Here is a 112,543-nt window from a genome sequence, read left to right as displayed (position 1 = left end):
CGCATGAAATCCAAGGAAAGGATTTATTTTTTCCTGAAATCCAGCGAATTGCTTTACGCATGTGACGAGTTTAGCACCCGGCCCTAAGAAAACATCTGGCGAAATCGTTTATTTTTGGTCGGGGAAATCGTTTAGCTGACAACGATGTCAGCTTGAGAACTCATTTCACGAAGAGAAGGTATTCGCTTTATTTTTTTATGAAACGGGTTCAAAGTGATTCTCCGGGCAATCCGGGGGCTCGTGATGCCGGCGCGATCACCCGCGCTGTCGGCTCATCAATGAGAGGGCGCACTTGAACAGGTACGCGAAAGCTCCGGTAACTATTACATCGAATTGAAGCTAATCGGCTTGTAAGATTCACCCGCTATTGAACCCAGTGCTTGCCCAGTGCTTGCCAATAGGCGCAACCCGCAGGTGGAATTGAAGAAAGGCAGAAGAAAGGCCAGCATTTCGGACGCTTGCGCGACCGCAAAGTCTTTCTTCGGCTGCATCCAACTCATTGGAAAGAGGCTGATGTGGGGGATAGGGCGCGGCCATTGCGCGCCCCTAACGGTCAACTGTTTCTGACGAGGTACATGGCCGCAGTTGGAACGTGAACCTCGGCCAGCGTGGTTCGCGTTGGCGTAACGAGGGAGGCATCGTTCTCCCCGCCGCCACAGCCTGCGAGCAGTAGCGCACCGATGGACATCGCGCATGACAGGCCGATCTTTACCGCATGGCGCTTGCGCTTGAGCCTGGTGATATCAATGATTGAGTGAATACGCATACCGGCATTCTCCTTTCGTCAGAGGACCTGTACGCGTCGAACGGAGGTCGTCTTCGTAGCAGGTCGCTCACTGGCGTTCAGCATCCCCACTCCGTTCCTGGGGGAACTCCCGTCCGGTCGCCGTGGTAAGCCATTGAGGCATGAGTGGCGGGGTACCGGCGACTGATGGATCAAGCTCTTCAACAGTAGTTGAGTCGAAAGCAAATCCATAGTGTTTCGCAACTGACCGCGCGGCGAAGGTACGCGACCGCGCCGTTCTTCACTACGTTGATAGTCGATAGTTGCGCGTTTTCTCACACTTGATACAGATGTGCGATATCGAGAAACGCTCGTGAGAGCGTTCTTGCATTCATGCGTCGTGAAGACACGAATACAGGGAAACAAGCTTGGTGCCTCTCCACAGTACGTTGCTGTGGCCAGATGTCATCCCGTTTGCGTCAATCCTCCATCGCCGTGTCTATGGGCGCATGCCCTGACTGGATTTTCATCGTACCTATTGCCGCCTCATGGAATTTACAGTTCGCAGCTCCAATTAATTCGTGACTGGCGGCGAACAAAAATCGAGCATTTTTTTAGATTGCAAAAAAAGCAAGAAGAGTTCTTCTTATTCTCTTGTCAGTGGTGGAACGCCTTATCGCTTCCTTCCGCCGGAAATTCCAGACGGCCAGCGTGGGGCGCAGATTGTGAGCGGTTGCAACCGTGATACGGAATCAACCGGAATCCAAGCGCTATCCAGACGGGGGCGCGCCGGAATGGCTGAGACGCCACCGACCTTGCGCAGATGGCACAGACGTTGCGGCGTGCCCGACGTGCTGGCCTCCGGCTTTGATATCCCAGGGTGTGGAGGCGTCGCGTGTGCGGAGCGTGGAAGGCGATCGATCATCCCTTGCTCTCGAACTGGCGATCAGCATATCCCGGCGTGATTGCAGGACGAGGAGTCTCGACATGCAGAAGGTTCTCGCTGTGTTCGGGACGCGTCCCGAAGCGATCAAGATGGCACCGCTGATGCGGCGGCTGCGAAGTTCACCGGCATTCGATCTGCGGGTATGCGTGACGGGCCAGCACCGGCAGCTCCTCGACCCGGTGTTGCGCCTGTTCAGGATTGTCCCGGATTTTGACCTCAACGTGATCTGTAAAGGCCAGAGCCTTTCCGACATCACAACCAAGGTGCTGGTCGGCGTACAAACGGTCATTGACGAGTTTATGCCCGACACCATGCTCGTTCACGGCGATACCACCACGACACTGGCCGCCACGCTGGCGGCCTTCTATCGGAGCATCCCCGTCGGCCATGTCGAGGCGGGCTTGCGAACCGGCGACATGAGCGCGCCCTGGCCCGAGGAGATGAACCGGCGCGTAACCGACATCATGGCCACGTGGCATTTCGCTCCGACGCAGCAGGCGCACGACACGCTGCTGCGCGAAGGTGCCAACCCGATCCGCGTCAGGATGACCGGCAATACAGGCATTGACGCCCTGCTCGAAGTCAAGCAACAGATCGACGCCGATGCCCAAGTGCGCACGCGCCTGGCAAACGGCTTTCCGTTCCTTGATGCATCCCGGCGACTGGTGCTGGTGACCGGGCATCGGCGCGAGAACTTTGGTGCACCATTCGAGCGATTCTGTGCGGCGCTGCGCATGCTTGCCGATCGGAACAAGGACATCCAGATCGTCTACCCGGTCCACCTGAATCCCAGGGTGCGCGAGCCGGTCAATGCCATCTTGAGCAAGCATCCCCGGATCCACCTGATCGAGCCGCAGGACTATCAGCCGTTCGTCTTCCTGATGTCGCTCGCCTATCTGATCGTGACGGACTCCGGCGGGATCCAGGAGGAAGCACCGGCTCTCGGCAAGCCGGTCGTGGTGACGCGCGAGACTACGGAGCGCCCTGAAGCGGTGGCTGCCGGTACGGCGCGGCTGGTTGGGACCGATACGGAACGAATTGTCATTGCTGTCGAGCTGCTGCTGCGCGATCGCGAGGTGTATTCCTGCATGTCGCGTGCCCACAATCCGTTTGGAGACGGGCGAGCGAGCGAGCGCATTGTCAGTGCCCTGCAGCTACCTGTCAAAACGATGTGTACCGCCGCTTTCGCTCGCGCGATGCACGCGGAACCGGATACGGATATGGATCCGCGCGCCATTCAGCTACCCGGCCACACCGCAATCTGGAGGAAGCAATCATGAAATCTGCAACAACCCTGGCGGCGGCCACCCTATTGCTTGCCGGCGTGTGGACCGCGGGGCCGGCACGCGCTCAGTTGTCGGCGGAGGCGGCAGCGGTAATGTCCGGGCCGATTCTCTATCTCCCCGCGAGTCCGTCCGATCCCGGAGGCCTCAACGGCTACGACCACAACCGGCAGTTCGACTTCGCTATCGAAGCAGACAAGCCCGGCAAGAACAAGGCAGAGCGGGACAAGGTGTTGAAGAAGCCCAAGAAGGCTGTGGCTGGCCCCAAGGTCAAAGCGGGGACCTACACGCTGGGGTCGGCGCCAGGCCAGACCAAGAAATGATCAGCCTGAGCCGCCCGGCGTCGAGCGGATGTTCGACGATGTCCTGCACCTCTGACAGATGGGTGTCGACCCTATCGGGCCTCAGTTTTCCCCCTTCGCGTTCTGGAGATGATCGTGTTCCATAAACTCCGTTTCATGCTGCAGCGACTCAGTGCCCTGGTATTGATGGTCCTGTCTCTGGTCGCGGCTGGCTCCGTCCTGGCCGCCACCAACCAGATTGCGCTGGTGGTACCCGACAACTACACGCCGTCCGATCCGCGCATTACCGCGTGGCTCGACGCCGCACGCGAGGAGGGTCTTCAGATCACGTTGGTCACCGACTCGCAAGTGCTTCAGGGCGTCACCCCTGCGCAGTACCCGGGCATGATCCTGCCCGATACGGTACACCCCAATGCCAGCGACGGCATGGTGACCGCGATTGAGACCTATGCCAATCAAGGCGGCCATGTGATGCTCGTCTACGACTTCGGCGCGTTGACGACAACCGGCTTCTACGCGTCGCAGCAGAGTCGGTTCAGCAATCTGGCCGGCGTCAGCTACGTTCTCTACGACCAGTTGGGCGGCAACATGATCGGCCTCGGTCCGATCACCGGCCTGAGCAGCACGCTGCGCGCCGTCCAGGTCCCTCCCGGCAAGTCCATGGCATGGACGACCACATCGTCAAGCGACCCCGTGGAGGGAGTCTCCGGCTACGTATATGGCTTCCTGACCTACCCTAGCTTCGTCACGCAGGGGGCCTACTCGGGCACCGCCTTCCTGACTGCCCCCAATTTCGGACTGGTTGCCGGTCTGCGTACTTTCGGTTCGGGTCAGGTGCTCTTCGTCAATCTTCCGCTGACCTACCTGAAAGGGCAGACCGACGGCATGCCGATGCACGGATTCGTGCGCTACTTCGGCGAAACGATGATGAACATGCCACGGCTATCGGCACAGCCCAAGGGCATCGGCGGCCTGGTGCTCAACATGCACTTCTGCGCCCGGGACCAGATCTGGCCGGCGTACAAGCTCAAGAGCTGGGGCATCTTCAACAATGGTCCGTTCTCCATCGTGATAACCGCCGGGCCGGACCAGGTCAACTTCGGCGATGGCCTGGGCATCAACCTTTCCCAGAACACCGGTGCCAGGCAGCTGGTCAGCTATCTGCTGAGCAAGGGACACCATGTCGGCGACCATGGCGGCTGGATACACGACTACTGGGGAGCAAATGCCAGCGAGACGAACCAGTCGACCTTCCAGCAGTACCTGGTGCTCAACAAGCAGAGCGTTCAGGGGGTGACCGGCGTACCGACAACCGAGTACGCAGCGCCAGAGGGAAATACGCCGCAATGGTCGATCGACTGGATGGAAGCCAACGGTGACACGGGATACTACTTCGTCGGCCATACCGGCATGCCGCCCACGCGCAGCTACCGCAACGGTGCCTTGCTCAATCAGACCATTCGCGCGTTCCCGGTCATGCCATTCGGCGCGAACGCGACGTTCGAGGAGTTTGAGGAGGCCAGCATACCAACGAGCAGCATCAGCGCCTGGTACAGCCAGCTGACGGACTTCGTAGTGAAGAACCGAACCAGTCGACTGATCTACATGCATCCACTCGGCGCCATTGACTACCAGGGCGTGCTCAATGGCATCTTTTCCTATGCCGGCTCGCTCAAGTCGCAAGGGCTGTTCAACTGGTACACCATGAACGACCTGGCCGTATTTGCCCAGCGGCGCCAGCAAACCACCTGGCAGGCCAACGATATCGGCAATGCCTGGAGCTTCCAGGCCAGCAACCCCGCGGGCATGACCGACCAGACCTGGGTGCTGCCCAAGATTGCCTACACGCAGCCGGTAGTGACACAAGGCGCTGCAAGCGTGACGTGGGACTCGACCAACTGGCTGGTCACGGCAGGTGCGGGCAACTCGCTGGCTTTTACCAGCGGCAAGCAATGACGCCTGGCAACGTATCCGCGTTCATCCACCGGACGGCTGTGCCACGCCGTCCGGGCGTTTCGCAGCACTCATTGGATCATTCATGTCTCGATCGCTTCGCACCATTCTTTTGCTCGGCGCGCTGTTTTCAGGGATAGGCTTTGCTCTGCCGAGCGCCGCGGAGAAGCTCATCGTGCACACTGTCATAGTGAGAAGGGCACCGCACGAGATCGCGCGCAACCATAGGGCTCCGGAGCGATCGATGCAGGAGGCTGCGGAGGTGGCGGCCGTGCGACTGCCACCAGGCAGTTACAAGGACGAAGAGGAGCTCGAAGAGCCCCCACCCGTTGTCTTCGACAAGGCGGAGACCGGCGCGAGCGCGGGTCAGGTCATTGTCTCCACGCTGACTGGGTTGCTGGCCATCATCATGTCGCTCATTGTGCTCTACGCAGTCCGGCACTATGTCTTTACGCTGAACCGGTTGTTTGGCAGGCAGAGGCATCCCTATCTCGATATCGATGTCGCGGAATGGCCATCGCTGACGGTCCTGGTCGCTGCGCACAACGAGGAAGTGGTGATCGCCGGCTCTCTGCAATGCCTGCTGCGGGTGGACTACCCGGCGGACCGGCTGACCATCATGCCCGTGAATGACCGCTCTAGTGACCGGACTCGCGAGATCATCGACGAGATTGCCGCGCGGCATCCCGGTCGGATCGTTCCGTTCCACCGGGTCAGCGGCAAGCCGGGCAAGGCGGCCGCGCTCAAGGATGCCAGCGAGACCGTGAGCACGGAAATCATTGTTGTCTTCGATGCCGATTACCTGCCCCCGTTCGGCTTGCTCAAGCAGCTGGTGGCGCCGTTCTTCGATCCTGAAGTCGGTGCCACGATGGGTCGGGTAGTGCCACTGAATCTTGGCAGCAACCTGCTCACCAGACTGCTCGATATGGAGCGTTCCGGTGGTTACCAGGTGGACCAGCAGGCGCGCATGAACCTCTGGCTCGTGCCTCAGTACGGCGGCACGGTGGGAGGGGTCCGGCTGCGGGCACTGCGCAGTGTGGGGGGCTGGCACGATGACGTGCTTGCCGAGGATACTGATCTTACGTACCGGCTCATGCTGGGAAATTGGAAGACGGTCTATCAGAACTGGGCCGAATGCTACGAAGAGGTACCCGAAGCATGGCCAGTGCGGATCCGGCAGATCATGCGCTGGACCAAGGGGCACAACCAGTCGTTCTACCGTCACGCTCGTGGCGTGGTGACATGCCAGGGGCACGGACTGTTTGAAAGACTGGACGGCGTGGCGCTGCTCGCCATCTACACGATGGCACCGGTCATGCTGTTGGGCTGGGCGCTGACAATTTTCCTGTTCTATACGAGCGGCTTCCCGCTTCATAGCACGCTCATCCTGCTCGCACTGATGTCCTATGGCACCCTGGGCAACTTCGCCGCATTCTTCGAAATTGCAGCGGCGGTTCACCTCGACGGTGGCTGCGAAAGAGTCCGGCTGCTGCCGCTGAACTATTTCGGCTTCCTTGTCAGTGCCTTCACGATCGCAAGAGCCACGTCCGATCAGGTGATCGGGGGTGTCCTGCTTCAACGCGAGCTGCATTGGGACAAGACGAAACGCTACCGACAAGGGAGCTGATGAAATGTGGCTGATCCTTCTGACTGTATTGACCCTGCTGGCCTTCAGTCTGCCCCTGGTGCCGGCATTCGCGGAATGGCGGCGGCCGCGTGACATTTTGCCGCTCGCGATCGATGGCGAGCATACCCTGGATGTCTGTGCCGTGGCAGCGGAGTTCCGGGCAATGCTGGACACGAAGGCAGGCGCCGCGGCCAGGGCAGGGGCGTTTCGGGATCAGGTGCTGAAAGTCGGCAGTGCCTGGACACCGACATCCGCGGAGCATGCGCTGCGGCGCTGCGATCGCGTCGTGATTGCCCAGGGAGATCTGGAGTTGCCGGATCACTTCACCTTCAGGCGTGAGTTGTACGCGAAGCGCAATCTCAGCAGCGGGGTATCGAACTGCCTGCTGGCTGTCCTGGCCGAAGGCGGCCTGCTCCTGCGCCAGGGTAGCGTGCTGCAGCATTGGGCGCACGCGCGCAATGCGCGTGTCGAACCGCACTGCAGCCTTGAAGGGCCCTTGTCCGCCTGGCAGGAGATCCTCATTGAAGATGGCTGCGAGTTCACCGCGTTGACGGCAAGCGCGATCCGCTTTGGCAATCCGGACAATCGGGATGGCGGCAAGAGTGCGGTTGCCGGTGGCGCGCGCCCACCCCCGCTGGAGCAGACAGAGCGAGCAGGCGTGACGTCATCCGATGAAGGCAGCCACCGGATTATCGAGCATGACTATTTGCTGGCGCCTGGCATCCGCCACGACGGAGACCTGATTGTCCACGGCGACCTGAGGATCGGAACCGCCGCGCGGATTACGGGGAGCGTCAAGGCAACCGGCTCGATCCGGCTGGAGGACCATGTCCGGATCGATGGCGCGCTCGTGTGCGGTAGCGCGCTTTTCGTCGCGCCCTGCTGCGCCATCATGGGCCCCGTTATCGCGGAAGAATCGGTCAGCATTGCGGAAAACTGCCAGATAGGCCTCTTGTCGAGGCCAACCTCGTTAGCCGCTCCGGAGGTGTGTGTGTGGCGTGGCACGACGGTGCATGGCGCGGTGAGCGCAATTGTCGGAGGGAGGGCAATGCCGGCCGCCATGGCTGCGCCTTGCGACGAACATGACTAGAATCCGCGGCCTTCTTCTGATGTGTGCGCTCCTGCTATGCGTGAACGGCCACGCTTCGGAACTGCGTCTCACCGGCTACCAGCGGTCCGACGGTGCGATCACGACCTACTATGGCGGGGACACGATCGATCCCTACTTTGCCTCGAAAGCGTTGCTGTCCGCATCGGACATCGGCCTGGACGCACGCGCCGCCGCACGCCGGTGGATCCGCTGGTTGTTGCCAAGACAGCTCAAGAGCGGGCAGTTCGAGCGCTATTGCCTGGTCCGCGGCCGCTTCGTGGGGTGTCGTCAGGCGGACGCGGACGATGCCCTGCTTGCCACCTGGATGGAGTTGCTGGTGCGGTTTTCACCGCCAGAGGGCATGCCCCCCGCATGGAAGCGAAGCTTCGATATGTCAAGCCGCTATCTCGACGGTCTGCGCGACAAACGGCTCGGTGTCTTCAATGTCGCCTCCGACCTGCCGGTTGCACTGATGATGGACAACGCGGAGATCTCCAGCGCCTTCAAGGCCGTAGCCAGATACGCGCAGGCCACCCATGACAAGGAAGCCGCCGAGCAGTGGACTCTCAAGGCGCAGCAGCTCGACCGCGACATCCTGCAAGTGTTCTGGCAGCCGGGCCGCGGCTTCGCCGTCAGCACCCAGGCGCGCGACAAGACCGAGTTCTATCCGGACACGGTGGCGCAGATATTTCCTATCCTGTCTGGAATCGTTCCCGACAACGAGCGGGCTTCCGCGCGTTACCACGCCTGGATGAAGCAACACCGCTTTGTCTGGCTGCAGATGCCCGAGACGGATTATCCGTGGGGCCTGGTGGCTCTGGTGGCTGACAAGATGGGTGACGCGGACGCGATCACCTGCTGGCGCGTGCGCGCGACCCAGTTCAGGCACGGGACGCACTGGAACGTCCTGGAGGAGGCCCTGTATCAAGCGTTTGAATCCAGACTTACCCCGGAGCAGGCCGTGGCGCCCGTGCCGGGTGGCTTGCGATGTCGATAGCCACTTCTTGCCGGTAGTAATCCATAACAATCAAGCAGGGCTCCCAATGCGTCGAGCCGAAGGCATTGGGGCCATGACCACCGAAGAGTGATGACCATATGCGCCACAGAAACCGATTGGGAAAACCCGCCCACCGCAGCATTGCAAGCTGGCTTCCGCTGCTCGGCATGCTGATGGCGGTGGCGTCATCGGATGCCCTCGCCCAGGCGGAAGCCACGGCGCCGCGCGTCTTTGCACCGCTGCTCGGACGATTCAACCGCAGCGACCCGGGCAATGTCCGATCCAACCGTGGCGTGATTGCGTTGACATATGGCCGGGACAAGGACCAATACACCACGTGGAAGTACGACGGGGGAGATGAATCAGCTGACTGGCGAACAGACCTTGCTGCGCGATTTCACAAGCCACGACGTCTCGTTGACCTGGCGTAAATGGATCACCAAGACGTGGGGTTCAATTTGCGCGCGACCTACTATGAAAACCCGTCCTACAAGCGAAAGCAAGCGGAGGCCGGTATCTTCGTTGAGTTCTGATCATGACGCATCCATCCAGCCAGGCATCGGCTGCACCCGACAAAGGCGAGTCTCTGGGCCGTACAGTGATCAGTGTGGCGCGGCACCGCTCAATGGATCGCCTCAATCTATCGGCACCGACCCTCGCCGGTATCGTGCTGGTGCCATTGCTGTTCAACGCGGTCGAATGGTTGCTGCATAACTATCTCAGTGCCGGCTGGACAGGCGTCTTCGCTTTCTGGCTCGGGAAACTCGAGATCCAGGGCGTGGTGGCCGAACGCCTGACGAGCGTGGCCGGATTCGATCTGCCGTTGCCGCACCTTGACGCGATGGCGGCGCTGCCCGATCTGGAGACATGGTGCATGACCGCGGCGCTGACGATTGCCGCTGGCCTGCTCACGCTGCGCCTGCCTGCCAGGATGCTGCCGCTGCGCTACTTCCTCCTGTTTGCCCTCTTTATCCAGTTAACGGCGCTCGCCTTCTTTGCCGTGGTACCCGAGCAGTTCCCTTACACCGTGAGCAGCTATATCGACAACGGCATGAAGACTGCTGTCGGCTTCCTCGTGGTCCTGCCGTGGGCGCATGCGCTGGTCTACTATGTCTTCGACTTCTCATGGTCACGGAAGATAGCGCTGACAGCGATGACGCTGGCCTTTATTGTCGTGGCCGTCCCGTTGCAGCTATTGCTCCATGTCTACGTCGTGCAGAAATTTTCGTTGTTGTGGCTTCCTGTGCTGTCGTTTGTGTTTGGTCCTACGCTGATTGTTTTCGGCTGTATCGCACTGTATGGATGGGGGATGAGCTGGAAGCGATTGAGAGGACGAAAGTGATTGCGGAACAGATGGCTTTGCTTTCCGTTCAGTGCAGAGATCGGTTGCCGGCTTGAGTGAGGTAGTCGTGGGAATCCGCACCGGGTCCCCGGGGCGTGCAGGCGCGAGGAGCTGCGCGCGCTTGGTTACATCTTCGAGTCGCAGACCGACACCGAAGTGGTGGCCCACCTGGTCCACCAGGCCTACACTTGCCCGGACAGCGCCACGCGCGGCGACCTGTTCGCCTCGGTGCGCGCGATCACCAAGCGCCTGCACGGCGCCTACGCCATCGCGGTGGTCTCGAAAGACCAGCCCGATCGCCTGGTCGGCGCGCGCTCGGGCTCGCCGCTGGTGGTGGCGCTCGGCGAGAACGAATCCTTCCTGGCCTCCGATGCCCTGGCCGTGGCCGGTACCGCCAATCGCGTGATCTACCTCGAAGAGGGGGACGTGATGGAACTCACGCTCGACAGCGTGACGATCCGTGACGCCTGCGACCACGCCGTCGAGCGCGAGGTGCGCGAGGTGAAAGCGTACGCCGCCGCGGGGTCATACCGCCACTTCATGCAGAAGGAGATCTTCGAGCAGCCACGCGCGTTGAGCGATACGATCAATGGCATAGACGTCATCAGCCCGGACATGTTTGGCGAATGCACGGCGCAGACCTTCGCGCGGGTCGACAGCGTGCTTGTCCTGGCCTGCGGCACCAGCTACTACTCGGGCTGCACCGCCAAGTACTGGCTCGAATCGATCGCCAGGATCCCGACCCAGGTGGAGGTGGCCAGCGAGTATCGCTATCGCGAGACCGTGCCCAAAGTTGCCGTTGCTGGTGCGCACGGCCAGTGGCGTGGCGCTGACCGGGGCCGGACAACGGCTGCTAGCTCACGCGCGGCTGGTGGTCGGCCAGCTTGCGCGTGCCAGCGACGACCTGGCCGTGCTGCGCGGGGAGCGCGTCGGCACGCTGTCGCTGAGCGTTACGCCGTGGATCATGCTGACGTTCCTGCCCCGCGTGCTGACGCAGTTCCGCCAGCGCATGCCGGAGGTGCAGGTGGAGATGTTCGAGGGCCTGACCGCGGTGGCGCTGCCAAGGCTCAGGGAGGGCACGCTGGATTTCGCCATCGGGCCGTTTACGGCCGCGATGTCAACGCAGGAATTCGACTGCGAGCCGCTGCTGCGCTACGGGTCCTGCGTGATCGCCCGCAAGGAGCATCCCGGCGCCGGCGCACGCTCGCTGCATGAGCTGCTGGAGCACGACTGGGCCGTCAACTACACGGCGTCGAGCTACGACGCCTTCATGCAGAACCTGTTCTGGCAGCACGGCGCCAGCATTGCGGCCAGCCGCCTGCACCGCGCCCACTCGGTCGCGCTGATGTTCGAACTGATCCGCCATGCCGGCATGCTCAGCTACTGCCCCAGGCCCTTGCTGCTGTGTGACGCGATGCAGGACTGGGTGCAGCCGCTGAACATCGCCGAGCAGTTCGAGACCACCCGGCTGGGCATCATCGGCCGGCGCAACACCATGCGCAGCCAGGCCGCGCAGTGCTTTGCCGATTGCCTGCTGCAGGAGGTGCGCCGGCGCTCGCGCTCGGCGGCCAGGGCGGACGCCGAGTTGTTCGCGCTGCTCGATATGCTGTTCTGACCGTGCGCGGCAAGCTCAGGCGCGTGCCGGCTCGCCGTCCTTCAGCCGCCACAGCGCCAGCGGATTGCCGTCCTGCAGCGCGGCCGGCAGCAGTTCGGCAGGCACGTTCTGGTAGCACACCGGGCGCAGGAAGCGGTCCATCGCCGTGGTGCCGACCGAGGTCGTGCGCGTGTCGGACGTGGCCGGAAACGGGCCGCCGTGAACCATGGCGTATGACACTTCCACGCCGGTCGGATAGCCGTTGAACAGCACGCGGCCCACCTTGCGCTCCAGCAGCGGCAGCAGCTGCGCGGCCACGGCGTAATCGCCGCGGTCAGCCTGCACGGTGGCGGTCAGCTGGCCTTCCAGCTCGCGCGTGACGGCGAGCATGTCCTCGACATCGCGGCAGGCCACCAGCACGGTGGACGGGCCAAACACTTCGGCATGCATGCGCGGGTCGGCGATAAAGTGCTGCGCCGTGGTCTCGAAGACCGCCGCGCGGGCCTGGTTCGGGCCCGTGCTGGCCTGGCCGCTCACGATACGCGCGAGGCCGTCGATGTCCGACAGCTTGCTGATGCCGTGTTCGAATGCGTGCTGGATACCCGGCGTCAGCATGGTGCCGGCCGGCTTTGCCGTCACGGCAGCGCCGGCTGCCGCGCGGAACCTGTCGAGTGCCGGGCCTTCAAGGGCGAGTAGCAGGCCGGGGTTGGTGCAGAACTGGCCCACGCCGAGCACCAGCGAATCGGCCAGGTCGCGCGCGATGGCTTCGCCGCGTGCCGCCAGCGCTTCGGGCAGCAGGAAGACCGGGTTGATGCTGCTCATTTCCGCGTAGACCGGGATCGGCTGGCCGCGGTTGCTGGCGACCTGCATCAGTGCCAGGCCGCCGGCGCGCGAGCCGGTAAAGCCCACCGCCTGGATGGCCGGATGGGCCACCAGTTCCGTGCCGACGGTGTGGCCGGCGCCGGTCAGCAGCGAGAACACGCCTTCGGGCAGGCCGGCATCGGCCACGGCCTGGCGGATCGCGCGGCCGACCAGTTCGGACGTGCCAGGGTGCGCGGGATGGGCCTTGGCCACCACCGGGCAGCCGGCTGCCAGGGCCGAGGCGGTGTCGCCGCCGGCCACGGAGAAAGCGAGCGGGAAGTTGCTGGCGCCGAACACTGCCACCGGACCGATCGCGATCTTCTGCATGCGCAGGTCGGGGCGCGGCGGCGTGCGCTCGGGCAGGGCGCTGTCGAGCGTGGCAGCCTGCCAGCGGCCGGCGCGCAGCACCGTGGCGAACAGGCGCAACTGGCCGGTGGTACGGCCGCGCTCGCCTTGCAGGCGGGCGAGCGGCAGTGCGCTTTCGGCGTGGGCGCGTTCGATCAGAACGTCGCCGAGCGCCTCGATCTGGTTGGCAATCGCTTCGAGGAAGCTCGCGCGTTGCTCGGGCGAGGTGGCGCGGAAGGTATCGAATGCCGCTTCGGCCAGGTCGCAGGCACGCGCCACATCGGCGCTGCTGGAACCGTGGAAGACCGGTTCCAGGGTCTCGCCAGTGGCCGGGTTGATGGCGTGGAAGGGTTCGTCGATGCCGTGCACGGCGCTCGCGCCGATCAGCATTTCGCCGGTAATCGTCATGTCTGGGTTTCCTGCAAAGGGACAAGAGGAGCGGAGGCCGCCGTCGAACGGAGCGGTCCGTTCAGGTGTGCCGCGGCGGAGGTTTCATCTCGTAGGACATCATATGACATGAGGCGGTTGACCGCAACCGCCCGGCTGCGGCCGCTCAGGCGGCGGCCGACGCCTTGCGCAGGCGCTCGCGGCTGTTGGTCAGGTGCATGCGCATGGCGGCCTTGGCGGCTTCGGGATCGTGGCGCTCGATCGCGTCATAGATATTCTCGTGCTCGAAATGCACGCGTTCAAGGTACTGGGCGCGTTCCTGCGCATTGACCTGCAGGCGGCTGCGCGGGATCAGCATGGTCCCCAGGTGGCCCATGATGTCGGTGAAATAGCGGTTGCCGGTGGCGCGGGCGATGGACAGGTGGAACTCGAAATCCGCGCCGACGGCGTCGCTGCCTTCCGTGGCGCTGCGCTCCATGGCGTCGAGCGCGCGACGCATGGCGGCAAGCTGCTCGTCGCTGCGGCGCGTCGCGGCCAGTCCGGCTGCCTCGGCCTCCAGGCTGACGCGGAACTCCAGCATGGCCAGTACGTCCATGGCAGTGCCCATGGTAGCGGGGTCGATGCGGAACGGCGACGACGTTTCCGCCGGGCGCGCCAGCACGAACGTGCCAATGCCGTGGCGGGTTTCCACCAGCCCGCTGGCCTGCAGGCGCGACAGCGCTTCGCGTACCACGGTTCGGCTTACGCCGAAGCTGGCCATGACCTCCGACTCGGTGGGCAGCTTGTCGCCCGGCTTGAGCTGGCCCTGGCGGATGCTTTCGGTGAGGCCGCTCACGACTTCCTCGGCCAGCGTGCGGCCGCGGCGGCGCAGGGGTGCGGGAGGAGTCATCTGGGCGTCGGACATGGGCGTGCGAAGGGCGTAGGGAAATTGCGGCCTTGACCTGGCCGGAATGTGGTCATTATACTCGGTTGTAAGTCATACGACGACTGATAACGTATGCTGTGAGATCGATGATGCGCAGCCAGCGATATATGCCGCGGCCCACGCCGCCGCGCCAACGAACGCCAATCAGATTCTGGAGACAGCCCGCATGAACGCTTCACAAGCCGCCAGCCAAGGTGACCATCCCGCCACGCCCGTCGTGACCGAACTCACCGTGGTGCCGGTCGCCGGCCACGACAGCATGCTGATGAACCTGTCCGGCGCGCATGGCCCGTACTTCACCCGCAATATCGTCATACTGCGCGACAGTGCGGGCAACACTGGCGTGGGCGAGGTGCCGGGCGGGGAGGGCATCCGCCAGACGCTGGAAGATGCCCGGCAACTGGTGGTGGGGCAGCCCATCGGCCAGTACCAGGCCATGCTCAACCGTGCGCGCGCCGCCTTTGCCAGCCGCGATGCCGGCGGCCGTGGCCTGCAGACCTTCGACCTGCGCATTGCCATCCATGCCGTGACGGCGCTGGAAGCCGCGCTGCTGGACCTGCTCGGCAAGCACCTGCAGGTGCCCGTGGCGGCGCTGCTCGGCGAAGGCCAGCAGCGCGACGCGGTGGAAATGCTCGGCTACCTGTTCTATATCGGCGACCGCCGCCGCACCACGCTCGACTACCGCACCGAGCCGGAGGCCGGCAACGCGTGGTTCCGCCTGCGCAATGAAGAGGCCATGACGCCCGAGGCCATCGTGCGCCTGGCGGAAGCCGCCTACGAGCGCTATGGCTTCAACGACTTCAAGCTCAAGGGCGGCGTGCTGCGCGGCGACGAGGAGATGGAGGCGATCCTCGCGCTGCACGAACGGTTCCCGAAGGCGCGTGTCACGCTCGACCCGAACGGCGGCTGGCTGCTCAAGGACGCCATCCGCCTGTGCCGCGACAAGCATGGCGTGCTGGCCTATGCGGAAGATCCGTGCGGCGCCGAAGACGGCTACTCGGGGCGCGAGATCATGGCCGAGTTCCGCGCGGCGACCGGACTGCCCACGGCGACCAATATGATCGCCACCGACTGGCGCCAGATGGGCCACGCGGTGCGGCTGCAGTCGGTCGACATCCCGCTGGCCGACCCGCACTTCTGGACCATGCAGGGCTCGGTACGGGTCGCGCAGATGTGTGCCGAATGGGGCCTGACATGGGGATCGCATTCCAACAATCACTTCGATATCTCGCTGGCAATGTTCACCCACGTGGCCGCCGCCGCGCCGGGACGTATCACCGCCATCGACACGCACTGGATCTGGCAGGACGGCGAGCACCTGACGCGCGACCCGCTGAAGATCGAAGGCGGCATGGTGCAGGTCCCGAAAACGCCGGGCCTCGGCGTGGAGCTCGACATGGAGGCGCTGGCACGCGCTCATGCGCTCTACCAGGAAAAGGGCCTGGGCGCGCGCGACGACGCGATCGCCATGCAGTTCCTGATCCCGGGCTGGAAGTTCGACAACAAGGCGCCCTGCATGGTCCGCTAAGGGACGCGTCGGCTGGCCCGGCAGGCAGCGACCAATCAAACCTCAACAGGAGACAACAATGATCGATCTTTCCACGCTGCTGCGCCGCTGTGCCGGCGCGGGCATGGTCCTGGCAGCGGTAGCGGCCGTGACCGTCGCGAGCGGCGCGGCCACGGCGGCCAGCCCGGCCTGGCCGCAAAAACCGGTTTCGGTGGTGGTGCCGTTCCCCGCGGGCGGCTCGACCGATACCATCGCACGCATGCTGGCCGTGCCGCTCAACGAGAAGCTGGGCCAGCCCTTTGTCGTGGATAACCGGCCCGGCGCGACGGGCGCGATCGGCGCGACCTTCGTCAAGCGCGCGCCGGCGGACGGCTACACCATGATGGTGGCGTCGATCGGCGTCTATGCGGTGAATCCGTTCCTGCAGAAGAACCTGTCCTATGATCCGGCCAGGGACTTCGACCTGCTCACCGTGGCAGTACGCGCGCCCAATGTGCTGGTGGCCAACCCGAACTTCCCGGCCAAGACCATGCAGGAACTGGTCGGCTACATGAAGAAGAACCCGGGCAAGGTCGCCTTCGCGACCTCGGGCGCCGGTTCGTCGGACCACCTGACTGCGGCCCTGTTCTGGCAGAAGAGCGGCACCGACGGTTTGCACGTACCGTACAAGGGCGGTGCGCCGGCCATCTCCGACCTGCTCGCCGGACAAGTCGATGTGTCGTTCCAGAACATCAACGCGGTGATCCAGCATATCCGCAGCGGCAAGCTGCGCGCGCTGGCGGTGACGTCCGACAAGCGCGCGGCGGTGCTGCCGAACGTGCCGACCATGGCAGAAGGCGGCGTGAAGGACGTGGAAGTCTATTCGTGGCAAGGTGTCGCTGCGCCGCGCGGCCTGCCGCCCGACGTGAAGAGCCGCCTGCACGGCGCGCTGGTCGGCGCGCTCAACGAGCCGAAGATGCGCGACAAGCTGGCTGAAAGCGGCTTCGAGGTGGTGGCCAATACGCCCGAGCAGTTCGTGCAATTCGAGAACCAGGAGCTCAAGCGCTGGAAGTCGGTGATCGAGCAGGGCAAGATCACGATCGAGTAGTAGGCAGGCGAGTCATCTTGCCGGTCCCGCTGCCGCAAGGGAGCGGGGTGCCTCGACAAGGGCGGCCATGAGGCCGCCCTTGTCATTTCCGCCGGCCGCGAGCGATGCCGCGCATTTGGTTGCAGCAGTTTTGACTGTCGGGGAACTTCGGTCGCGGATGCGATGCTGGCGCAGGGCGTGATCTGAGGGCCTTGGCCTGGGCGTTGCTAGGGATAACCCGATTCCCCGCGCCCGGGCACTTCCAGATATCATCGCCATGCGGCCAGGTTCCAAGCCTGCCGCAAAGCGGCGCCGGACCAACCCCCGGCGCCGTGCGACCTCGCAGGAGAGACCGGAACGCCGCCAGGCGGGTCCGGCGCCGACGGAGCAACCGCCCCGGAAACTCTCAGGCACCGAGGACTGTGGCGTCGCAAGTAAAGATCTGGAGAGAGGCGCTTCGCGCCCACCGAAGGGGACGGCATGGCCAGGCCATGTCCAAGCTCTCAGGTACCACGGACAGATGGGGCAGGGGACCGGCAACGGTCAAATTCATCCTTGCTTCAGGACAATCTGTCATGTCTCACATGCTCGTCATCGGCGCCGGCATTACCGGCGTCACGACCGCCTATACCCTCGCGAAACAGGGCTATCGCGTTACCGTGCTGGACCGTCACCACTATCCGGCGATGGAAACCTCGTTCGCCAACGGCGGCCAGCTTTCCGCATGCAACGCCGAGGTCTGGAACAATGCCGGCACGCTGCTCAAGGGCCTAAAATGGATGATGAGGCGCGACGCGCCGCTGCTGCTCAACCCGCGCCCGTCGTGGCACAAGTATTCGTGGCTCGGTGAATTCGTCGGCAACCTGCGCAACTACCGCGCCAACACCATCGAGACCACGCGCCTGGCCATTGCCGCGCGCCAGCGCCTGTTCGAGATGGCCGAGCGCGAGCAGATCGATTTCAATCTGGAGCGCCGCGGCATCCTGCACTTCTATCACGACCGTCCCAGCTTCGAGGCCGCGGGCCGCACCAACCAGATGCTGGTGGAAGGCGGCCTGGAACGCTATGCCGTCACGCCGGAAGAGATCCGTTCGATCGAGCCGACGCTGCAGGGCAACTACTACGGCGGGTACTACACGCCGTCCGATTCCACCGGCGACATTCACAAGTTCACGCGCGGCCTCGCACGCGCGTGCGAGCGGCTCGGCGTGACGTTCGTGCATGGCGTGGACGTGAAGTCGGTGGACCTGCGCAAGGATGGCGTCACGATGCGCGTGGCCGCGTCGGAAGCCGCCGTGGCTTCGGGGCAGGGTGGGGGCGAACGCGAGATCGCGGGGACGGCGGTGGTGGTGTGCGCCGGCGTGGGCAGCCGCCATATCGCGGCCATGCTTGGCGACCGGCTCAATGTCTATCCGGTCAAGGGCTATTCGATCACGGTGCATCTCGATGACGAGCGCAGCGTGAAGAACGCGCCGTACGTGAGCCTGCTCGACGAAAGCGCCAAGATCGTGACCAGCCGGCTTGGGGCCGACCGTTTCCGCGTTGCCGGCACCGCGGAATTCAACGGCGACAATCGCGATATCCGTGCGGACCGCATAGCGCCGCTGGTGTCATGGGTACGGCGCAACTTCGATATCGAGACCTCGCGGTCGGTGCCGTGGGCCGGCCTGCGGCCGATGATGCCCGACATGATGCCGCGGGTCTCGCGTGGCCGCGCCACGCGCGTGTTCTACAACACGGGACACGGGCACCTGGGCTGGACGCTGTCGGCCGCCACGGCAGCGATGATCGCCCAGACCATCGCCGCGAGCCATCCGCTTCACTGACCCTCAGTCCTCTGTCACCCCGGCCGGCGCCATGCGCCCGGCCGCGCGGTGCGCCACCAGCTTCTTGTAGAACGCCGCGCGGCTGATGCCGATGGCCGCGGCAGCGCGCGGTACGTTGCCACGGCTAGCGGCCAGTGCCTGCGACAGGTAGGCAGCCTCGTACTGCGCCATGGCGTCGGCGTAGCCCGGTGGCGCCGGCGTATCGCTCGCCGCGGGCACCGGGGCGGACGCAGGGGCCGGCGCCGTGACCGCGCGCCGGCCCAGCAGCGGGGCCAGCATCGACGCATCGACTTCGCCGCCGTCGTGCATCATCACCAGGCGCTCCAGCGTGTTGCGCAGTTCGCGGACATTGCCTGGCCAGTCGTGTTCGCCCATCAGGGCGAGCGCACAGTCGGACAGCACCGGCGCGTCGCGTTCGGTGCGCCTGCAGATTTCTTCGAGGATCGCGTAGGCAAGCGGCAGCAAGTCCGCTTGGCGCAGCCGCAGCGGCGGCACGCAGATCGGCACGACATTGAGCCGGTAGTAGAGATCCGCACGGAACTTGCCCGCTTCGACCAGCGCGGGCAGGTCAGCCGAGGTTGCGGCAATGATGCGCACATCGGAACGGATGATGCGGTTCGAGCCGATCGGCTCGATTTCCTTGTCCTGCAGCGCGCGCAGCAGCTTGCTCTGCAGCGAGAGCGGCATGTCGCCGATCTCGTCGAGGAACAGCGTGCCGCCATCGGCCAGTTCGAACTTGCCGACGCGTCCCTTGCGCTCCGCGCCGGTGTAGGCGCCGGGAGCGGCGCCAAAGAACTCCACCTCCAGCAGCGCTTCCGGAATCGCCGCGACGTTGACGGTGACCAATGGCCGGTCGGCGCGCAACGATCCCGCATGGATGGCATGAGCCAGCAGTTCCTTGCCCGTGCCGGTCTCGCCAAGCAGCAGCACGGGCGCATCGACCTGCGCCGCACGGCGCGCCAGGCGCTTGACCTCCAGCGTGGCCGGCGAATTGCCGACGAAGCTCGCAAACGTGTACTTGGCGCGGCGCGCCTGCTCCAGCGTGCGGCGCGTCGCGGCCAGCTCGTCGCGGGCGCGCGTGTAGTGGGACAGCAGCGGCGTCAGGGCCTTGAGTTCGTCGAACAGCGCGAAGCCCACCGCGCCCACGGTGTTGCCGTCATCGTCCTTGATCGGCAGGCGCATCACGATCATCGGCTCGCGCGCGGCTTCCATGATGTCGAGCAGGATCGGCTTGCCAGTTGCCACCACCTCGCGCAGCAGGCTGTTGGGAATGACCCGCTCGCAGTCGAGCCCGATCGCATCCCGCGGGTCGGCAAAGCCGAAGCGCGCCGCATAGCGCTTGTTGATCCACACCACGCGGCCGTTCACATCGACCACGATGGTGCCTTCGCTGAAATTCTCGAACGTGCGGAACAGCGACTCCATCGCGCGGCGCGCCACGGAATCGTAGTTGCCCAGTACGTTGTCCCCGGCTTCGCTCAGTGTTTCCATGTTCTTATTCTCGAATTGGAGACGAATAGTCTCACAAGCGAGCGCGATCTTATGGGCGGGATATCCCACACTGTCTCGAAATCAAGACGCGACAGAGTCGAAGCGGCAGGGAAATTGGCTGTAAGAGGCATATTCGTCACGTTTAATGCTGGCATGCTCCGTGCGAAGTCACCCGGTCCCCGGATGCGCGGGCCCTGCCGCGCTGCCTGTCACGAATGAAATTGGCAGGGCACTTTCGGGCGCCGGGGCCTATATTTCCCAGACCAAGAACAATCCTCGCGGAGACTTCATGTCCTTTGTGATCGTCGTTGCTGCCCTTGCATTCCTGATGCTTGCCGCCTATCGCGGCTACAGCGTCATCCTGTTCGCCCCGCTGGCCGCGCTCGGCGCCGTGCTGCTGACCGAGCCGTCGGCCGTGGCGCCAGCCTTTACCGGCATCTTCATGGAGAAGATGGTCGGTTTCGTGAAACTCTATTTCCCGGTGTTCCTGCTTGGCGCCGTGTTCGGCAAGGTGATCGAGCTGTCCGGCTACTCGCGCTCGATCGTCGCGGCCGCCATCCGCTATATCGGCAGCTCGCGCGCGAACGCGGTGATCGTTGCCGTGTGCGCGCTGCTGACCTATGGCGGCGTGTCGCTGTTCGTGGTCGTGTTCGCGGTCTATCCGTTCGCGGCCGAACTGTACCGGCAGAGCAATATCCCGAAGCGGCTGATGCCGGGTGCGATCGCGCTGGGCGCGTTCTCGTTCACGATGGATTCGCTGCCCGGTACGCCGCAGATCCAGAACATCATCCCGACCACCTTCTTCAAGACCACCGCATGGGCGGCCCCCGTCCTTGGCGTGGCCGGTGCGCTGTTCATCATCGTGGTCGGCCTGGGCTACCTGGAATGGCGCCGCCGCGCCGCGATGGCGAAGGGCGAGGGCTATGGCACGTCGCTGCTGAATGAGCCGGAACCGGTGGAGACGGCCCAGTTGCCCAGCCCGCTGCTGGCCCTTGCGCCGTTGGTGCTGGTGGGTGTTGCCAACTTTGTGCTGACGCGCAAGATCCCGCAGTGGTACGGCGCCACCAGCGCGCTGGAACTGCCGGGGCTGGCCAAGCCGGTGACCATCCCGACCGCCTCTGTGGTTGCGATCTGGGCGGTGGAGGGCGCGCTGCTGCTGGGCATCCTGCTGGTGGTGGTGACCGCGTTCGGCACCGTGCGCCAGCGCTTTGCCGAAGGCAGCAAGACCGCCGTGGGCGGCGCGCTGCTGGCAGCCATGAACACCGCATCGGAATACGGCTTCGGTGGCGTCATCGCCGCGCTGCCGGGCTTCCTGGTGGTGGGCGACGCGCTGCGTGCCATTCCCAATCCGCTGGTCAACGCGGCGGTCTCGGTGAGCGCGCTGGCCGGCATCACCGGTTCGGCGTCGGGCGGCATGAGCATTGCGCTGGCAGCCATGGGCGACACCTTCATCCAGGGCGCGCAGGCGGCCGGCATCCCGCTGGAGGTGCTGCACCGCGTGGTGTCGATGGCCAGCGGCGGCATGGACACGCTGCCGCACAACGGTGCGGTGATTACGCTGCTGGCCGTGACCGGCCTTACGCACCGCGAGTCCTATCGCGACATCTTCGCCGTCACCATGATCAAGACGATGGCGGTGTTCTTCGTCATCCTGGTCTACTACATGACCGGCCTGGTCTGACCATTTGCCGCATCAAAGCCCCTGGCGGTTCGCTGGCCTCTTGCGCTGACAAGGGGGAGCGGACCCAGGCGATTCACCATACGTCCGCCGCGTGAGCCTGCCTTCTCCAGCGCCTCACGCCATCTGGCTGATCGTCTTCCGGAACCGGTTCAACGACAGCGCAAACAACACCGTCCCGATCCCCAGCAGCGCCAGGAACGGCTTCCAGACCACATCCAGCCCCGCGCCGCGAAACAGGATGGCTTGCCCGAGCGAGACGAAATGCGTGGTGGGCGCCGCCAGCATGATGTCCTGCACGATCTGTGGCATGCTTTCGCGCGGCGTGTTGCCGCCCGAGAGCATCTGCAGCGGCAGCAGGACCAGCACCATCAGCATGCCGAATTGCGGCATATTGCGTGCCACGGTCGCCAGGAAGATGCCCATTGCCGTCGTGGCGAACAGGTGCAGCGCCACCCCCGCCATGAATAGCAGCAGCGAGCCCTCGATCGGCACTTGCAGCGCGCCGCGCACCACCACCACCAGCGACAGCATGGCGGCCATCATCACCACCAGCCCCATCGACCACACCTTGGCCAGCATGATCTCGGTCGGCGTGACCGGCATTACCAGCAAATGCTCGATGGTGCCGTGCTCGCGTTCGCGGATCAGCGCGGCGCCGGTCAGGATGATCGACAGCATCGTGACGTTGTTGATGATCTGCGTGAGCCCGCCGAACCATGACTGCGTCAGGTTCGGGTTGAAGCGCGCGCGCAGCGCAAGGTCCACCGGCGGGGTGGCGACGCCCCGGTATCGCTGCACGAACTCGTTCACTTCGTCGGTGAAGATGCGCTGGATATAGCCGCTGCCGCTGAACGCCTGGGTCATGCGCGTGGCATCCACGTTGAGCTGCACGGCGGGCGCGCGGCCGGCCAGCACGTCGCGCTGGAAGTTGGGTGGGATGTCCAGCGTGAAGGTATAGTCGCCCGCGTCCATGCCCTTGTCCATCTGCGCGGGCGAGATCGGCCGCGGCGGCGCGAACTGGGGCGGATAGAACGCGGAGACGATGCGCTCGGCCAGCGGCGACGCATCTTCGTTGACCACCGCGATGGGCGCCATGTGCAGCGTTTCCGGCACGGCCGTGGCGCCGCTGTAGACCGACACGCTGAAGACGTAGAAGATCAGCACCAGCATGGTCGGGTCGCGCACCAGGCTCCAGAGTTCCTTGATGCCGAGGCGGTAGATAGTGGCCAGGTGCCGCATGGTCAGCGCTCCTGCTTTTTCAGCAGCGCCGCGGTGGCGGCGAAGATCACCGGCACGGCGACGAGCATTGGCCAGAACGATGCGCCCAGGTCATGCAGCCCCAGTGCCTTGTTGAATACGCCACGGCTGATGGTAAGCATGTGCGTGGCCGGGTAGGCCAGGCCGGCCAGCCGCGCGGATCCTTCCAGCGACGACACGGGCACCAGCATGCCGCAGAACTGCACGGCCGGGATCATGGTGCCGATAATCGCGAAGAACATCGCGGCGATCTGGCTGCGCGTGAACGTGGAGGCCAGCATGCCGATGCCGGTGGCGCAGAACGCATAGATCAGCGCGGCGAGCGTCAGCGTCGGGAAACTGCCCTTGACCGGCACGCCGAACACGGTGACCGCCAGCAAGGCCATCAGCAGGAAGTTGAACATGGCCAGTGCCACGTAGGGCAATTGCTTGCCCAGCAGGAATTCCGTGCGCGTGACCGGCGTCACGTACAGGTTGGTGATGGAGCCGAGCTCCTTTTCCCGCACCACGGCAAGCGCGGTCAGCATGGCCGGCAGCATCAGCAGCAGCAGCGGGATCACCGCCGGCACCATCGCGGGCAGGCTCTTCACGTCAGGGTTGTAGCGAAAGCGCGTTTCCAGCGTGGCGGCGCTCACGGCGTCCTGCCCGTAGCGGTGGCGCATCTGGTCGAGCAGCCAGCCCTGGTGCATGCCCTGCGCATAGCCCTGCACGGTTTCCGCGCGCGACGGCATGGAGCCGTCGATCCACACGCCGACCTGCGCCCGCGCGCCGCGCTGCACGTCGCGCGCGAAGCCGGGCGGAATCTCGATGGCCAGCGCCAGTTCGCCGCTGCGCAGGCGCCGGTCCAGGTCGGTGTAGTCCGTGACCGGCGGGCGCTCGATGAAATAGCGTGACCCCGACAGGTTCAGCGCATAGTCCTGGCTCAGCACGGTCTGGTCGTGGTCGAGCACGGCAAAGCGCAGGTCTTCCACGTCCATGCCGATGCCGTACCCCATCGCGAACAGCAGCACCAGCGAGCCGACCAGCGCGAGCGTGGCGCGCACCGGGTCGCGGCGCAGTTCGAGCGCTTCGCGCCACATATAGGTGAACGCGCGCTGCAGGCTGAAGCGCCGGCGCTGCGCGGCGGGCGCGGCGCTGATCGCGGGCGGCGCGGCCCTGGCGGGGGCTTCGGCCGGTACTTCGGCCGGCGCCGGCGCGCTCGCATCGGTCAGGTAGGCGATGAATGCCTCTTCCAGCGTCGCGGCGTTGCGCCGGCGCACGAGGTCTGCCGGCGTGTCGCTGACCAGCACGCGGCCGGCGTGCATCAGCGAGATGCGGTCGCAGCGCTCGGCCTCGTTCATGAAGTGCGTGGAGATGAAGATGGTCACGCGCTCGTTGCGCGACAGGCCGATCAGCAGCCGCCAGAAGCTGTCGCGGGCGACCGGGTCCACGCCGGAAGTCGGTTCGTCCAGGATCAGGAGTTCCGGCCTGTGCACCATCGCCACGGCCAGCGACAGTCGCTGGCGGATGCCCAGCGGCAGGTTGGCCGGGAGCGTGTCGAGCACGTCGGACAGCGCAAAGCGCTCCACCATGTCGGCGACGCGCGCGGGGATTTCCGCGGCCGGCACCGCGAACAGCCGTGCATGCAGTTCCAGGTTCTGCCGCACAGTCAGTTCGCCATACAGCGAGAACGCCTGCGACATATAGCCCACGCGCTTGCGGGTATCGATATCCTTCGGATCGATCTCATGGCCGAACAGCCAGGCCTGGCCTTCGCTGGCCGGCAAGAGGCCGGTCAGCATCTTCATCGTGGTGGACTTGCCGCAGCCGTTGGAGCCCAGGAAGCCGAAGATCTCGCCTCGGCGGATGCGGAAGCTGACCTTGTCCACGGCGACGAAATCGCCGAAGCGCATGGTGAGGTCCCTGGCCTCGATGGCGATGTCCGCTTCGTCGCCAGCTTCCAGCGGCGTGATGGTGACTTCGGTGTGCCCGCGCCGTCGCGATTCCGGCAGCAGCGCGATGAACGCAGCTTCGAGCGATGTGGTGCCGGTACGCGCGAGCAGTTCGGCGGGGGTGCCGGTATCGAGCACCCGGCCGGCATCCATGGCCACCAGCCAGTCGAAGCGCTGTGCCTCGTCCATATAGGCCGTGGCGACGATCACGCTCATGGCGGGGCGCGTGGTGCGGATGCGGCCGATCAGCTCCCAGAACTGCGCGCGTGCGAGCGGATCCACGCCGGTGGTCGGCTCGTCCAGGATCAGCAGGTCGGGGTCGTGGATCAGTGCGCAGCACAGCCCGAGCTTCTGCTTCATGCCGCCGGACAGCTTGCCGGCCGGGCGGGCCAGGAACGGGTGCAGGCCCGTGCTGCGCGTCAGGTCGTCGATGCGCCGGCGGCGCTCGGCGTCGTCATGCCCGAACAGGCGCCCGAAGAAGTGCAGGTTTTCTTCCACCGACAGCGTCGGATAAAGGTTCTTGCCGAGGCCCTGCGGCATGTAGGCGATGCGCGGGCAGACGGCGTCGCGGTGCTTGCGGCTGCGCATGTCGCCGCCGAAGGTTTCCACCACGCCTTCCTGTACCGCGCGCGCGCCGGACAGCAGCGACAGCAGGCTCGACTTGCCCACGCCGTCGGGGCCGATCAGCCCGATCATGCGGCCCGCCGGCAGGTCGAGGCCGATGCCGTCCAGCGCCACCGTCTTGCCGTACTTCAGGCTGACGCCGGCGAGCCGGGCGACCGGGGGCAGGGCGGCATCCATGGCTACTGCGGCACCTTCACCGCCAGGTTGGCCGGCCATTCCGCCTTCGGGTCGAGCTTGACCCACGCCACGCCGGGCACGCCGGTCTTGACCTGCTTGAGGTGCTTCCTGAGCAGTTCACGGTCGATCTGGGCCTTGACGCGGAACATCAGCTTCTCGCGCTCGCTGGCCGTCTCGACAGTCTTGGGCGTGAACTGCGCGGTGCTGGCCACGAACGAGACCGTGGCGGGGATCACGTAGCCGGGCGCGGCATCGAGCAGGATGCGCGCCTCGGCCCCCAGTGGCACGCGGCCGGCCACGGTCGCGGGCAGGAAGAGGGTCATGTACACATCCGACAGGTCGACCAGGTTCAGCACCTTGCCGCCAGCGCCGAGCACTTCGCCGGGCTGGGCGATGCGGTACTGCACGCGCGCGTCGCGCGGCGAGGTGAGCTGGCTGTCGGCGATGTCCGCCTCGATGCGCGCCACGGTGGCCTTGGCCGCGATGATGGCCGAGCGTGTGCCGACGAGCTGCGCGCGCGCCGCCTCGATGGCGGCCTGCGCGGCGGCCACCTGCGCCTTCGACGCCGCCACGGCCGCCTGGGCGCTGCGCACGCGCGCGCGGTCATCGTCGAGTTCCTGGATCGACGAGGCGCCTTCGCGCGACAGCGTGCTCGAACGCGACAGGCGGCGCTGGGCCGCGTCCAGTTCGCTCTCGCGCTGCGCCACGACCGCCTGGGCCGCGGCCTTGTCGCTTTCGCGCACGGCAACCTGCGCTTGCGCGCTGGCGGCGGTATTGACCGCCTGTTGTTCCTGCGCGCGCGCCTCGTCGCGCTGCGCTTCGAGCACCTGGACCTGCATGCGCGCGAGCGGCGCGCCGGCGGCAACGAAATCGCCTTCATTGACGAGGATGGTGTCGATGCGTCCGGCGAGCTTGGTCGCCACGTCGATCTGGGTGGCCTCGATGCGGCCGTTGCCGCTGGCGAAGCCCGGGCCGGGACCGGTTTCGCGCATGGCATTCCAGCCATACACGCCTGCCGCGACGGCCAGCGCCACGGCGGCGAAGGGAATCAGCTTGCTGGCAGGGAATCTCATGATGGCTTGCCTGGGAATGGGAGCGGCGCGGGCATGCCGGCAGTCTCGGCAGTCTCGTTAGCGTAGACGCGCGTGCCGCCGCCCAGCGCGGTGTAAAGGGCGACGCGGCTCGACAGCAGTGCGCGGCGGGTCTGCACCAGCAGCTGCTGCGCGCCCAGCAGGTCGCGCTGGGCATCCAGCACTTCCAGGTAGGGCGTGGCGCCGTTGTCGTAGCGCAGCCTCGCCAGCCGCTCGCGTTCGGCCTGAAGCTCCAGCGTGGCCTGCAGGTCGGTGACCTGTTCGGCCAGGCGCTCGCGCGCGGAAAGCGCGTCCGAGACATCGCGGAAGGCGGCCTGGATGGTCTTCTCGTACTGGACGATGGCCTGGTCGCGCCGCACCTCGGCCAGCTTCAGGTTGTTGCGGTTGCGCCCGGCATCGAAGATCGGCACGGACAGCGACGGGCCGAAGCTCCAGGCGCGGCTGGGGCCGGTGAACAGATTGTCCAGTTCCACACTGGCCGTACCGAAGGTGCCGGTCAGCGTGATGCGCGGGAAAAACGCGGCGCGCGCGGCGCCGATATTCGCGTTGGCGGCGGCAAGCTGGTGTTCCGCGGCGACGATGTCGGGGCGGTTGGTCAGCAGTTCGGAAGGCAGCCCGGGCGCCATGTCGCGCAGCACGATACTGTCGTCGAAGCGGCCGCTCTGCGGGGACAGCGGGGGCAGGGCCACCGGCGCGCCGACCAGCAGCGCCAGCGCATTGGCCTGCGCCGCGCGTTCCTGCCGCAGTTGCGAACCAAGCGTGCTCGCCTGGCGCCACAGGGCTTCTACCTGCGTCAGGTCGAACTTGGAGGTCGAGCCCATTTCGTAGCGCCGCCGGAAGATGCGCAGCGACTCCGCGCGCGAGGCAATGGTCTGGTCCGTGAGTTCGATGCGCTCGTCCAGCTCGCGCAGCACCAGGTAGCCGTTGGCGACCTGGCCGATCAGGCTGACGGTGGCCGCTTCGCGCGCGGCATCGGTGGCCAGGTAGTTCTCGAGCGCGGCGTCCTTCAGGCTGCGCACGCGGCCCCAGAAGTCGAGCTCCCACGCATTCATGCCGACACCGGCCTCGAAATCGTTCAGGGTCAGCGGGCGCCCGGTGGGGCTGAAGTCACCCGGCGTGCGCGAGCGCGTGGCGCTGGCGCTTACGCCGATGGTCGGAAACTGTTCCGAGCGCTGGATGCCGTACAGTGCTTGCGCCTCTTCGACGCGCAGCACCGCCGCACGCAGGTCGCGGCTATTGGCCAGGGCCTGGTCGATCAGCGCCCGCAGCGCCGGGTCGGCGAAGAAATCGCCCCAGGCGGTCGCGGCGGCGGGCGAGGGCAGCGTGGCGCCGGCTTCCGCGCCGGCATAGGTGGCGGGGACTGGCGCGGCGGGCCGTTCCAGCGGCGGCGCCATCGACACGCAGGCGGACAATGCCATGGCCAAGGCGGCTACCGTGGCGGCAGCCGGCCGTGGCGGGGAGTTTCGGGGTGGCAGTGGCTGCCGGAGTGTGCGGGCGGATCGTCTGGGAAGCACTGCACCCATCGCTCAGCCTCGGAGCGACGGGTCCTGTGGCCTGCGGCGGGTCTGGATCGGGACGCGCCGCGGCGCGCGCTTGGGCACACGCCGCAGTGCGGCGCGGGTCAGGACAACGGAGACGATGGCCGGGATGGCAAGGAAGGCGACGGCGTATACAAGGACTGGGGCGCTCATTTGCGTTTTCCGGTAATTAACTACAACATTACTGTAATGATCTTGCGGCCCCTGCTTCTTGATAAAAATCAAGGCGTTCCGGACCGGCCGCGCTGCTGCGGGACGCAGGGCGCGGTCACCGCCAGGATCGAACGCAGCGGGTGCGCAAGGGCCGCAGGACAGCCGGGTCGACAAAACCGGCGCGCCGCCACCATGGCGTGGAGCAGGACTACAGGACTGTGGGGAAGTCGTCGCCAGACATCGGGCTTCGCACGCTGCGCGGCGGCGTGGGCAGCGAGGCGATCACGCGTCATTCAGCACGGCGGCCAATGCCTGGCGCGCCGCGCTCATGCCGGATGCGGTGCGGGACCCTGGCGAGCCTGTCGCTCGCGGGTCCCGCCAAGCTCGGCTCAGCTTGACTTCGGCTTGAGCAGGCTGCCCGCCTCCTGCAGGTTCTGCTGGGCACGGTTGCCGATCACGGCCATGGCGTCGGCTTGCGACTTGCGGGCCATCTCTGCCAGTTCGCGCATGTTCTCCAGGGCCTGGTGCAGCGCCTTCTGCACGAACTCGTTCTGCCTGGTCATGGCCTCCGCCGGGTTGCCGCCGGCTGTCATCTGCTGCGCCGCGGACTGGATCTGCTGCATGGCCTGGCTGAAGATCTCGGCCTGCTTCTGCATCAGGGCCTGCATGCCCTCATAGGCGAGCTTGTTCGCTTCGCCAAGCGCCTCGATGTCCTTGCGCCGTGCTTCCATCACGGCGCCCATGTCCATGCCGGGAAGCTGGAATTGCTCGAGCATCTTGGTGAAGTCCGTGAATGGGTTGGGAGGGGTAGTCATGCGGTTACTCCTTGTCATCGGGGGAAATCGGAGGGGCGGTTCGTACTGCATGTCTACGAATACTCTAGGTGGTGTAGGGGGCGGCCGGCAAGGAGAGGGAGGGGGGAGCAGCATCTGGAAGGATGGCAAACCAGGCAAGCATCGCTGGTTGCGCGGCGCACGCTTGCCCTGGTTTGCCGCCTTCGGCAGATCGTGCCCGAAGGCGAGCGACGGCCGGACGAGGCTCAGAGATCCAGGACCAGCCGCTGCGCCTTGCTGCGCGACACGCATAGCATGATCGTCTTCTGCGCAGCCTTTTCCTCGTCGCAGAGGTAGTTGTCGCGGTGGTCCGCTTCGCCTTCGATAATGGCCGTCTCGCAGGTCCCGCAGATTCCTTCACGGCACATGCATTCCACCTTGACGCCGGCCTTCTCGATCACGCGCAGGAGCGTGTCGTCGGGGCCGACCTGCAGGGTCAGTCCGCTCTTGCGCAGCGTCACCTCGAAGGCTCCGCCAGTCGCATCGACCTCGTTGCGGAACTGCTCGAAGTGAATGCGCGAAGCGTCCCAGCCGGCGGCCCGGGCAGCATTGATGACGGCGTCGTTGAGCGCGGACGGGCCACAGACGTAGACGTGGGCGTCCGCCGGCTGGTTGGCAATCAGAACGGCGATGTCGAGCTGGACGCCGGTGTCGCTCTCGTATTGATGCCATTGGCCCGGGCTCAGCATGGCTGGCAGCGTGTCGAGAAACGCGGCGCTGGCGCGGTTGCGGAAGCAGTAGTGCAGCTCGAAAGCGGCGCCCTGGCGCTTGAGCGTCTGGATATGCGTCATGAACGGCGTGATACCGATGCCGCCGGCGATCAGCAGGTGCTTGCCGGCGCCCTGGTGCAGGGCAAACAGGTTGCCTGGGCGACCGATCTCCAGCTCGTCGTGCTCGCGCACGGACTCGTGCAGAAAGCGGGAGCCGCCGCGCGAGGCTTCCTCGAGCCGGACGCTGATCTGGTAGCGGCTGTCGTCGTTGAGAGCGCTGGTCAGGGAATAGGCGTTGCGGTAGCGGCCGTTGTCCATGTGGACGACGATGTGGCTGCCGCTCTCGAAGGCGGGCAGCGCGTCGCCGTCGCATGGCTGCAAGGTGAAACGCTTGATGCCGGCGGCAAGTTGCTCGATGCGGCCGACGCGCACGCGGAGGGTGTCGTTCATTGGGAACCTCGGGAATGCAAGTAGGGAGGGAGGACCGGCGGGGTGCCGGTCCTCGTGGGCGGAGGGCGTCGGGCCGGGATCAGCTAATGACCGTCAGCTTGGCAGCCAGCCAGACCACCAGCGCGCCGGCGACCAGGGCGGCGTAGGGCAGCCACGCGGCGCGGGCATGGGGAAGTTCCATGTCCCGGCGCATCGACTCGGGAAAGCGGCCCTTGTCCTGCACGTAATGGCGGTACACGAACACCGGCACGATCAGGAACGTGGCGATCAGGCCATTGCGCAGCGTGTTCTCGCCCTGGAAGTTGGCGCCGGCGCCGACGAAGGCCAGGTCGAAGAAGCCGCAGATCGCGCCGAGCGCCAGCAGCCAGTTCTTGCATTTGTATGGGCGCGGCCATTCGGCGCGGTCCAGGCGGTGAATCCATCCCGACTGCAGGTTCAGGAACACGAAGATCATGTAGCAGACGTTCGAGATGGACAGCACCGCCATGTAGTTCGACATGAGCAGCAGGAACAGGTTGAACACCAGGTCCGTCCACATGGCGCGGGTCGGGGAGCCGTGCTCGTTGACGTGCGAAAGGTAGCGCGGCAGCCAGCCGTCGACCGAGGCCTGGTACAGCGTGCGCGACGAGCCCATCATGGAGGTCATCACGATCAGCAGGATCGCGAGCACCAGCATCACCACGATCACGTTGAACACCACCGCGCCACCGCCCACGAATTTCGCCATGGCCGCGCCCACGCCGGTGCCGTCGACGATGGACGGCTCCAGCATGCCATGCAGGCCCAGCGAACCCTGGAACGCAATCGGTACCGCGATGAACATGAACAGGCACAGCACGCCGGACCAGAAGATCGCACGGAAGGTGTCCTTCTGCGGATCCTTGAACTCGCGGGTGTAGCAGACCGCAGTCTCGAAGCCGAAGGTCGACCAGCAGGCGAGGAACATCGCGCCCATCGCGGTGCTGATGCCGGCCGCATTCCAGCTGCCGAGCACGGCGGCACCGGAAGTGTCGTGGGTCAGCGGCAGCAGGGGCATGAAGCTCGTCGATGGCATGTCGCCCGTGAACATCGGCACCAGCGCGATGACCACCAGCGGCGTCAGCGACGCAATGCCCAGGATGCGCTGCGTGGTCGCCGCGGCCGAGGCGCCGCTGTGCTGAAGCTTGAAGGTAACGAGCAGGAATGCGGTGGCGAGCACGAAGGTCGAGTTCACCCGCAGCGTCAGGCCCTTGCTGATGAAGTCCAGGTCGACCAGCGTGAGCTGCCACGTGTTGATCACCGAGTCGGGCGGGAACAGGCAACTGAGCATGTAGCCGGCCGCGAGACTGGTGCCGAGCGCCAGCATTGGCGACCACGCGATCCAGTTGCACCACACCGACACCGGTGCAACGAACTTGCTGTATCGCACCCAGCCGAGCGCGCCGTAGACCGACGCGCCGCCCGACTTGTGCGGATACAGGCCGGAGATCTCCGCGTAGACGAAGCTCTGCGCGAAGCCGACCAGGATCGCGAGGATCCAGATGACCCACGCCGGGTTGCCGATCGTGGCCGATACGCCGCCGATGGTGAAGAGCACGCCCGCGGGCACGCCGCTGGTGACCCAGAAGGCATCCTTCCAGGTCAGCGTGCGCTGCAGTTCATGATGTTGATACGAAGGGGCGGATGAAGCGGCCGGCGCGTCCGCGCCGATCGAAAGTACATCTTTCTGTGAAAACACGTTGTCTCCTTGTTTCCAGGTTGCCGTTTGTGCGGAGCTGGCTCCGTCACGGTCTGCCGTCTGGGCTGTGGGTGCCTTTTGTGGGACGCCGGAGGCGTAGGAGGCACTTCTTTAAGGGGAGCCGATATGGGGGACGGCCTGGAAACGTATGAGGGGGATTGTGGGGGCAGTTCTCATCGTTGTCTCCTGTTGTCATTCCGGGGTTGCCATGTCGTGAAACATCGTTTCCCCCATGGCGTGGGGGTGATGAAGTGCTCTAGACGTTGTGCTGCGAGGCTGCCCTGCGGGATGCCTCGCGTACCGGCTTCCCCGCAGGCGTAGCCGCCCGGCGGCTTTTGCGGCGGTTGCGCCACCAGCCGAGCAGCGTCAGGCCGAGCCAGAAGCACTGCGTCAGGAAGGAAGCGAGGTTGAAGGCATCCGTGAGCGAGACCAGGATGCAGACCGGCCCGATGACATTGAGGGCGACGGCCAGCCTGCCGGTTGGCGATTTGTGCAGGACCTGCACGGCGAAGTGCGCGGCAACGTAGGCGGCGACGCCGACAAGACCGGTTGCATCGGTAAGACCCAGGGAAGCCATGGTTTGAGTTGGTTGAGGCGGTGAAAGCAGCGGGGGCGCGTCAGAACGTCTTGGTCAGCGAGACCAGGAAGGTGTTTTCCAGTGGATTCGAGACAGACGGGTTGCCCGCCGAATCCAGTGCGCCGGTGGTGTAGTGGTCGTAGACGTCGGAGCGCCCCCAGCCGCGCGTATAGGCGCCGGTGAGAGTCCAGCCGCCGTCGAAGGCCTTGGAGAGCGCTACGCGCACGTCGCGGAAGCCGTAGGCGGCGAAGTTGCGCACGCGCTCCTGTCCGTAGTGCAGCAGCAGCGAGACGCCGTAGCCGAGCTCGAAGGTGCCGTTGATGTCGAGGTAGCCCGAGCCGCGGCTGTGCAGGTCGTTGCCGGTGCCGATGGAGGCGCTGTTGTAGCCGAAGTAGTCGGGCGTATAGGTCAGCCAGTACTTGACGTTGAGCCACTTGTACGTCAGCGAGGCCACGGCTTCCCCGTAGTTGTACTTGGTCTGCGCGGACTGCAGCTTCGCACCCGGGTAGAGGTAGTAGTAGATCTGGCCCGCATAGACGAAGTCGCCGATGGTGCCGGTGTAGCCGCCGTAGAGGTCCCACTCGACGGTGCCGCCTTCGATGAACTTGTCGCTGACCGTCGACATCCACGTGCCGGCGGACCAGCCACTCGGGTGGGCGTAGTCGACGCCGCCCTGCACCGCGGGCTTGCCCCAGGTCTGGCGGAAGCCGCGCGAGACGTACTGCGAGGTCAGCGTCATGTTGGCGCTGAGCGGTGAGGGCGAGGCCGCCTGTTCCGGCGGTACGGTGGCCGTGACCTGCGGCACGGGTGCGGCGGCGACCGTCGTCTCCCCGCTGCCGGATTGGGCATGCGCGGCGACGGCCTGGCACAGCAGCAGCGCGCCGGTGGCGGCGGCCAGGCAAGGCTTGTGGCGTACTGCAAAACGCTTGCACAGCATCAATGTCTCCCCTTGGCCGGTCCTTGCTTGTGTCGTAGGGGCTGGCCGGCCTTTGTCATATGGGTGGATGTGGATCGCCAGGGGCGATGCGCAGGGGCGCGACGCTGCCTCCGGGCGTGCGGTGTCCTCCGGGACCGTCGGTCCCGGTGTCATCGTTCGTCAGAGGAGATGCGGGTTGATTCCCGCCGGCGTCGCGCCGTCGTCAGGCTGGCGCGAACATGGGCATCGCCGCCGTCCGCACCTGTGCCCCGGGCGGGTTTGCCGCCTGTCCGCGGATCGGCGTCGCCTTGTAGTAAGGCGCGTTCGAGCGCTGCAACGGTGCCCGTCCACGAATCACGTCGGCCAGCTTCTCGGCCATCATGATCGTCGGCGCGTTGAGGTTGCCGGTGACGATCTTCGGCATGATCGACGCATCGACCACGCGCAGGCCGGACAGCCCATGCACGCGGCCCTGGTTGTCGACCACCGCCATCGGGTCCGACGCGTCGCCCATCTTGCAGGTGCAGGACGGATGCAGTGCGGTCTCGGCGTGTTCGCGCACGAAGGCATCGATCTCGGCGTCGGACTGGATCATCATGCCGGGCTTGATCTCGCGGCCGCGGAACTGGTCCATGGCTTGCTGGGCGATGATCTCGCGCGTCAGGCGCACGCCGGCGCGGAACTCGCGCCAGTCCACGTCGTGCGCCATGTAGTTGAACAGCAGGTGCGGTTTCACGCGCGGGTCGCGGCTGGCCAGCTTGACGAAGCCGGTGCTCGGCGAACGCATCGAGCCCACGTGGCACTGGAAACCGTGCGACTGGACCGGGTTGCTGCCGTCATAGTTCATCGCCAACGGGATGAAGTGGTACTGCAGGTTCGGGAAGTCGAACTCGTCGCTGCTGCGGATGAAGCCGCCCGCCTCGAAGTGGTTCGACGCCGCGACGCCGGTGCCGCGCAGGTACCATTCGATGCCGATGCCCGGCTTGTTCCACCATTTCAGCGAGGGGTACAGCGATACCGGCTTGGTGCATTCGTACTGGAGGTACATCTCCAGGTGGTCCTGCAGGTTCTCGCCCACGCCCTTCAGGTCGATGACCGGGTCGACGCCGAGCACGCGCAGTTCGTCGGCATTGCCCACGCCGGAGCGCAGCAGCAGTTGCGGCGAGGCGATGGCACCGTTGCTGACGATGATTTCGCGGCGCGCGCGCGCTTCGCGCACGTAATCACCCTGGATGTAACAGACGCCGGTGGCGCGGGTACCGTCGAACAGTACGCGGTCGGCCAGCGCGCGGGTGTGCACCGTGAGGTTCGGACGGTCCTTCGCCTGGTCGAGATAGGCGAGCGACGTGCTGCAGCGGCGGCCCTTCGCGGTGGTTGTGCGATCCATCGGGCCGAAGCCTTCCTGGCGGTAGCCGTTCAGGTCGTCCGTGCGGGCGTAGCCGGCCTGCTCGCCGGCCGCGATGAAGGCGTCGAACAGCGGGCTGATGCCGGCCTTGGGCGTGGTGACATGCAGCGGGCCGTTGCCGCCGTGGTAGTCGTTGGCGCCCTTGTCGTAGGTTTCCGCCTTGCGGAAGTAGGGCAGGCAGTCGGCGTAGCTCCAGTTCTCCAGCGACTTGTTCGCCGACCAGCCGTCATAGTCCATCGCATTGCCGCGGATATAGACCATGCCGTTGATCAGCGATGAGCCGCCCAGGCCCTTGCCACGGCCCTGCGTCATGCGGCGGCCGTTCATATGCGGCTCCGGCTCGGTGACGTAGGCCCAGTTGTAGGTGGTGCCCTGCAGCGGGTAGGCCAGTGCTGCCGGCATCTGCGTGCGCCAGTCGAGCCGCCAGTCCGGGCCGCCCGCTTCGAGCAGCAGCACCGTCACGTCGGCATCCTCGGTGAGCCGCGTGGCCAGCACGCAGCCCGCCGACCCGGCGCCGACGATGATGTAGTCGTATTCGTGGATTGCGCTCATCGAGCTGTCTCCTCCTGATGAGTGATGTAGGCGATACCGGCGCTTACGCGCCGAACCACCCCATCGCCTTCGGTGCGAGGTTGATATAGCTGTGCTTCAGTTCGGTGTACTCGTCCAGGCCGATGCGCGCCAGCTCGCGGCCGATGCCGCTCGCCTTGTAGCCGCCCCACGGTGCTTCCGGGAAGTACGGATGGTAGTCGTTCACCCAGACCGTGCCGAAGCGCAGCGCGCGCGACATGCGGTTGGCCTTGTCGAGATCGCGCGTCCAGACCGCGGCGGCGAGGCCATACGGCGTGTCGTTGGCGGCACGCAGCGCTTCGTCCTCGGAGCGGAAGCGTTCCGCGGTAATCACGGGGCCGAAGATCTCTTCCTTCGCGATGTTCATGTCGGCGGTCACGTCGGCGAGCAGGGTCGGCTGCAGCCAGTAGCCCTTCCGGTATACGTCACCTTCGGGCCGTTTGCCGCCGTGGACCAGCCGGGCACCTTCCGCGACGCCTGCCTGCACCATGCGCAGGATCTTCTCGTGCTGCTGGGCCGACTGGACCGGCCCCATCTGCGTCTCGGCGTGGAAGCCATTGCCGATCGCGATGCGTGGCAGGCGCTCGGCCAGCTTTGCCACGAAGGCATCGTAGATGCTGTCTTCGATCATCAGGCGCGAGCCTGCCGAGCAGACCTGGCCCGCATGGAAGAAAGCGGCGTTCAGCGCATAGTCGACGGCCACGTCGAGGTCGGCATCGGCGAAGACGATGTTCGGGTTCTTGCCGCCCAGCTCCAGGCCGATGCGCTTGAAGTTGCCGGTCGCGGCCTTCATGATGCTTTCGCCCGCGAAGGCACCGCCGGTGAACGAGACCAGGTCGACGTCGCGGCTCTCGGCCAGCTCGGCGCCCACTTCGGCGCCGCCCGTAACGAGGTTGAAGACGCCGGCCGGCAGATCCAGTTCGGCGATCAGCTTCGTGAAATGGTGCGTGGTCAGCGGCGTCAGGTTGCTCGGCTTGATGATGACGGTATTGCCCGCGCCGAGTGCCGGGGCGATCTTCCACGCGGCCTGCAGCAGCGGGTAGTTCCACGGCGTGATCAGGCCGCATACGCCGACCGGCTCGCGCAGCGTGCGGCTGATGACATGGTGCGGCGCCTCGTTCACGGCGCCGGACTCCGAGGCCACCAGTCCCGCAAAGTAGCGGAACGTGGCGGCGATGTCGCCCATATCGGTGCGGCTTTCGGTGAGCGTCTTGCCGGTGTTCAGCGATTCGAGACGGGCGAGTTCCTCCGCGTCGCGATCGATCAGTCCGGCGATGTTGTTCAGCAGTTTGGCGCGGTCGCGGATGCTGGTCTGCCGCCACGGGCCGTCGAAGGCCTGGCGGGCGGCGGCAATGGCCAGCCGGGCATCGGCGCGGGTACCCTCGGCGGCCTGGGCGATCACGGCTTCGTCGGCGGGGTTGAGGATGTCGCGCGTGCCGCCTTCGAGTGGCGACCGCCACTGGCCGTCAATATAGAGCTGGGTCTGGATCATGGTTCTGGATTCCTTCTTCTTTGGGGCGCGTGTCAGGCGGCGAGGGCGTCTAGCACCATTTGCTGGAAGTGCTGCACGCCGTGCTCGCCGATTGCGGACGTACGATCGTCGGTGACCAGCAGCGGGCCTTGTCCGTTGCGATAACCTCGCGACTTCAGGCCGCGCTGCACCGACTCGACGATGCTCAGGTCTTCCGGCTTCAGCACGTTCTTGTAGTAGTCGATGAGCTGCTCCTGCTCGGCGGTCGGCGTGGCGTCGCGGAAGTAGAACTCGAAGTGCTGGATGGTGGTGTCGGCGTCGACCGGGAACATGTAGAAGACGCCGTAGTTGCCGTCGCCAGGCAGCACGTTCAGCGTGACGTTAGGCCACAGCCAGTAGGCGGCGAAATCGGTGTTGGGAGCGTCGCTGTCGTAGGTAAATGCGTCGCTGCCCGAGCGGGTCTTGCCGACCTGGCTCGTGTAGATGCCGCGCACCTCGTGCCGGTAGGTCTCCATCTGGATGGACTCGACCAGCGCCGGGTGGGCGGTCTGGCAGTGCAGGCATTCGAGATAGTTGTCGACCACGACCTTCCAGTTGGCCTTCATCTCGTAGGTGAGCCTGCGCGCGGGGACGAGCTTGTCCACGTCGGGGCAGCGCGCGCGGATCTCGTCGTTCAGGCCGGGCGCCAGTTCGGCCAGCGGCTTGGCGTTCATATCGAGGTTGACGAAGATCAGGCCGCAGAACTCTTCCACGCGGACCGGGGTCAGGCCCGCGTTGTCCTTGCAGAAGCCCGGCACGTTTTCGGCGTTGCGCACGTGGATCAGCTTGCCGTCCAGGCCGAAGGACCAGGCGTGGTAGGGGCACGTGATGACGTTCTTCGCCTTGCCGGCGCCTTCGGGAAACAGTTCATGGGCACGGTGCGGGCACACGTTGTAGAACGCCCGTAGCACGCCATCGCGGCCGCGCACGACGAAGACATTCTCGCCGGCCACATTGACCGTGGCGTACTGGTTCGGCTCGGCCACCTGGCTGCGGTGCATCACGCAGATCCAGTTGCGCGCGAAGATGGTCTTCTTTTCGTGTTCGAAGATGTCCTGCGAGGTGTAGTAGTGCGCCGGCAGGGTGTAGCCCAGTTCGCCGGGAGCGGGGCAGACGGGGGCAGTCGCTTGTTGCATGGCTTGTCTCCTTCGGGGTTCTTTACGTACCAGGGTTTAATTCACTGATAGTTAATTAAATAACTGTTGGTGATGTGAGACGAAGTCTAGTGACTCAAGCGCCGGCCAATCAACCTCAAAAAATCGATTGATTTTGCGAAATTGATGGCTGATTTCTATCAGGAACGCCAAAAAGCGGCGAATGCTGTATGGTTCTGGTTGTGTAATTCACTGACGGTTAATCGGAGATTAGGGAAAGCGATGACGGAAGACACATTCGCCGCCCGCTTCAAGGGTGTGCTGGAGGGCAAGCGCATCATGCTCAAGCAGGTGGCCGAGGCCCTGTCGGTGTCGCCGTCGGCGGTCCACAAATGGACGCGCGGCGGCGAAATCGAGTACGAACGGCTGCTCGCGCTCGCGAAGTTTCTCGGCGTGAACTGGCTGTGGCTGCGTTATGGCGAGCGTGCCATCGCGGATCTGGAGGCCAGCAGCATCACCGACCCGCACATGCGCGGACTGCGCCAGAAGCACCTCACGGAGATCATGGAGAGCGAAGCGCGGATGAAATTCGCGCAGGAGGTCTCGGGCATCGTCACGTGGGAATGGAACGTGCTGACGGACAGCGTGACCTATTCGCCGAACGACATCACCCTGTTCGGCCGCCATATCAGCACCATGGACGACTTCTGGGCCTGCGTGCATCCATCCGATGCGGCGCGGCTGCGCGAGGTGCTGCAGCGCGCGCTGGGAGCGCCGGAGATGCATGAGTGGGAGTTCCGCGTGGTGCACGAGAACGCGACGCGCTGGATCTCGTCCCGCGCAACGCTGGTGCACGACTTCGCACAGCGTCCCGTGAAGATGATCGGCGTGAGCCTCGACATCAGCGAACGCCGCCGCGCCGAGGCGGCCCTGCGGCAGAGCGAGGCGCTGCTGGCCAAGGCCCAGGAAATCGCCCACCTGGGCGGCTGGTACTGGAACATCCAGACCGACGACTGCTCGTGGACGGACGAGGCCTACCGCCTCTTTGGCTGGGCGCCCCAGGCATTCAAGGTGACGATCGAGCGATTCATGGCGTCCATCGTGGAAGAAGACCGCCCGCGCGTGGAGGCAGCAATCCGCGCGGCCATTATCGACGGGCAGCCGTACCGCGTCGAATTCACGATCCTGCTACCGGACGGAAGCCGGCGGGAGATTCGCGAGGAGGGCGAGGTGACGCTCGACGAGGATGGGAATGCGCTCACGATGGTGGGAGCGTCGCAGGATGTGACTGGGCAGAAGCGGGGATAGATTTCCATCCTTCGGAACCCGCGCCGCGCCGGCGTCATAGCGGGTAGCCGTCAGCCGGACAGGCCCTCCAGTTCTTGCCGCAAGGGGGCGTATGCACCGGCATGGCTGGCAGCCACTGCCGCGGCGGCAGCGGCATGGCGCGCCTGGGCCGCGAGGTCCGGCCGTGGCTCGGCACAGGCGGCAGCGTGTACGAAATCGTCTTACGCAAGGGCTTGCTGTCCAAAGAGGAACTTGACTGCATCCTGCGCCCCGAGACGCTGACCCAGCCGGTGCCGCTGGACTTGCACGGGAAGTCGCACTGAGCAAACGGGACCATCCGGCGGCCATGCCAGGGGCGGGAATTCCCGCCCTCGCACTTACTTGTCCGGAGACCAGGCCGCCATCAAGCCTTTGAGTTCCGCCCGCAGCCAGGCATTGCCGGGATCGGCGTGGTAGCGCTCATGCCAGTGTTGTTTCACGGCGAACGCCGGCAGCGGCACGGGCGGGGCAAAGATGGCCACACGTTCCTGCTGCACCAGCGCCTCGCCCAGACGGCGCGGCACGATGACGATCAGCTCGGTGCGGGCCACAAGCCGTGCCACGGCCAGAAAACTGGGCACCTTCAGCGCGACATGGCGCTCAAGCTTCCTGGCGGCGAACACCTTGCCCACGATGGTGTGTCCCGTGCCGGAGGTGGTGACGACGATGTGGCTCTCCGCCAGAAAGGCTTTGCGATCGGGGTTGCTGCGAATGCGCGGATGGTCCCGGGACGCCAGGCAGACGAAGTCCTGCTTGAACAGCATCTGCTGGTAGAAGCCAGCCTCCAGCTGCGGCATGAAACCCACGGCCAGATCGATCTCGCCGGATTCGAGGCGCCGCGGCACATCACTGGAGATGCGCTCGGCTTCGATCACGACACCCGGGGCGACACGCCGCAAGTGGTTCACGAGCTGGGGCAGCACCACGATCTCGCTGATGTCGGTCATGCAAATGCGGAACTCGCGCTCGGCCGTGGCGGGATCGAAATGCGTCCTGGCGCCCGCCAACCTTGCGAGCGTTTCGACGGTCTGCAGCACCTCCGGGTAGATGCGCTGGGCGTAAGGGGTCGGTTCCATGCCCTGGGAAGTGCGCGCAAACAAGCGATCATCGAAATGAGACCGCAACTTGCTCAAGGCCACGCTCGCGTTGGCCTGGGCCAAGCCCAGACGCTCGGCTGCCCGCGTGACGCTGCGGGTGCGGTAGATCTCCACGAAGACGTTCAGCCACTCCAGGTCGAGCTTGGCCATGGGGCTCCATTATCAAAAAACGATATTAAATCTATATAAGTATGCATCTTTCCTTGATGGATCGGTAATTCCACACTTCCGGCTACGTGCATCGCGCCGTGCCGGTGTCCCGAGAAAACCAGAAAGGAGACTTCATGCAAACATCCGCCTCACTTCCCGTACTCGTCGCCGGTGGCGGCATCGGCGGTCTCGCGACCGCGCTGGCCCTGGTGCGCCAGGGCTTTCACGTGCAAGTGTTCGAGCAGGCGCCCGAAATCGGTGAAATCGGCGCCGGCATTCAGCTTGGCCCCAACGCCTTCCACGCCTTTGATGCGCTGGGGGTGGGCGACAAAACCCGCGCCCGCGCCGTCTACACCGACTACATGGTCATGCACGATGCCATCGACGAGACGCTGGTGGGCCGGATCGAGACCGGCGAGACCTTCCGTAAGCGCTTTGGCAATCCCTATGCCGTGATCCACCGGGTGGACGTCCACGGCGCCCTGCTGGAAGGCACGACGGAAACCGGCCGTGTGGAGTTCTTCACCAGCACGCGCATCGTGAAGGTCGAGCAGGACGAGGCCAGCAAGACGGTGACGGCCATCGACCAGAACGGCAAGCGCTGGCGGGGCCAGGCCCTGATCGGCGCAGACGGCGGGAAATCGGTAGTACGGGCGCAGTACGTGAACGATCCCCCGCGCGTGACCGGGCATGTGGTGTACCGCGCCGTGGTCGACAAGGCTGATTTCCCCGAGGACCTGAAGTGGAATGCGGCCAGCTTGTGGGCCGGTCCGAAATGCCACCTCGTGCACTATCCGCTTCGCGGCGGCGAGCAATACAACGTGGTGGTGACCTTCCACAGCCGCCAGCAGGAACAGTGGGGCGTGACTGACGGCTCCAGGGAAGAGGTGGAGAGCTACTTCCAGGGCATCTGCCAGAGGGCGCGCCAACTCATCGAACTGCCCAGGAACTGGCGGCGCTGGGCCACGGCAGACCGCGAGCCGATCGACACCTGGGTCTGGGGCCGTACCGCGATCCTTGGCGACGCCGCACACCCGACTACGCAATACATGGCCCAGGGTGCCTGCATGGCGCTGGAAGATGCCGTCACCCTGGGCGAGGCCCTGCGCGCGAGCCACAACGACTGGGACCAGGCCCTGGCGCTCTACCAAAAGAACCGGGTCGTTCGTACCGCGCGCATCGTGCTGTCGGGACGCGAAATGGGTCGCCTCTATCATGCTACGGGCGTGGAGCGGCTGATCCGCAATGGCCTCTGGAAGGGCCGCACCCAGGAGCGCTTCTACGATGCGATGGAGTGGCTATACGGCTGGAACGTCCACAACTGCCTGCAGCAAGGCTGAGTCCACACCCAGCCCCCATCATGATCGACAACACATCAGGAGCAGACACCATGCATGAACTTGGCCGACTCGAAGACTTGCCGCAGGACTACCGCGACGAACTGGCCAGCCTCAACCTCGTGCCGCTGTGGCCCAGCCTGCGCGCCGTGCTGCCCCCGGGCGTGCCCTCACGCAAGACGCAGCCTGCGTTCTGGTCCTACGAGGCGCTGCGCCCGCTACTCATGCGTGCGGGCGAGCTGACCCCAATGGACAAGGCCGAGCGCCGCGTGCTGGTGCTGGCCAACCCGGGCCACGGCCTGGAGAAGATGCAGGCAAGCGCGGCCATGTACCTCGGCATGCAATTGCTGTTGCCTGGCGAATGGGCACCCAGCCACCGCCACACTCCCAACGCCGTGCGCATGATCGTCGAAGGCAAAGGCGCCACCACCACCGTCAACGGTGAAAAGTGCCCGATGGAACGCGGCGACCTGATCCTTACCCCCACCGGTCAGTGGCACGAGCACGAGCACGCCGGCCCGGAACCCGTGGTCTGGCTCGATGTGCTGGACCTGCCGCTGATCTACTACACGGAAACCTCGTACGCCATCGAAGGCAAGCGACAGGAGATCCGGCCCGGACGCGGTGATCAGGCCTATGCCCGCGGTGGTGTGGTGCCCAGCCCGATGTTCGAGCGCGGCGACCAGGCCTACCCAATGCTGCGCTATCCCTGGTCGGAAGCGCGCGCCGCGCTTCTGACCCTGTCGGCCGACCGCCCCGATCTGGAGGCCGTGCAGATCGCCTACGTCAACCCCGAGAACGGCCGCGATGCCCAGAACAATCTCGGCTTCTACGCGCTGATGCTGCGCCCGGGCCAGACCCTTCGCCTGCCGGTACGCTCTCCGGCCGTCGTGTTTCACCAGATCGAAGGCAGGTCGGAGCTCAGCGCCGACGACGCGGCCTACACGCTCCATGAAGCCGACACATGCTGCACGCCTGGCTACACCGAGGTCACGCTGCGTAATCACTCGACCACCGAGCCTGCTTTCCTCTTCATGGCCGACGAATCGCCGCTGCACCGCAAGCTCGGCGTGTATGAGAACCGGGGTTGAGCCCTGCGTCCCGGCGATTCCCAGCACGCGGGGCTGACACTCCGGACTGCCTGGTTCAGTCCTCGATGCGTCCGAATTCATGCCTTGCCAGAGGTGTCGAAGCAGACGCGCGAGCATTGACCGGCAAAAAAATGACGCCCCGAAGCGGATGCCTGCGAACCCCTTTCCGGGTTCGATTTCACCTACGCTTCGGGGCGCCGTTGCCCCGGCCGCCCCGTTTGGAGCGCATCATCGCGACCAGCTTATTTTGATAAGGGGCCGTCGTTGGCCCTGGGCTCCTCTGACGCAATATGCATGCCATACCCGTCGCGACTCGCTGTGGGCCTTGGAGCTCGCCAATGACAGGGCCGGAATGGAGCGCGGCACGAGTTCTGTGCGAAATGCGTCAAGTCGATGCCTGCGATAGGTGAACCGATCATCCGGACTGCGCGTGCGAACGAAGGTTTCGTCCGATGCTTATCCGGTTGTGGTGGTCTGTCATGGCACTTGGCCATGCACCGGTATGTCAGTGCGCCCAGCCGCCTCCGGGCGGCAGCTCCAGTCACACCCCTCCATCGCCGGGTATTCGCAGAAACCCTAAAGTTTCGGCTCCCACTGCCGTTCCCATCCATAGCCCGCCACTGGACCCGGTCCGGGTCGGCGGGGCACGAGAGCGAAAGGCGGCGGCGTTCCCGCGCGCCAGCACTTCGCCGTATCGAAGTCCAGATCAGGTAGAAGAAAACAATGAAGAACTTTGGAATCGGGGTACGCCTCGGCATAGGCTTTGGCGTAGTGCTGGTGCTGTGCGCGTTGATGTCCGCGTTTGGCATCCTGCGCCTGCAGCAGGTGGCGGAGCGCACGCATGACATGATGCAGCAGCCGCTGACCAAGGAGCGCCTCGTCAGCGACTGGTACCGACTGATGCATACCAGCGTGCGCCGGACCATGGCAGTGGCCAAGAGCGCCGATCCGTCGCTCGGCGCCTTCTTCGCCAAGGAAACGAAGGCGTCGCTCGAAGGCATCGCGGCGCTGCGCGACAAGATGCAGCCGATGCTGACTTCGGAGGCCGAGAAGGCCGCGTTCCAGAAGATCCTGCAGGTGCGTGAACCGTATAACGCCGCGCGCGACAAGATCACCAAACTCAAGCAGGAAGGGGAGACCGAGCAAGCCAACGAAGTGCTGGAGAAAGAGTTCGTGCCCGCCGGCGATGCCTACCTGGCGGAGATCCAGAAACTGCTCGACATCCAGCGCACCAGCATTGACACGACGGCTGCCGAGATCAACACCATCTACACCAATGCCCGCAACAGCCTGATGGTGCTGGCGGTGCTGGCGCTGGCGATCGGCGTTGCCTTTGCGGTGTGGCTGACGCGCGGCATCACCCTGCCGCTGGGCCATGCGGTGGAGATCGCCCGCACAGTGGCGTCCGGCGACCTGACCAGCCGCATCCGCGTGGACAGCCGGGACGAGACCGGCCAGCTGCTCAACGCGCTGGGCGAGATGAACGCCAATATCCTGCGCATCGTGCGCGACGTGCGCACCGGCACCGAGGCCATTGCCTCGGGCACCAGCCAGATCGCCGTGGGCAACACCGACCTGTCGCAGCGCACCGAGGAGCAGGCGTCTTCGCTGCAGCAGACCGCTGCCAGCATGGAAGAGCTGACCAGCATCGTGCGCCAGAACGCGGACAACGCCAGGCAGGCCAGTTCGCTCGCGGTGAACGCGTCGGAGATCGCGGCCAAGGGCGGCGATGTGGCCGACAAGGTGGCCGTGACCATGGAAGAGATCAACGGCGCATCGAAGAAGGTGGTCGACATCATCGCGGTGATCGAAGGCATCGCGTTCCAGACCAATATCCTGGCGCTGAACGCCGCGGTCGAAGCCGCGCGCGCGGGCGAGCAGGGCCGCGGCTTTGCCGTGGTGGCGGGCGAGGTGCGCAGCCTGGCCCAGCGCAGCGCCACCGCCGCCAAGGAGATCAAGGCACTGATCGGCGATTCGGTCGACCGCGTCGAAAAGGGCTCGGCCCTGGTCGCGCAGTCGGGCCAGACCATGCTGGAGATCGTGGAAGCGGTCAAGCGCGTGACCGACATCATGGGTGAGATCAGCGCGGCGTCGGCCGAGCAGAGCGCCGGCATCGAGCAGGTCAACCAGGCGGTGACGCAGATGGACTCGGTCACGCAGCAGAACGCCGCGCTGGTCGAAGAGGCTGCTGCGGCGGCCGGCTCGCTGGAAGAACAGGCCCAGCGGCTCAAGCAGGCGGTGGCGATCTTCCGCGTCGCTGCCTGATTCTCGGCCTGAGGCAGGCTCCGGTCGGAGTCGGCCCGGGATTGTCGGGAACGCGTCAATCGGGCCCGGCTTTCTCCCCTCTCCCGCACGCGGGAGAGGGGAGCAAACAGCCACTACAACGTTCAGCGCGCCTTCAGGAACTCGCCCACTTCCAGCAACACCAGCTCGTTATCATCCGCGCGATTGGGTTCGCGGCTGCTGGAGAAAGGCAGGTTGTTGTCATTGCCCACGACGATGTGGCTGGCATCCACCACGTCCACGTTCTCGATCGTAAAGAACGGGAAGGCCAGCGCGCCATCGGTCAGCGGCTTGCGCGCCAGGTGGTTCGGGTCGGCCATGCGCAGCAGGTCGATATAGCCGATCTTGCGCACCGGGGCGCCAGCGTTGGCATCGGTCAGCTCGATCTTGTAGATGCGCTTGAACTTCGCCACGTCGTCGAAGCAGTCGGTGCGCTTCTGGCCCGCGGGGCAGGCCTTGTCGGGCGTGCCTTCGCCGTTGTCGCGCTCGATGATGAGGCCGGTGGTGGCGTCGATCATATTGAAGTCGCCGATCGCATGGTGGCCGGCTTCGAGCACGTATTTCCAGTGGCGGCCAGTCCAGGCGCGCTGCTTCACGTCGAACTCCAGCACGCGCAGATAGGGTTTGCCGTCTACGGTCTCGTAGCTGCGGCTGGCCTCGTTCCACAGCGCCCCTTCGAGCAGCGCGTACAGCTTGCTGCCGTCCGGCGATGACGCCATGCCCTCGAAGCCCTTCGAGCGGCGTACCTCGAACTTCACCGTGCCATCGGGCGCGCCCGGCGTGGTCATGGCCGGGTGGTCGGGCGAGCGCACGACCTTGCCATCCACCTGCGTCTCGAACACCGCCAGCACCTTGCCGTCCAAATCGGCCTGGATCAGGAAGGGGCCGAACTCGTCGCCGATCCATAGCGAGCCGCCGGCGAACTGGAAGCTCTCGGTGTCGAAATCCGAACCGGTCAGGTAGCGTGCCTTGCTGCCCTCGTGCACGATGCGGAACGGCACCTTCTTGTCGGGGTCATGCAGGAACACGGTCTTCAGGCGCTGGAACTTGCCGCTCGCGAAATCCACTTTGTAGTGGTTCAGGTAGAGCATGAAGTCCGGCGAGTTGGCCTTGGCGCCCGCGCCGTTGTCGGTCAGCACCCAGAAGGTGCCGTCGGCCATGCGCTTGATCCCGGAGTGGCCCTGTGCGGGCTGGCCGCGGAACGGCAGCGACACGCCGGTCGGGCGGCCGTTGGACTTGCCTTCGACCGAGCCCGGCGTATCGGCACGCTGCGCGGTGGTGAACTTGCCGCTGATCTGCAGGTCGGCCGGAGCGTCCTTGGGCACCGGCAGATAAGTTTGGGCCGGCAGCACGGCGTGGCCGGCGAGCGTGGCTGGGTAGGCGGTCTGCGCCTGCAGCGACGGCGACAGGGCAAGGCAGGCCAGCGTGATGGCGCTGGCCAGGACGGTTTGACGGAACATCGGGCGGGCTCCTTTGCCGGGATCGGTGAGCGCGGCACCACGCCGCGCTAGCAAAAGCGCCCCATTCTGGCGGTCGAGTTTGACAAATTTGTGATGCTGCCGCCTCTGCGGCTATCGCCCGCAACCGCGGAGCCGCCGGTTTGCCGCCGCGCAGCCTCTACTTCCGGCCGTAGCGGCCCACGACGCTGGCGCCGCCGCGCGCATGTCCCTTGAGCGCCGCCATCAGTTCATCGCGCGTCAGGCCCGCAGGCAGCGCGCCGGGCTCCAGGTCGGTCGCAACCACCGTCACGATGTAGTGGTGCGGGACATCGCCGGGAGGCGGGCAAGGTCCGCGGTACGCGGCCTCGCCGGTAATGTTCTTGCCGACTGTGATGCCGGGGCCATCCTTCTGCCCCTCGCCCTGCCGCAGGTGGCCGCGATCCGCCGCGATGTTGTAGGCAACCCAGTGCGAGACCCCGAGGCCCATTGCGCCATCGGGATCGAACATGAAGATCGCCACGGAGCGCGTGCCTGCCGGCAGGCCGGACCACGCGACCGGGGGCGATACGCCCTGGCCGCCGCAGTCCGGCTGGCTGCCGCCATGCGCCGCGGGAATGGCGGCGTTTTCGGAGAAGGCGCTGGACGATACGGTCATCGGTGCGGCGTTGGCGATGGAAGCGCACGCCAGGCACAGCGCCGCGGACGCGGAAAGCAGCAATGGTCTTGCTTTCATTGGAGGTTCCTGTTCGAAGTTGACGGGTCAAGCCAGAAAGCTCGCCTTGATTCCACGGTAGGACGGATTCCATGGGATGCCTAGCCGCCGGCGCCGGGGTGCCTTTTTTGTCCTGTCGCACGCGCGCAGCCCGACCTATGCTTTGGAACGCATGGCCGACAGGCAATGGCGCTGCCGGCAATGCGCGAGGGCAGGTCAGGCCAGCAGCTTCCCTGTGCCGCCCGATGCCACTTGCATGCGTGCCTGTCCAACGTGTCAGGCCGCCCAACCCGGAGCCCAAGATGAGCAAGACCTACAAGCGCCTGGACAAGACCCAGGCGGCGGTGCTGATGGTGGATCACCAGGCCGGTTTGCTGTCGCTGGTGCGTGATATCGAGCCGGACCGTTTCAAGAACAACGTGCTGGCGCTGGCGGATCTCGCCAAGTACTTCAAGTTGCCAACCATCCTGACCACCAGCTTCGAGGATGGTCCCAACGGCCCGCTGGTACCCGAACTCAGGCAGATCTTCCCCGACGCGCCGTTCATCCCGCGGCCCGGGCAGATCAATGCCTGGGACAACGAGGATTTCACCAAGGCCGTGAAGGCCACCGGCAAGAAGCAGCTGCTCATTGCCGGCGTGGTGACCGAAGTCTGCGTGGCGTTCCCGGCGCTCTCCGCGATCGAGGAAGGCTTTGACGTCTTTGTCGTCACCGATGCGTCGGGTACGTTCAACGAAGTCACGCGCGATTCGGCGTGGCGGCGCATGAGCGAAGCCGGCGCGCAGCTGATGACGTGGTTCGGCGTGGCTTGCGAGCTGCACCGTGACTGGCGCAACGATATCGAAGGACTCGGGACGCTGTTCTCCAACCACATACCGGACTACCGGAACCTGATCACCGCCTACACGACCGTGAAGGGATCGCGCTAGCGCACCGGCGCGCACTTCCGCGCCTAGCGGGCGGCCTCGGCGTGGCTGCCCGCGCCAAAGCGCCTGCGCAGCGCGCGGTTAGCGTTGATCAGGTGGCCGTCGGACACTTCGACCACTTCGCGCAGGTAGTCTTCGCTGGCGTCGAGCAGGGCCGCGTACATATCCCGGCACAGGTCTCGCGCGGTGCGGCCCGGCCAGTCCGCCGGCAGGAGCTGTTCCGGCAGGTTCGGGTCGCGCAACAGCACGCGGCGGTATTCGTGCAATAGCAGGGTGCGCACGAAAAACGCGTCCGCCGGGACCATGCCGTGTGCGTCGGCCAGTACCGGCGAGAAGCGGCGCAGCAATGCCTGCCAGGCGGACGCCACGTCGCCAAGTTTGAAGGTCTGGTGCATCAGTGTCTGCAGTGGCCGGATCGAGAATGCCTCGATGCTGGTGGCTTGCATCACCGCCACGAACTCCTGCGCCTGCGCGGCACGGATGATTTCGCCCAGCGAGCCGGCATCGGCATTCGGGTGCGCGTACACGCCCGGTGCAATTGCGCCGAAGCCTTCCCACAGCAGTTCGCGCCTGAGCCGCTGGCGGATCGTGGCGCGCGCGTCGCCGCGCACCAGCGCCAGGGTCCAGCGCCCGTCCCAGTCGGGCGCATCGCCGGCATAGATCCGCTTGCCCGCATGGACGCAGCGCTGCAGCCCCGCCTCCGACAAGCCGTAATAGCTGCGCCGCCCGATCCGCGTGGCCTCGAGCCAGTCGTCCGCGGTCAGCCGGAACGTCGCGGTGCGCACCAGCCGGTCATTGATGCCGAACGGCGCGGCCAGGCGGATCAGGCTGCCCAGCCACAGCGCCTGCGGACGTGGCGCCACCACATCGCCGAACAACGTCACCAGCATCGAATTGGCGCCGAGCTTGAGCCCGCGCGCGAGTCGTGCGACCTGCGGGGAAACGGCATCCACGTCTGAACGAGTGGCCATGCATGCACCTTGAAGTGATACACAATCGTCGATTGTTTGAATCAAATTGTATCACTATCATCCACTGCAACCGAATGATTTGACGCAAGTCAAGACCCTACAGACCGGAGTACGGCATGTACGCACAGTTGGTGGATACCGGGGCAACAAGGCTCCGCGCGATGGAAGAGATGGACCCGCAGGAACGCGAGTTCCAGGCGCGCGTGGACGCCGGCATCAAGATCGAAGCCAAGGACTGGATGCCCGAGGCTTACCGCAAGACCCTCATCCGCCAGATCTCCCAGCACGCGCATTCCGAGATCGTCGGGCAGCTGCCGGAAGGCAACTGGGTCACGCGTGCGCCAACGCTCGAACGCAAGGCCGTGCTGCTGGCCAAGATCCAGGACGAAGCGGGCCATGGCCTCTACCTGTACAGCGCGGCGGAAACGCTGGGCGTGTCGCGCGACCAGTTGCTCGGCGACCTGCATTCCGGCAAGGCCAAGTACTCGAGCATCTTCAACTACCCGACGCTGAACTGGGCCGACATCGGCGCCATCGGCTGGCTGGTCGATGGTTCGGCCATCATCAACCAGGTGCCGCTGTGCCGCTGCTCGTTCGGCCCCTATGCCCGCGCCATGGTGCGGGTGTGCAAGGAGGAGTCGTTCCACCAGCGCCAGGGCTACGACATCCTGCTCAAGCTGTGCCAGGGCACCCCCGAGCAGAAGCAGATGGCGCAGGACGCGCTGAACCGCTGGTGGTGGCCGGCGCTGATGATGTTCGGCCCGTCCGACGCGGATTCGCCCAACAGCGCGCAATCGATGCAATGGCGCATCAAGCTGTTCTCCAATGACGAGCTGCGCCAGAAGATGGTGGACCAGACCGTGCCGCAAGCCGAACACCTGGGCCTGACCATTCCCGATCCGGACCTGAAGTGGAACGAGGGGCGCGGCCACTACGACTTCGGTGCCATCGACTGGGACGAGTTCTACAACGTCGTGCGCGGCAACGGCCCGTGCAACCGCGACCGCCTGCGCACCCGCGTCAAGGCCTGGGACGACGGCGCCTGGTTCCGTGAAGCGCTGGTGGCGCATGCCGACAGGCAAGACCGCGCCGCCGCCTGAACCCTCCGGCGCGCCAGCGCCGACAACCCCGCAAACTGACAGGAGAGTTGCCATGAAAGAGTGGCCGCTTTGGGAGATCTTTATCCGCAGCCAGCACGGCCTGGCCCACAAGCACGTGGGCAGCCTGCACGCGCCGGACGGTGAAATGGCGATCAACCATGCGCGTGACGTCTATACGCGCCGCAACGAAGGCGTGAGCGTCTGGGTGGTAAAGGCCGCCGACGTGGTCGCCAGCAGCCCCGGCGACAAGGGCCCGCTGTTCGAGCCCGCCAACAGCAAGGTCTACCGGCACCCCACCTTCTTCCCGATGCCGGAAGAGGTCAAGCACATCTGATTTCCAGGCGCGAGGACGCATCCACCATGGACCAACACAAGTTCGAATACCTGCAGCGCCTGGGCGATACCACGCTGGTGCTCGGCCAGCGCCTGTCGGAATGGTGCGGCCGCGGCCCCGCGCTGGAAGAGGACATCGCGCTCACCAACGTGGCGCTCGACCTGATCGGACAGACCCGCCTGTGGCTTGGCTACGCCGCCGAAGTCGAAGGCGCGGGCCGCAGTGCGGACCAGCTTGCCTACCTGCGCGACGCACACCAGTTTCGCAACCTGCTGCTGGTGGAACAGCCCAATGGCAGCTACGCCGATACGCTGGCACGCCAGTTCCTGTTCGATACCTGGCACTACTTCCTGCTCGAGCGGCTGCAGCATTCGACCGATGCGCGCATTGCCGAGATCGCCGCCAAGTCGCTGAAGGAAGTGACCTATCACGTGCGCCGCAGCGCCGACCTGGTAGTGCGCCTGGGCGACGGCACCGAAGAGAGCCACCGCCGCATGCAGGACGCCTTCGACGACCTGTGGATGTTCACCGGGGAACTGTTCGAGTCCGACGCCGCCGATGCCGCGCTGGTCGCGCAGGGCGTCGCGGTGGACCCGGCCACGCTGGCTGAATCGTGGCAGCGGCATGTGAGCGAAGTGCTGGAAGAAGCGACGCTGCGCGTGCCGGCGGGCGGCTGGTCGCAGACCGGTAGCCGCCAGGGCCGCCATACGGAACACCTTGGCTACCTGCTGGCCGAGATGCAGTTCCTGCAGCGCGCCTATCCGGGCGCCCAGTGGTGAGCGCCATGCCAGCGCAAGTGGCTGAACGGGCAAGCGTCGAACAGGTCCTGGCCTGGCTTGACAAGGTGCCGGACCCCGAGATTCCGGTGATCTCGGTAGTCGACCTCGGCATCGTGCGCGACGTGGCGTGGGTGGATGACACCTGCGTGGTCACCATCACGCCGACGTACTCGGGCTGCCCGGCAATGACGGTGATCCGTGACGACATCGAGCGCGTGCTGGCCGGGCAGGGCATCGACCGCGTGAGCGTGCAAACGCGCCTGGCGCCGGCCTGGACCACCGACTGGATGAGCCCGCGCGGCAAGGCCAGCCTGTCCGGCTACGGCATTGCGCCGCCCGCGCAGCAGGTGATCGACATCAGCGGCATCAGCCGCAAGGCGTCGCCGGCGCTGGTAGTCGCGTGCCCGCACTGCGGCTCGCGTCACACGCGCCTGGTCAGCCAGTTCGGCTCCACGGCATGCAAGGCCCTGTACCGCTGCGGCGACTGCAAGGAGCCGTTCGATTACTTCAAGGCTCACTGAACGAGACAGGTGGGGGAGATGAGCAAATTCCATGAACTGACGGTGGCCTCGGTCACCCGCGAAACGCGCGACGCCGTGGCGATAACGTTTGCCGTGCCGGACGAACTGGCCGATACCTACCGCTATGTGCAGGGCCAGCACCTGACGCTGCGCGCCGGCATCGGCGGCGAAGACGTGCGCCGTTCCTATTCGATCTGCGCGGCCGTGCAGGACCAGCGCCTGCGCGTGGCGATCAAGCGCGTGGACGGCGGCCTGTTTTCCAACTGGGCCAACGACGCGCTGCAACCCGGCATGACGCTCGAAGTCATGCCGCCGTCCGGGCACTTCCACGTGCCGCTGTCGGAAACGCACAGCAGGCACTATGTCGCCTTTGCCGCCGGCAGTGGCATCACGCCGATGCTGTCGATCATCAAGACCACGCTGATGACCGAGCCGGACAGCCGCTTCACGCTGTTCTACGGCAACCGGGCATCGTCCTCGGTACTGTTCAAGGAAGAACTCGAAGACCTGAAGGATACCTACCTGGAACGCTTCAACCTGGTCTTCGTGCTGAGCCGCGAGCAGCTCGATATCGACCTGTTCAACGGCCGCATCGACGGCGACAAGGTGCGCGCGCTGCTGCGCCACTGGGTACGTCCGCAGGATATCGACGTGGCCTTTATCTGCGGCCCGCACTCGATGATGGAAGAGGTCTCGCAGGCGCTGCAGGAGAGCGGCGTGGACAAGGCACGCATCAAGCGCGAACTGTTCGCCACCAGCATTCCCGCGGCGCGTCCGGCGGCCCATGCGCACAAGCAGGTGGGCCAGCAGCAGTGCGAGGTCACCGTGATCCAGGACGGCCGCACGCGCCAGTTCACGCTGGAGAAGAACAAGGAGACCATCCTCGACGCCGCGCTGGCGCAGGGCATCGAGCTGCCTTACTCGTGCAAGGGCGGCGTGTGCTCGACTTGCCGTTGCAAGCGCATCGAGGGTGAGGTGGACATGGATGTCAACTTCGCGCTCGAAGACTACGAAGTCGCGCGCGGCTTCATCCTGAGCTGCCAGAGCTACGCCGTCACCGACAAGCTGGTGATCGATTTCGACCAGGAAACCTGAAGCGTCTCCCGGTACTTACTCACGCCATTCAAGAACCCGTTTCCCCGGAGCAAGCCGTGTCCCATCCGTTTTTCACGCGTCACCAGGCCCTGCTGGACCAGGCCACCCAGGCCATCGCCGAGCGCGGCTACTGGAGCCCGTTCCCCGAATCGCCCAGCCCCAAGGCTTACGGCGAAACCGCCAACGCCGACGGCAAGGCCGCGTTCGAGGCGCGGCTGAACAAGCCTTTCGCGCTGTCGCAACCGGGCACCATCGGGCGGGCCGGCAAGGAAGTCTCGCCATACGGCCTGGAACTCGGCGTTACCTATCCGAAGCCTGACCTCGACCAGCTCTTCGCGGGCATGGCCAAAGGCATGCCCGCCTGGCGCAAGGCCGGGCCGGAGGCCTGGGTCGGTGTGTCGCTGGAGATCCTGCACCGCCTGAACCGCCGCAGCTTCGAGATCGCCTACGCGGTCATGCACACCACCGGCCAGGCCTTCATGATGGCGTTCCAGGCGGGCGGCCCGCACGCGCAGGACCGCGGCCTGGAAGTCGTGGCCTATGCGTGGGACGAGATGCGCCGCATCCCGAAGCGTGCGGTCTGGGAAAAGCCGCAGGGCAAGAACGAGCCGCTGCGCATGGTGAAGCAATACACCGTGGTGCCGCGTGGGGTGGGCCTGGTGATCGGCTGCTGCACATTCCCGACCTGGAACGGCTATCCCGGCCTGTTCGCGAGCCTGGCGACCGGCAACGCCGTGGTGGTCAAGCCGCATCCGGGCGCGATCCTGCCGCTGGCGATCACCGTGGAGGTGGCGCGTGAAGTGCTGCAGGAAGCGGGTTTCGATCCGAACCTCGTCACGCTGGTGGCCAACGACCCGACCGAGCGCATGGCGTCGACGCTGGCGCTGCGCCCGGAAGTCCGCCTGATCGATTTCACCGGCAGCACCGCCAACGGCGACTGGCTGGAGCGCAATGCGCACCAGGCGCAGGTGTATACCGAGAAGGCCGGCGTGAATCAGATCGTCATCGACTCCACCAGCGACTTCAAGGGCATGGTGCGCAATATCGCGTTCTCGCTGGCACTGTACTCGGGCCAGATGTGCACCGCGCCGCAGAACATCTATGTGCCCAAGGATGGCATCGATACGCCGGAAGGGCGCCTGAGCTTCGACCAGGTTGCCAGCGCCATCGGCGAAGCCGTGGGCAAGCTCACGGGCGATGCCAGCAAGGCGGTGGAACTGCTCGGTGCCATCCAGAACGACGGTGTGGTGCAACGCATCGAAGCGTCGCGCGCGCTGGGCGAGATCGTCATCGACAGCCGCGCGCTGCAGCATCCGGAATTCCCGGACGCCCGCATCCATACGCCATTGGTGCTGAAGGTCGACGCGGGTGATGAAGGCAAGATCATGCAGGAGCTGTTCGGGCCGATCTCGTTCGTGGTGGCCACCAATGACACCGCGCACAGCATTGCCGTGGCGCACCGCGGCGTGAAAGAGCATGGCGCGCTGACGCTGTCCGCCTACACCACCGACGACGGCGTGGCCGATGCCATCCGCGATGCGGCGGAAGACGCCGGCGTAGCGCTGTCGTTGAACCTGACCGGTGGCGTGTTCGTCAACCAGTCGGCGGCGTTCAGCGACTTCCACGCCACCGGCGCCAATCCCGCGGCCAATGCGTCGCTGTCCGACGCGGCATTTGTTGCCAATCGCTTCCGCGTGGTGCAGAGCCGCTCGCATATCTGAGCCTTGCCCGCAGTATCGTAGTCCCGTAGTCCCCCGCGCCGGCCCCCAACGCATGCGGCGCCATGAAAACGATGGAGTAGACAATGGTTCAACGCACCCCCCACCCCGACGAGCTGGAGCCGATCGAGCGCGCCAGCCGCGATGAACTGCAGGCGCTGCAACTGGAACGGCTCAAATGGAGCGTGCGCCATGCCTATGACAACGTGCCGCACTACCGCAAGTCGTTCGACGCGGCGGGCGTGCACCCGGACGACCTGAAGTCGCTGTCGGACCTGTCGAAGTTCCCGTTCCTGGGCAAGCAGGACCTGCGCGACAACTACCCGTTCGGCATGTTCGCCGTGCCGCGCGAGAAGGTGGCGCGCGTGCATGCGTCCAGCGGCACCACGGGCAAGCCCACCGTGGTGGGCTACACCGCGCGCGACATCGACACCTGGGCCAGCGTGGTGGCGCGTTCCATCCGCGCCGCGGGCGGCCGTGCCGGCGACCTGGTGCACGTGAGCTATGGCTACGGCCTGTTCACGGGCGGCCTGGGCGCGCACTATGGCGCCGAGAAGGCCGGCTGCACGGTGATCCCGATGTCGGGCGGACAGACCGAGAAGCAGGTGCAGCTTATCCGCGAGTTCCAGCCGGACATCATCATGGTGACGCCGTCGTACATGCTGAACCTGATCGAGGAGATGATGCGCCAGGGCATGGACCCGGCGGAAAGCTCGCTGAAGGTCGGCATCTTCGGCGCGGAGCCGTGGACCGATGCCATGCGTGCCGAGATCGAAGCGCGCGCCGGCATCGACGCGGTGGACATCTACGGCCTGTCGGAAGTCATGGGCCCGGGCGTGGCTTGCGAGTGCATCGAAAGCAAGGACGGACCGGTCATCTGGGAAGACCATTTCTACGCGGAGGTTATCGACCCGGTGACCGGCGAAGTGCTGCCCGACGGCGAGGAGGGCGAACTAGTGTTCACCTCGCTGACCAAGGAAGCGCTGCCGGTGATCCGCTACCGCACGCGCGACCTGACGCGCCTGCTGCCGCCGACATCGCGCTCGATGCGCCGCATCGGCAAGATCACCGGCCGTTCGGACGACATGCTGATCATCCGCGGCGTGAACGTGTTCCCGTCGCAGATCGAGGAACTGATCCTCAAGGCGCCCGCCCTGGCGCCGCAGTACCAGCTCGTGGTCACGCGCGACGGCCACCTCGACAAGCTCGAAGTGCGCGTCGAAGCGCGCCCGCAGGCGGGCAGCCTGGGCAGCGACGACCGCGCGGCGCTGGAACGCGACCTCAAGGACCAGATCAAGACCTACGTCGGCGTCACTACGCGCGTGCAGGTGCTGGATGCCGAGGGCATCGAGCGCACCAGCGTCGGCAAGGCGCGCCGCGTGCTCGACATGCGGCCCAAGATAACGCACGAGCAGCCGGTCGGGGCGATCTGACCATCCGGGCCGGCAAGCCTTGCCGGCCCGCATTCCTTACTGATCTGACAACGACAATGGCGCCCGCCAAGAGGCGCCACGCCGACACTCGCGCCAAAGGAGACCACATGGACGCGCAACAACTGGAGACCCTCCAGCAGCACCCCGATTTCATCCGGCTGGCCAGCAGGCGGGCACGCCTGGGCTGGTCGCTCACCGTGGTGATGCTGACCATCTATTTCGGCTTCATCCTGCTGCTGGCCTTTGTGCCGGCGACGCTCGGCACGCCGCTCGGCGGAGGAGTGATGACGCTCGGCATCCCGGTCGGCGTAGGCATCATCGTGGCGGCCATCGTGCTGACCGCGGTCTATGTACGCCAGGCCAACACCGAACTCGATCCGATCAACGAGCGCTTGCGCAAGGAGTGCGAAGCATGAAGCCGATCGTCCAAAACTTGCGCCACCTGCCCATGTTGTTCATGGGCCTGGCCAGCAGCGCCGCGCTGGCAGCTCCGGCAATCCAGGGCGAAGCCACGCGCCGGCCGCTGAACTGGAGCGCCATCGTGATGTTCATGCTGTTCGTGCTGTTCACGCTTGGCATCACGCGCTGGGCCGCGCGGCGCACGCGCTCGGCATCGGACTTCTACGCCGCCGGCGGCGGCCTGACCGGCTTCCAGAACGGCCTGGCGATTGCTGGCGATATGGTCTCGGCTGCGTCGTTTCTCGGCATCTCGGCGATGATGTTCGACAAGGGCTATGACGGGTTGATCTACGCGCTTGGCGTGGTGGCTGGCTGGCCGATCATCCTGTTCATCGTCGCGGAGCGGCTGCGCAACCTCGGCCGCTATACGTTTGCCGACGTGGTGTCATACCGCCTGTCGCAGAAGCCCGTGCGCATCACGGCCGCCTTCGGCACGCTGACGGTCGTGATCATGTACCTGGTCGCGCAGATGGTCGGCGCCGGCAAGCTGATCGAACTGTTGTTCGGCACCAGCTATGAATCGGCGGTGGTCATCGTCGGCCTGCTGATGGTGCTGTACGTGCTGTTCGGCGGCATGCTGGCCACGACATGGGTGCAGATCATCAAGGCCGTGCTGCTGCTGGGCGGAGTCACGTTCATGGCGATCATGGTGCTGGCCCATTTCGGCTACAGCCCCGAGGCCATGTTCGCGGGCGCCGCCAGGGTCCATGACAAGGGCCTGGCGATCCTGTCGCCGGGCGGGCTGGTGTCCAATCCGATCGACGCCATTTCGCTCGGCGTTGGCATGATGTTCGGCACGGCAGGCTTGCCGCACATCCTGATGCGCTTCTTCACCGTGGCGGATGCCAGGGAAGCCCGCAAGTCCGTGCTGTATGCCACCGGCTTCATCGGCTATTTCTACGTGCTGATCCTCGTCGTGGGCTTCGGCGCCATCGTCATGGTCGGCGGCGATCCGGCCTATCGCGATGCGGCCGGCAAGCTGGTCGGCGGCAGCAATATGGTGGCGGTGCACCTCGCGCATGCGATCGGCGGGGACCTGTTCCTCGGCTTTATCTCGGCGGTGGCGTTCGCGACCATCCTCGCGGTGGTGGCGGGCCTGGCGCTGTCCGGCGCGTCGGCGGTGTCGCATGATCTGTACGCCAACGTGTTCCGGCAAGGGCGCGCCAACGAGAAGGACGAGATCCGCGTCTCGAAGGCGGCCACCGTGGTGATCGGCCTGCTGGCCATGGTGCTGGGCGTGCTGTTCGAGAAGCAGAACATCGCCTTCCTGTCCGGACTAGTACTGGCGATTGCCGCATCGGTCAATTTTCCGGTGCTGTTCCTGTCGATGTTCTGGAAGGGGCTGACCACGAAGGGCGCGGTGGCGGGCAGCGTCGCGGGGCTGGCGTCGGCCGTGGCGCTGCTGGTGCTCGGTCCTACGGTGTGGGTGGGGCTGCTGCATCATGACAAGCCCATCTTCCCGTATGCCAACCCGGCGCTGTTCTCGATGACGCTGGCGTTCGTGTGCGCGTGGCTGGTGTCGGTGCTCGACAAGTCGGCGCAGGCCGCGGCGGAACGTCGTCGCTTCGGCGCGCAGTTCGTGCGGTCGATGACGGGGATTGGGGCGGCGGGGGCGTCGCAGCATTGAAGGCGCCGGGCCGATGGAACCGGCCCGGCCTGGTGTCGCTCAGCTCGATGCCGCCACGAGATCGGTGGAAACCGCTACGGCGTGCCAGGCATCCAGTTCGGCCTCCACCTTTCGGTTCTTGGCCGTGATCCGGGCCACGGTATCGGAGCCGAGCGGCAGGCGAACCGGCGGCGTGTCGCTGTCAGCCAGCGTCAGCAACGCCGCTGCCAGCTTGGTCGGATCGCCCGGCTGCTGGTGGTTGGCCGAGTCCATGTGTCCGCGCATCGCGCCCACGGTATCGACGTACTCAGCAATCTCGCTGCCCACACGTACCAGCGAGCTGGCATCGAGGAAGTCCGTGCGGAAGAAGCCCGGTTCGACCACCGTGGCATGGACGCCCAGCGGCGCGAGTTCCGCGGCCAGCGCCTCGGTCAGGCCCTCCACGGCGAACTTGGTGGCGCCGTACACCCCCCAGCCCGGGTAGGCCGCATAGCCGCCGATCGACGAGATATTGATGACGTGGCCGCTGCGCTGGCGGCGCATCTGCGGCAGCACCGCACGCGTCACGCCGAGCAGGCCGAACACATTGGTCGCGAACTGGTTCTGTACCTCCTCGCGCGAGGCCTCCTCTACCGCGCCCAGCAGGCCGTAGCCAGCGTTGTTGACCAGCACGTCGATGCCGCCGAAGCGCGACACGGCGGCCTCGGCTGCGGCAATGGCCTGCTCGTCGCTGTTGACGTCGAGCGCCACGGCCAGCAGATGGTCATGCTCGCCCAGCGCATCGGTGACGGCTTGCGGCCGGCGCGCCGCGGCGACGACGCGGTCGCCGCGGGCCAGTGCGGCACGTGCAATCTCCAGGCCGAAGCCGCGCGAGGCGCCGGTGATGAACCAGACCTTGCTGGTGTTGGCGGAAGCGGTGGTGGTGATATTGGACATGGTGAGTCTCCTTGCGGTGGGTTGGGTTCCTGTTGGTGATGGCGTTGACCACGCAGGAAATGTAGGTCAGTGGAAAAGCTTGCAGTAGATCGACCAATGGCGTTTTACTGGCAACTGATAGTTGCTAATGTGCGCACGCGGCGGATGCCGGCAACGACCGTCTGCCTCGATTGAGCAAATCTCAACCGTATGGCAGACTCGCCGGCATGGATCGACTTCCTCCCCTCAATGCCCTGCGGGCCTTCGAAGCCGCGGCGCGGCACCTGAGCATCACGGTCGCCGCGCAGGAACTGCATGTCACGCCCGGGGCCGTCAGCCGCCAGATACGCGCGCTGGAGGACGGGCTGGGCGTGCAATTGCTGCATCGCGGTCATCGCCAGATCACGCTGACCCATACCGGCGAGGACTACTACCGGGCCGTGACCCGCGCCATGGACGATCTGCGCGAAGCGACGCGCCGGCTGGGCAAGCGCGCCAGGCGCAAGCAGCTCAAGGTGCGCGCGTACACGACCTTTGCGATGCGCTGGCTGATCCCGCGGCTGTCGAGCTTCCACGCGGCCAACCCGGGCATCGAGGTGCTGCTGACCGCCACGCTCGATCCGGTCGATTTCCGCAAGGAGGACATCGACGGGGCGATCCGGCTCGGCGATGGCAAATGGCCGGGGGTAAATGCCCACCGGCTGGTGTCCAACGTGCTGGTGCCCGTGTGCAGCCCCGCGCTGCTGTCGGGCGCTCGCAAGGTCAGGAAGCCGGCTGACCTGCAGCACCATACGCTGCTGCACTCGGTCGCCCGCCCTGACGACTGGGCGCACTGGCTGCGTGTCGCAGGGGCGGACCGCGATGTCGATGTGCGGGGCGGGATGACCTATCAGAGCTCGGCCATGGCCTATGCGGCGGCGATAGAGGGGCTCGGCTTCGCCATCGCGCAGCGTTTCCTGGTGACGGGGGACCTGGCCGCTGGCACGCTGGTCGCGCCGTTCCGCCAGGTGGTGGACATGGGCGAATTCACCTACTACCTGCTGACCCCGGCGGACCGCCGCGAAAGTTCCAGCATGGCGACGTTTCGTACATGGTTGCTGGCGCAGTTCGAGGCGCAGGGATGACTGGCGGCTTCCGGCCGTGACTGAGCTGCCACGGCGGGCACATCCGCGCAGTGGATGGCCTGCCGCGCCAGGAGGCGGTCGATCTCCTCGCCGCTGTAGCCGGCCGCGCGCAGCACCGCGCGCGTGTCCTGCCCGCAAACGGGCGCGGGCCGCGCCGGCTGCGCGTTCTCCTGCGCGCTGTTGATCGGAAAGCCGGGCATGCGGATGTCTCCGAGCACAGGATGCGCTACGTGGCGCACCATGCGGTTCGCGGCGACCTGCGGATGCCGCGCGACATCGTCATAAGTCGCCACGCGAGAGCACAGGATGTCGGCGGCCTGCAGTTCCGCCAGCCAGGCATCGGTGCCGCGCGTCACGAAGACGCGGGTCAGTTCCCTCACCATGTCGGCACGGTTGGCCACGCGCAGTGGCGACGTCGCAAAGCGCGGGTCGTCCGCCAGCGCCGGCACGCCGAGCGCTTCGCACAGGCGTTGCCAGCGGACGGGCATGTATGCCGCGATCATGATCCAGCCATCGGCGGTCTCGAACGCCTGGTTCGGCGCGGAGTAGGGCGCGGCGCTGCCTGCGCGTACCGGCAGTTCGCCGTCGGCGAAATTGCTCGTGATCGACGATTGCTGCAGCGCCAGCGCGGCGTTGAGCAGGTTGACGTCGAGGTGTCCCCCTTGCCCGTCGCGGGCGCGCTGCGCGAGCCGCGCCAGCACGCCGACACATGCGACATAGCCGGTCATGACATCGACCACGGGTGCCTGCACCTTGCATGGCTCGCCACCCGGCACGCCGATCAGGCTCATCAGGCCCGAGTCCGCCTGGATGATGCCATCCACGCCGGCATGGCCGGCATACGGCCCTTCCTGCCCGTATGCGGAAATCGAGCAGTAGACCAGCGACGGATGATCGGCCGACAGCTCCGCATAGCCCAGCCCCAGCCGCGCCATCACACCCGGCCGCATGCTTTCCACGACGATGTCGGCGCCGGCCACCAGGCGCCTCGCGACCGCCACACCGTCTACGGACTTGAGGTCCAGCGCTACGCCGAGCTTGTTGCGGTTGAAGCCGTGGAACAGGGCGCTGTCGTCGCCGATCCAGCCGGGCCCGAGGCCGCGGCCGAGTTCGCCGGCCGGCGGCTCGACCTTGATGACCTTCGCACCCATGTCCGCCAGCAGCATGGTGCAGGTGGGGCCGGCGCCGATCTGGGTGAAATCGATGACGGTCAGGCCGTCCAGTGCGTTGCTCAGCATGTCTGTGCCTCAGCTAGGAAAGAGGATGGGTGGAAAGTGCCCGAGGCGCTGCCGCCGAAGGCGGTCACAGCGCCACCTTGATGCCATTGCCTTCGATCACGCGCTGCCAGCGTTGCAGCTCCCTGCCGAGGTAGGCCTTGAGTTCGGCCGGCGAGGACGGCTGCGGCTCGAAGCCCTGCTGCGCGAGTTGCGCCGTCACCTCGGGGGACCTGAGCGCGGCCACCAGCGCGGCGTTGACCTTGTCGACGACGGTTTTGGGCGTCTGCGCGGGCGCGAGCAGGCTGTACCAGAGTTCGGCGTCATAGCCGGCCAGGCCCGCTTCCGCGAAGGTGGGCAGCTCGGGCATCAGCGCGGTGCGCTTGCTGCCGGCAATGCCCAGGGCACGGAGCTTGCCGGCGCGCACATACTGGATCGCCGAGGCAAAGGTCGCGAAGGAGGCCTGCACCTGCCCGCCCATCAGGTCGGTGATCGAGGGACCCGTGCCCTTGTATGGCACGTGCAGCAGCTCGGTCTTGTTCAGCCGCGCGAAGACCTCGCCGGCGAGATGCTGCGGCGTGCCGTTGCCCGGGCTGCTGTAGCTGATCTTGCCCGGGTTGGCGTGCGTGTACCCGATGAAGTCCTTGAGCGTGCGGAACGGCTGGTCGCTGTTGACCACCAGCATGATCGGCACCGAGGCGATCCGGCCCACGGGCTCGAAGTCGCGGTCAATCTTGAACGGCACTTTCATGCCGAGGAACGGGTTCATGGTCACCTGGCTCGATGCGATCACGAGCGTGTAGCCGTCGGGCGCCGCGTGCGCGACATAGTCGGTGCCGAGGTTGCCGCCGGCGCCTGGCTTGTTCTCGATTACGATGGTCTGGCCGAGCAGCTTGCCCATCTTCGGCGCGACCAGCCGCGCGAGGATGTCATTGCCGCCGCCGGGGGCGAACGGCACTACCAGCGTGATCGGCTTCTGCGCCGGGTAGGGGGCCTGCGCGGCTGCGGGCGCCGGCATGGCGAAACTCGCGGCCGCTAGCAGGCCTGCAAGCGCCGTGCGCGCGGATTGGAAGATGCGTGACATGCTTGTCTCCTGATGATGGTTCATGCCTGAGTGCCGCGCTCAGCGGCCCATGTAGCGCGGCGGTCGTTTTTCGGCGAAGGCCTGCCGGCCTTCCAGCCGGTCGGCGGTATCGCGCAATACGCCCCAATAGAGTTCGGTGAGCTGCTGCGCGTCGGACTCGCCCAGGTGAGGCGTCTGGCGCGACAGCTTCTTGATGGCCTGCACCGCCAGCGGCGCGTTGCGCGCGACCGTGGCGGCCAGCGTGAGGGCGCGGTCGAGCAGGGCCTGCGGCGCGACCGCTTCGGTGACCAGGCCGATGCGCAGGGCCTGCGCCGCATCGATGCGCTCGCCGGTCAGTGCCATCTGCATGGCGTGCGCCGATGGCACCGCCTTGAGCAAGCGGTGGAGGCCGGAGACGGCCGGAATCGACCCGACGGAGGCTTCCGGCAGGCCGAATGTGGCCGCCTGCGACGCCACGCGAAGATCGCATTGGAGCGCTATCTCCAGACCCGCGCCCAGGCAATGGCCATTGACTGCCGCGATCAGTGGCTTCCAGAGCCCGAGGTCGGACAGGTCCATCAGCCGGATGTACAGGCCCAGGTCGGCGGCCTGCTCCGGCGCGCGGAACAGGGCCTCCGGGTACGAGGCCACCGACGTGCGCGTGCTGGACAGGTCGGCCCCCGCGCAGAACGCTCGTGTGCCGGCACCGGTCAGCACCGCGGCGCGCAGGTCGTCGCGGTCGCACACTTCGGCCAGGTGGGCGCGCAGCGCGCGCAGGGCGGACACATCCAGCGCATTGAGCGCCTGCGGCCGGTCGAGGGTAAGGACGGCCACCGCGCCATTGATCTCCATGTGTACGGTCATGGCGGCCTCCTTACACGCTGGGCGACGACAGGCTGCGCCCGCCGCACACATAGAGCGTCTGTCCGGTGACATAGGACGCGCGCGGGTCGAGGAAGAAGCCCACGGCACTGGCGATGTCGTCCGCCGTGCCGATGCGCTGCACCGGCACCGATTTCTGCAGCCGGGCCTGCACCTCGGGCGCAAAGCCGCGGAAGAGCGGCGTATCGACAATGCCCGGCGCCACCGCATTCACGGTGATGCCCTTGGCCGCGAACTCGATCGCGAGCGAGCGCGTCAGGCTGACCACGCCGCCTTTTGCCGCGGAATAGTTGGCCTGGCCGAAGCCGCCCAGCCACGCGCGCGACGAAATGTTCACGACGCGCCCGTAGCCGCGCTCGACCATGCCGGGCAGCGCCGCGCGGCAGCACAGGAACTGCGAGCGAAGGTTGGTATCGATGACGAGGTCCCAGTCTCCATCGCGCATGGACAGGAAGCGCATGTCGCGCACGGCGCCGGCGTTGTTGACCAGGCAGTCGACGCGGCCCGCTTGTGCCTGCACCTGGGCGAAGGCCTCGTTGACGGCGGCGGAGTCGGTCAGGTCGGCCGCGGCGCCGATGACCTTAAGGCCCTCGGCAGCCAGCTTGGACACCGCGTCATCGAGCGTGGCCGCATCGCGGTCCAGCAGCGCGACGGTCAGGCCGCCGCGCGCCAGGTGCGTCGCAATGCCGAGGCCGATGCCGCGCGCCGCGCCGGTGACCACGGCGACGTGGGTGGGGTCAAAGTCTTGCGTGCCCATCTCACACTCCCAGCAGGTGAACCGATGACGCGGCGTGGTCCACGCCCGCAATGCCGCCGCCGGTGCATTGCGTCAGTCCGACGCGGGCGTTGGCAACCTGCCGTGCGCCGGCGCGCTCCTGCAGGTGCCACAGGATTTCCACCATCTGCGCCACGCCGGTGGCGCCGAGCGGATGCCCCTTGGCCAGCAGGCCGCCGCTCGGATTGACCGGCACACGGCCGCCAAGCCGCGTGGCCCCCGACTTCAGCAGGCCTACGGCTTCGCCGTGCGGTGCGAGGCCCAGCGCTTCGTAGTACAGCAACTCGGCGATGGTGAAGGCGTCGTGCAGTTCCACCACGTCGACGTCTTCCGGGCCGAGCCCGGCCTGTTCATAGGCCTGGCGCGCCGCGCGCGCGGTGATCTCGGCGTCGAGGGTGTCGTCGTCCGCCTGTTCGCGCAGGCCGGAGACGACCACCGAGGCCAACACTTTCACCGGACGGTGGCGGGCCGGGCGCTTGGTGCCGACCACCAGCGCAGCCGCGCCATCGACCTGCGAAGGGCAGCATTGCAGCAGCGTCAGCGGGTCGGCGATCATGCGCGAGGCCAGCACTTCTTCCACCGTGGTTTCGGTGCGCTGCTGTGCGAACGGGTTCAGCGAGCCGTTGTGGCGGTTCTTGACGGCCACCTCGGCCATGTCGGCGCGGCTGGCGTCGCGCTCGTGCAGGAAGCGCGTGCCGCGCATCGCATACACCGCCGGCAGGACCATGCCGGCCTTCGCATAGAGGTCGGTCTTGTGGTCATTGCGCTGCATCGGGATGGTGCCGCCGCCAAGCGCGGTGAGCTGCTCGATGCCGAATACCAGCACCGTGTCGTACTGGCCGGCCAGCAGCGCATGGCGCGCCAGGTGCACGCCGGTGGCGCCGCTCGCGCAAGCGTTCTCGACGTTGTAGACCGGGATGCCGCCAAAGCCCAGGTCGCGCACGATGAGCTGGCCGAGGATCATGCCGCCCAGCACATTGGCGCAGTAGATGGCCTGGATGTCGGCCGGCCGCAAGCCGGCGTCGTCCAGCGCCTGGAGGATGGCCTGTTGCGCCAATTCGGGCGCCAGCACGCCACTGTGGCGGCCAAACGGCGTCATGGCGCCGCCGTGGATGTAGATGTCCTGCATCTTGCTTACCTCGTGGGGGTCAGGCCGGCACGGCCAGGAAGACGTAACCGAAGTCGGCATCCGGCTGCGCGGTGTAGCGCTGCCCGATGGCGGGGCGGTCGGTGCCTAGCAGGCGCCCGAAGATGCGCACGGGGCCAGGGAAATCCACATAGCCAAGCGCATAAGGCGCCAATCCGCTCTTCGGGCCCGGATGGATTACGGTAAAGCTGTACACCGATCCCGTGCCGGCCACCGGCGCCACGTCATGGCGCGTGGCGAGCGGCGAGGCATCTGGTACGGCGGGGAATACGTACTCGCCGGTGGCGCGATCGCGCGAGGCGAGCAGTTGCGGCGCAGGGCCGGGGTTCCACAGTGGGTAGGCAAGGTCTGTCACGGCAGTCTCCTGTTGTCGGATATCGGCTGGCCGTGCATCGGTGAGCGCGCGGCCTTGTGCGTAATGGTTGTCGCCGGCGCGGTTCCGTACAAACGATATTTCGGGCGCGGACGATTGAGAAAATCTCAAGCGATAGATGTGAAGGCAGGTACCCGTGGCGGTGGATTCGGCACCGGCCGGCTGCGTGTCCCCGGGCACTGGCACGAACTGCAAAGTTGTTGGCGCGAGTTGCATGGCCCGGGTTGCTGCAAGCGCTAGCCTTGTCAAAGCGGACGGGGCGGTGCGACAGGGCGCCGCGGCCGGCTCGCGTGCGCCGACGTTGTCGCAATCCGATGTTCCCGAAGATTCAGAAGGACGAAACCCGTATGACCTACTCGATTTCCCGCGCTGACCTGGACTCCATCACCGATGCGGAACTGGCGCGCAGCACCATGAAACTCTTGCCGCAGTGGGCGGATATCCCGGTGGAGTTCCGCGACGGCAACGTCTACACGCGGATGGCGCAAGCGCGGCTGCTCGATTACCCGCTGCCCGACGTTTCCATCTCGTTCCTTCCCGGCTTCGACGACGAGGGGGCCTGCAAGGCCATCGACCGCTGCGTCGTCGCGCACCTGAAAGCCTTTGCGCCGCGGCACGAGCACCGGATTGCCGGTGTCGGCTACATGCTGTCGAAGATGTGCAGGATCACGGCTGTCTGATTGCCGGCAGCGGGATCCGCTGCCGGGCAGGCGGCAGGGACGAACGCACTCCCACGAGGGCTGTCGGCGCCCGTGCGGCAACGAGGGTATTCGGAAAGTCGGGGCTGCCTGATGGGCCTGATGGGCCTGGGGCCTGACGGCGTCAGGTGGATGCCCCAGGCGGTGTCAGTCGAGGTTCAGGTTGATCTTCGACACCAGCTTTTGCCAGCGATCGATGTCGCTGTTCACCAGCTTCTGGAATTCGCCCGGCGTACTGGTCGTGGCGGCGAAGCCGAGCTGCGCCAGCGATGCCTTGATCTCGGGCTTGGCCACGGCGCGGGCGATCTCCGCGTTCAGCTTTTGCACGATTTCGGGCGGCGTATTCGCGGGCGCGAGGATGCCGAACCATTGGTCGACGTCATAGCCGGGAACGCCAAGTTCGCTGACCGTGGGCACATCGGGCAGCAGCGGCGAGCGGGCCCTTGAGGTCACGGCGAGCGCGCGCAGCTTGTTGCTCTTGAGATAGGGAACGGTGTTGGGCAGCGTGTTGATGCTGACTTGCGCCTGTCCGCCCAGCACGTCGGCGAGCGCGGGCGCGCAGCCCTTGTAGGGCACGTGCAGCATATCGATCTTCGCCGACATCTTGAGCAGCTCGCCGGCCAGGTGTTGTGGCGTGCCGTTGCCGCACGAAGCATAGCTTGGCGGCGTGGCGCTCTTGCCGGCAGCCAGCAGGTCCCTGAATGTGCGGATGCCGGAGCTCTGCGGGACGGCGATGACCGACGGGACCGACGCAAAGGTGATGACCGCGCTGAAGTCGCTCTTAGGGTCGAACTGCAGCTTCTTGAAGACGCCGGGATTGATGGCAAAGCTGCTGTTGACGATCAGCAGTGTGTAGCCATCGGCCGGGCTCTTGGCGACAAACTCCGCGCCGATGTTGCCGCTGGCGCCGGGGCGATTGTCGACCACGACAGGCTGTCCCAGGCTTTTGCTGATGTCGTTGCCGATCAACCGCGCCAGTACATCCGTGCCGCCGCCGGCCGGGAATGTGACGACCATGCGGATCGGCTTTTGCGGAAATGTGCTTGCAATGTTGGCCTCCGCCCGCCCGGGCAGGGTGCCCAGGCTGCCAGCGACAAACAGCAGCGATGCCAGACTACGGACGACGGATAGGGGTCTCATTGGTATGCCTCGTCGGCTAGGGTGGGGGAAAGGGAAAGCCAGGTCAATCGGGATCAACGCGCACTGCGCCCGGACATTCACCGGCGGGCCGCGTCATGGCGACCGCCGCAGCGAGGTCTTCGGCGTTCTCGGCATGGATGCGGTACAGCGGCTCGCCCGCCGCGACGGATGCGCCGATCGTGCACAGCAGGTCGATGCCCGCACCGGCGCGACGCGGCGCACCCGCCGCCCGCGCGATGCCGGAGATCTGCCAGCCATTGATGGCGCCGACACGGCCGGAAACGGTCGCCATGGCCACGTGGGTGTGCGAACCCGGCATCACCGGATCGGCGCGGACGCCCTGCGCGGCAACAATCCGCTCGAACGCAGCCCGGGCATTGCCGTCGTCGAGCAGCGCCGTCGCAATACGCATGCCTTGCGCCGGGGACTCCACCCGCGGATCGAAGGCGATGATCTCGCCCGCGAAGCGCAAGGCCTTTTCGCGCAGGTCCGCGGGGGCGTCGGGGTGGTTGTCGAGCACCTGCCGGACATCGCGGACTTCCAGCGCCGGGCCGATACCCCGGCCGATCGGCCGGGTCCCGTCCGTGACGCACGCGCGCACGCGCAGGCCCAGCCCTTTGCCGACTTCCTCGAACAGTGACGCGAGCGCCTCGGCATCGGCGCGCGTGGACAGCTTGGTCTGCGCGCCGTAGGGAAGGTCGACGATGATGTGGGTAGCGCCGGCGGTTGCCTTCTTCGACAGGATGGAGGCCACGGCCCAGCGGCGCGAATCGAGGCCGAGCGGCCGCGTGATGGCGTTCATCACGTCGTCGATGACCGAATGGTTCATGCGCCCGTTCCATGCAATGCACGCGCGGGCCTCGGCCACGCAGCGGCGCACGTCGTCATGGGTCAGGTCCACGCGGGCGATCGTTTCCATGGCGTCGGCCGTGCCGGCGGCCGACGTGATCGCGCGCGATGAGGTCTTGGGCATCGCCAGCCCGTACGCAGCGACGATCGGCACCACGATCAGCGTGATGCGGCTGCCCGGTACGCCGCCCATGGAATGCTTGTCGACGACGATCGGCTCGTCCCATTCGATGCGCGGGGTAAAGCGGGTCCGCGCGCGGGCCAGCGCGGCCACCTCACCATCGTCGAGCGAGCGCGTCGCGGCCGTCAGGAAGGCCGTCAGTTCCTGCTCGGTGTAGCGCCCGGCAATGGCATCGCGCAGGATGGCTTCGTAGGCGCCTTCGTCCAGCGACTGGCCGTCCAGCTTGTCCGCCAGGTGGCGTCGGCTCGCGGGCTGCGCGACGGAACCGGCGTTGATGCCGTGCTTCAAGGCATCGGTGAAGCGCGCCACGCCGAGATCCAGCGTGCTGTCGTTCGATACCGTGACGCACCGGACGCCGTCAGGCATCGGCGGGGCCGGACGCGCCACGCGGCGCAGCACGTCGTCGCCCGATTCGCGCCCGCGCGTGGCGATCCGCTGCGCGAGCACTTCTTGCGGTGCGGTCACGTTTACCACAACGAAGCAGGGCAGTTGCTGCGCCAGCATGGCGATCACGCCGCGCGAGCCATTGGCGACCACGTGTTTCCCGGCTTCCAGCAGTCCGAGCAGCCACTGCGGCAGCCCATAGCGAAGCCCGTGCGCGTTCCACGTCACCAGGAATTCTCCGTTGCGTTCGCGTTCGATGAACTCGGCCTCTGCAACGCCTTCGTGGTCTTCGCCTGGCGATCCGCTCGGGCGCGTGATGACGCGCCGCGCAAAGACGTAATCGCTGCTGTCGAGCGCGGCGCGCGCACCATCAATGAGGGAATCCTTGCCTGCGCCGCTGGGGCCCACCACAAGGAAGAACGTGCCGGTCTCTTTCATGATTACCTTAGACGTCGAAGATGTTTTCGTATGCTAGCACCGGGCCTCATGGTGTCAAGGTAAGTTCGATGTCTAAGTAAATGCAAGCAATGGGCCAGCTCCCGCAAACCGAGCGTGTACGCGGCAATTGCGGCCTTCTAGGGGAAAACACCGGGATGGGGATGCGCGTCGGCGGTGCGGCATGCATCGACGCCGCGCATGCCGCACTGATGTAGTGATCGCTACATAGCAAGAGGCGGGCGAAGCCACGGGCCAAACGGGTGGACGATGGCGGGAAGCGCTATCATGTGCACCGTCCCGCTCCTGGCTCTTGCGGCTAGAGCGGCTCGCATAGCTTCCTTATGTCATCACTATGGCCACGAAAAAGCAGGAATCCCCGGTCACGATCACGCCGTCCGATGAGGTTGACGAAGAGCGCCTGGCGCACCTGGTCAAGGACGCTGCGCGCGCCTATATCCGCTCGTTGCAACTACGGCTTGCGCAGCATTCCGTGTCGTACGGACACTGGACGATCCTGCGGATCCTGTGGCGCCATGATGGCCTGTCGCAGCGCGAACTGAGCGAGCGCGCCGGCGTGACCGAGCCCACCACCTTCGCGGCGGTCAAGGCGCTGGAAGCGCTGGGCTATGTGGAGCGGATGCACCTGCCGGGGAACAAGAAGAAGGTGCACGTGTTCCTGAGCAAGGCGGGGCGCGCGCTCAGGCGCAAGCTCGAGCCGCTGGCTGAGGAAGTCAATGCCATCAGCGTGGAGGGCGTGACCGAAGAAGATGTGCTGACCACGCGCCGCGTGCTGATCTCGATTGCCGGGAAGCTGGTGGCCGACGAGGCCGCGCTGGCGGAAAGCGGCCGCAGGATGCCTTCGACGCAGGAAGTCGGGCGCCTGCTGGCGGATCTTTGATACCGCAAGACAAAAAGTCCCTCGCCGGGCCAGGCCGGCGAGGGAGAAGCGCCCTCGGGTAGACGAGGAGCAGATTCGCGTGGGGGCGGATCAGGCTTCGTCCAGCCCGATGTCGACGGCTGGCGCCGATTGCGTGATCTTGCTGGTCGAGATGTAGTCCACGCCGGTTTCCGCCACCGCGCGGATCGTTTCCAGGCGGATGCCGCCCGAAGCCTCGACCCTGGTCCGGCCGTTGACGATCTGGACGGCTTCCTTCATGTCAGGCAGCGACATGTTGTCGAGCATGATCACATCCACGCCGGCATCCAGCGCCTCGCGCACCTGGTCAAGGCGGTCGCACTCGACCTCGAGCTTGGTCAGCACCGGCAACTTTCTGCGCACGCGCGCCACGGCGGCGGCAATGCTGCCGCACACGGCGATATGGTTGTCCTTGACCATCACGCCGTTGTCGAGGCTCAGCCGGTGATTCAGGCCCCCGCCACAGGTAACGGCATGCTTTTCCAGTGCCCGCAGGCCCGGCGTGGTCTTGCGGCTGTCGATCAGGCGCGCCTTGGTGTGCGCGATTTCGTCGACATACCTTGACGTGAGGTTGGCGATGCCGCACAGCCGCTGCATGATGTTGAGCGCCGTGCGCTCGGCGGTCAGCACGCTGCGCGCATTGCCGCTGACGTTCAGCAGCACCGCGCCTTTTCCGACCTTGTCCCCGTCCGCCACGCGCACGTCGATCGCAAGGGTGGGGTCGTAGCGCGCGAAGATGCGCGCCGCCACGTCGATGCCCGCGATGATCATCGGCTCGCGCGCGTTCATGCAGAACGTGCCGGTCTCGCCCGGTTCGATCATGGTCTGGACCGTCAGGTCACAGATGCCGATGTCTTCGGTCAGCCAGAGGTCGATCAGCTTGTCGGTGGAGAAAATGTCATACATGTGTCGCTCCTGAGTGGTCGGTTGCCGTACCCGAGATATCTTAGATATCGAAGTACATGGCGCAATCCTAGCACTTGCAGGAGCTGTGTCAATAATTATTCGATGTCTAAGATTATTGGGGCGTCAGGATGTCGCTGAGGCGGCCCCGGCCAACCGCACCAGCGCATCTTCCGAACCCCGGCTGGCTTCGACCACGAAATCGATGAAGCGCCGCACGCGTGCCGGCATCTGGCTGCGCCGCGGATAGTAGAGGTGCAGGCCCACGCTGCTGGCGCTGAGCCCCGGCAGGATGGCCTTGAGCCGGCCCGCGAGCAGGTCCGCGTGGACCGTGTATGCACCGAGCTGGCCGATGCCGATACCGGCGCGCACCGCTTCGACTTCGGTCTCGACATCATTGAACGTGGCCACGGCAGGCATCTCCTCGTACACGAGATTGCCTTCCACCTGTAGTTCCCACGGCACGATGCGGCCGGTTACGGGCCGCCGGAAGCCCGTGCATTGGTGGTGCCGGAGCGCTTCCAGTGTCATCGGCTCGCCATGCCTGGCCAGGTAGGCGGGCGCTGCGCAGATGACCAGGGGCAGGTCGCACAGGCGCCGCGCTACGAGGTTCTGCGCGGGACTGGTACCCGCACGCAAGCCGATATCGATCTGCGCTTCGACGAGGTCCGTGAACAGGTCGCTCAGCACCACGTCGAACGTGATGCCGGGCCAGTTCTCGCGGAACGCGTGAATCAGCGGCACCAGCACGCGGCTGCCGATCGACGGCGGTGCGGTGACGCGGATCAGGCCATCGTCCTCGCTCCGGCTGCTGCGCACCTGCTCGAGCGCTTCGTCGAGCAGCCGCATGCCAGGCGCAGCCAGTTCGAACAGCCTCGCGCCCTCGGTGGTGAGGCTGAGCTTGCGCGTGGTCCGGTGCAGGAGCCTGATGCCGAGTTCCGCTTCCAGGGTGCGCACGGCCTTGCTGACCGCTTGCGGCGTGACGCCGGCCTCGACGGCAGCGCCGCGGAAGCTGCCGGCGCGCACCACGCCAAGGAATAGGGTCAGGACGCGGGCCTTGTCCATGATTGGTAGTCTTCAGTTGCGAACAGGTCGATGATAGGGTGCGCGGCATGGGAATCGCACGCGCGGTTGGACTATAACCAAACGAGGACATCAGGGTCTGTTCGTAAAGACGAAGGCGCCGCGTCCTCCTGACGAATCTGGCACCCGGGATTTTGCAAGATGCCCCATTTCCACCTGCCGCCGGGTACGCTGTGGCCTGCCGTAGTGCGCAAGACCTCGCACGCGCTGGCCTGCGGCGCGCTGCACCCGATCGAGACGACCACATCGTTCATCGAGGACTGTGGGGTGTGCTTCGTTGTGCGTCAGGTGTCCAGCCTTGCCCGCAAGGACAAGGCAAGGCACCAGGACGAAGCCGGCGTGCGCCGTGCACAGGCGGACCCGTTCCAGCCTTGTGATCCCGACCTGCTGGTTGGCGATATTTCGGATAGCCATCTGGCGGTGCTCAACAAGTTCAGCGTCATCGACCACCACCTGCTGATCGTCACGCGTTATTTTGCCCCGCAGGAGGCTCTGCTGAACGTCGCGGATTTCGCGGCGCTGCTGGCGTGCATGGCCGAGTACCCCAGCCTCGGTTTCTACAACGGCGGGCGGATTGCCGGTTCCAGCCAGCCGCACAAGCACCTGCAGACGGTGCCGCTCGCCGGAGCGGGTTCGACGGTGCCCATCGCGCCTTTGCTGGCTTTGGCCACCACGGGGACGGGAGAGCCATGCAGCGTGCCAGGCCTGGATTTCCCGCACGCGTTCGCGGCGCTCGATCAGACGGGGCCAGTGGACGTGCTGGCGCGCATCGCCTGCGAGCGCTATTACAGGTTGCTGGGTGCGGTCGGGCTGGGCGCGGTGGAGGTCGAAGGGGAGCCGCACCAGTCGGCTCCCTACAACCTGCTCGTCATGCCGGAAGGCATGCTGCTGGTGCCACGGCGTGCGGCGGAAGTGGAAGGTGTTGCGCTGAATGCGCTGGGCTTCGCGGGGACGCTCTTCGTCCGAAACGCCGCGCAGATGCACACCATCAGGCAGCTTGGCCCGATGACCATTCTGCGGCGCGCGGCGGGTGTGGCGCCGCCGGGGCGCGCTTGAGGCTATCTGCCGTCAGCCACCGTTATCCCCTTGCGCCTTGTGCTTTGCCGCCATCTTCTCCTGCTGCCCGGGCGGCACGCCTTCGTAATGGCTGAACTGGATGGTGTAGCTGCCATGGCCACCGGTCAGGCTGTTCAGGCGCGACTGGTAGTCGTTGAGTTCGGACAGCGGCACCTTGCCGGCCACGATCACGGTGTTGGCGGCGCCCGTGCGCGTGCCATGCACCTGGCCACGCTTGGACGAGAGGTCGCCGATCACGTCGCCCATGGAGGTATCCGGCATCATCACCTCGATGTCGACCACCGGTTCCAGCACGCTGGGCCTGGCCTTGAGCACCGCGTCGATAAACGCCTTGCGGCCGGCGGCGGCAAATGCCACTTCCTTGGAATCCACGGGATGGCTCTTGCCGTCCAGCACGGTGACGCGCACGTCCTGCATCGGGAAGCCGGCCAGCGGCCCGCTTTCCAGCGCCTGGCGGATGCCCTTTTCCACGGCTGGAATGAACTGTCCGGGAATGGCGCCGCCCTTGACCGCGTCGATGAACTCGAAGCCTTCGCCGCGTGGCAGCGGCTCGACGCGCAACATCACTTCGCCGAACTGGCCGGCGCCGCCGGTCTGCTTCTTGTGGCGATGATGGCCTTCGGCGGAGCCGCCGATGGTCTCGCGATACGCAATGCGCGGCGGCCGCGTGACGACCTCCAGCTTGTACTGTTCGGTCAGCCGCTCCAGCACGCAGCGCAGGTGGAATTCGCCCAGGCCAAGCAGCACGGTTTCGTTGGTGCCGGCCGGGTGTTCGATGCGCAGGCACGGGTCCTCGGCAGCCAGCTTGTGCAGGACTTCGGCCATGCGCTGCTCGTTGCCGCGGCGCGCGGGTTCGATGGCCAGGCCGTAGATCGGCGTCGGGAATTCCAGCGGGATCAGGTGGATATTGCCGTCTTCGGTGGCGTCGTGGAGCACCGCATCGAAGCCGATCTCGTCGATCTTGGCGACGGCGCAGATGTCGCCCGGCCCGGCGCGCGGCACTTCCTCGTGTTCCTTGCCCTGCAGCAGCAACAGGTGCGCCACCTTGAACGGCTGGCGCGCATCGCCGATATAGAGCTGGCTGTCGCGCGTCACCGTGCCCTGGTGGATGCGGAATATGGCCATCTTGCCGACGTAGGGATCCATCACGATCTTGAAGACGTGAGCCAGCACGTGCTTGTCCGGTACCGGCTCGGCACGCACTTCCTTCTTGCGCTCGGCGCCCTCGCTGCCTTCGCCGACGCTGCGGTAGAACATCGGCGGGTTGCCTTCGGTCGGGTTCGGCAGCAGCCGCACGAAGGCGTCCAGCAACTCGCGCACGCCGGCGCCAGTGGCGGCGGAAGTGAAGCAGATCGGCACCAAGTGCCCTTCGCGCAGCGCGCGCTCGAACGGCGCGTGCAACTGCTCGGGCTGGATGGCCTCGCCTTGCTCCAGGTACAGCTCCATCAGCTCGGGATCGATCTCGATCACCTGATCCACCAGCGCATCATGCGCGGCCGGCACGCTCAGGAAGTCCGATTCCCCGGCCGGGTTGAAGAAGCAGTCCACCACCTGGCTGCCGTTCGCGGCCGGCAGGTTGATCGGCAGGCACTCCTTGCCAAAGGCTTCCTGGATATCGGCGAGCAGCGCGGGCAGGTCGACCTTCTCGCCGTCGATGCCGTTGATGATGATCATCCGGCACAGCTTGCGCGCCTGTGCCCACGCCATGGCGCGCCGTGTGGTCATTTCGATGCCGGTCTGGGCATTGATGACGATGGCCGCGGTCTCCACGGCGGGCAGCGCGCCGATGGCCTGGCCGGAGAAATCGGGGTACCCCGGGGTATCGACCAGGTAGATGCGGGTATCGCGGAAATCGACGTGCAGGACTGCTGAGGTGAGGGAGTGGTGGTATTTGCGCTCGAGCGGGTCAAAGTCGCTGACCGTGGAGCCCCGCTCGACGCTGCCCGGGGCATGCAGGGCTCCCCCCCTGTGCAGCAGCGCTTCGGCCAGTGTGGTCTTGCCGCAACCCGCATGGCCGAGCAGGGCAATGGTACGGATTGCGTCGGGACTGTAGTGCATGGCAGCTCTCGTCCGGCAATGGCAGTCAGGCCATTATTGGCGAAAATCGCCGGAAGCACCATATGCGCGCAGGGCGCCAACGGGCGGCAACAGACAAAGGTGTTTCTCGTCCGTCACACCGGTACGTGCCGGCGGGACGCTGCATTGCAGCATATCCCGCCGCTGAATCATGGCTCAGATGACTTCGTCCTTCAGGTGATACCAGTGGTACAGGAAGCGCTGGCCGAGCCGTCGGAACGGGGCGAACATCTGCGATTCCACCATTTCCCGGACATTCGGGAATGGCAGCGGCGCGCGGAAGATCGGCAGTTGCGGCAGCGATGCTTCCTTGCCCGCGATCAGCGCCGCCAGCCGCCTGCCGGCCTGGGCGGAATACATCACGCCGTTGCCGCCATATCCCATCGCGTAGTAGATCGACTGCGCCGGGTCAGGCTGCGTGATGCGCGGCATCATGTCGTGGCTCACGTCGACCCAGCCCCACCACGAGTAGTCGATCTGGATGCCGCGCAGCGCCGGGAACTTGCGGTACATGTCGTTGACCAGCTTCTGGCGGTACTGGTCCTGGGGCGCATCATTGCCCGTGATCGCGCTGCGGCTGCCGATCTGCAGGCGGCCATCTGGCATCAGGCGGTAGTAGTGGCGCAGGATGCGGGTGTCGGTGATGACCTGGGTCGTGCGGAAGTTGCAAGCCTCGATCTCGGCGGGCGTCAGCACGCGCGTGACGATCGAGTTCGACAGGATCGGGAACAGCCGGTTCTTCAGTTGCGGATGCAGGGACTGCGAGGTATAGCCGCCTGTGGCCACGCCGACCGCGCGGGCGCGCACGATGCCACCGGGCGTGCGCAGGTAGTGCACGCCATTGCGGGTTTCCCAGCCGGTCACGGGGCTGGACGGATGCACCTTGACGCCCAGTTCGCGCGCGCGGCGCAGGTAGCCGAAGGCAAGCTTGCCGGCATGGATGCCGATGCCTTCGGGTTCATGCATGGCGCCCGCGGCTTCCTTGTCGTCGACGTATTCGCGCCGCACGGTGTCGGCGTCGAAGATGCGCGCGTCGTACTTGAAGACCTCGCGCAGGATCTTCGCTTCCTTCTCCAGCGCGGGCATGGCCTTGTCGCGGTGGGCGATATACAGGTGGCCACCGGGCTGCGGATCGCAGTCGATGTCCTTGATCAGGTCCTTGAAGGTCTGCATGCCGGCGCAGACTTCTTCATGCAGTTGCAGTGCCGTGTCCAGGCCGTAGCGTTGGATCCACTGCGAGCGCTTGAGGCGGCCTGAAGCGCACTGAGCCTGGCCGCCATTGCGGGTGCTGCAGCCCCAGCTGACGCGGTTGGCCTCGAGCACGGTGGCCTTGATGCCGTGTTCCTGCGCCAGGAAGATGGCGCAGGTCAGCCCGGTGAAGCCCGAGCCGATGATGGCGACGTCCACGTCGATATCGTGCGTGATGGGGCCGTCGTCGGCAGGCGGCTCGCCGGCGGTGCCGATCCAGTAGGTCGGCGCGTATTCGCGGCCCTGACCCGGCGTGGGCGTGCGCAGCGGGTCGTAGGCGGGGTCGTACGGCCGCGACGGCGCGGTGGCATTGCCGCCGTTCAGGATGTTGCGGGTGGCTACAGCTTCCATGGCGCGTCTCCGGTGCTCAGGCGGCGTTGCCGACCGGGGGGCGATCCTTGCGGTAGGCGTTCTTCACCGCGATCTTGCCGTCGCGGAACGTGAATACGTCCACCATGCGTGCTTCGATGCGCGCGCCGTCGGCGCGGGTGCCGCGGAAGGTCGATTCGCTCACGCCGCGGTCGCCGGACACGAAATGCTCGCCCTCGGTCCACGAGGCGTCGGGAAAGGTCTGCCAGGCCAGCACGAAGCCTTCGCGCACGGCGTCGCGGCCGATAAAGCTGCGCCCGAGCAGCTCGCCGCCGGCTACGCCGTGGAAGGCGCAGTCGTCGGCCATGAAGCTCATCAGCGCGTCGATGTCGTGGCGGTTCCAGGCGTCGTTGAAGGCTTGCAGGAGGTCGGTGCCGACCGGGCTGTTGCTGGGCTTGCTCATTTAGGTCTCCTTGGTATCGCGTGACGATGCGGCGGCGGGGGCCGCGCATCGGCCATGACCTGAGGATAGGGAGCGCGCGCGTCGTGTTGTAGGACCAGTTGGCGGGAATCGCTTGGGCCAGCGGTGGAATGGGACTGGAATCTTCTGGCGGAACGCTTGCGGCACGTTCGAACATGCAGAAAGGGCTACTGCGCGGCAGTAGCCCTTGCGTCCGTCGCCAGCTGCAACCGCGCGCTCAGGCAGCCGATGCGCCCTGCGCGGCGATGGTCGCGTGCAGTTCGCGTGCCACGCTGGCCAGCACGCGGATGCCGGGTTCGATGCGTTCCGGCGCGATCGACGAATAGCCGAGCCGGAAGCCATTGCGCGGCGCCGGCTCGCTCATGAAGAACACGCTGCCCGGCTCGATCAGCACGCCCTGCAGCTCGGCCAGGCGTGCCAGCGCATCGGCGTCCAGCCATGGCGGGCCTTCGATCCAGCAGGAGGCGCCACCGGCAATCGGCACGGGGCGGAACTCGGGCATGTGGGCGGCCAGCGCCGCCAGCACCGTTTCGGCACGCGCCCGGTGCGCGGCGGACAGCCGGCGCAGGTGCGCATCATAGTGCCCCAGCGACAGGAACAGCGAGAACGCGCGCTGGATGTAGGCGGACGGGTGCCGCAGCATCAGCCGGCGCGCGCCGCGCAGCTCGGCGATCAGCTCGGCGGGGCCGACGATGTAGCCGATGCGCAGCCCCGGCGCCAGGCTCTTCGACAGGCTGCCCACGTAGATCACGCGGTTGTTGCGGTCCAGGCTCTTCAGCGTGGGCGTGGGGTCGCCTTCGAAGCGGCTCTCGCTTTCGTAGTCGTCCTCGATCAGCACGAAGTCCGCTTCTTCCGCCTGCCGCAGCAGGGCCTGGCGGCGCGCCAGCGGCATGGTGACGGTGGTGGGGCACTGGTGGCTGGGGGTGACATAAACGTAGTCGCAGGCGCGCAGCGCATCGGACGGGATCACGCCCTCGGCATCGATGGGCAGCGGGATCAGCTTCGAGGTATGGCGGCCGAAGATATTGCGTGCGTCCGGGTAGCCCGGCTCCTCGATGCCGACAGGCGTGTCGGGGCTGGCGAGCAGGTCGGACAGCAGGTAGAGGGCCTGCTGCGCGCCCACGGTGATCACGATCTCGTCGGCACCGGCCCACACGCCGCGGCGTGGCAGCACGCGCGTGCGGATCTGCTGCACCAGCGACTCGTCGTCGCGCACGATCATGTCCTGCGCCCACTCGTGGATATCGAGCACGCTCAGGGCCTTCAGGCAGCACTCGCGCCAGTCGGCGGTGGGGAACAGCACCGGGTCGTACTGGCCGTAAATGAAGGGGTAGGGGTAGTCGCGCCAGTTGTGGCGCTTGACGATATTGCGCTGGTGGGTGGGGCGAAAGACAAAGCGGCGGTCCCAGTCCGGACGCGCGCCGCCATGGGTGTCAGGGCTCGGCGTGCCGCGCAGCGAGGCCACGCCGCTCACGCGAGCACCAAGGATCTCGGGGTTGACGAAATAGCCGCTGCGCTCGCGCGAGATCAGGTAACCCTCGTCCACGAGCTGCTGGTAGGCCAGCACCACGGTATTGCGCGCCACGCGCAACTGCGCGGACATCTCGCGGCTGCTCGGCAGCGGGATGCCCAGCGGGAGCTGTTCGTCCAGGATCGCGGAGACCAGCATCTGGCGGATCTTGCCTTGCAGGCTCAGGCCGGAGTGGGCGTGTTGCTGGAAGAGCTGGTCCCACATGGGGGGGGTCAGCTTGGTGGTCATGGGATGGGGGGGTTTGTTGATTTGGGGGGTGGTTTGGTTTGTTGTTGGGTCCCAACAACCTACAAAGAGCAAAGGCGCGAGACAGAGTACCCCATCCCAACGCCCCCACCCATCCCCATCAATACTCATGCAAATCCGGCCGCGGCATCTCCGCTAGCGGCACGACCTGCGCCACGCCTCGTCGAAACAGATGCCGCAAGATATAGGCCGATACCAGCAGCCCAAGGCTGGCGACCCCCAACGCCAGTGGCGTGCGCTGATCGGGAATGAAGGCCATGGCTACCACGATCGCCACCATGCCGAAGATCGCAAACCACGTCAGGTACGGATAGCACCACATCCTCACTTTGAGCAGATGGGGCGCTTCGCGCTCCAGCCGCGCACGCAGCCGCAACTGCGACACCGCGATCAGGATGTAGACAAAGATGGCAACCGTGCCGTACGAATTGACCAGGAAGGCGAAGACCTTGTCCGGCGATACATACGACATCACCACCGCCCCATAACCGAACAGCGTGGCGACCAGGATGGCGCGCGTGGGCACGCCGTTGCGGCTCACGCGGGCAAGCGAGCGCGGTGCATCGCCACGGCGCGTCAGCGCGAACAGCATGCGCGACGACGCGTACAGGCCCGAGTTGAGCGCCGACAGCACGGCGGTCAGCACGATCGCGTTCATGATCTGCGCGGCCGCCGGGATCCCCATGACGTTGAGCGCGCTGACGTACGGCGTGGCGATGCCGGTGGCATTCCACGGCACCAGGCAGACCACCAGCAGCACCGAACCCACATAGAACACGAGCACGCGCGTGATGACCGAGTTGGTGGCGCGCGCTACGGCCTTCTGCGGCTCGGCGGTCTCGGCCGCGGCGATGGTGACGATCTCCGCGCCGAAGTAGAAGCCGGTCGCCGCGACTGCGCCGGTCAGCACCGGCACGATGCCATTCGGCATGAAGCCGCCGTTCGCGGTCAGGTTGGAAACGTTCATGCCGTGGGCGCCGGGCGCCAGGCCCAGCACGTACACGCCTGCTACGAACAGGAACACCATGATGGCGGCGACTTTGATCGACGCGAACCAGAACTCGAACTCGCCGAAGGACTTGACCGAGACGAGGTTGGTTAGTGTGAGCATGACCAGCAATACCAGGCTGATGGTCCAGTTGGGCACGTCGGGCAGCCAGTAGCGCACCAGGTCGGCACCCGCCACGGCTTCGAGCGCCACGACGATGACCCAGAAGTACCAGTACATCCAGCCGGTCAGGAAGCTGGCCAGGTTGCCGACAGCGGGACGGTCGCTCCAGGCCTCGCGGGCGTATTCGTAGAACGAGCCGCCGCCGGGCATGGCGCAGGCAAGCTCGCCGAGCATGCGCATCACCAGCACCACGAGCAGGCCGGTGATCAGGAAGGAAAGAACCGCGGCGGGCCCCGCGGATTTGATGACGACGCCACTGCCAACAAAGAGGCCGGCGCCGATGACGCCGCCCAGGGCGATCATGGTCATGTGCCGCTGCTTGAGGCCGTGCGATAGCCCTGACGAGGGCTGCGGTGTATGGGTCATGTTGTGTCTCCTGTACTGCTGACTGCTGTCTGTCAGCCGCCGCGGCGCCTTTCTGTCTGTAATAGTCGGCGCTGCGCGTAATTGCAGGCCGGTTGCCGTGGTCGGTTCACCCCGTTTGGTGCCAAGGGCGGTGGAAATCATCTATCCATTTGATTTGTGTCTCCGAGTTACCTTGTAAAGCGGAACAAATTGTTCCGATAAATGTTTATGTACTCGGAATGTAGGTCCTCTACCGCCGAAGGTCAACCAGTAATTTCAATAATTGATATGATTTGTATCTGAAACTGAAACTTGACTATGATGGGAGCCAGGCATGAACGATTCGCGTCCTGCCAAGGGCGACACCAAGCCGGATGGCGATACGCCGGCGCTGCGTCTCTTTGGCCTGCTGGAAGTCATTGCCACCAAGGATCACCCCTTCAACCTGCAGGCGCTGGTGGAGGAAACCGGACTGCCCAAGCCCACGCTGCACCGCATGCTGCAGCAGCTCGAGGCGGCCGGCATGGTCCAGCGCAACGGCGACGGCCGCCACTATGGCACTGGCCTGCGCCTGCGGCGGCTGGCGGAAAACCTGTTGCTGAACAACACCGCGCACGGCGCGCGCCACATGGTGCTGCGCAAGCTGGTGGAAGAGGTGGGCGAAAGCTGCAACCTGACCGCGTTTTCGAGCGGGGAGGTGCTGTATCTGGACCGCGTGGAGACAGCGGCGCCGCTGCGTTTCTACCTGCACCCGGGCTCGCGCGTGCCGGCGCACTGCTCGGCCACGGGCAAGCTGTTCCTGGCGCAACTGACGCCGGCGCAGCGGCAGCGCCTGCTGGCCCACGCGGAGCTGGAACGCTACACGGCCAACACGCTGACCGACCATGCGGAACTGGAAGCGGAGATCGAGCGCGTGAAGCGTGACGGCTACGCGATGGATGACGAGGAGTTCCTGCCCGGCCTGCTGTGCATCGGCGTGCTGGTGCCGGCGGTGGACGGCGGGAAATCCAACCTGGGGCTGGCGCTGCAGGCCCCGGTGATGCGCGTGACGCGCGAGAAGTCATTGCAGATGCTGCCCGCATTGCAGCGGGCGGCCAAAGCGCTGGCGGCCATCGAAGCCGAGAGCGGCACCGCCTGGGGCGGCGCGGACGAGGACGAGTAGGGCAGCGGCTGCGCCGGCTCCCGGCCTGTCCTGCTGTCCGCGCGCAAACAAGGACAAGCAAGGACAAGCAAGGCAAGCAGGAGGAGCACGACGTGACGCAGAAGGAGTTTGGCCGGCCGGACCGCATGGTGCCGGTGCGCAGCCTGTTCGGTATCGATTCCGGCCTGACGGTGCCGGCGTTCAGCGAACGCGATGACCATGTGCCGGAGATCGACCCGGCCTACCGCTTCCAGCCCGAGGTGACGCTGGCGATCCTGTCGGGCTTCATGCGCGACCGGCGAGTGATGGTGCAGGGGCTGCACGGCACCGGCAAATCGACGCATATCGAGCAGGTCGCCGCGCGCCTGAACTGGCCTTGCGTACGCGTGAACCTCGATGGCCACATCAGCCGGCTCGACCTGGTCGGCAAGGACGCCATCGTCATCCGCGACGGCCAGCAGATTACCGAATTCCAGGAAGGCATCGTGCCGTGGGCGCTGCAGCGGCCCGTGGCGCTGATCTTCGACGAATACGACGCGGGCCGGCCCGACGTCATGTTCGTGATCCAGCGCATCCTGGAGCGCGACGGCAAGTTCACGCTGCTGGACCAGAACCGCGTGATCCATCCGCATCCGTCGTTCCGCCTGTTCGCGACCTCGAACACGGTCGGTCTGGGCAACCTCAACGGCCTGTACCACGGCACCCAGCTCCTGAACCATGCACAGATCGACCGCTGGAACGTGGTGGCCACGCTCGACTACCTGCCGCACGCGGAAGAATCGGGCATCGTGCTGGCGCGCGTGCCGGAACTCGACAACGCCGAGGGCCGCGCGCTGGTCGATGCCATGGTGGCGCTGGCGGCGCTCACGCGGCGCGGCTTTGCCGCGGGCGATGTCTCGGCGCTGATGTCGCCGCGCACGGTGATCAGCTGGGCGGAGAATTGCCAGATATTCCGCGATCCGGCACTGGCATTCCGCCTGACCTTCCTGAATAAGTGCGACGAGGCAGAGCGTCCCGTAGTCGCGGAGTACTACCAGCGCTGCTTTGGCCACCTGCCCGATGAAGCGGCAGGACACCCGGTCCACTCGGAGCCGGCGCAATGAACGCGGCGGCGGCCGCGCAGCGGCTGCGCCGACGCCAGCGCCAGGATGCGCTGTCCGGCGCCGCTGTGCGTGCGCTCACCGGCGAGCCGGCGCTGCACTTCCGCGATGGCCGGCTCTGGCATGCGATGCGGCCAGTGCCGCAGCATGCGCCGCATCTGCGTACCGATCCGGACTCCGACAGCGCGGCTTGCCTGCGCGGCGCCGCCGATGGCGCCGCGCTGCGCCACGCGCATTCCGATCCCGCGCTGCACCGCAGCCTCTGCCCGGCCGACCCGGTCGAGCGGCTGCTGTTCGAACTGCTGGAGCAACTGCGCTGCGAGACCCGCGTGCCGCGCGGCATGGCTGGCGTGGCGGCCAATCTGCGCCATCGCTTCCTGGCGTGGTCGCGTGCGTTTCATCGCTCGGGCCTGACCGAGGGCCAGCTTGGGATCCTGCTCTACACCGTCGCCCAGGTGGCGTGGTCGCGCCTGAGCGGCGAGCCGGTGCTCGATGAAACCGAGGACCTGATCGAGGCCACGCGCGCCGCCATCGTGCCCGTGCTGGGCACGTCGCTGGCCGGGTTGCGCTCGCATCGCCATGATCAGGCTGCATTCGCCGTGCACGCGCTGGCACTGGCCCGCGCCGTGGCGCAGATGGTCCGTAGCGAAGCGCCGAATGTGGGCGAGGACGATGACAACGCAGCGTCCGCCGCGCGTGCCGGGTTTGCGCTGTGGCTCGATTTCGAAGAGGAGCGCGCGGAAAATTTCGCCGTCGCCGACAGCGGCCACAGCCGCGTGCTGGCCGAGGCGAAAGACGGCTACCGTGTCTTCACCACGCGCTACGACCGCGAGGTGCGCGCCGCCACGCTGGTGCGGCGTGCCTTGCTCGACGAATACCGCACGCAGCTTGACGCGCGCATTGCGCGTGCCTGCGTCAACGTGGCCCGCCTCGCGCGCCGGCTGCGTGCCGCGCTGGCGCAGCCGCGCGTGGACGGCTGGTCCTTTGGCGAGGAGAGCGGCCGCATCGACGGCCGCCGCCTGGCGCAGCTTGTCAGCTCGCCCGCCGAACGCCGCCTGTTCCGGCTCGAAGCGCACCGGGCCCATGCCGATTGCGTGGTCGGCTTCCTGGTGGATTGCTCCGGATCGATGAAGGCACGGGCCGAACCGCTGACGCTGCTGCTCGACCTGCTGACCCGCGCGCTCGACGAGGCGGGCGTCGCGACCGAGGTGCTCGGCTTCACGACAGGTGCGTGGAACGGCGGGCGCGCCCGCGCGGACTGGCTCGCGCGCGGCCGGCCCGCGCATCCGGGCCGCCTCAATGAAACCTGCCACATGGTGTTCAAGGATGCCACGCGCAGCTGGCGCCGCTCGCGCACCGACCTTACCGCCTTGCTGAAGCCCGACCTGTTCCGCGAGGGCGTCGACGGCGAGGCCGTGGAGTGGGCCTGCGCCCGCCTGCACGCCACCGGCAAGGCGCGCCGCATCCTGCTGGTGGTGTCGGACGGCAGCCCGATGGATACAGCTACCGGCCAGGCCAACGACGCCTGCTACCTCGACAACCACCTGAAGGCCGTGGTCGCGCGGCACGAGGCGCTGCGCGATGTCGAAGTGCTAGGGCTTGGCGTGGGGCTGGACCTGAGCCCCTACTACCGGTATGCGCTGGCGCTGGACCTGTCGCAGCCAGTGGATATGGCAATGCTGGATGAGGTAGCGGACCTGCTGGCGGCGCGGCGGCGGTAGGCCGGGCCGCCAGCTTTCGACTCTCGCTTGCGCTCAGAGGCTCGTCGAGCACTCGCTCTGCGGGGTGGCGATGTTCGCCGCGCCGCGCGCGGCTTCGCGCGGCTGCCACGACACGGCGATATCGCCGCGGATAAAGGTCTGGCAGGCCAGCCGGAAGCCACCGGCCAGTTCCTCCTCGGTCAGCAGCTTCTTTTCCTTTGGCTTGACTGTGTCCGTATGCTCGCGGCCCGCTTCGATGCGGCACTTGCAGGTGCCGCAGAGTCCGCCGCCACACTTGAAGGGAATGCCGCCCTGTTCTCGCAGGGACACGCGCAGCAGGTTGCTGTCGGGCGGTGCGCTGACCGTCTTGCCCTGGTTGGTGAGGAAGGTGATCTGGATCATGGCGATGAATGGTTGCGCGGCAAATGGCGGAGCGATCAGGACAGTCCGCTCACGGCGACGGGCGTCGGCACCAGCGTGATGTCCATGGTGCCGAAGCGGGCCAGCTCGCGCAGCGCGGCGCGGGCGGCCTCCAGCGTGGCGTACTTGTCCAGGAATTTGGTCGACACCAGGTTGACGATGCCGGGCGGCGTTTCCTCCAGTACGCGCACCTTGGTGTCGGCGGCGAGTTCGGCAATGACGAAGCGCGCCGTGCGCTTGCCGTAGAAGACATAGTCGTACGCCTCCACCGCCGTCATGCCATCGGTGGGCTCGGTGCGGAACTGGCCGGGGCGGCTCGTGAGCAGGACGAACATGTCAGGCGTCCACGCTGTCGGTGGCCACGGCGGCCACCGTGGTCACAGCCACGGTGCCGGCGGCAACCGGTGCAGGTGCCGGCAGATCGTCCTGGGCCAGCTCGATGTCGTGCTCGATCCAGAGCTGGCAGGCAAGCCGGTAGCCCTGTTCGAGCCGCTCGCCGAGTTGCTTCTTTTCCTTCCAGTTGGGCGGCGGCAGGTGCTCGGCTCCGGCAATCACGCGGCAGGCGCACTTGGAGCACTTGCCCATGCCGCACTCGTAGCGCAGGTTGGGGTAGGGGAACTGGCGGATGCCCGCGCGGACGACCAGGTTGGTCTGCGGCTTGACCTCGTCGGTGAAGGTCTGGCCCTGCTTGTGGAAGGTGACAGTCGGCATAGGTCGGATCGTGCTGGCCGGATGCCGCCGCGAGGGCGGCGTCCGGACGGATTCAGAAATGTTGGGGAGTTTTGCTGGGCGGTGCTGCCTCGGCCATCTACGGCCACAGCAACATCGCGGCCACAGTCGAGCAGGCCAATCCGATCAGGACCGGCATCAGCAGCGCGCGCACCGCTTCGAGCACCGGCACCCGGGCAAAGCCGGCCACCGCGATCAGCGACGACCAGGCCACCAGCGTGCCGCCGCCGGTCCACACGGCGCCCATCTGGCCGACCGCCGCCAGCGTGGCAGGATCGAAGCCGACCACCGGGCCGAGCGCGCCGGCCAGCGTGCCGGTCAGCGGCAGGCCTGCAAAGCCCGAGCCGTCGATGCCGGTGATCATGCCGACCAGCAGCACGCCGAACGCGACCAGCACGTGGTTGTCGGGGATGGTGTGCTGGTAGGCCTGGATCAGTTCGAACAGCAGGCTCGGCGCCTTGCCCGGCGGCAGGCCGAGGATCTGCGCAGCGGTCTCGCCGGCACCGACGAAGAAGAAGCCCGCGATCGGCAGTACCGAGCCCATTGCCTTGAAGGCGAAGACAAAGCCGTCGGTGATGTGCTCCGGGCACACGTCGAGCATGCGGCGCGGGCCTTCCGCGGCCAGCGTCGCCAGCATCATCAGCACGGCGGCGACGCCGCCGACCAGCGCGGCCGCGTCGCCGCCCTTGAGGTCCTGCACGCCGGTGCCGAGCTTCGGCATCACCATGATGGCGACCACCGCGAGGAAGGCGATGGGCGTCACGATCGCGAAGCACTTCGACCACTTCACGCGGCGTCGGGCCACCATCGACAGGCTGGCCTCGATGTTGCTGTCGGTGGCCAGCGGCTCGGCATGGGCCGTGCCGCGTGCAATCTCTGCCTTGTCAAAGGTGCCGCCGCCCTCGGCCGCCATCGCGGTACCGCCGGCGCGTGCCTGCCAGCGGTCGAGCAGGGCGCCGCTGGCCGGCACGATGTGCTTGCGCATCGACAGATAGCCCAGGCACAGCGCGATGCAGCCGGTGATGATCGACAGCGCCAGCGCGCGGTCGGCCACCACGGCGGCGCTTACCGCCGCACCGGCGGCCTTGGCGCTGATGCCGGGCGCCACCCCGATCACATAGTCCGACGACAGCGCCATGCCCTGGCCCGCGATGGCGATGGCCATCGCCCCCGCCAGCGGCGGCAGCCCCGCTGCGATGGCCGCGGGCAGCAGGATGGCCGACACCAGCGGCACGGCTGGCGTCGGCCAGAAGAACAGCGAGATGACATAGGTGATGCCCGCCAGGATGAAGAAGGCCGAATGGCCGTTCTTCATCACCATGCGGAAGGGCTCCACCATGCGGATGTCCGAGCGCAGCGTCTTGAGCGCATTCAGCAGCGCCGTCATGAACGCGATCACCAGGAAGATATTGAACAGCTCCCTGGCGGCAACCAGGCTGGCGGAGAACACCCCCGCCAACGCCGAGACCGGGCTACCAGTCAGGGCAAAGACGACGAGGGCGGTGCCCACGATGGATGGCACGACGACATTGGCGCGCAGGATCATCGTCAGCACGATGACCGCGACCCCTGCCAGATAAATCCAGTGCGCTGCACCGATCACGACTTGTTGTGACATGAAAACTCCCTGGGGCGAGGGGTTGTGGGGGCGGTTCCCGTCAGAGCAGGAAGCACGTTGGTATACTATATTCCGAGCGGTCGATGAGCCAAGCAGATTTTCATCAGGATTTACGCGAACTCCGACATAGTGCATGTTGCCTTGGTGCCGCACAGTTGTTGGGATTGTGGCTTTTCAGGCGCTCTCACGATGGTGCATGGATCGTCAGTGTGATTTGCCGCGGTATCGCCTGATATGTAGACTGTATACCGATTATTGGGCGGGGTCTCCCGAGTTTCAGCACGAGACGTGCCTGGAACCGCGAACCGGCCTTCCGCTTCTCTTTGACGATTTCTCCAACCCACCAGCGGAGTTCCCATGCAGCACATCACAGACGCGTTGATCGACGCCCACGTCAGCCCTGAAGACGCCCGGCAAGTCATGGAAGCGGCCTTCGCCAGCTTCGGCCGGGGCGACGCGGCGATGCAGGAGCGTATCCGCACCGAGGCGGGCGGCGTCAAGCTGTCCACGCTGGGCGCGGTGATCCCGCAGCAGGGCGTGGCGGGTGCCAAGGTCTACACGACGATCAACGGCCAGTTCTCGTTTGTCATCCTGATCTTCTCGACGGAGGACGGCAGGCCGCTCGCCTCGTTCGATGCCGGCGCCATCACGCGCCTGCGCACGGCGGCGTGCACCACGCTCGCGGCGCAGCGGCTCGCGCGGCCGGGGGCGCGCACGCTGGCGCTGTTCGGCGCCGGCACGCAGGGGGCGCAGCACGCGCGCCAGCTTAGCGCGACGCTGGGGCTGGAGCGCATCCTGGTGTCGGATCCGTATGCCGACGCCGGCATGCCCGCGCGGCTGTCGGCGCAATGCGGCATCCCGGTCGTGCTGGCCGAGCCGGATGACGCCGTGGCGCAGGCCGACATCGTCGTCACGGCCTCGCGCTCGACCACGCCGCTGTTCGCCGGCCCTTCGCTGCGGCCGGGCGCGTTCGTAGCCGCCATCGGCTCCAGCCTGCCGCATACGCGCGAGCTGGACGACACCGCGCTGCACCGCGCCGCGGCCGTGGTGGTCGAGTGGCGCCCGCAATCGACCCGCGAGGCCGGCGACATCGTGCTGGCCGATCCCCTCGCGCTGCCGGCGGAAAAGATCGTCGAACTGGGCGACGTCGTGCTCGGCAAGGTGTCGCCGCGCAAGCGGGACGACGACATCGTCATCTACAAGTCAGTCGGCGTTGGTCTGGAGGACGTGGCGCTGGCGGGCTTCGCGTGGTCGCGCATTGCCGGCGCGGCCGGGCTTCGCGCCGCCTAAGGCCCTCACCAGGCCTTGCGCCGGGTAAACCCCGGCGTGATGAGTCAACAAAGCGCTTGCCGTCTGCGTCTCTCTGTATATAGTATACAATCATGCAATCGTGATCGATCTACTAGCGATCCAGGCATCCCGACCCACTCCGAATCGCCCCACATCCGCCAACAGGAGCCCCCGTCATGGCCGAACTGATGAACCGCGAAGTATTCCGAGCCGCCCTTGAAGAAGCCATCAAGGGCAAGAGCGCCAACAAGGCGCCGTTCAGCGTGGCCTGGGCCAGCGGCAAGCTGAGCCGCGCCCACCTCGCACGCTGGGCCGAGAACCACTATCACTATGTCGGTCCGTTCGCGGATTACCTCGGCTACATCTATGCGCGCACGCCTGACCGGTATACCGAAGCCAAGGACTTCCTGCTCGCCAATATGTACGAGGAGGAAATCGGCGGCGACCGCCACACCGATCTGCTGATCCGCTTCGCCGAAGCCTGCGGCACCACCCGCGAGCGCGTGATCGACCCGGACAATATGTCGCCGACCACCCGCGGCCTGCAGAGCTGGTGCTACGCGGTGGCCATGCGCGAAGACCCGATCGTGGCGGTGGCCGGGCTGGTGGTCGGGCTGGAATCGCAGGTGCCGTCGATCTACCGCAAGCAGACCCCGACGCTGCGCGACAAGTACCAGTTCACCGACGAGGAGGTCGAGTTCTTCGACCTGCATATCGTCTCGGACGAGATCCACGGCGAGCGCGGCTACCAGATCGTGCTCGAGCACGCCAACACGCCCGAGCTGCAGCAGCGCTGCCTGAAGATCTGCGAGATCGGCGCGCAGATGCGGCTGCTGTACACGACCGCGCTCTACCACGACTACGTCGAGAAAGAGCTGCCGCTGCCCGAACTCGAGATGGCCGCCTGAGCCGCGCCGCGCAAACCGGACCGACGATGAACGTATTCCTCAACCATATCGACGGTGAATGGACGGCCTGCCAGTCGGGCCGGACCTTCGACAATGTCAACCCGGCCGACACTGGCGACCTCGTGGGCCGTTTCCAGGCGTCGTCGGCGGTGGATGCGCAGGCGGCCGTCGCAGCGGCGGCGGCCGCGTTCGCCGGCTGGAAGAAGACCCCGGTCGGCAAGCGCGCCGCGGTCCTCAACCGCGCTGCCGACCACCTCGAAGCCAACGCCGACAGCATTGCGGCCGAGCTGACCCGCGAAGAGGGCAAGGCCCTGGCGCTGGCCCGCGACGAAGTCCTGCGCTCGGCCCAGACGCTGCGCTTCTACGCCGTGGAGGGGCAGACCTTCACCGGCGAAGTGTTCCCCAACGACGATCCGGACCAGCTCGTCTACAGCCAGCGCGAGCCGCTGGGCGTGGTGACGGTGATCGCGCCGTGGAACTTCCCGGTGTCGATCCCGGCCCGCAAGATTGCCCCGGCGCTGGTAACCGGCAATACGGTGGTGTTCAAGCCATCGTCCGAGGCGCCGCTGTCGGGCTACCGCCTGGCCGAGGCGCTGATCAAGGCGGGGCTGCCCAAGGGCGTGCTGAACTTCATCACGGGCAGCGCGGCCGAGATCGGCGCGGGCATCACCGAGGCGCCGCCCGTGCGGGCGATCTCGTTCACCGGCTCGTCGCGCGCCGGCGAGCAGATTCACCGCGCGGTGCCGATGACCACCCGCACCCAGATGGAACTGGGCGGCAAGAACCCGCTGATCGTGATGGAGGATGCGGACTTCGACCGCGCTGTCGACCTGACCATCAAGGGCGGTTTCTCGCTGTCCGGGCAGGCTTGCACCGGTACCAGCCGCGTGCTGGTGGCGCAGTCCGTCAAGGCCGCATACACCGAGCGGCTGCTGGCGAAGGTGGCCACGCTCAAGGTCGGCAGCGGCATGACGGCCGGGATGGACCTGGGGCCGCTGGCCTCGCAGAAGCAGCTCGAAACCGTGCTGCGCTACATCGAGATCGGCAAGTCCGAGGCAACGTTGCTGTGCGGCGGCGAGCGGCTGACGGGGGGCGACTTCGACAAGGGCTTCTACGTGGCGCCGACCGTGTTCACGGACGTGACGCAGCAGATGCGGATCGCGCGCGAGGAGATCTTCGGGCCGGTGATCGCCATCCTCGGCTTCACGGATTACGCGGATGCGATCGCCATGGCGAACGATACCGAGTATGGCCTGGCGGCGGCGATCGTCACCAGCAACCCGCGCTACATCCACCACTTCGCCACGGACATCGAGGCGGGCACGGTCAAGGTCAACCGCACCACCACCGGGAACCTCGTCAACGCGCCGTTCGGCGGCCTGAAGCGGTCGAGCACGTCGACCTTCCGCGAGTCGGGCCGCACCGGGCTGGAGTTCTATACGCAGATCAAGACGGTCTACCGGGGCGCCTGAGTCCCACCGTCGCAAGGAGTCACAGACATGAAGAAAGCCATCAAGCTGGAACTGCGCGAAGCGCGCCACATGGTCGCCGCGGCCATCCGCCGCTCGGAGGAAATCGGCGTGCTGGAGTCGATCTGCGTGGTCGACGAAGGCGGCTATCCGCTCGCGCTGGAGCGCATGGACGGCGCCCGCATCACCGGGCCGCAGATCGCCTGGAACAAGGCGTTCACGGCCGCCGGCCACAAGCGTTCCACCCACCTGTTCACCACGCCGCCCAACGGGCCGGCGTTGCCGGGCAACGAGGCGTTCGGCATCCAGTGGAGCTTCGAAGGCAAGTTCGCCGCGTTCGTGGGTGGCTTCCCGATCGTGGTCAATGACGAGGTGATCGGCGGCATCGGGCTGTCGGGCGGCAACGGCGAGCAGGACACGCAGGCCGGGCTGGCGGCGCTGCAGGCGCTGGCCGAACTGCTGGCGCCGCAGGACCTGAAGGTGCTGGTGCAGGCCGATATCAAGAAGTAACGGCACAAAGTAAGGGCACAACGGAGGTTCCATGTCGTACCGCATCCAGATCGCCGAAACGCAGCAGGTCTTCTTTGTCGAACGCGGCGAGACGCTGCTGCAGGCCGCGGGGCGCGCGAGCATCGCGCTGCCGCACGACTGCCAGCTCGGCGGCTGCGGTACCTGCCGCATCCGCCTGCTCGACGGGCAGGTGCGGTACGAAGAGGAGCCGTTCGGCCTGGCGCCGGACGAGGCCGCCGCCGGCTACGCGCTGGCTTGCCAGGCACAGCCGCAGGGCGACCTGGTCATCAGCACCGCGCGCGAGGATGAGGCGTGCGCCGAGCCGGCCCGGCACCGCGCGGTGGTGCGGGCCGTGCGGCCCTTGTCGGCGGACGTGCTGCATGTCGAACTGGAGTTGCCGGAGGCTGGCGCGCTCGACTATCGCCCGGGCCAGTACCTGAAGCTGGTGGCCGGCGACGGGCTGGCGCGCAGCTTCTCGATGGCCTCGGTGCCAAGTGCGGGGCGCGTCGATCTGCACGTGCGCCGGATCCCGGGCGGCACCTTCACGGATGGCGTCCTGCCGCGGCTGAAGGCGGGCGACGGCATCGACGTCGAACTGCCGCTCGGCAACTTCTTCTACCGGGCCAAGGACTACCGGCCCTTGCTGATGGTGGCCACGGGCACCGGGCTGGCGCCGATCAAGGCGATCCTCGAATCGCTGATGGACGATCCCGACTGCCCGCCCGTGTCGCTGTACTGGGGCATGCGCCAGCCTGAAGACCTGTACCTGCATGCCGATATCCCGGCGTGGGGAGAGCGGCTATACGATTTCCAGTACGTGCCGGTGCTATCGCGTGCGGGGGATAGCTGGCAGGGGCGGCGCGGCTACGTGCACGACGTGGCGCTGGCCGACCTGGGCGATCTCAGCGAGCATGCCATCTACCTGTGCGGGTCGCCGAACATGATCCGTGACGCCCGCGCCGCATTCATCGCGCACGGGGCCAGTCCGGACCACCTCTACGCGGACAGCTTCACCTTCCAGCACGATTGATAAGACAATCCGGTATACCGCCGGAGGCGTGGTATACAATGGCGGCCAGACCCGTCAGCCTTCGCTTCCGCCGACCCATGGCCCATACATCGCCCACTGCCTCGACTGCTCCGACTGCCGAGCCGCTCAGCCTCGGTGCCAGCCATTCGCCGCTGTTCGCCCTTGTCACCGACAAGCTGCGCGAAGGCATCCTGAATGGCCAATACGCGCCGGGCGAGCGGCTGGTGGAAAACAAGCTGTCGGCCGAGCTGGGTGTGTCGCGCATTCCGGTGCGCGAGGCGCTGCGCGCCCTCGCCAGCGAAGGCCTGGTGCTGATCGAGCCGCGCCGCGGCGCGTCGGTGGCCAGCCTGTCGCCGGTGATCGCGCGCGAGATGGTTGAGGTACGCGCCACGCTGGAAGGCCTCAACGCCAAGCTGGCGGCGCAGCGCCGCGACCCGGCGCTGATCGCCGAGCTGGAGGCGGTGTTGCGCCGGGGCATGGACGCTGCCGCACAGGGCCGTGCGGATGAGCTGCTCGCGCTCAACAGCCGCTTCCATGAAGTGCTCGGCACCATAGCTGCCAATAGCGTCCTGCAGGAAATGATGCGCTCGCTGCGAGAACGTACCGCAGTGCTGTTCGGACCCGCGAACGTGGTGCGCGCGCGGCAGAACTGGGACGAGCACGCCCAGATTCTGCAGGCGGTGATCGCCGGCGATGCCGATCTCGCCGCCTTGCTGGCGGCGCGGCATGTTTACAGTGCCGCCAAGGCGGCCGAGCTGCCGGTCGACGGGCCGGGTGGTGCGCAAGTCCAGGCGGCCTGAAGGCCGATGAGGTTCAGTTTGTCTGTGGTCGCTCCCGCGACCCATCCCCACATTCCGGCGAACAACCAAACAGCTCGGAGTGACGGCTCGCGATGAGGCGAAGCGTTTCGCCGGCTTTGCCGGCCGGTTCAGGTTCACGCAATCCGACTATATTGGTATCAAGATCTGTGTCCTGACGGGCACAGCCCCCGGATGTCCAGTGCAGCCATTGCATGCCCGGCAACAGTGCATTGCGCCCCACTTCATGGCGCACTGCACCAACTCCGTGTATACTGTAGCCAATCTGATTCAATTGGGATTTACCATGAAGTCGCCCGAGCAACGTTATCTCTCGCAACCCGTCGGCCAGCAACTGCTGCGCTACTACGCGGCGCGCGACGCGGTACGGCATGCGACGCCGCTGTTGCCATTGCGCCTGCGCGATATCGGCCAGTTCTTCCGTGCGCTGACTGGCCACACGCCGCGCCGCCATCACTGCTGATCCGGTCGTCCGAGCCGGATCGACTGGCTGCCGCGCCTGTTGGCAGCCAATGCCTTCCTGGCAGGTGTTCTGCCTGCCACCTTCTTCCCCCGAAAGCCCCCATCCTTCTGACGGCATCACGCGCCAGCGTAATGGCTCGTCCAGAATCGTCTTGCCGTTCGTGAATGACTGAATATAGTATACCAAAGCACATCGCAGTCCTCCCGTAGTCTCTCTCAACGCCCCCACCGTGCATTGCCTGCACGGACAACGACAAAGGAGTCGACGTGAACCTGCCCGACCGGAGCACAGCCGGCCTTGCGCCGTTGTGGAAGATGGCGCAATGGCTGGCCGCCGGCGAAATATCGGCGGTGGAACTGGTGGAGGCTTGCGAGGCTGCCCAGCATGCGTGGCATAGCGTGATCAACGCGCTCGTGCTGTCGGACTTCGGGGCCGCCCGTGCCGCCGCGCTGGAAAGCGACAAGCGCCGTCGGGCGGGACAGGCACGCGGGGTCCTGGACGGCGTGCCGTTCTCGATCAAGGAATCGTTCGACGTGACCGGCTGGCCGACCACCTGCGGCAACCCGGCCCTGCGCGGCCACGTGGCCCCGCGCGATGCCGTGGTGGTGCAGCGTCTGCGCGAGGCTGGCGCCATCCTGCTCGGCAAGACCAATGTCCCGCTCGGCCTGCGCGACTGGCAGAGCTACAACGAGATCTATGGCACCACGCACAACCCGCACGACCCGACGCGTACCCCAGGCGGTTCGTCCGGCGGGAGCGCGGCGGCTGTGTGCGCCGGTTTGGCGGCGTTCGACGTGGGTTCGGATATCGGCTCCTCGCTGCGCAACCCGGCCCACTACTGCGGCATCTTTTCGCTCAAGCCGAGTCATGGGCTGGTACCGCTGGCCGGCCACGGCACCGGCCCGGCGCGCTTCGGCGAGCAGGACATCAACGTGGCCGGCCCGATGGCACGCAGCGCGCGCGACCTCGAACCCGTATTGCGCGCCATCGCCGGCCCGCATGGCGACGCTGCGCTGGCCTATCGCCTCGAACTGCCCGCATGCCCACACCGCCGGCTGGCCGATTTTCGCATTGCCGTACTGCCCACCCATCCACAGGCCGAGGCCGATGGCGAGGTCGCCGCGCAGATCGAGCAGCTTGGCCACAGGCTGGCGCGGCAGGGCGCGCGCGTGGACTGGCACGCCCGGCCGGACTTCGACGCCGCCGAACTGTGGCACGTCTACGTGACGCTGCTGCGCGCGACCACCGCAGTCCACATGGACGACACGGCCTATGCCGAGGCGCTTCGCCGTGCCGCCCATATCTCAGTGGACGATGTTTCCTACGCCGCGCTGCAGTACACCGGCGCGACGCTGAGCCATCGCGACTGGCTGCGCCTGCAGGCTGCGCGCGAACGTTTCGCGGCCGCGTGGCGCAACTTCTTCACCGACCATGACGTGCTGCTGTGCCCGGCCGCGACCACGACCGCGTTCGCGCTGAACGAAGCGGACGAGCCATGGACGCGTACGCTCACCGTCAACGGCCATGCGCAGCCCATGACCACGCAGCTGTTCTGGGCCGGCCATTCCGGACTGTGCGGGCTGCCTTCCGTGGTGGCCCCGATCGGGCCGGGGCCGGGCGGCTTGCCGGTCGGCGTGCAGATCGTCGCCGGCCGCTACCAGGATCTCACCGCACTGCGTTTCGCCACCCTGCTCGAAGAGGCGGGCTACGCTTTCCGGCCACCGCCGCGGCCGTCCATGCAGCCGGCGGACCCCCACCACTAAGCCAGACACACACCATCACAGGGAGGGAGCATGTTTGACTGGTTCCGCGATTTGTCGCGCATGGAGCGCAAGGGCTTCTATGGCGCGTTCCTCGGGCATGCGGTCGACGTGTTCGACTTCATGATCTATTCCTTTCTCATCTCCACGCTGCTGGGGCAGTGGGGCATGAGCAAGTCGACTGCCGGCGCCATCGTCACGTGGACGCTGGTGTCGTCGCTGGTGGGCGCCATCGGGGCGGGCATCCTGGCCGACCGCTATGGCCGCGTGCGGGTGTTGCGCTGGACCATCATCGTGTTCGCTTTCGCCTGCTTCCTGTGCGGGCTGGCGCAGTCGCCGGAGCAACTGATGGCGTTCCGCATGATCCAGGGCCTGGGCTTCGGCGGCGAATCGTCGCTGTGCATGGTGCTGGTGACGGAGATGATCCGCAATCCGGTGCACCGCGGCAAATACTCGGGCTTCACCGCCAGCAGCTATTCCTTCGGCTGGGGGGCGGCGGCCATCGTCTATGCGCTCGCCTTCAGCGTGCTGCCGGCAGAGACGGCCTGGCGCGTCTGTTTCTTTCTCGGCATCCTGCCGGCACTGGTCGTGATCTACCTGCGCCGCAACCTCGAGGAACCGGAGATCTTCCTGAAGAGCCGCGCGGCGGGCCGGCAGGGGACGGCACTGGCCGGGCTGGGGCGGCTGTTCCGCGGCCCGCTGCTGTCCAGGACCCTGCTGTGCAGCCTGCTCTCCGGCGGGATGCTGGGCGCATACTATGCCATTGCCACATGGCTGCCGACGTTCCTCAAGACCGAGCGCGGCTTGTCGGTGTTCGGCACCAGCTCCTACCTGGCGGTGACGATCGTCGGATCACTGATCGGCTATGTGGCGGGCGCCTACGCCACCGACCGCTGGGGCCGCCGCCTGACCTACATCGCGTTCGCGGCGGGGGCCTTCGTGGCCGCGCTGGTCTACATGGTGATCCCGGTGTCGAATACCTCGATGCTGTTCCTCGGATTCCCGCTGGGGATCCTGATGCAGGGCGTGTTCGCGGGCATCGGCGCGACGATCTCGGAGTCGTTTCCCAACGATATCCGCGCGACGGGATACGGGGTGTCCTACAACGCCGGCCGCGTGATCGGCTCGCTGTTCCCGCTGTCGGTCGGGTGGCTGAGTTCGGGACGCTCGTCGCTGCCGATCGCGATCGCCATTGTCGCCGGGGTTGGCTACGCGATGGTCGTGATGGCGGCGATGCTGTTGCCCGAGACCACCGGGATGGATCTCGGGCAGGCCGGCGGCGGGGAGGAGCAGGGCGCCGCGCCGCTGGCGCAACCCGCGGGGACGGTGGCCTGAAGCCGTTCGTGCGACGGTCGCGGCGGGCGCGGTGCGGGCGGCCTGCCGCGGTCACTCGGGATTCTTTTTAGGTTCTTCGGTGCCTCGTCACGAATGCCGGTCCGCCCTCAAGATCGCGCTGGCCGTGTCGACCACTGCCGCTAGCGCAAGCATGGCGACAATCACCGTGCACGCCTGGGGCAGATGGAACAGGGAAAGCTCGAAATACAGCATCTGCCCAAGCCCGCCGGCGCCGACAAAGCCAAGTATCGCCGCCGCGCGGATGTTCATTTCCCAGCGGTACAGGATGTAGGCGAGGAACTGGGGCCAGACGCAGGGCAGCGTCCCATACACAAAGACCAGCGCGGCGGGGGCGCCCTTTTCCGTCAGCGCGCGGGCCGGTGCGCGCGGCGCATTCTCCAGCGCCTCGGCGAACAGGCGGCCGAGCACGCCCGTGGTATGGAGCGCCAGGGCGAGGGTGCCGGCAAATGGACCCAGGCCAACCGCGAGGACGGTCAGGGCAGCCCATACCAGCTCGGGAACCGAGCGCAACAGGTTCAGCAGCAAGCGCGACAACGTCCGCAGGGCATCGCCGTAGAGCCCGCAAGCCGGCAGTGCCACGCCAAAACCCAGCACCGCCGCGCACAACGTACCCACGGCGGAAACCGCGAGCGTTTCGAGCATGCTGCCAGCGGTTCTGGCCAGAAAAGCGGGCGACAGCTCCGGCGGGAAGAACGCCAGCAGGAAGTGCGCCATTCCGCTTGCGGCGTCCGCGGAGAAGAGCTGGCTGAGATCGAGCGAGAGGTACGCGAAGCTGCCCGACACCGCCGCGGCCAGCGCGATCAGGGTGAGCAGGCAGCGCATGCAGAATTGGGCGGCCCTGGTCTTGTGCGCCATGATTCAGTCGATCAGCTTGCGCAGCCGCGCGCTCAGCGCGTCCGCCAGCAGAACCAGCAGCAGGAACACGAGCAGGATGGTCGCGGCCTCGCCACCATTGAGCATTTTCATGGCCTGGTCCATCAACTGCCCAAGCCCGCCGGCGCCAACGAAACCCATGACCACGGAAGCCCGGACGGCACATTCCCAACGGTAGACGGTGTACGAGACCAGCTCCTGCGCGGCATGGGGAATCAGCCCATAGCTCAGTGCCGCCAGGCGCCCGCTTCCGCTGCCGAACAGGGCATCCACGGCGCGCGTGTCGCTCGATTCGAGGATTTCCGCATAGACCTTTGCCAGCATGCCGCCGTAGGTGATGGCCAGCGCGAGCACGCCCGCCGCCGCCCCCAGGCCGAGGGCACGCACGAAGACCAGCGCCCACACCAGCTCCGGCACCCCGCGCAGCAGCAGCACCAGGGCGCGCACGCCGGCGCGCACCGCCGTGCGCGGCTTGCGCCCCCGGCCGGGGCCGATGCGCGACACCGACAGGCTGCCCGTCATGGCCACGGCCAGGGGGGCTGCGACCACAAAGGCGAGCGCAATGCCCGCCGTGGCGATTGCCAGCGTTTCCAGCGTGGCCTTGACCACCAGCCCGAGGAATCCGGCCGAGACTTCGGGCGGGAGGAAGTTGCGCACGAAGGCGCCCACCACCTTGAGATTTCCCGTGTCAAACAAGGCGGAAGGGCTGAACCGGGACAGCCGCAGCAATGGCCACAGGAGCAGCAGCGCCAGCACCAGGCCGCCTGCGCGCCGCAGCGCCTGGGGGTCGCGCGGGTGGGCGGTCATCGGCACGCTGGCCTGGGTGGGGTACCGCCGCCGGCGGCGGCGCCCGCACCTGCCGCGATGCTCAGCAGGGCCTGGCCGCCTTGCACCGGTGGCGATGTGCTTTCGGATGCGTAGAGCTCGCGCAGCAGCGCGTCGGTCACGCGTTCGGCCGGCAGGTCGAACGCGATCTCGCCCGCCTTCAGGCCGACGATGCGGGGAAACCAGCGCAGCGCCAGATCCACGGCGTGCAGGCTGGCGACGAGGGGCACCGCACGGGTATCCGCTTCCTTGCGCAACTCGCCCAGGGTGAGGTTGGCCAGTACCGGGTCCATCGCCGAGACCGGTTCGTCCGCCAGGATCAGTTCCGGGCGCTGGTAAAGCACGCGGGCGACGCCCACGCGCTGCAACTGGCCGCCCGAGAGTTGGTCGCACCGGTCGAACAGGCGGTCGGCCAGTTCAAGGCGGGCGAGCTGTTCGGCGGCACCATCGATGTCCGCGGGATAGACCAGCGACAGCAAGGATTTCCAGGTGGGCCAGATGCCCAGGCGGCCGGCAAGGATGGCGGTGATCACGCGCTGGCGCGGCGGCATCGGCGGCGCCTGGTGGATCATGCCGATGCGGCAGCGCAACTGCCGCAGGCGTGCGGCGGACAGCGCCCAGGGGCTTTGCTCGAGCACCTCCACACGGCCCTCGGCGGGCCGCAGCGATGTTGCCAGCAAGCGCAGCAAGGAGGTCTTGCCGGCTCCCGACGGACCGATGACGGCGATGGGTTCGCCGCGGCCGGCCGCCAGCGTGATCTGGCTGAGCGCACGCTGTCCGTTAGCGTAAGTAATGCTGGCGGCCTCCAGGCGAAAGCTCATCGGACCTGCATCACTGGATGAGGCCCGCGGCGCGAGCCGCGGCCTCGATGCCGGCGTAGTTTTCCGGGCGGGTGGGAATGTACTTCGTGGTCCGCTGCAAGGCCATGATCTCCCGCTGCTCGGGATTGGCGGGGTCAAGGCGCAGGAACGCTTCGGTCAGCTTCTTGCGCAAGGCCGGATCGAGCCCGCCGCGCACGGTCCAGTTGTAGTCGTAGTAGGGCGGCGTGACCGCAAACACCCTGACCTTGCCGGTGTCCACCTTATGCTGCTCCACCAGCTTGTCCCAGACCGAGGCATTGAGCACGCCGGCGTCGGCCCTGCCGGCCTGCACGAAAGCCACCGTGGCATCGTGGGCGCCCGAATAGGCGACGGTCTTGAAGTCCTTGTCCGGATCGATGCCGGCCTGCAGCAGGAAGTGCCGCGGCATCAGGTGGCCGGAGGTCGAGGACGGCGCGCCGAAGGCGAAGGTGTGGCCCTTGAGGTCGGCCAGCGACTTGATCGCGGGGTTGGCGGTGATGAACTTGCTGGTGAACGCCGCATCTTCCTGGCGCTGGACGATGGGGATGGTGGCTCCCTTCGTGCGGATCTTGCTCTGCACATAGGTAAAGCCGCCCAGCCATGCCATGTCGATCTTGCCGGTGGCCAGCGATTCGACCACCGCGGCGTAGTCCGTGACGGGCACGAACTGCACCTTCATGCCGATTTCCTTCTCCAGGTAGCTGCCGAGCGGCGCGAACTTGCGCTGCAGTTCGGTGGGGGCCTCGTCCGGAATGGCCGAGACCTTCAGCACAGCCTGGGCACTGGCGAGGCCGGCAAAGCCCAGCAGGGTCAGCGCGGCAAGGCGCTTAAGCAACGGCAACACGGGCGGCTCCCTTGGTGGTTTCTCCGATCACTGCAGCGTCTGCAAAGCCTTCCCGCCGAAAGATGTCCAGGACCTCGTCCACGGCTTCCGGCGCGCACGACACCAGCAAGCCACCGCTGGTCTGCGGATCGGTCAGCAGCGCCTTCTGGCTTGGCGTGACCGACGCGGACAGGTCCACCTCGCCGCCGTAGCTGGCCCAGTTGCGCCCCGATGCGCCGGTCACCAGCCCTTCGCCGGCCATGCGCTCGACATGCGGCAGCAGCGGAATCCGCCCCATGTCCAGCCGCGCGCCGACACCCGCGCCGCGGCAAAGCTCCAGCAGGTGGCCGAGCAGGCCGAAGCCGGTCACGTCGGTCAGCGCGTGGACACCCGGCACTTCGGCCAGCAGCCGGCCCGGCGTATTGAGCTTGGTGGTGCAGGCAATCAGTTCCTGATAGCCGGCCGCGTCGAGCCTGTCCTTCTTCACCGCGGCGGACAACACGCCAACGCCCAGCGGCTTGCCGAGGATCAGCTTGTCGCCCGCCTGGGCGCCGCTGTTCTTCTTGACCCGGTCCGGGTGCACCAGGCCAAGGACCACCAGCCCGTAGATCGGCTCCAGGGAATCGATGGTGTGGCCGCCGGCAACCGGGATGCCAGCCTGGGCGCAGACCGATTCCCCGCCTTCGAGGATCTTGCCGATGACCGCGGGCGGCAGCTTTTCGATCGGCATGCCGACCAGGGCCAGCGCCATGATCGGGGTTCCGCCCATGGCGTAGACGTCGGAGATCGCGTTGGTGGCGGCGATACGCCCGAAATCGTACGGATCGTCCACCACCGGCATGAAGAAGTCCGTGGTGGCGATCAGGGCCTGGCTGTCATTGAGCTTGTAGACCGCCGCGTCGTCGCTGGTTTCCTTGCCGACCAGCAGCGCTGCCGGAGCAGGGAAGCCGGCCGAATTCCTGAGGATTTCGGAAAGCACACCGGGGGCAATCTTGCACCCGCACCCGCCGCCGTGGGAAAAGGCGGTGAGCTTGATCTTTGCGTTGTCTGGCTGGTCCATTGCTGGCTCCGGGTTATTCAGGTTTCAAGGCGTCGGCGACAAGTTTACCTACTTCCGCCCGTTCCCGCGCCGGCGCAAACAGCGGAGCCCGCAGTGCGCATTGCTGCCGCAGGCGGTTCAGGAACCCGGCGTCCCTGCTGGTCCGTTCCAGCAAGAGCGCCAGTTGCGCGGCGTCGCCCAGTGGAAAATAGCCGTCGTAGTCACGGCCCAGCATGCCGACGTTACCCGGGATGCGACTGGCCAGCACCGGCACGCCGCTGGCGACGGCCTCGATGATCACGTTGGCGCCGCCTTCCATAACGCTGGAGATCACCATGGCCTGTGCCTGTCGGATATGCTGCCGGGTTTCATCATGGGGCAGGTTCCTGAGCCAGACATAGCGCCGCACGCTGGGCCAGGCTTGTGCTTCCAGCGCCAGGGCCGCCTGCTGATAGGCGTCATCGAGCGCGCCACCAATGTGAATCAGGCGCACGCGCGAATCCTCGGGAAGCAGCGAGAGGGCGCGCATGGGCGTGAGCGGGTCTTTTTCCGCCCGCATGTGGCCGACCAGCACAACGTCGAAATGATCGTGGCTGGGCGCGGCGGGGGCGCATGCCGGGGCAGACTGGTAGATCACACGGCACTTGGCGCGATGCGCGGCCGCCAGTTCGGCGAGCCCTTCGTCCTGCAGCACAACCAGGTGGGTGGCCAGTTCGAGCGAGCGCCGGGCCGCTGCATCGGTGCGGATGTCGCGGTACAGATCGGTGCCGGTCAGCACCACGATCAGCGGACGATCCGGACAAGCCTCGGCGTACCTGGCGATGGACTCGGCCGAGCGTCGGGCGTGCAGGGCGATCAGGCAGTCGGGCAGGGCGTCGTCCGGGCCGGCCGCCGGCCATTCGGCGGCCAGTGAGACATCGTAGTCCCCCTGCAGGAACCGGGACCAGCGATGGGCGGTTTGCCAGTTGCCATTGTTGGCTTTGCGCAGCGCTGGACTGATAATCGCGACGGTGGCCTTGGGAGGACGCATGACGACAGGTTCCGTGGGGGCAGCAGCAAGAAGGATAGACAAGCTCGGGCTGGATGCGGCGTTTGCCGATGCGCACCGGCGCACCTGGGCCGTGCTTCAGGATCTGTCGCCGTCCCAATGGCAGGTTCCCTATGATGCGGGAATCAATCCGCCCTTGTGGGAGTATGCCCATATCGCGTGGTTTACGGAGCAATGGGTGCTGCGGGAGCCGCGCGCCGGCCAGGATGGCCGCTGGGTGGCCAGCCTCCCGTCCATGCTGCCGGACGCCGACCGGCTGTTCGATTCCATGCGCGTCGCCCACCAGGACCGGTGGCATCTTGCGCTGCCCGGGCTTTCCGAGATTCGCGGCTACGCAGCCGCCGTACTGGAGCGAGTTCGCGCAAGGCTCGCCACATCGGACGATAACGACGCGGCGCTCTATTTTTTCCGGCTCGCCTTATTCCACGAAGACATGCACGCGGAGGCGCTGACCTATATGCGGCAGACACTCGATTATCCGCTGCATGCTCCGCTTGACATGCCTGCCATCGCGCCAGGCGCCGGGTCGGCAGCCGCGGGCGGCGACACGTTCCCGATGGGGTCGCCCGCCAGCGGCGCCGGGTTCGTCTTCGACAACGAGAAGTGGACCCACCCGGTCCACGTCGCCCCCTTCCACATCGATCGCACTTGCGTCAGCAATGCGGCATTTGCGGAATTCGTGGCGGCCGGCGGCTACCGCGACCATCAGTGGTGGTCCGACGACGGACGCGCATGGCTGCAACGCAGCGGGCTGGCGCATCCCGCGCGCTGGCGCCAGGCAACTGGCGGCATTCCGGGGCAATGGGCGTTGCGATGGTTCGGGCAGTGGCTGCCGCTGCCGCCCGATCAGCCGGTGTGCCATGTCAATGCCTACGAGGCGGAAGCCTATTGCCGCTGGGCCGGCAGGCGCTTGCCCACGGAAGCCGAGTGGGAGTATGCAGCAACGCATGACCTGATCCACTGGGGTGGCGCCGTGTGGGAATGGACGGCTGATCCTTTCGTGCCCTATGCAGGGTTCTCGCCCGACCCCTACCAGGAATATTCCGCCCCCTGGTTTCACACGCATCGCTCGGTTCGCGGCGGATCGTTCGCGAGCCATGCCCGCATGCGGCACGCTCGCTACCGGAACTTCTACCTGCCGCACCGCGGGGACGTCTTCGTCGGATTCCGCTGCTGCGGTTGAGGGGCTCGTCCGGTTTGGGCCGTCAGCCAGTGCCGGTGCGGTGCTAGCCGATCTGGCTGACGAGCGCCGGCACCATCAGGCTCGCGCCGATCCCCATCAGCACGCCGAAGGCGATGCGCCGCGTGGTCGTCGCGGAGAACGGTGGCGGAAAGCGGCGTCCCAGCAGCGTGGCCAGCACTACCACCGGCACGCCGATGGCCGCCTGCAGCCAGATCTGCCCGTCGAGCTGGCCCTGCCAGGCCGAGAACAGGGTGCGCACGCCGGAGGTCACGGTAAAGACCAGGATGAGCGCGCAGCGGATCTCCACCGGCTTCATGGGCTGGCGGTAGAACTGGAAAATCAGCGGCGGGCCGGACACGCCGAACATGCCGCTCAGCAGGCCGCCAAAGATGCCGCTGACGAGAAAGCTGCCGTCGCCCGAGCGCCGTGGCAGCGGCTCGGGCCGCAGCGCCGCGCTCAGGCCGCCATACAGGATCACCGCGCCCAGCAGGATCTGCAGCAGCGTGGCCGCGGTGCTGCTGAGGTAGTCGAGCAAAATCACGCCGGCGACCACCGAGGGAAGAATGCCGATGGCCGCGGCAAGCACCGCGCGCCAGTCGATATGCTGCATCTTGCCGGGCAGGGCGCAGGCGCTGTTGGCGAGCGTCACCAGGCTCACCACGGCCGCGACCGTGGCGACCGGGGCCAGGCCCAGTCCGCTCGTGGCGCCCATCACGATCATGCCCAGGCCAAAACCTGTCACCGTCTGAAAATACGTTCCCGCGCCAAGCAGGGCCTGCAGGCCCAGCACGGGCATCAACAATTCGGGCTTCATGCTACCGCCTGTTCTCCGGTGGGTGCTTGCTGGGCCGAAGCGGCTTGCGCCTGCACCACGGTGACGGCGATGACATGGAACACGTCTTCCTCGCTGCAACCGCGCGACAGGTCGTTGGCGGGCTTCTTGAGCCCTTGCAGCATCGGGCCGATGGCCTTGGCGCCGCCGAGCCGCTCGGCGAGCTTGTAGCCGATGTTGCCGGCTTCCAGGTTGGGGAAGACCAGCACATTGGCGTGGCCGCCCACCCGTGAGTGCGGGATCTTGCGCTCGGCAATTTCCGCGACGATGGCGGCGTCAAGCTGCACGTCGCCGTCGATGGCCAGGCCGGGCCGTTGCGCACGCACGCGCTCCGTGGCCGCGACCACCTTGTCGACGGCCGCGTGTTTCGCGCTGCCGCAGGTCGAGAACGACAGCATGGCCACGCGCGGCTCCTCGTTCAGCAGCGAACGTGCGCTGTCAGCCGCAGCCATGGCGATTTCCGACAGCTCCTCGGCATCGGGATTCACCACCAGCCCGCAGTCGGAGAAGATCAGTCCGCCCTTGAGCGCGTGGAACGGCTCGCACAGCATCATCAGGAAGAAGCTCGACACCAGCCGGAAGCCGGGCGCCAGCCCGATCAGCTGGATGGCCTGGCGCACCACGTCGGCCGTGGTGTGGACCGCGCCGGCCACTGAACCATCCGCATGGCCCTGCCTCACCATCAGGTTGGCAAAGCACAGCGGGTCGAGCACGGCCTGCCGGGCCTGGTCCAGCGTCATGCCCTTCTTCTGGCGCATGGCGTAGAGCGCCTGCGCGAAAGAGGGCGCCAGCGCTGACGTGGCCGGGTCGACGATGCTCATCCCGTCCAGCCCGATTCCCAGCGCGTGCGCCGCGGCGGTGATCCGCTCGGGGTTGCCTACCAGGATCACCTGCGCGATGCCCTCGCGCGTCGCCCGCGCGGCCGCCTGCAGGATGCGCGAGTCTTCTGCCTCGCACAGGACGATGCGACAGGGCGCGGCGCGCGCGCGGTCGATGATGCGGAGGATGGGCTTCATGGCGGGCTTGGCTCGGTAGGACTGAAAAAGGGCCAGCGGCTCGCGCTATGCCCTTGGTGTTCTCCCCTCTCCCGCAAGCGGGAGAGGGAGCACCCCATCGCGAATGAAAGGGTGCGGTGCAGCTTCGATCAGACGTAGTCCTTGTACTTGTCCAGGTAGCGCACCGGCTTTGACAGCGCGTCGCGGCGGAACGGATCGCCGAGTTCACGCGTGCACAGGACCTCGATGATCGTGGTCTTGCCGTGGTTCATCTGCAGGTCGATGGCGCGCTTGAGTGCGGGGCCAACGTCCTCGAGGCGGTCGACCACGATGCCTTCCGCGCCCATTGCCTTGGCGATCTCGGCGAAGCTCTGGTTGTCGAGTTCGCCCGCGACGAAGCGGCGGTTGTAGAAGTCCACCTGGTTCTTCTTCTCGGCACCCCACTGGCGGTTGTGGAAGACCACGGCCGTCACCGGGATGTTGTGGCGCACGCAGGTCATGGTTTCCATCAGGCTCATGCCCCAGGCGCCGTCACCGGCGTACGAGACGGCCGGGCGGTGCGGTGCTGCCACCTTGGCGCCGATGATGGTCGGGAACGCGTAGCCGCAGTTGCCCCAGCTCATCGCCGCGAAGAAGCTGCGCGGCTTCTCGAAGCGCAGGTAGCTGTTGGCGACCGAGTTGATGTTGCCGATGTCGGTGGAGACCATCACGTCGGCCGGCATGGCCTTCTCCAGCTCGCGAAGGACCTGGCGCGGGTGCAGGTAGGTGCCGCCGTTGAAGGTGCGCTCGTGCTTCTGCTCTTCGATCATGTCCAGGCTGTACGGGTCGCGCTCGTGCGTCCACTCGTCCAGTTCCTTTTCCCATGCGGTCTTCTCGCTGGCGATTTCCGTGGCGCGGGCGTCGCGGCTGCTGTCGCAGGCGAGCGTGCGGCCGGCCAGTCGCTGCGTGAGGGCGATGGCGGCGGCCTTGGCGTCGCCGCAGATGCCCACCGAGATCTTCTTCACCAGGCCCAGCATCTTGTGGTCGGCGTCGATCTGGATGATCTTGGCGTTCTTCGGCCAGTAGTCCATGCCGTGCTGCGGCAGCGTGCCGAACGGCCCCAGGCGCGAGCCCAGCGCGATCACCACGTCGGCGCGCGAGATCAGCTTCATGGCAGCCTTCGAGCCCTGGTAGCCCAGCGGGCCGCACCACAGCGGGTGGCTGGCGGGGAAGGAGTCGTTGTGCAGGTAGCTGTTGACCACCGGTGCGCCCAGGCGCTCGGCCAGTGCCTTGCATTCCTCGATCGCGTCGGCCATCACCACGCCGCCCCCCGAGATGATCACCGGGAACTTGGCCTGGGCCAGCAGTTCGGCGGCTTCGTTCAGGCTTTGGTCGCCGCCGGGGCCGCGGTCCAGGCGCTGCGGCTTCGGAATCTCGGCGGTGATCTTGCCGTAGAAGTAGTCACGCGGGATGTTGAGCTGGGTCGGGCCCATCTCGGCCAGCGCGCGGTCGAAGCAGCGGCCGGTGAATTCGGCCATGCGCTGCGGGTGGGTCACATGGCCCTGGTACTTGGTGAACTCCTGGAACATCGGCAGCTGCCTGGCTTCCTGGAAGCCGCCCAGGCCGATGCCGGTGGTGCCGGCCTCGGGGGTGACGATCACGACCGGGCTGTGGGCCCAGTACGCAGCGGCGATGGAGGTCACGCAGTTCGAGATGCCCGGCCCGTTCTGGCCGATCACCACGCCATGGCGGCCCGACACGCGGGCGTAGCCGTCGGCCATGTGGCCCGCGCCCTGTTCATGCACCACCGGGATCAGGCGGATGCCGGCCGGAGCGAAGATGTCCATGGCATCCATGAAGGCGGAGCCCATGATGCCGAACATGTCGGTGACGCCATTGGCGACCATGGTTTCCACGAACGCTTCGGACGGCGTCATGGTCTGGGGGCCGGCCGGCACCTGGGTCTCGGTAGCCGAGCCACCGGAAACGGCGGGGTGCGAGGTCGTGTCGAGGTCGCGCATGGGTGTCTCCTGTGTGACGTAATAAAGTGGAACGATTCGTTCCGGAAAATTGTTGTTGGGGGAAATGTAGGCGGAAGACGGCGCGTGGTCAATAGAAAGTTTTATTTTTTGGAATGTTTTGAGTTGAAAAACGAGACAGCACCAATAAAAAGTGCTTGTTAAGCATCAAGGATGGGGCTTTGGCGTGGCGAACGTCGGCCCGGCCGGCTACCGGTTGCGTGCGGCTTCCCTCGAAGAGCCGACCAGAATCGGAAGATGTCTGGGCAACGCCGCCAAGAACGAAGCGCGATGCAGCCGTCGAACGGCGGTGCCTGCGCTCGGGGCGGTGCTTCGCTGGGGCAGGAGATGGGGGGATCGCACTACCACGGCGGACGTGGTGCGGCGGTTGGCAGTACGCGATCCTGACCCGACGCTGAGTGAATCGGAGCGCATGAAGACGGTGCAGCTCAACCCGGTGGCGCTGTTCTTCGGCGTGCTCTGGGATCGGCTGAAGAGCCTGTTCGGCAAGGGCGGGCGCTGAGCCCGCCGGGCCGCCGGCCCGCCCGCTATGCCGGCGTAGGCTTTCGGGCGCGCTGGTCGATCTGGCGCCGCATCTCGTCAGCAAGCGGATGCAGGCCATCGGTCGAATCGGCGGCGACCAGGCTGTAGCCGAGACCCCGGTCCGCCCACGAATAACCCGCCACGCCGGCCTGGCGATGCGCTTTCATCGGCGTGTCCTGTTCCACTTTCATCGGCCGCACCAGCATGGCCACGCGCGTGCCGTGCCCGTCGTCATACAGGAAGAGGCCGGCGGGGCCGTGCTCGGTCGCCACCAGCCGCCCGCCCATGTAGCGGTAGCCGGAACGGGTAAGGTCCGGCACGGCCACGGGGCGCTGCAGCCGCGCCGATACCCACCTGACGAGGTCGGCGCTGTCGTTCGCGCCGATCTCCACGGGCCGGTTCGGGTCGGATGCAAAGACCTGGTAGCTTGCCGTGGCCTCGCGGGCCAGGGCGGCGATGCCGCCGGTTGCCGGCTCGGTGGCGCCGCGTCCCATCCAGCCCGCCAGGCCACCCACGCACAGCGCGACAAACACTGAAGCGGCAAGTCGCCATGGGGCGGCAGTGCGCGTGCGACGCGCCGCAACCATGTGCCGCAGGTTCAGTTCCGGCGGGATCGGCTCGCTCGCCACCGGGGCAAGGGCATCGCGCAATTGCTGCCGCTGCGCAGCGTAGCCCTCGACGCGGCGCGCGACTTCCGGGTGATCGCGCAGGTAGCCTTCGATCTCGTGCCGGCGCGCCTCGTCCAGCGCGTTATCCACGTAGGCCTGCAGGTCCTCTTCCTGCACGGGCCGGTTTTCGTTCATTTGACCCTCCGCAATGCCGCCTTCTGTGGCGATCCCTGTGCCGATCCCGATCCCGATCCCGATCCCGATCCCGATCCCGACGCCGTGGCGGCGGCGCCGCCTTCCATGATCTTCAGCAACCGCTCCCGCGCGCGCGACAGGCGCGACATTACGGTACCGATGGGAATGTCGAGCACGCGGGCGGCGTCCGCGTAAGACATGTCTTCGACCGACACCAGCAGCAGCACGCTGCGCTGCTCCGCTGGCAAGGTATCGAGCGCGCTCATGAGGTCGCGGTAGTGCAGGCCATCTTCCTGCGTGGCGCGCGCGCTCAGCGATTCGGCCACGTCCTCGATGGCGATATGGCTGCGCGAGCCCGCCCGGCGCAGCGCCGTCATGGCCAGGTTATGCAGGATGGCGAACACCCAGCTGCGGGTGTCGCCGTGGCCGCGGCGGCTGTCCCAGTATGTGATGACCTTTTCCAGGCAGTCCTGCACGAGGTCGTCGGCGCTGTCCTGCTCGCGCAGCAGCGCACGCGCGTAGCGCCGCAACGCGGGGATCATCGGCTCGACGTGCAGCAGCAGGTCCTTCACAGCCAGTCCTCTCCGGTACGCATAAAAATCTGTGCGACCGCCTACATGGCCTGTACCTGGACCGGCGTGGCGGGCTTGCCGTCGACGGCTGGCGCGATCACAAGATAGCGCCGCGCTTCGGTCCCGGCAATGCCTTGCACGACTTGCCGGATCGGCCCGATCGCGTTGACGATGGCCGCTCCCGCCGGGTTGGTGTTGAAGTTGGCCAGCGGCTCCAGCGGACCGGTGCCGTCTGGTCGGCTTGCCAGCGCGAGGACGTAAGGCTGCTTGGGCTGCAGCCCGGTGACAGACGCCTGCAGGACCTGCAGCAGCCCCTGGTCGAAGAGCGTCACGCTTGTCGGCGCGGCGCCGCCGCCAGCGGGTTTGCCCCCGGTCACGGGCACCAGCGTCAGTTGCGTGGTTTGCGCGGCGTTGCCGATCGGCTGCAGTCCTTGCGTCCCCGGTCCTTCAGGCACGGCATTCGGTACATAGACGATGGCCTGCGGCGCCTGGCCTACTGGCACATTGGCGACGACCTGGTTGGTGGCGGTGTCGATGGCCGCAAGGCTGTCCGCGTTCTCCAGGCCCACGTAGATGCGGGTACCGTCGCCGGACGGCCAGAGGCCATGCGGCAGGGCGCCCACGGGAATCGTTGCCACCTGGGAGAAGTCGTCCGTGCGGAAGACCTTCACCTGGTTCAGCCCGCCGATGGTCACGTAGGCGAACGTGCCGGCCGCGGTGTGCGCAAAGTTCACGTGGTTGGTGATCGCGCCGGTCTCAAGGGTCTTGAGCAGGCTGAACGGCGGGCGGGCGTCGAACACCTGGGTCTTGCCGATATCCTTGAGCGTGAACCACACCTGCTTGCCGTCTGGCGTGGCGGCAATGTTCGGGCAGAACGGGCTTTCCTGCTTCACGCGCGCGACGACCTTGTGGTCGACTACGGTGACGACCGCGACTTCAGGGTTGAAGGACGAGCAGATGTAGCCGTATTTGCCGTCCGGCGAAAAGATCTGCATGCCCGGGCCGGCGGCGACGGTGATGCGAGTCTTCTCTGTGAACGTCCTGGCGTCGATGACCGAAATGTAGTTCTCGCCGCGCACCGTTACCCAGACTTCCTTGCCGTCAGGCGTGTAAAACGCTTCATGCGGCGAGCGTCCCACGTAAGTCACGTGCTTGACGGCATTGGTCGCCGTGTCGATGAAGGACACCGAGTTGGAGCCGATCGACACCACCGCCAGCGTGCGCCGGTCGGGCGAGAAGCCCAGGCCATGCACGAGCAACTGGCCGCGGTAGAGCGGGCTGAGGTTGCCCGGTGTCGGATCGCCCAGCCGGATCACGCCCAGCAGCTTGTTGTCGGCCGGATCGGTCACCGACACAGTGTTCGAGAACTGCTCGGCCGCGTAGATGCGGTCGCGGTGGCTGACGGGCACGTTGGGTGCGCTCAGTGGGCCGGGCGCTTGGCCGGCCAGTGCGGTGCCGGACAGGCCGAGCAGCAGCGCGAGGATCAGGGCGGTCTTGGTGGTTTTGGCGGGGGCGCGGTTCATGGCTTGGTCTTGTTGTCAGTGTACGTGCGTGGCATGGCTGTGCCCGGCCGCTTGCGGCGGGGCCTGGTCGCTTCTGGCCGGCTGGGTCGGTGCGGGGGCGGAGGGCGGCAGCGGCTGGCCGAGCGCGAGCCGCATCGCGGCAATCTCCTGCAGCTGTCCGACGATGATTTCCTGCGCAATGCGCCGCAGCTGTTCATTGCGCCCGTAGCGCAACTCGGCCATGGCCATGTCGATGGCGCCCTGGTGATGCGGGATCATCATGGCGGCGAAGTCCTGGTCGATATCGCCGCTGGGCTGTACGGCCATGCCGTCCATCATCCGCGTCATGGCGGCCTCGTTCTCGGACGCGAATTTCTGCTGGTCTGTGGTGCCCTGGGCCTTGGCGGCAGCCGGGAGCAGGAAGGCGGCCGTCAATGCCAGGACAGCCCAGGCAGAGGCGGGGGAGCGCGGTGGGCGGGGCGGGAGTGCCATGGTTCCTCGTCGTTCAGGCGGTCCGGGAGTTGGACCAATGTGTGGTAGACGTGGGAGGGGGTGGGTTTATTCCACTGGGGATTGGGATTTTTGTTTTTTTGAGGTTGTCGTGGTTGGCGGGCGCTGCTGTTTCGCCGGCGTAGCCGGCGAGTCACTTTTTGTCCGAGCGACAAAAAGTAACCAAAAAGCGCGTTTACTTGCCCTAGCGGGCGAATATTGATCGTAGTGTGCTGCGGGTGTTGTACGGGTATGAACTTCAGAGTGTGCCTGGCTGCCTGCCGCGTGGTGCGCGTCCGCCGGTAGGCTTTCAAGCAATGATTGAACGAGCCCCGAAACTGTCCGTGGTCCCTCCTGCTACCGACATCGTGTAATCGCCTTCGGCTGCGCTACGCGCAGAGCCCTAGTCTGAGCACCCAGGC

General features: G+C 66.3%; 100 protein-coding genes, 1 pseudogene and 1 riboswitch. Of the genes and pseudogenes, 47 read left to right on the top strand and 54 right to left on the bottom strand.

Annotation, left to right across the window (positions count from 1 at the left end):
* Positions 1-553: 553 nt before the first annotated feature.
* On the bottom strand, positions 554-766 hold the full coding sequence (locus AC3FNH_RS09315; protein ID WP_276101035.1) for a hypothetical protein: 213 nt from the start codon (positions 764-766) through the stop codon (positions 554-556).
* A 945-nt stretch (positions 767-1,711) separates the two neighbouring features.
* Between AC3FNH_RS09315 and wecB the strand changes: the two genes are divergently transcribed.
* From wecB to AC3FNH_RS09265, 10 genes and pseudogenes are all read left to right on the top strand, one after another.
* Complete coding sequence (wecB, locus tag AC3FNH_RS09310; RefSeq protein WP_488719849.1) at positions 1,712-2,950, top strand: non-hydrolyzing UDP-N-acetylglucosamine 2-epimerase; 1,239 nt, start codon at positions 1,712-1,714, stop codon at positions 2,948-2,950.
* The gene (locus AC3FNH_RS09305) at positions 2,947-3,276 is read left to right on the top strand and encodes a hypothetical protein (RefSeq protein WP_488719848.1); all 330 of its coding nucleotides are present in this window, start codon (positions 2,947-2,949) and stop codon (positions 3,274-3,276) included. The genes wecB and AC3FNH_RS09305 overlap by 4 nt, the downstream gene beginning before the upstream one ends.
* 135 nt (positions 3,277-3,411) lie before the next feature.
* Positions 3,412-5,211 (top strand): polysaccharide deacetylase family protein, encoded by a 1,800-nt coding sequence (locus AC3FNH_RS09300; RefSeq protein ID WP_488719903.1) that lies wholly within the window; start codon positions 3,412-3,414, stop codon positions 5,209-5,211.
* An 82-nt stretch (positions 5,212-5,293) separates the two neighbouring features.
* Positions 5,294-6,835 carry a glycosyltransferase family 2 protein gene (locus tag AC3FNH_RS09295; RefSeq protein ID WP_488719847.1) on the top strand — a complete coding sequence of 514 codons (1,542 nt, stop codon included), beginning with the start codon at positions 5,294-5,296 and terminating at the stop codon, positions 6,833-6,835.
* A 4-nt stretch (positions 6,836-6,839) separates the two neighbouring features.
* Positions 6,840-7,925, top strand: a complete 1,086-nt coding sequence (locus AC3FNH_RS09290; protein WP_488719846.1) for a bactofilin family protein — start codon at positions 6,840-6,842, stop codon at positions 7,923-7,925.
* Positions 7,918-8,922: an MGH1-like glycoside hydrolase domain-containing protein gene (locus tag AC3FNH_RS09285; protein ID WP_488719845.1), complete on the top strand. Its 1,005-nt coding sequence runs from the start codon at positions 7,918-7,920 to the stop codon at positions 8,920-8,922. Before AC3FNH_RS09290 ends, AC3FNH_RS09285 begins: the two co-directional genes overlap by 8 nt.
* 98 nt (positions 8,923-9,020) lie before the next feature.
* Complete coding sequence (locus AC3FNH_RS09280; protein ID WP_488719844.1) at positions 9,021-9,353, top strand: hypothetical protein; 333 nt, start codon at positions 9,021-9,023, stop codon at positions 9,351-9,353.
* A 104-nt stretch (positions 9,354-9,457) separates the two neighbouring features.
* Positions 9,458-10,264 carry a hypothetical protein gene (locus tag AC3FNH_RS09275; RefSeq protein WP_488719843.1) on the top strand — a complete coding sequence of 269 codons (807 nt, stop codon included), beginning with the start codon at positions 9,458-9,460 and terminating at the stop codon, positions 10,262-10,264.
* 102 nt (positions 10,265-10,366) lie between these two features.
* Positions 10,367-11,053: pseudogene (locus AC3FNH_RS09270) on the top strand (glutamine--fructose-6-phosphate aminotransferase); the annotation flags it as partial.
* Positions 11,054-11,069: 16 nt separating this feature from the next.
* Positions 11,070-11,879, top strand: coding sequence for a LysR substrate-binding domain-containing protein (locus tag AC3FNH_RS09265; protein ID WP_488719842.1), 810 nt, complete (start codon positions 11,070-11,072; stop codon positions 11,877-11,879).
* Positions 11,880-11,894: 15 nt separating this feature from the next.
* Here AC3FNH_RS09265 and AC3FNH_RS09260 read toward each other — a convergent pair whose 3' ends face one another.
* On the bottom strand, positions 11,895-13,472 hold the full coding sequence (locus AC3FNH_RS09260; RefSeq protein ID WP_488719841.1) for an aldehyde dehydrogenase (NADP(+)): 1,578 nt from the start codon (positions 13,470-13,472) through the stop codon (positions 11,895-11,897).
* A 145-nt stretch (positions 13,473-13,617) separates the two neighbouring features.
* Positions 13,618-14,355 (bottom strand): FadR/GntR family transcriptional regulator, encoded by a 738-nt coding sequence (locus AC3FNH_RS09255; protein ID WP_488719840.1) that lies wholly within the window; start codon positions 14,353-14,355, stop codon positions 13,618-13,620.
* 187 nt (positions 14,356-14,542) lie between these two features.
* Here AC3FNH_RS09255 and gudD point away from each other — a divergent pair, with 187 nt between their 5' ends.
* The 3 genes from gudD (at position 14,543) to AC3FNH_RS09240 (ending at position 18,775) form a co-directional block, all read left to right on the top strand.
* The gene (gudD, locus tag AC3FNH_RS09250) at positions 14,543-15,904 is read left to right on the top strand and encodes a glucarate dehydratase (RefSeq protein ID WP_276101062.1); all 1,362 of its coding nucleotides are present in this window, start codon (positions 14,543-14,545) and stop codon (positions 15,902-15,904) included.
* A gap of 58 nt (positions 15,905-15,962) precedes the next feature.
* On the top strand, positions 15,963-16,970 hold the full coding sequence (locus AC3FNH_RS09245; RefSeq protein WP_488719839.1) for a Bug family tripartite tricarboxylate transporter substrate binding protein: 1,008 nt from the start codon (positions 15,963-15,965) through the stop codon (positions 16,968-16,970).
* Between the two features lie 312 nt (positions 16,971-17,282).
* Positions 17,283-17,382, top strand: a riboswitch (glycine riboswitch).
* Between the two features lie 142 nt (positions 17,383-17,524).
* The gene (locus tag AC3FNH_RS09240) at positions 17,525-18,775 is read left to right on the top strand and encodes a D-amino acid dehydrogenase (RefSeq protein ID WP_488719838.1); all 1,251 of its coding nucleotides are present in this window, start codon (positions 17,525-17,527) and stop codon (positions 18,773-18,775) included.
* 3 nt (positions 18,776-18,778) lie between these two features.
* Here the strand turns inward: AC3FNH_RS09240 and AC3FNH_RS09235 are convergent, their stop codons facing one another.
* Positions 18,779-20,266, bottom strand: coding sequence for a sigma-54 interaction domain-containing protein (locus AC3FNH_RS09235; protein WP_276101065.1), 1,488 nt, complete (start codon positions 20,264-20,266; stop codon positions 18,779-18,781).
* 289 nt (positions 20,267-20,555) lie between these two features.
* Between AC3FNH_RS09235 and AC3FNH_RS09230 the strand changes: the two genes are divergently transcribed.
* A complete protein-coding gene (locus tag AC3FNH_RS09230; RefSeq protein WP_488719837.1) occupies positions 20,556-21,947 on the top strand; it encodes a GntP family permease in 1,392 nt (463 codons plus the stop codon).
* Positions 21,948-22,061: 114 nt separating this feature from the next.
* Here AC3FNH_RS09230 and AC3FNH_RS09225 read toward each other — a convergent pair whose 3' ends face one another.
* The 13 genes from AC3FNH_RS09225 to AC3FNH_RS09165 all read right to left on the bottom strand — a co-directional run bounded on the left by AC3FNH_RS09225 (position 22,062) and on the right by AC3FNH_RS09165 (position 38,542).
* On the bottom strand, positions 22,062-23,186 hold the full coding sequence (locus AC3FNH_RS09225) for an ABC transporter permease (protein ID WP_488719836.1): 1,125 nt from the start codon (positions 23,184-23,186) through the stop codon (positions 22,062-22,064).
* Positions 23,187-23,188: 2 nt separating this feature from the next.
* The gene (rbbA, locus tag AC3FNH_RS09220) at positions 23,189-25,936 is read right to left on the bottom strand and encodes a ribosome-associated ATPase/putative transporter RbbA (protein ID WP_488719835.1); all 2,748 of its coding nucleotides are present in this window, start codon (positions 25,934-25,936) and stop codon (positions 23,189-23,191) included.
* 2 nt (positions 25,937-25,938) lie between these two features.
* Positions 25,939-27,009, bottom strand: coding sequence for an HlyD family secretion protein (locus AC3FNH_RS09215; RefSeq protein WP_276101069.1), 1,071 nt, complete (start codon positions 27,007-27,009; stop codon positions 25,939-25,941).
* Positions 27,006-28,445 carry an efflux transporter outer membrane subunit gene (locus tag AC3FNH_RS09210; RefSeq protein ID WP_488719834.1) on the bottom strand — a complete coding sequence of 480 codons (1,440 nt, stop codon included), beginning with the start codon at positions 28,443-28,445 and terminating at the stop codon, positions 27,006-27,008. Before AC3FNH_RS09210 ends, AC3FNH_RS09215 begins: the two co-directional genes overlap by 4 nt.
* A 108-nt stretch (positions 28,446-28,553) precedes the next feature.
* Positions 28,554-28,718, bottom strand: coding sequence for a hypothetical protein (locus AC3FNH_RS09205; protein WP_488719833.1), 165 nt, complete (start codon positions 28,716-28,718; stop codon positions 28,554-28,556).
* A gap of 389 nt (positions 28,719-29,107) precedes the next feature.
* Positions 29,108-29,533 (bottom strand): phasin family protein, encoded by a 426-nt coding sequence (locus AC3FNH_RS09200; protein ID WP_276101072.1) that lies wholly within the window; start codon positions 29,531-29,533, stop codon positions 29,108-29,110.
* 224 nt (positions 29,534-29,757) lie between these two features.
* Complete coding sequence (locus AC3FNH_RS09195; RefSeq protein ID WP_276101073.1) at positions 29,758-30,711, bottom strand: PDR/VanB family oxidoreductase; 954 nt, start codon at positions 30,709-30,711, stop codon at positions 29,758-29,760.
* Positions 30,712-30,790: 79 nt separating this feature from the next.
* Positions 30,791-32,401 (bottom strand): trimethylamine N-oxide permease, encoded by a 1,611-nt coding sequence (locus AC3FNH_RS09190; RefSeq protein ID WP_488719902.1) that lies wholly within the window; start codon positions 32,399-32,401, stop codon positions 30,791-30,793.
* Positions 32,402-32,684: 283 nt separating this feature from the next.
* Positions 32,685-33,005, bottom strand: a complete 321-nt coding sequence (locus AC3FNH_RS09185) for a CBU_0592 family membrane protein (protein WP_488719832.1) — start codon at positions 33,003-33,005, stop codon at positions 32,685-32,687.
* Between the two features lie 40 nt (positions 33,006-33,045).
* Entirely contained in the window at positions 33,046-33,942 is an 897-nt protein-coding gene (locus tag AC3FNH_RS09180; protein ID WP_488719831.1) for a TorF family putative porin, read from the bottom strand.
* Between the two features lie 202 nt (positions 33,943-34,144).
* Positions 34,145-35,878, bottom strand: a complete 1,734-nt coding sequence (betA, locus tag AC3FNH_RS09175) for a choline dehydrogenase (RefSeq protein WP_488719830.1) — start codon at positions 35,876-35,878, stop codon at positions 34,145-34,147.
* A 43-nt stretch (positions 35,879-35,921) separates the two neighbouring features.
* The gene (locus AC3FNH_RS09170; protein WP_488719829.1) at positions 35,922-37,388 is read right to left on the bottom strand and encodes an aldehyde dehydrogenase family protein; all 1,467 of its coding nucleotides are present in this window, start codon (positions 37,386-37,388) and stop codon (positions 35,922-35,924) included.
* A gap of 32 nt (positions 37,389-37,420) precedes the next feature.
* Positions 37,421-38,542 carry an aromatic ring-hydroxylating oxygenase subunit alpha gene (locus AC3FNH_RS09165; RefSeq protein ID WP_488719828.1) on the bottom strand — a complete coding sequence of 374 codons (1,122 nt, stop codon included), beginning with the start codon at positions 38,540-38,542 and terminating at the stop codon, positions 37,421-37,423.
* Positions 38,543-38,782: 240 nt separating this feature from the next.
* Here AC3FNH_RS09165 and AC3FNH_RS09160 point away from each other — a divergent pair, with 240 nt between their 5' ends.
* Together AC3FNH_RS09160 and AC3FNH_RS09155 are read left to right on the top strand one after the other, a co-directional pair.
* Complete coding sequence (locus tag AC3FNH_RS09160; protein WP_276101080.1) at positions 38,783-39,808, top strand: PAS domain-containing protein; 1,026 nt, start codon at positions 38,783-38,785, stop codon at positions 39,806-39,808.
* 101 nt (positions 39,809-39,909) lie between these two features.
* Positions 39,910-40,110, top strand: coding sequence for a hypothetical protein (locus AC3FNH_RS09155; RefSeq protein ID WP_488719827.1), 201 nt, complete (start codon positions 39,910-39,912; stop codon positions 40,108-40,110).
* 54 nt (positions 40,111-40,164) lie between these two features.
* Here the strand turns inward: AC3FNH_RS09155 and AC3FNH_RS09150 are convergent, their stop codons facing one another.
* Positions 40,165-41,073, bottom strand: a complete 909-nt coding sequence (locus AC3FNH_RS09150) for a LysR family transcriptional regulator (protein WP_488719826.1) — start codon at positions 41,071-41,073, stop codon at positions 40,165-40,167.
* Positions 41,074-41,207: 134 nt separating this feature from the next.
* Here AC3FNH_RS09150 and AC3FNH_RS09145 point away from each other — a divergent pair, with 134 nt between their 5' ends.
* The 3 genes from AC3FNH_RS09145 to AC3FNH_RS09135 all read left to right on the top strand — a co-directional run bounded on the left by AC3FNH_RS09145 (position 41,208) and on the right by AC3FNH_RS09135 (position 45,766).
* On the top strand, positions 41,208-42,413 hold the full coding sequence (locus AC3FNH_RS09145; RefSeq protein ID WP_488719825.1) for a 3-hydroxybenzoate 6-monooxygenase: 1,206 nt from the start codon (positions 41,208-41,210) through the stop codon (positions 42,411-42,413).
* A gap of 50 nt (positions 42,414-42,463) precedes the next feature.
* Positions 42,464-43,501 carry a cupin domain-containing protein gene (locus AC3FNH_RS09140; protein WP_488719824.1) on the top strand — a complete coding sequence of 346 codons (1,038 nt, stop codon included), beginning with the start codon at positions 42,464-42,466 and terminating at the stop codon, positions 43,499-43,501.
* A gap of 723 nt (positions 43,502-44,224) precedes the next feature.
* Positions 44,225-45,766 (top strand): methyl-accepting chemotaxis protein, encoded by a 1,542-nt coding sequence (locus tag AC3FNH_RS09135; protein ID WP_488719823.1) that lies wholly within the window; start codon positions 44,225-44,227, stop codon positions 45,764-45,766.
* A 122-nt stretch (positions 45,767-45,888) separates the two neighbouring features.
* Here the strand turns inward: AC3FNH_RS09135 and AC3FNH_RS09130 are convergent, their stop codons facing one another.
* Together AC3FNH_RS09130 and AC3FNH_RS09125 are read right to left on the bottom strand one after the other, a co-directional pair.
* Positions 45,889-47,244, bottom strand: a complete 1,356-nt coding sequence (locus AC3FNH_RS09130) for an esterase-like activity of phytase family protein (RefSeq protein ID WP_276101085.1) — start codon at positions 47,242-47,244, stop codon at positions 45,889-45,891.
* A gap of 157 nt (positions 47,245-47,401) precedes the next feature.
* The gene (locus AC3FNH_RS09125) at positions 47,402-47,956 is read right to left on the bottom strand and encodes a YbhB/YbcL family Raf kinase inhibitor-like protein (RefSeq protein ID WP_488719822.1); all 555 of its coding nucleotides are present in this window, start codon (positions 47,954-47,956) and stop codon (positions 47,402-47,404) included.
* Between the two features lie 281 nt (positions 47,957-48,237).
* On the opposite strand from AC3FNH_RS09125, the gene ycaC reads away from it, so the two are divergent.
* Positions 48,238-48,864 (top strand): isochorismate family cysteine hydrolase YcaC, encoded by a 627-nt coding sequence (gene ycaC / locus AC3FNH_RS09120; RefSeq protein ID WP_276101087.1) that lies wholly within the window; start codon positions 48,238-48,240, stop codon positions 48,862-48,864.
* A gap of 23 nt (positions 48,865-48,887) precedes the next feature.
* On the opposite strand, the gene paaX is transcribed toward ycaC, so the two are convergent.
* Positions 48,888-49,832 carry a phenylacetic acid degradation operon negative regulatory protein PaaX gene (gene paaX / locus AC3FNH_RS09115; RefSeq protein ID WP_276101088.1) on the bottom strand — a complete coding sequence of 315 codons (945 nt, stop codon included), beginning with the start codon at positions 49,830-49,832 and terminating at the stop codon, positions 48,888-48,890.
* 116 nt (positions 49,833-49,948) lie between these two features.
* On the opposite strand from paaX, the gene paaA reads away from it, so the two are divergent.
* The 9 genes from paaA to AC3FNH_RS09070 all read left to right on the top strand — a co-directional run bounded on the left by paaA (position 49,949) and on the right by AC3FNH_RS09070 (position 58,898).
* Positions 49,949-50,932: a 1,2-phenylacetyl-CoA epoxidase subunit PaaA gene (gene paaA, locus AC3FNH_RS09110; RefSeq protein ID WP_276101089.1), complete on the top strand. Its 984-nt coding sequence runs from the start codon at positions 49,949-49,951 to the stop codon at positions 50,930-50,932.
* Between the two features lie 52 nt (positions 50,933-50,984).
* Complete coding sequence (gene paaB, locus AC3FNH_RS09105) at positions 50,985-51,266, top strand: 1,2-phenylacetyl-CoA epoxidase subunit PaaB (RefSeq protein WP_011299861.1); 282 nt, start codon at positions 50,985-50,987, stop codon at positions 51,264-51,266.
* A 26-nt stretch (positions 51,267-51,292) separates the two neighbouring features.
* Positions 51,293-52,045, top strand: a complete 753-nt coding sequence (gene paaC, locus AC3FNH_RS09100; protein WP_488719821.1) for a 1,2-phenylacetyl-CoA epoxidase subunit PaaC — start codon at positions 51,293-51,295, stop codon at positions 52,043-52,045.
* 5 nt (positions 52,046-52,050) lie between these two features.
* Complete coding sequence (gene paaD, locus AC3FNH_RS09095) at positions 52,051-52,566, top strand: 1,2-phenylacetyl-CoA epoxidase subunit PaaD (RefSeq protein ID WP_276101091.1); 516 nt, start codon at positions 52,051-52,053, stop codon at positions 52,564-52,566.
* Between the two features lie 18 nt (positions 52,567-52,584).
* Positions 52,585-53,661 (top strand): 1,2-phenylacetyl-CoA epoxidase subunit PaaE, encoded by a 1,077-nt coding sequence (paaE, locus tag AC3FNH_RS09090; RefSeq protein ID WP_488719820.1) that lies wholly within the window; start codon positions 52,585-52,587, stop codon positions 53,659-53,661.
* 56 nt (positions 53,662-53,717) lie between these two features.
* A complete protein-coding gene (gene paaN / locus AC3FNH_RS09085) occupies positions 53,718-55,382 on the top strand; it encodes a phenylacetic acid degradation protein PaaN (protein ID WP_488719819.1) in 1,665 nt (554 codons plus the stop codon).
* A gap of 83 nt (positions 55,383-55,465) precedes the next feature.
* Complete coding sequence (gene paaK, locus AC3FNH_RS09080) at positions 55,466-56,812, top strand: phenylacetate--CoA ligase PaaK (RefSeq protein ID WP_276101094.1); 1,347 nt, start codon at positions 55,466-55,468, stop codon at positions 56,810-56,812.
* Between the two features lie 107 nt (positions 56,813-56,919).
* Positions 56,920-57,228: a DUF485 domain-containing protein gene (locus tag AC3FNH_RS09075; RefSeq protein WP_488719818.1), complete on the top strand. Its 309-nt coding sequence runs from the start codon at positions 56,920-56,922 to the stop codon at positions 57,226-57,228.
* Positions 57,225-58,898: a cation acetate symporter gene (locus tag AC3FNH_RS09070; protein ID WP_276101096.1), complete on the top strand. Its 1,674-nt coding sequence runs from the start codon at positions 57,225-57,227 to the stop codon at positions 58,896-58,898. The genes AC3FNH_RS09075 and AC3FNH_RS09070 overlap by 4 nt, the downstream gene beginning before the upstream one ends.
* A 39-nt stretch (positions 58,899-58,937) precedes the next feature.
* Here the strand turns inward: AC3FNH_RS09070 and AC3FNH_RS09065 are convergent, their stop codons facing one another.
* Complete coding sequence (locus AC3FNH_RS09065) at positions 58,938-59,813, bottom strand: oxidoreductase (protein WP_488719817.1); 876 nt, start codon at positions 59,811-59,813, stop codon at positions 58,938-58,940.
* Positions 59,814-60,019: 206 nt separating this feature from the next.
* On the opposite strand from AC3FNH_RS09065, the gene gcvA reads away from it, so the two are divergent.
* Positions 60,020-60,916 carry a transcriptional regulator GcvA gene (gcvA, locus tag AC3FNH_RS09060; protein WP_488719816.1) on the top strand — a complete coding sequence of 299 codons (897 nt, stop codon included), beginning with the start codon at positions 60,020-60,022 and terminating at the stop codon, positions 60,914-60,916.
* Here the strand turns inward: gcvA and AC3FNH_RS09055 are convergent.
* The 6 genes from AC3FNH_RS09055 to AC3FNH_RS09030 form a co-directional block, all read right to left on the bottom strand.
* Positions 60,826-62,154 (bottom strand): CaiB/BaiF CoA transferase family protein, encoded by a 1,329-nt coding sequence (locus AC3FNH_RS09055; RefSeq protein WP_488719815.1) that lies wholly within the window; start codon positions 62,152-62,154, stop codon positions 60,826-60,828. The two genes, gcvA and AC3FNH_RS09055, sit on opposite strands and share 91 nt — an antisense overlap.
* 64 nt (positions 62,155-62,218) lie before the next feature.
* Positions 62,219-63,214 (bottom strand): tripartite tricarboxylate transporter substrate binding protein, encoded by a 996-nt coding sequence (locus AC3FNH_RS09050; protein ID WP_488719814.1) that lies wholly within the window; start codon positions 63,212-63,214, stop codon positions 62,219-62,221.
* A 39-nt stretch (positions 63,215-63,253) separates the two neighbouring features.
* Entirely contained in the window at positions 63,254-64,057 is an 804-nt protein-coding gene (locus AC3FNH_RS09045) for an enoyl-CoA hydratase/isomerase family protein (protein ID WP_488719813.1), read from the bottom strand.
* A 10-nt stretch (positions 64,058-64,067) separates the two neighbouring features.
* Complete coding sequence (locus tag AC3FNH_RS09040) at positions 64,068-64,832, bottom strand: SDR family NAD(P)-dependent oxidoreductase (RefSeq protein WP_488719812.1); 765 nt, start codon at positions 64,830-64,832, stop codon at positions 64,068-64,070.
* Position 64,833: 1 nt separating this feature from the next.
* A complete protein-coding gene (locus AC3FNH_RS09035) occupies positions 64,834-65,979 on the bottom strand; it encodes a thiolase family protein (protein ID WP_488719811.1) in 1,146 nt (381 codons plus the stop codon).
* A gap of 19 nt (positions 65,980-65,998) precedes the next feature.
* Positions 65,999-66,352, bottom strand: coding sequence for a Zn-ribbon domain-containing OB-fold protein (locus AC3FNH_RS09030; protein ID WP_488719810.1), 354 nt, complete (start codon positions 66,350-66,352; stop codon positions 65,999-66,001).
* Positions 66,353-66,717: 365 nt separating this feature from the next.
* Between AC3FNH_RS09030 and AC3FNH_RS09025 the strand changes: the two genes are divergently transcribed.
* A complete protein-coding gene (locus AC3FNH_RS09025; RefSeq protein WP_276101105.1) occupies positions 66,718-67,050 on the top strand; it encodes a hypothetical protein in 333 nt (110 codons plus the stop codon).
* Positions 67,051-67,215: 165 nt separating this feature from the next.
* Here AC3FNH_RS09025 and AC3FNH_RS09020 read toward each other — a convergent pair whose 3' ends face one another.
* Both AC3FNH_RS09020 and phnN read right to left on the bottom strand, forming a co-directional pair.
* Complete coding sequence (locus AC3FNH_RS09020; RefSeq protein ID WP_488719809.1) at positions 67,216-68,208, bottom strand: tripartite tricarboxylate transporter substrate binding protein; 993 nt, start codon at positions 68,206-68,208, stop codon at positions 67,216-67,218.
* 43 nt (positions 68,209-68,251) lie between these two features.
* On the bottom strand, positions 68,252-70,060 hold the full coding sequence (gene phnN / locus AC3FNH_RS09015; RefSeq protein ID WP_488719808.1) for a phosphonate metabolism protein/1,5-bisphosphokinase (PRPP-forming) PhnN: 1,809 nt from the start codon (positions 70,058-70,060) through the stop codon (positions 68,252-68,254).
* 352 nt (positions 70,061-70,412) lie between these two features.
* Here phnN and AC3FNH_RS09010 point away from each other — a divergent pair, with 352 nt between their 5' ends.
* The gene (locus AC3FNH_RS09010; protein WP_276101108.1) at positions 70,413-70,958 is read left to right on the top strand and encodes a MarR family winged helix-turn-helix transcriptional regulator; all 546 of its coding nucleotides are present in this window, start codon (positions 70,413-70,415) and stop codon (positions 70,956-70,958) included.
* Positions 70,959-71,048: 90 nt separating this feature from the next.
* Here AC3FNH_RS09010 and nadC read toward each other — a convergent pair whose 3' ends face one another.
* A complete protein-coding gene (gene nadC, locus AC3FNH_RS09005; protein WP_276101109.1) occupies positions 71,049-71,882 on the bottom strand; it encodes a carboxylating nicotinate-nucleotide diphosphorylase in 834 nt (277 codons plus the stop codon).
* 123 nt (positions 71,883-72,005) lie between these two features.
* Positions 72,006-72,944: a LysR family transcriptional regulator gene (locus AC3FNH_RS09000; protein WP_488719807.1), complete on the bottom strand. Its 939-nt coding sequence runs from the start codon at positions 72,942-72,944 to the stop codon at positions 72,006-72,008.
* Positions 72,945-73,103: 159 nt separating this feature from the next.
* Between AC3FNH_RS09000 and AC3FNH_RS08995 the strand changes: the two genes are divergently transcribed.
* Entirely contained in the window at positions 73,104-74,018 is a 915-nt protein-coding gene (locus AC3FNH_RS08995; RefSeq protein WP_488719806.1) for an ATP adenylyltransferase family protein, read from the top strand.
* A gap of 12 nt (positions 74,019-74,030) precedes the next feature.
* Here the strand turns inward: AC3FNH_RS08995 and fusA are convergent, their stop codons facing one another.
* From fusA to AC3FNH_RS08970, 5 genes are all read right to left on the bottom strand, one after another.
* Positions 74,031-76,097 carry an elongation factor G gene (gene fusA / locus AC3FNH_RS08990; protein WP_488719805.1) on the bottom strand — a complete coding sequence of 689 codons (2,067 nt, stop codon included), beginning with the start codon at positions 76,095-76,097 and terminating at the stop codon, positions 74,031-74,033.
* 174 nt (positions 76,098-76,271) lie between these two features.
* On the bottom strand, positions 76,272-77,714 hold the full coding sequence (locus AC3FNH_RS08985; protein WP_488719804.1) for an NAD(P)/FAD-dependent oxidoreductase: 1,443 nt from the start codon (positions 77,712-77,714) through the stop codon (positions 76,272-76,274).
* 16 nt (positions 77,715-77,730) lie between these two features.
* The gene (locus tag AC3FNH_RS08980) at positions 77,731-78,135 is read right to left on the bottom strand and encodes a nuclear transport factor 2 family protein (RefSeq protein ID WP_488719803.1); all 405 of its coding nucleotides are present in this window, start codon (positions 78,133-78,135) and stop codon (positions 77,731-77,733) included.
* 235 nt (positions 78,136-78,370) lie between these two features.
* Complete coding sequence (pdxR, locus tag AC3FNH_RS08975; RefSeq protein ID WP_276101115.1) at positions 78,371-79,912, bottom strand: MocR-like pyridoxine biosynthesis transcription factor PdxR; 1,542 nt, start codon at positions 79,910-79,912, stop codon at positions 78,371-78,373.
* Between the two features lie 118 nt (positions 79,913-80,030).
* Complete coding sequence (locus AC3FNH_RS08970) at positions 80,031-81,467, bottom strand: amino acid permease (protein WP_276101116.1); 1,437 nt, start codon at positions 81,465-81,467, stop codon at positions 80,031-80,033.
* 313 nt (positions 81,468-81,780) lie between these two features.
* Between AC3FNH_RS08970 and AC3FNH_RS08965 the strand changes: the two genes are divergently transcribed.
* The 3 genes from AC3FNH_RS08965 to AC3FNH_RS08955 all read left to right on the top strand — a co-directional run bounded on the left by AC3FNH_RS08965 (position 81,781) and on the right by AC3FNH_RS08955 (position 85,408).
* The gene (locus tag AC3FNH_RS08965; protein WP_488719802.1) at positions 81,781-82,608 is read left to right on the top strand and encodes an IclR family transcriptional regulator; all 828 of its coding nucleotides are present in this window, start codon (positions 81,781-81,783) and stop codon (positions 82,606-82,608) included.
* A gap of 125 nt (positions 82,609-82,733) precedes the next feature.
* Positions 82,734-83,690 (top strand): AAA family ATPase, encoded by a 957-nt coding sequence (locus tag AC3FNH_RS08960; protein ID WP_488719901.1) that lies wholly within the window; start codon positions 82,734-82,736, stop codon positions 83,688-83,690.
* Positions 83,687-85,408, top strand: coding sequence for a cobaltochelatase CobT-related protein (locus AC3FNH_RS08955; RefSeq protein ID WP_488719801.1), 1,722 nt, complete (start codon positions 83,687-83,689; stop codon positions 85,406-85,408). Before AC3FNH_RS08960 ends, AC3FNH_RS08955 begins: the two co-directional genes overlap by 4 nt.
* 33 nt (positions 85,409-85,441) lie before the next feature.
* On the opposite strand, the gene AC3FNH_RS08950 is transcribed toward AC3FNH_RS08955, so the two are convergent.
* The 4 genes from AC3FNH_RS08950 to AC3FNH_RS08935 all read right to left on the bottom strand — a co-directional run bounded on the left by AC3FNH_RS08950 (position 85,442) and on the right by AC3FNH_RS08935 (position 88,154).
* A complete protein-coding gene (locus AC3FNH_RS08950; RefSeq protein WP_276103198.1) occupies positions 85,442-85,789 on the bottom strand; it encodes a 2Fe-2S iron-sulfur cluster-binding protein in 348 nt (115 codons plus the stop codon).
* A gap of 35 nt (positions 85,790-85,824) precedes the next feature.
* Positions 85,825-86,142, bottom strand: coding sequence for a ferredoxin (locus AC3FNH_RS08945; RefSeq protein ID WP_276101119.1), 318 nt, complete (start codon positions 86,140-86,142; stop codon positions 85,825-85,827).
* Position 86,143: 1 nt separating this feature from the next.
* Positions 86,144-86,518, bottom strand: a complete 375-nt coding sequence (locus tag AC3FNH_RS08940; protein ID WP_488719800.1) for a 2Fe-2S iron-sulfur cluster-binding protein — start codon at positions 86,516-86,518, stop codon at positions 86,144-86,146.
* A 97-nt stretch (positions 86,519-86,615) separates the two neighbouring features.
* Positions 86,616-88,154 (bottom strand): hypothetical protein, encoded by a 1,539-nt coding sequence (locus AC3FNH_RS08935; RefSeq protein ID WP_488719799.1) that lies wholly within the window; start codon positions 88,152-88,154, stop codon positions 86,616-86,618.
* 357 nt (positions 88,155-88,511) lie between these two features.
* Here AC3FNH_RS08935 and AC3FNH_RS08930 point away from each other — a divergent pair, with 357 nt between their 5' ends.
* The 9 genes from AC3FNH_RS08930 (at position 88,512) to AC3FNH_RS08890 (ending at position 97,737) form a co-directional block, all read left to right on the top strand.
* Positions 88,512-89,444 (top strand): ornithine cyclodeaminase family protein, encoded by a 933-nt coding sequence (locus AC3FNH_RS08930; RefSeq protein ID WP_488719798.1) that lies wholly within the window; start codon positions 88,512-88,514, stop codon positions 89,442-89,444.
* Positions 89,445-89,620: 176 nt separating this feature from the next.
* A complete protein-coding gene (locus AC3FNH_RS08925) occupies positions 89,621-90,352 on the top strand; it encodes an iron-containing redox enzyme family protein (protein WP_276101123.1) in 732 nt (243 codons plus the stop codon).
* 26 nt (positions 90,353-90,378) lie between these two features.
* Entirely contained in the window at positions 90,379-91,824 is a 1,446-nt protein-coding gene (locus tag AC3FNH_RS08920; protein WP_276101124.1) for an aldehyde dehydrogenase family protein, read from the top strand.
* Positions 91,825-91,851: 27 nt separating this feature from the next.
* Entirely contained in the window at positions 91,852-92,331 is a 480-nt protein-coding gene (locus AC3FNH_RS08915; protein ID WP_013953475.1) for a GlcG/HbpS family heme-binding protein, read from the top strand.
* Between the two features lie 31 nt (positions 92,332-92,362).
* Positions 92,363-93,361: a 2Fe-2S iron-sulfur cluster-binding protein gene (locus AC3FNH_RS08910; protein ID WP_276101125.1), complete on the top strand. Its 999-nt coding sequence runs from the start codon at positions 92,363-92,365 to the stop codon at positions 93,359-93,361.
* 77 nt (positions 93,362-93,438) lie between these two features.
* On the top strand, positions 93,439-94,161 hold the full coding sequence (locus tag AC3FNH_RS08905; protein ID WP_488719797.1) for a GntR family transcriptional regulator: 723 nt from the start codon (positions 93,439-93,441) through the stop codon (positions 94,159-94,161).
* 304 nt (positions 94,162-94,465) lie between these two features.
* A complete protein-coding gene (locus tag AC3FNH_RS08900) occupies positions 94,466-94,642 on the top strand; it encodes a hypothetical protein (RefSeq protein WP_488719796.1) in 177 nt (58 codons plus the stop codon).
* 266 nt (positions 94,643-94,908) lie between these two features.
* On the top strand, positions 94,909-96,405 hold the full coding sequence (locus AC3FNH_RS08895; protein ID WP_488719795.1) for an amidase: 1,497 nt from the start codon (positions 94,909-94,911) through the stop codon (positions 96,403-96,405).
* Between the two features lie 30 nt (positions 96,406-96,435).
* Positions 96,436-97,737 (top strand): MFS transporter, encoded by a 1,302-nt coding sequence (locus AC3FNH_RS08890; RefSeq protein ID WP_488719794.1) that lies wholly within the window; start codon positions 96,436-96,438, stop codon positions 97,735-97,737.
* An 87-nt stretch (positions 97,738-97,824) separates the two neighbouring features.
* Here the strand turns inward: AC3FNH_RS08890 and phnE are convergent, their stop codons facing one another.
* From phnE to senB, 6 genes are read right to left on the bottom strand one after another with little or no spacing between them, the layout of a single operon-like run.
* A complete protein-coding gene (gene phnE / locus AC3FNH_RS08885; protein WP_488719793.1) occupies positions 97,825-98,613 on the bottom strand; it encodes a phosphonate ABC transporter, permease protein PhnE in 789 nt (262 codons plus the stop codon).
* A gap of 3 nt (positions 98,614-98,616) precedes the next feature.
* The gene (locus tag AC3FNH_RS08880) at positions 98,617-99,438 is read right to left on the bottom strand and encodes a PhnE/PtxC family ABC transporter permease (protein ID WP_488719792.1); all 822 of its coding nucleotides are present in this window, start codon (positions 99,436-99,438) and stop codon (positions 98,617-98,619) included.
* A complete protein-coding gene (locus AC3FNH_RS08875) occupies positions 99,435-100,277 on the bottom strand; it encodes a phosphonate ABC transporter ATP-binding protein (protein ID WP_276101132.1) in 843 nt (280 codons plus the stop codon). The genes AC3FNH_RS08880 and AC3FNH_RS08875 overlap by 4 nt, the downstream gene beginning before the upstream one ends.
* A gap of 10 nt (positions 100,278-100,287) precedes the next feature.
* Positions 100,288-101,139 carry a putative selenate ABC transporter substrate-binding protein gene (locus tag AC3FNH_RS08870; RefSeq protein ID WP_488719791.1) on the bottom strand — a complete coding sequence of 284 codons (852 nt, stop codon included), beginning with the start codon at positions 101,137-101,139 and terminating at the stop codon, positions 100,288-100,290.
* Positions 101,123-102,178, bottom strand: a complete 1,056-nt coding sequence (gene selD / locus AC3FNH_RS08865) for a selenide, water dikinase SelD (RefSeq protein ID WP_488719790.1) — start codon at positions 102,176-102,178, stop codon at positions 101,123-101,125. The genes AC3FNH_RS08870 and selD overlap by 17 nt, the downstream gene beginning before the upstream one ends.
* A 13-nt stretch (positions 102,179-102,191) precedes the next feature.
* A complete protein-coding gene (gene senB, locus AC3FNH_RS08860) occupies positions 102,192-103,187 on the bottom strand; it encodes a selenoneine biosynthesis selenosugar synthase SenB (protein WP_488719789.1) in 996 nt (331 codons plus the stop codon).
* Here senB and senA point away from each other — a divergent pair.
* Positions 103,132-104,388, top strand: a complete 1,257-nt coding sequence (gene senA, locus AC3FNH_RS08855) for a selenoneine synthase SenA (RefSeq protein WP_488719788.1) — start codon at positions 103,132-103,134, stop codon at positions 104,386-104,388. The genes senB and senA overlap by 56 nt on opposite strands.
* Before the next feature lie 43 nt (positions 104,389-104,431).
* Here the strand turns inward: senA and AC3FNH_RS08850 are convergent, their stop codons facing one another.
* From AC3FNH_RS08850 to xsc, 3 genes are all read right to left on the bottom strand, one after another.
* Positions 104,432-105,202, bottom strand: coding sequence for a sulfite exporter TauE/SafE family protein (locus AC3FNH_RS08850; RefSeq protein ID WP_488719787.1), 771 nt, complete (start codon positions 105,200-105,202; stop codon positions 104,432-104,434).
* On the bottom strand, positions 105,199-106,236 hold the full coding sequence (pta, locus tag AC3FNH_RS08845; RefSeq protein WP_488719786.1) for a phosphate acetyltransferase: 1,038 nt from the start codon (positions 106,234-106,236) through the stop codon (positions 105,199-105,201). The genes AC3FNH_RS08850 and pta overlap by 4 nt, the downstream gene beginning before the upstream one ends.
* A gap of 128 nt (positions 106,237-106,364) precedes the next feature.
* Positions 106,365-108,131, bottom strand: a complete 1,767-nt coding sequence (gene xsc / locus AC3FNH_RS08840) for a sulfoacetaldehyde acetyltransferase (protein WP_488719900.1) — start codon at positions 108,129-108,131, stop codon at positions 106,365-106,367.
* 268 nt (positions 108,132-108,399) lie between these two features.
* On the opposite strand from xsc, the gene AC3FNH_RS08835 reads away from it, so the two are divergent.
* Entirely contained in the window at positions 108,400-108,735 is a 336-nt protein-coding gene (locus tag AC3FNH_RS08835) for a hypothetical protein (protein WP_488719785.1), read from the top strand.
* A 25-nt stretch (positions 108,736-108,760) separates the two neighbouring features.
* Here the strand turns inward: AC3FNH_RS08835 and AC3FNH_RS08830 are convergent, their stop codons facing one another.
* The 4 genes from AC3FNH_RS08830 to AC3FNH_RS08815 all read right to left on the bottom strand — a co-directional run bounded on the left by AC3FNH_RS08830 (position 108,761) and on the right by AC3FNH_RS08815 (position 112,124).
* On the bottom strand, positions 108,761-109,558 hold the full coding sequence (locus tag AC3FNH_RS08830) for an anti-sigma factor family protein (RefSeq protein ID WP_488719784.1): 798 nt from the start codon (positions 109,556-109,558) through the stop codon (positions 108,761-108,763).
* Positions 109,555-110,100, bottom strand: a complete 546-nt coding sequence (locus tag AC3FNH_RS08825; protein WP_488719899.1) for an RNA polymerase sigma factor — start codon at positions 110,098-110,100, stop codon at positions 109,555-109,557. The genes AC3FNH_RS08830 and AC3FNH_RS08825 overlap by 4 nt, the downstream gene beginning before the upstream one ends.
* Before the next feature lie 71 nt (positions 110,101-110,171).
* Complete coding sequence (locus tag AC3FNH_RS08820) at positions 110,172-111,653, bottom strand: YncE family protein (protein ID WP_488719783.1); 1,482 nt, start codon at positions 111,651-111,653, stop codon at positions 110,172-110,174.
* A gap of 15 nt (positions 111,654-111,668) precedes the next feature.
* On the bottom strand, positions 111,669-112,124 hold the full coding sequence (locus AC3FNH_RS08815; RefSeq protein ID WP_276101141.1) for a DUF305 domain-containing protein: 456 nt from the start codon (positions 112,122-112,124) through the stop codon (positions 111,669-111,671).
* Positions 112,125-112,543: the final 419 nt, after the last annotated feature.

The sequence above is a fragment of the Cupriavidus sp. 22TCCZM01-5 genome, assembly GCF_057798915.1.
This window is presented reverse-complemented; position numbering and strand designations above follow the sequence as displayed.

Excerpts from the sequence above, each read along its gene's own strand:
- pdxR (WP_276101115.1), bottom strand. The coding sequence starts at position 79,912 with ATGACCACCAAGCTGACCCCCCCCATGTGGGACCAGCTCTTCCAGCAA.
- AC3FNH_RS09140 (WP_488719824.1), top strand. The coding sequence starts at position 42,464 with ATGCATGAACTTGGCCGACTCGAAGACTTGCCGCAGGACTACCGCGAC.
- paaE (WP_488719820.1), top strand. The coding sequence starts at position 52,585 with ATGAGCAAATTCCATGAACTGACGGTGGCCTCGGTCACCCGCGAAACG.
- AC3FNH_RS08830 (WP_488719784.1), bottom strand. The coding sequence starts at position 109,558 with ATGAACGAAAACCGGCCCGTGCAGGAAGAGGACCTGCAGGCCTACGTG.
- senB (WP_488719789.1), bottom strand. The coding sequence starts at position 103,187 with ATGCGTCCTCCCAAGGCCACCGTCGCGATTATCAGTCCAGCGCTGCGC.
- nadC (WP_276101109.1), bottom strand. The coding sequence starts at position 71,882 with ATGTATGACATTTTCTCCACCGACAAGCTGATCGACCTCTGGCTGACC.
- paaA (WP_276101089.1), top strand. The coding sequence starts at position 49,949 with ATGTACGCACAGTTGGTGGATACCGGGGCAACAAGGCTCCGCGCGATG.
- AC3FNH_RS08900 (WP_488719796.1), top strand. The coding sequence starts at position 94,466 with ATGAAGTCGCCCGAGCAACGTTATCTCTCGCAACCCGTCGGCCAGCAA.
- AC3FNH_RS09135 (WP_488719823.1), top strand. The coding sequence starts at position 44,225 with ATGAAGAACTTTGGAATCGGGGTACGCCTCGGCATAGGCTTTGGCGTA.
- AC3FNH_RS09020 (WP_488719809.1), bottom strand. The coding sequence starts at position 68,208 with ATGAGACCCCTATCCGTCGTCCGTAGTCTGGCATCGCTGCTGTTTGTC.
- AC3FNH_RS09165 (WP_488719828.1), bottom strand. The coding sequence starts at position 38,542 with ATGCAACAAGCGACTGCCCCCGTCTGCCCCGCTCCCGGCGAACTGGGC.
- AC3FNH_RS09125 (WP_488719822.1), bottom strand. The coding sequence starts at position 47,956 with ATGAAAGCAAGACCATTGCTGCTTTCCGCGTCCGCGGCGCTGTGCCTG.
- AC3FNH_RS08820 (WP_488719783.1), bottom strand. The coding sequence starts at position 111,653 with ATGAACCGCGCCCCCGCCAAAACCACCAAGACCGCCCTGATCCTCGCG.
- AC3FNH_RS08980 (WP_488719803.1), bottom strand. The coding sequence starts at position 78,135 with ATGAGCAAGCCCAGCAACAGCCCGGTCGGCACCGACCTCCTGCAAGCC.
- ycaC (WP_276101087.1), top strand. The coding sequence starts at position 48,238 with ATGAGCAAGACCTACAAGCGCCTGGACAAGACCCAGGCGGCGGTGCTG.
- selD (WP_488719790.1), bottom strand. The coding sequence starts at position 102,178 with ATGGACCAGCCAGACAACGCAAAGATCAAGCTCACCGCCTTTTCCCAC.
- paaX (WP_276101088.1), bottom strand. The coding sequence starts at position 49,832 with ATGGCCACTCGTTCAGACGTGGATGCCGTTTCCCCGCAGGTCGCACGA.
- AC3FNH_RS09150 (WP_488719826.1), bottom strand. The coding sequence starts at position 41,073 with ATGGCCAAGCTCGACCTGGAGTGGCTGAACGTCTTCGTGGAGATCTAC.
- AC3FNH_RS09160 (WP_276101080.1), top strand. The coding sequence starts at position 38,783 with ATGACGGAAGACACATTCGCCGCCCGCTTCAAGGGTGTGCTGGAGGGC.
- AC3FNH_RS09245 (WP_488719839.1), top strand. The coding sequence starts at position 15,963 with ATGATCGATCTTTCCACGCTGCTGCGCCGCTGTGCCGGCGCGGGCATG.
- AC3FNH_RS08815 (WP_276101141.1), bottom strand. The coding sequence starts at position 112,124 with ATGGCACTCCCGCCCCGCCCACCGCGCTCCCCCGCCTCTGCCTGGGCT.
- AC3FNH_RS08920 (WP_276101124.1), top strand. The coding sequence starts at position 90,379 with ATGAACGTATTCCTCAACCATATCGACGGTGAATGGACGGCCTGCCAG.
- AC3FNH_RS09255 (WP_488719840.1), bottom strand. The coding sequence starts at position 14,355 with ATGTCCGACGCCCAGATGACTCCTCCCGCACCCCTGCGCCGCCGCGGC.
- xsc (WP_488719900.1), bottom strand. The coding sequence starts at position 108,131 with ATGACGCCGTCCGAAGCGTTCGTGGAAACCATGGTCGCCAATGGCGTC.
- AC3FNH_RS09295 (WP_488719847.1), top strand. The coding sequence starts at position 5,294 with ATGTCTCGATCGCTTCGCACCATTCTTTTGCTCGGCGCGCTGTTTTCA.
- AC3FNH_RS09240 (WP_488719838.1), top strand. The coding sequence starts at position 17,525 with ATGTCTCACATGCTCGTCATCGGCGCCGGCATTACCGGCGTCACGACC.
- AC3FNH_RS08915 (WP_013953475.1), top strand. The coding sequence starts at position 91,852 with ATGAAGAAAGCCATCAAGCTGGAACTGCGCGAAGCGCGCCACATGGTC.
- pta (WP_488719786.1), bottom strand. The coding sequence starts at position 106,236 with ATGAAGCCCATCCTCCGCATCATCGACCGCGCGCGCGCCGCGCCCTGT.
- AC3FNH_RS09000 (WP_488719807.1), bottom strand. The coding sequence starts at position 72,944 with ATGGACAAGGCCCGCGTCCTGACCCTATTCCTTGGCGTGGTGCGCGCC.
- paaC (WP_488719821.1), top strand. The coding sequence starts at position 51,293 with ATGGACCAACACAAGTTCGAATACCTGCAGCGCCTGGGCGATACCACG.
- AC3FNH_RS09045 (WP_488719813.1), bottom strand. The coding sequence starts at position 64,057 with ATGACCGTACACATGGAGATCAATGGCGCGGTGGCCGTCCTTACCCTC.
- AC3FNH_RS08965 (WP_488719802.1), top strand. The coding sequence starts at position 81,781 with ATGAACGATTCGCGTCCTGCCAAGGGCGACACCAAGCCGGATGGCGAT.
- AC3FNH_RS08945 (WP_276101119.1), bottom strand. The coding sequence starts at position 86,142 with ATGTTCGTCCTGCTCACGAGCCGCCCCGGCCAGTTCCGCACCGAGCCC.
- AC3FNH_RS08875 (WP_276101132.1), bottom strand. The coding sequence starts at position 100,277 with ATGAGCTTTCGCCTGGAGGCCGCCAGCATTACTTACGCTAACGGACAG.
- AC3FNH_RS08925 (WP_276101123.1), top strand. The coding sequence starts at position 89,621 with ATGGCCGAACTGATGAACCGCGAAGTATTCCGAGCCGCCCTTGAAGAA.
- AC3FNH_RS09035 (WP_488719811.1), bottom strand. The coding sequence starts at position 65,979 with ATGCAGGACATCTACATCCACGGCGGCGCCATGACGCCGTTTGGCCGC.
- AC3FNH_RS09305 (WP_488719848.1), top strand. The coding sequence starts at position 2,947 with ATGAAATCTGCAACAACCCTGGCGGCGGCCACCCTATTGCTTGCCGGC.
- wecB (WP_488719849.1), top strand. The coding sequence starts at position 1,712 with ATGCAGAAGGTTCTCGCTGTGTTCGGGACGCGTCCCGAAGCGATCAAG.
- AC3FNH_RS09145 (WP_488719825.1), top strand. The coding sequence starts at position 41,208 with ATGCAAACATCCGCCTCACTTCCCGTACTCGTCGCCGGTGGCGGCATC.
- AC3FNH_RS08935 (WP_488719799.1), bottom strand. The coding sequence starts at position 88,154 with ATGTCACAACAAGTCGTGATCGGTGCAGCGCACTGGATTTATCTGGCA.
- paaB (WP_011299861.1), top strand. The coding sequence starts at position 50,985 with ATGAAAGAGTGGCCGCTTTGGGAGATCTTTATCCGCAGCCAGCACGGC.
- AC3FNH_RS09055 (WP_488719815.1), bottom strand. The coding sequence starts at position 62,154 with ATGCTGAGCAACGCACTGGACGGCCTGACCGTCATCGATTTCACCCAG.
- AC3FNH_RS09205 (WP_488719833.1), bottom strand. The coding sequence starts at position 28,718 with ATGAGCGCCCCAGTCCTTGTATACGCCGTCGCCTTCCTTGCCATCCCG.
- AC3FNH_RS09200 (WP_276101072.1), bottom strand. The coding sequence starts at position 29,533 with ATGACTACCCCTCCCAACCCATTCACGGACTTCACCAAGATGCTCGAG.
- AC3FNH_RS08960 (WP_488719901.1), top strand. The coding sequence starts at position 82,734 with ATGGTGCCGGTGCGCAGCCTGTTCGGTATCGATTCCGGCCTGACGGTG.
- AC3FNH_RS09075 (WP_488719818.1), top strand. The coding sequence starts at position 56,920 with ATGGACGCGCAACAACTGGAGACCCTCCAGCAGCACCCCGATTTCATC.
- AC3FNH_RS09275 (WP_488719843.1), top strand. The coding sequence starts at position 9,458 with ATGACGCATCCATCCAGCCAGGCATCGGCTGCACCCGACAAAGGCGAG.
- AC3FNH_RS09300 (WP_488719903.1), top strand. The coding sequence starts at position 3,412 with ATGCTGCAGCGACTCAGTGCCCTGGTATTGATGGTCCTGTCTCTGGTC.
- AC3FNH_RS08910 (WP_276101125.1), top strand. The coding sequence starts at position 92,363 with ATGTCGTACCGCATCCAGATCGCCGAAACGCAGCAGGTCTTCTTTGTC.
- AC3FNH_RS08825 (WP_488719899.1), bottom strand. The coding sequence starts at position 110,100 with ATGATCCCCGCGTTGCGGCGCTACGCGCGTGCGCTGCTGCGCGAGCAG.
- AC3FNH_RS09280 (WP_488719844.1), top strand. The coding sequence starts at position 9,021 with ATGCGCCACAGAAACCGATTGGGAAAACCCGCCCACCGCAGCATTGCA.
- gcvA (WP_488719816.1), top strand. The coding sequence starts at position 60,020 with ATGGATCGACTTCCTCCCCTCAATGCCCTGCGGGCCTTCGAAGCCGCG.
- AC3FNH_RS08850 (WP_488719787.1), bottom strand. The coding sequence starts at position 105,202 with ATGAAGCCCGAATTGTTGATGCCCGTGCTGGGCCTGCAGGCCCTGCTT.
- AC3FNH_RS08880 (WP_488719792.1), bottom strand. The coding sequence starts at position 99,438 with ATGACCGCCCACCCGCGCGACCCCCAGGCGCTGCGGCGCGCAGGCGGC.
- AC3FNH_RS08950 (WP_276103198.1), bottom strand. The coding sequence starts at position 85,789 with ATGATCCAGATCACCTTCCTCACCAACCAGGGCAAGACGGTCAGCGCA.
- AC3FNH_RS08930 (WP_488719798.1), top strand. The coding sequence starts at position 88,512 with ATGCAGCACATCACAGACGCGTTGATCGACGCCCACGTCAGCCCTGAA.
- AC3FNH_RS08890 (WP_488719794.1), top strand. The coding sequence starts at position 96,436 with ATGTTTGACTGGTTCCGCGATTTGTCGCGCATGGAGCGCAAGGGCTTC.
- paaK (WP_276101094.1), top strand. The coding sequence starts at position 55,466 with ATGGTTCAACGCACCCCCCACCCCGACGAGCTGGAGCCGATCGAGCGC.
- AC3FNH_RS08970 (WP_276101116.1), bottom strand. The coding sequence starts at position 81,467 with ATGACCCATACACCGCAGCCCTCGTCAGGGCTATCGCACGGCCTCAAG.
- AC3FNH_RS09210 (WP_488719834.1), bottom strand. The coding sequence starts at position 28,445 with ATGGCATTGTCCGCCTGCGTGTCGATGGCGCCGCCGCTGGAACGGCCC.
- AC3FNH_RS09225 (WP_488719836.1), bottom strand. The coding sequence starts at position 23,186 with ATGCGGCACCTGGCCACTATCTACCGCCTCGGCATCAAGGAACTCTGG.
- AC3FNH_RS09155 (WP_488719827.1), top strand. The coding sequence starts at position 39,910 with ATGGCTGGCAGCCACTGCCGCGGCGGCAGCGGCATGGCGCGCCTGGGC.
- AC3FNH_RS09010 (WP_276101108.1), top strand. The coding sequence starts at position 70,413 with ATGGCCACGAAAAAGCAGGAATCCCCGGTCACGATCACGCCGTCCGAT.
- AC3FNH_RS09070 (WP_276101096.1), top strand. The coding sequence starts at position 57,225 with ATGAAGCCGATCGTCCAAAACTTGCGCCACCTGCCCATGTTGTTCATG.
- AC3FNH_RS09050 (WP_488719814.1), bottom strand. The coding sequence starts at position 63,214 with ATGTCACGCATCTTCCAATCCGCGCGCACGGCGCTTGCAGGCCTGCTA.
- AC3FNH_RS09040 (WP_488719812.1), bottom strand. The coding sequence starts at position 64,832 with ATGGGCACGCAAGACTTTGACCCCACCCACGTCGCCGTGGTCACCGGC.
- AC3FNH_RS08995 (WP_488719806.1), top strand. The coding sequence starts at position 73,104 with ATGCCCCATTTCCACCTGCCGCCGGGTACGCTGTGGCCTGCCGTAGTG.
- AC3FNH_RS09025 (WP_276101105.1), top strand. The coding sequence starts at position 66,718 with ATGACCTACTCGATTTCCCGCGCTGACCTGGACTCCATCACCGATGCG.
- paaD (WP_276101091.1), top strand. The coding sequence starts at position 52,051 with ATGCCAGCGCAAGTGGCTGAACGGGCAAGCGTCGAACAGGTCCTGGCC.
- AC3FNH_RS09230 (WP_488719837.1), top strand. The coding sequence starts at position 20,556 with ATGTCCTTTGTGATCGTCGTTGCTGCCCTTGCATTCCTGATGCTTGCC.
- AC3FNH_RS09180 (WP_488719831.1), bottom strand. The coding sequence starts at position 33,942 with ATGCTGTGCAAGCGTTTTGCAGTACGCCACAAGCCTTGCCTGGCCGCC.
- AC3FNH_RS09185 (WP_488719832.1), bottom strand. The coding sequence starts at position 33,005 with ATGGCTTCCCTGGGTCTTACCGATGCAACCGGTCTTGTCGGCGTCGCC.
- AC3FNH_RS09290 (WP_488719846.1), top strand. The coding sequence starts at position 6,840 with ATGTGGCTGATCCTTCTGACTGTATTGACCCTGCTGGCCTTCAGTCTG.
- fusA (WP_488719805.1), bottom strand. The coding sequence starts at position 76,097 with ATGCACTACAGTCCCGACGCAATCCGTACCATTGCCCTGCTCGGCCAT.
- AC3FNH_RS09195 (WP_276101073.1), bottom strand. The coding sequence starts at position 30,711 with ATGAACGACACCCTCCGCGTGCGCGTCGGCCGCATCGAGCAACTTGCC.
- betA (WP_488719830.1), bottom strand. The coding sequence starts at position 35,878 with ATGAGCGCAATCCACGAATACGACTACATCATCGTCGGCGCCGGGTCG.
- AC3FNH_RS09130 (WP_276101085.1), bottom strand. The coding sequence starts at position 47,244 with ATGTTCCGTCAAACCGTCCTGGCCAGCGCCATCACGCTGGCCTGCCTT.
- AC3FNH_RS09235 (WP_276101065.1), bottom strand. The coding sequence starts at position 20,266 with ATGGAAACACTGAGCGAAGCCGGGGACAACGTACTGGGCAACTACGAT.
- AC3FNH_RS09065 (WP_488719817.1), bottom strand. The coding sequence starts at position 59,813 with ATGTCCAATATCACCACCACCGCTTCCGCCAACACCAGCAAGGTCTGG.
- AC3FNH_RS09260 (WP_488719841.1), bottom strand. The coding sequence starts at position 13,472 with ATGACGATTACCGGCGAAATGCTGATCGGCGCGAGCGCCGTGCACGGC.
- AC3FNH_RS08940 (WP_488719800.1), bottom strand. The coding sequence starts at position 86,518 with ATGCCGACTGTCACCTTCCACAAGCAGGGCCAGACCTTCACCGACGAG.
- phnE (WP_488719793.1), bottom strand. The coding sequence starts at position 98,613 with ATGGCGCACAAGACCAGGGCCGCCCAATTCTGCATGCGCTGCCTGCTC.
- AC3FNH_RS09315 (WP_276101035.1), bottom strand. The coding sequence starts at position 766 with ATGCGTATTCACTCAATCATTGATATCACCAGGCTCAAGCGCAAGCGC.
- AC3FNH_RS09215 (WP_276101069.1), bottom strand. The coding sequence starts at position 27,009 with ATGAGATTCCCTGCCAGCAAGCTGATTCCCTTCGCCGCCGTGGCGCTG.
- AC3FNH_RS08905 (WP_488719797.1), top strand. The coding sequence starts at position 93,439 with ATGGCCCATACATCGCCCACTGCCTCGACTGCTCCGACTGCCGAGCCG.
- AC3FNH_RS08985 (WP_488719804.1), bottom strand. The coding sequence starts at position 77,714 with ATGGAAGCTGTAGCCACCCGCAACATCCTGAACGGCGGCAATGCCACC.
- rbbA (WP_488719835.1), bottom strand. The coding sequence starts at position 25,936 with ATGGATGCCGCCCTGCCCCCGGTCGCCCGGCTCGCCGGCGTCAGCCTG.
- gudD (WP_276101062.1), top strand. The coding sequence starts at position 14,543 with ATGAACGCTTCACAAGCCGCCAGCCAAGGTGACCATCCCGCCACGCCC.
- phnN (WP_488719808.1), bottom strand. The coding sequence starts at position 70,060 with ATGAAAGAGACCGGCACGTTCTTCCTTGTGGTGGGCCCCAGCGGCGCA.
- AC3FNH_RS09170 (WP_488719829.1), bottom strand. The coding sequence starts at position 37,388 with ATGATCCAGACCCAGCTCTATATTGACGGCCAGTGGCGGTCGCCACTC.
- AC3FNH_RS08955 (WP_488719801.1), top strand. The coding sequence starts at position 83,687 with ATGAACGCGGCGGCGGCCGCGCAGCGGCTGCGCCGACGCCAGCGCCAG.
- AC3FNH_RS09285 (WP_488719845.1), top strand. The coding sequence starts at position 7,918 with ATGACTAGAATCCGCGGCCTTCTTCTGATGTGTGCGCTCCTGCTATGC.